Raw genomic sequence first — 115343 nt, 5'->3', positions numbered from 1 at the left:
CGCTGCTTTCGTTGTTTTTTCGATAATTGCAAGGCTTTTTCATAACGGTGGCGCACGACGGCATTCCATCTAAAGCCACAGGCCGCAGAAGTCCGATTTAGTTTATCGCCAACCTCTTCAAATGCGTTCAACTGGGTACTGCCTTCCCGAACATGGCGAAGGACCGTTTCGGCCAAAAGTAGATCATTTTCATCTGTCCATGCATCTTGACGAACTTTCATTTTTTCAACTCCCTTAAAAATTTAATACAATTTACCTCGCCTGAGACGAGTTTTTAAAAGTTCTAGTCATAGGATGGACAAGATTTCCAAGCTTTATACCAAATTGTTGCAAGGATAGTAGATTTTTTTAGAGTTTACTAAGGAAAAGCTCCTTGCATTCAAAAACAAGAAACTGTAAAATACCAATGGAGTTAAACGTCATTTTTTTTCCACAGAAAGCTGGTTTTTTGCAGCTAATCGTTGGCTAAACTAATATAAAGCTTTTGTTTAAAATAGAAAGGGTTGTAATAAATGTCGAATGAATTTCGTGTTTGTGATGATTGCCAGGCCGTAAATTTAAAGACATTAATCCCTCGTTTGAAAGAGATTGACCCGGATGCCGAGATTAAAATCGGCTGCCAATCGTACTGCGGACCGGGCCGGAAAAAGACCTTTGCGTTCGTGAATAACCGCCCGCTTGCGGCCTTATCGGAAGAGGAATTAATGGAGAAAATTAATAAAAAGTTGAAATAATCACCTTTGATCACGTCCCTGGGTGATTTTTCTTTTTCGATGGGAATGTCGAAAAATACTGGAGTATTTTGCTGAATTTTGGATGGATTTACCATAAATTGGAGTTATAATAGAAAGAAGACAAGAGGAAGAGGGAATCAAATGGCTTATTCGACGGAAAAACTGAGTGAAGAAAAAGTATTTAAAGATCCGGTTCATCGCTATATTCATGTCCGCGACCGCGTGATATGGGATTTAATCGGAACGAAGGAATTTCAGCGCCTGCGTCGAATTAAACAGCTAGGAACGACCTTTTTAACCTTTCACGGTGCAGAGCATAGCCGCTTTAACCATTCTCTTGGAGTTTATGAGATAGTCCGCCGCATCATCGATGATGTCTTTGCCGGACGTCCGGAATGGAACGACGGGGACCGCTTGTTAACGCTTTGCGCCGCACTCCTCCATGATTTAGGGCATGGCCCATTTTCCCATTCCTTTGAAAAAGTGTTCGACTTCGACCATGAAGATTTTACCCGAGCGATTATTTTAGGAGATACAGAGGTAAATAAAGTGCTATCAAAGGCAGGAAGCGATTTTCCTGAAAAGGTAGCCGAAGTGATAGCGAAAACCTCTGAAAAAAAACTGGTTGTGAGTTTAATATCCAGCCAGATTGATGCTGACCGGATGGATTACCTGCAGCGTGATGCCTATTTTACCGGGGTGAGCTATGGCCAATTTGATATGGAACGGATTTTGCGCGTGATGCGGCCAAGGGAAGAACAGGTCGTCATCAAAAAGAGCGGAATGCATGCGGTGGAAGACTATATAATGAGCCGCTATCAAATGTATTGGCAGGTTTACTTTCATCCTGTCTCCCGGAGTGCCGAGGTTCTTTTATCCAAGATCCTCCACCGGGCAAAGGATTTATTTGAGCAAAACTATATGTTTAAAAATAAGCCTGTTCATTTTTATTCGTTTTTTAATAATCAAGCCATTTTAGAAGACTATTTAAAATTGGATGAGGCTGTGATTTTATATTATTTTCAAATCTGGCAGGAGGAAGAGGATGCGATTTTAAAAGACCTTTGCCGCCGCTTTGTCAACCGGAATCTGTTTAAATATGCCGAATTTGATCCGGCCAAGGAATACAAAAAGCTGGCGAAGCTTAACGAGCTATTTAAACAGGCGGATTTGGATCCAGAATATTATTTGGTGGTCGACTCGTCGTCCGATTTGCCCTATGATTTTTACCGCCCAGGCGAAGAAGAGGAGCGGCTTCCCATCCATCTATTAATGAAAAACGGGGAATTACGTGAGCTTTCTAGAGAGTCGGAGATTGTCGATGCCATCTCCGGTAAAAGAAGAACGGACCACAAGCTCTACTATCCAGCCGATTTTCTTTTTGATGGCTCTTCAAAAAAAGAGATTAAACAACAAATACGTGCCCTTTTAGAAATAGAGATCGATTGATTCGGAGTAGGAGATGTGAAGATGTTAAAAGATCACGCCAAGCTGATGAAGGCCGTTTTGGTTTCCGGTGAAATCATCGGAAGAAAAAAGCTGCAAAAAATGATTTATATTGCGAAAAAAGTGTCTTTCCCATTCCATGAGAAGTTTCAATTTCATTTTTATGGCCCCTATTCGGAGGAACTGACTTTGAGAGTAGAGGAATTGTGCAATATGGGATTTCTGAATGAGGTGAAAGAGAAAAAGGGCGGGTACTTCCAGTATCGGTATACCTTAACGGAAAACGGCCGCGAGTTTCTCAGCTTAAATGAAGTAGAGATGCCTTATTTGCAAGATTGCCTTGAGGACATGAACAGCCAAAATGCTAGATTTTTGGAGCTCGTCTCAACGGTTTTATATTTTGATAATCTTCCAAAGGAAGAGGTTGCAAATAAAGTTTTCACCTTAAAAAGCAAGCAGCGCTATACAGAAGCGGAAATTGAGGAAGCGTATCAATATATTGAGGTACTTGAAGAGAAAGCTAAGCTCTCGTGATGAGATGCTTAGCTTTTTTTACAGAGCTTATTTATCGCTTGCGCGGACGCCAGCAACAGCGTAATGATTTTTAGACATTTCCTCGATGATCACGGAAATATTCTCCTTTGGTGCCCCGGATGTTTCGCTTACTGCCTCGGTAACTTTTTCAACCAGCGCACGTTTCTGTTCGTCAGAACGGCCTTCAAGCATTTTAACTGTAACAATTGGCATATGTATATTCCTCCTTTTGATAGTAGTTTTTCACAAAAAAGCAAAAAGTTCAAGGTCGGGTTGTTTTTTTCATTTTTACGGTGGTTTCATGTATACTAAAAGGAAAATGAATACAGTGAATGGAACTATATAGACAGAGGTAAAAGGAGAGGAGATACCCAATTTGAGTTTAGCTTACTCACTTAAGGACATTCCTTATGTAGCGATTACGTTGGTGATTGCCTTTACGTTTCATGAGTTTGCCCATGCCTATGTGGCTTATAAGTTTGGGGATATGACGGCAAAAAATCAAGGTCGGCTGACGCTAAATCCCCTTCAGCATCTTGACCCGATTGGAACAATCTTGATTTTTATTGCCGGGTTTGGCTGGGCACGCCCTGTGCCGGTTAACCGCTTTTTCTTTAAAAATCCAAGGCTTGCCGGGATTCTTGTGTCGGTTGCCGGACCGATCAGTAATTTTGTTTTAGCTTCGCTGGGCTTTATCATTTGGTATGCGTTGTTACGCAGCGGGATGAATTTTCCGAGTCAACTTTATGAGTTTTTCGACTTATTTGTCAGGCTTAATGTGGTCTTGTTTGTTTTTAATCTTTTACCGTTTCCGCCTTTAGATGGTTACCGCATTTTAGAGGATTTGGCCCCAAATGGAGTACGGGCAAAAATGACTCAATATGAATCGTACGGTGCATTTATGTTTTTAATCCTAGTGATAACTCCGCTGGACCGTTATACGATTTCTCCGCTCATGTATGGAGTGATTCCATCCGTGCTAAGCGGACTAAATGATTTTTATTATGGATTATTTTTTTAGGAAAAGCGGAAGCGCCCGTTTAGCGCACGACAGGACTGGAGCGAGTCGACTGAGATAAAGGAAACACGAAGCTCAAGTCGATTCGATGTTGACTTATCGTAGGGAGGCGAGTGAAGTACACTAGTCGCTGGGCGCTGGAGCTGGACAATTCTCGAAGTAGAATGATATAAATTCTGATAAGATGTGGAGGACGTTTGATACATGGAAGAAAAAAAGAAAAAGGTTGGTTTTAATATTATTAAAAATGACCCGACAGACGGGCACCGCGGCTACGGCAAGGGGGCGCTAAGCCTTGATAATGTTTCCCCGGTGATCATTGATGTTGACGCCGGCGAGGCGGAGATTGATGTCGGTGCGATGCATGCCCGCAGCGTGGTTGAGAAGGGCATCAAATTCTTGCAGAATAAGGCTGAAGTGCCAAACGGAAAGCCGTACTGGCTTGTATGGGTAACCATTGATCGAAATGAAAAAGGTCCTTATTATGCCGGAGTGACGGCATGTGAAATGACGGTAGACCGGGAAATTCGCCGCGGCTACAAATTGCTTCCGGAGCATGTGAACCGGATGGATAAATCGCTGAAACGCCATATTATTGTGGACCATATGGATGAAAAGTCGAAAAAAGTGCTAGCTGAATTTTTGCAAAATCACAATGAAGTTTTGTGGAATAATTCAACGGAAGAGCTAAAAAAGGGACTGCTTTTTGAGTAAATTTTGGTAAATCTCTTGTAGTTTTTCTGGAAAAAAAGTAAACTTATAGACAGTGTGAACACACGTAAAACCAGGACACGAAAAGCTCCGGAGGCATCCGGAGCTTTTCACATTGGGTTCGATTGTAAAAAGTTGAGCCTGGTTTTTATGGACAAAAATCCAGTAAGCCAACTGAGAAGTGTCTATAAAACAGGGGTTTATAGACAAAAATCCAGTAAGCCGGCTGAGAAGTGTCTATAAAACAGGGGTTTATGGACAAAAGTCCAGTGAGCCGGCTCAGAAGTGTCTATAAAACAGGGGTTTATAGACAAAAGTCCAGTGAACCGGCTGAGAAGTGTCTATAAAACAGGGGTTTATAGACAAAAATCCAGTGAGCCGGCTGAGAAGTGTCTATAAAACAGGGGTTTATAGACAAAAGTCCAGTGAGCCGACTGAGAAGTGTCTATAAAACAGTGGTTTATGGACAAAAATCCAGTAAGCCGGCTGAGAAGTGTCTATAAAACAGGGGTTTATAGACAAAAGTCCAGTGAGCCGGCTGAGAAGTGTCTATAAAAGAAAGCTTTATGGACAGAAATCCGGCGTCCTCCTGAAAAGTGTCTATAAAAAACGAATTTTATGGACATAAAATTCAGCGGCCGCCGTATAACTGTCTATAAAACAAAAACTAGTTCGCCCATTTAAAGATTCGTTTGTACCATGGGTCCTTGTGCTCCATGTTCTTTTTCGAAGGGTTCGATCCAGAACGCTCTAAATGCTCAGTACAATATTCCGTCGGCTCGGTGCCTTTCACAAAGTATGTGAACCTCCGCACCGGGCAGTCCTTAGTTGCAAGCTTTCCGTTTTCCGGATTGACATAGACGCCAATGACGCCCTCTTTCGGCGGCTTAAAGGCCTTAACCGGCTTATTCTTTAGGGCTTCCTCCATAAACTGCGCCCAAATATTTTTCGAGTATGATTTTTCCGCCACATAATCAATCGGTTTACTTTCATCATAGCCTGACCAGACCGCTGTCACGAGCTGCGGCGAGAACCCAATCATCCAGCTGTCTGTTTCAGTGGAGCCGGATTTACCAGCATAGGGACGGGTCAGATCCTTGATTACCGTGCTTCCGGTCACACTCGAATAGCCGTTAAGCTTCGGATCGAAAATCCCCGTAAGCATTTGCGTCATGACATACGCTTTAGCAGGATCTAACACCTGCTTGTTGTCCTGCTCTTTTTCATAAATTACATTCCCATTATAATCTTCAACTCTCGTAATTAAAGTGGGTTCAACCTTTTTCCCGCCATTGGCAAACAGGCTGTAGGCACCTGCCATATCAATGATACGAACCCCTGATGTACCTAGGGCAAGCGATGGCACCTTCGCCATTTTAGTTGAAATGCCAAACTTTTTGGCTGTTTTGATTAATGTGTCTTCTCCTAAAAATAAATGCGTTTTAATGGCAAAAATATTATCGGATAACGCAAGTGCCTGGGCGAGCGTGATTTCCCCGTCGGCATACTTATTGTTAAAATTATGCGGCGTATAATTAGAGCCGTCATCAAAATGAAAGGTCGTAGACTCGCTTCGCATCGTCGATGATGGCGTAAATCCATGGCTGAGCGCTGCGTAATAAAGAATCGGTTTAATCGTTGAACCAGGCTGCCGCTTCGCTTGGATGGCGCGGTTATACTGGCTTTTTTCATAGTCGCGTCCGCCGATCATCGCCTTTATGCCGCCTGTTTTTGGATCCATCGCCACGAGGGCTGTTTGGATTTCTGAGCCGCTGGCAATTACACTTTTTACCTGCTGTTCGGCTGCCTCCTGCTGCTTCAGGTTGAGGGTCGTGTAAACCTTTAAGCCTCCAAGGGCAATCGTCCGGTCATCTAAATGTAATTGATTTTTCAACGCATTTTTAACTGCATCCTGAAAATAAGGAGCAACCTTTACTTGCTGGTGCGGGTGTGCGGCTACAAAGGCCAGCGATTTCCCGGCAGCTGCTTTTGCCTGGCTTTCCTTGATATAGCCGTTTTTCACCATTGTCATTAGGATAATCGATTGGCGGTGCTTCGCATTTTTCATCGAAACGAGCGGAGAATAGTACCCGGGTCCTTTTGGAATTCCTGCAAGCATCGCGGCTTCCGCAAGGGTTAGCTCCGAAGCTTTTTTTCCAAAATAAAATTGACTGGCTGCTTCAACTCCGTAAGCACCGTTGCCATAATAAATCGTGTTCAAATATCCTTCAAGTATTTGCTTTTTCGAATAATTCATTTCCAGGCGGATCGTATAAAAGGCTTCGAGCAGTTTCCGGGACCAGGTTTTATCGTGCTCGAGAAAAAGATTCCGGGCATATTGCTGGGTGATCGTACTAGCCCCTTGGACCTTTCCAAATGCCTGGATATCAGCAACAACTGCCCCGGCAATCCGCTTCATATCAAAGCCATGATGGTGGTAGAAATTTTTATCTTCAATCGATACAGTTGCATCCACTAAATCGGGGGAAATATCCTTTAAGGATACCCAGTAGCGTTTCTGGCCGCTGTTACTTTCGCCAATCAATGCCCCGTCATCAGAAAAAAACAGGGTCGATTGTGGAACGGCTATCGGTGGCGCTCCTAAAATTTTTGCATAGGCAAGAATGCCGAGAAAGAGAATGAGCATACAAACCATGCCGATCAAACTGATGATAATAATCGCACGCAAATACTTAATTGTTTTCCGAAACCCGTGATTCGTCATGATTTCCATATTATTCACCCCTTGTGCATTCATCGTTAGTCCCTGGAATTCATTCCGAGACCTTTTATCTAAAAATATTTATAGTAACAGTATGAAAAAAATGGATGTGTTTTAAACATTTCCCATTAAGAAAAGAAAATTTTTCTTGAAATTTTGCTAGATTCCTCTATACTTTTTCTTGTTTGTAATTTAAGTGTTTGGGTAGGATAAAAATAGAAGTACCTTCGTGATCAGTTGAGTGAATAAATATTAGCTTTAGTGATTACTTAGTTAAAAATAAAAAATAGATGAGAGGAAGATGAACATGACAATTTGGTTTACAGAAAAGCAAACCGAAAATTTCGGCATCACAATGAAAGTAAATAAGACTTTACATACAGAGCAAACAGAATTTCAAAAGCTGGATATGATTGAAACAGAAGAATGGGGCAACATGCTCCTTTTAGATGACATGGTTATGACTTCTGTTCGTGACGAATTTGTTTATCATGAAATGGTGGCGCATGTGCCATTGTTTACTCACCCTAATCCTGAGAATGTTTTGGTTGTCGGCGGCGGTGATGGCGGCGTTATTCGTGAAGTATTGAAGCACCCAAGTGTGAAAAAAGCGACGCTTGTTGATATCGATGGCAAAGTTATCGAGTATTCAAAGAAATTTCTTCCTGAAATTGCCGGCAAATTAGACGATCCTCGTGTGGATGTACGTGTGGATGACGGCTTCATGCACATTGCAAAAAGTGAAAATGAATATGACGTGATCATGGTTGACTCTACAGAGCCTGTTGGTCCTGCTGTAAACCTATTCACAAGAGGCTTCTATGCGGGTATTTCGAAGGCATTAAAAGAAGATGGTATTTTTGTGGCTCAGTCTGACAACCCATGGTTTAAGGCAGATTTGATTCGCAATGTGCAACGTGATGTAAAAGAAATCTTCCCGATTACCCGTTTGTATGTAGCCAATATTCCAACCTACCCAAGCGGCTTATGGGCCTTCACCATCGGTTCAAAAAAATACGACCCACTAGAAGTAAGCGACGACCGCTTCCACGAAATCGAAACAAAATACTACACAAAAGAACTTCACAAAGCAGCATTCGTACTGCCGAAGTTTGTTGGTGATTTAGTTAAATAATAAGTAGGGGGTCTGACCCCCGCTTGATTAACGCGTTAAAGTGATGGGGGTCAGACCCCCATAAAAGAGGAGTGTTAAGATGCGTTTCGATGAAGCTTATTCAGGGAATGTTTTTATTAAGAGTCATCCGAATTTTGAGGAGAGTAAGGCGGTTCTTTATGGAATGCCGATGGATTGGACGGTGAGTTACCGACCTGGTTCCCGTTTTGGTCCGACTCGTATTCGTGAGGTTTCGATTGGTCTGGAAGAGTATAGTCCCTATCTTGATCGGGAGCTTGAGGATGTTAAATATTTTGATGCCGGGGATATTCCGCTGCCGTTTGGCAATCCGCAGAAGAGCTTAGATCTAATTGAGGAGTATATCGACTCCTTGCTTGATGCCGACAAATTTCCGCTTGGCATGGGCGGGGAACATTTAGTTTCATGGCCGGTTATGAAAGCTGTACATAAAAAATATCCGGATTTAGCGATTATTCATTTTGATGCCCATACAGATTTACGTGAGAATTACGAAGGCGAGCCATTATCGCACTCCACGCCAATTCGAAAAATTGCGGAATTAATCGGGCCGAAAAATGTCTATTCCTTCGGGATTCGTTCCGGCATGAAGGAAGAGTTTGAATGGGCGAAGCAAAACGGCATGCATATTTCTAAATTTGAGGTGCTTGAGCCGCTTAAGGAAATTCTCCCGACGCTTGCAGGCCGTCCTGTTTATGTAACGATTGATATCGATGTATTAGATCCTGCCCATGCTCCGGGAACAGGCACCGTTGATTGCGGCGGAATTACCTCTAAAGAGCTGCTAGCATCTATTCATGAAATTGCCCGCTCTAAAGTAAACGTCGTCGGCGGCGACCTCGTAGAAGTAGCGCCAATCTACGACAATTCCGAGCAAACTGCAAACACAGCCAGCAAACTCATTCGCGAAATGATCCTTGGCTGGGTGAAATAGGAAAAGCGGAAGCGCCCGTTTAGCGCACGACAGGACTGGAGCGAGTCGACTGAGATAAAGGAAACACGGAGCTCAAGTCGATTCGATGTTGACTTACCGTAGGGAGGCGAGTGAAGTACACTAGTCGCTGGGCGCTGGAGCTGGACAATTCTCAAAGTCGCAATCCTATATTGAGTTATGACTGCCTGTCCCTTTGAAAGGACAGGCCTTTTTAAAACGACAAAATTCGGGAGCTAACAAGGCGTCACTCGAATTTTGTCGTTTTAAATTGAGCTTTAATATGGGTATAATAGAAAAAGTGAATTTGATTAGAGGAGTGCGGTTTGTTTGTCAACGCCTGAGATACCGGTAAGAATAAAAGTGAAAACAACGATTGATCAACAGGAAAGCTTTGAGCTCCAGTTGTTTGGTCAATACTTTGAAAAGGAGAATGCCTCCTATTTGAAATATGAGGAAGCAATGGAGGAGGGCAGTGTCCGGACAATCGTGAAAATGGCTGCTAAGGAAGGTTTGATTTTACGCGGCGGTGCCGTTAAAATGCGCCTGCCGTTCGAATTAAATCGGAAACTGAATGGAAGCTATGAAATGCCGTTTGGCCAGTTTGAGACAACGACCTTAACGAAAAACCTTCAACATTCCTTTGAAAATGGCCAAGGACTTATAGACATACTTTACGATTTTACGTTGCAGGGCTCGCCCTCAGGTACATACCATTTACAGATAACCTTTCAGGAGGATAGGATATGAATATAGTTGAGCAGGTTCAAAATAAGATTAAAGAAGAAATTAAAGCAGCGGTTTTAAAGGCAGGTCTTGCCACGGAAGAGCAAATTCCCGATGTCATTCTTGAGACACCAAAAGAAAAAGCGCATGGCGATTATTCTACCAATATGGCAATGCAGCTCGCACGAGTCGCAAAGAAAGCGCCGCGGATGATTGCGGAAGCACTCATTGAAAACTTCGATCGTTCAAGGGCATCGATTGAAAAAATTGAATTAGCGGGTCCCGGTTTTATTAATTTTTATATGAATAACAGCTATTTAACTGATTTAATCCCAACCGTTCTTAATGCGGGGGATCAGTATGGCGAAACGACAGGTGGGAATATGCAGAAAATCCAAGTCGAGTTCGTATCGGCGAACCCAACTGGAGACCTCCACCTTGGACATGCCCGCGGTGCGGCTGTCGGCGACTCGCTTTGCAATATTTTAGCGATGGCAGGCTATGATGTGTCCCGTGAGTACTATATCAATGATGCCGGAAACCAGATTAATAATTTGGCTAAATCGGTGGAAGCGCGTTACTTCCAGGCATTAGGTTTAGAAAAAGACATGCCTGAAGATGGTTATCACGGTGAAGATATTATCAATATTGGAAAAACCTTAGCCGAAGAATATGGCAATAAGTATGTCGAAGTCGCTGAAATGGAGCGCTTTGAATTTTTCCGGGAATACGGCTTGCAATATGAAATGGAAAAATTAAAACGCGACCTGGAGGACTTCCGCGTCCGCTTTGATGTCTGGTTCTCGGAAACCTCTCTTTATAAAAATGGAAAAATTGATGAGGCGCTCGAGGCACTGCGTAAAACCGGCTATATCTACGAGGAGGAGGGTGCAACCTGGCTTCGTTCCACAGACTTTGGCGATGATAAGGACCGCGTGCTCATTAAGCAGGATGGCTCTTACACCTATTTGACACCGGATATCGCTTATCATAAAGACAAGCTCAACCGCGGCTTTGAAAAATTGATCAATATTTGGGGTGCGGATCATCATGGCTATATTCCTCGGATGAAGGCGGCGATTCAGGCTTTAGGCTATGACCGCGATGCCCTCGAGGTCGAAATTATCCAGCTTGTTCACCTCTATAAAAACGGTGAAAAAATGAAGATGTCGAAGCGGACAGGAAAAGCGGTAACCATGCGTGATTTAGTTGATGAGGTCGGCCTCGATGCCACCCGCTATTTCTTTGCGATGCGCTCATCCGATACCCATATGGATTTTGACTTGGATTTAGCGGTTTCGGAATCCAATGAGAACCCGGTATATTACGCGCAATATGCCCACGCAAGGATCTCAAGCATGTTACGTCAGGGTGGAGAGGTAGATACCGAAGCGAACTTCTCTTTAATTGACTCTGAAAAGGAAATTGACTTATTGAAAAAGCTTGGCGAATTCCCGCTGGCAGTAGGGGAAGCAGCTGTGAAACGTGTTCCGCACCGCATTACAAACTATATCTTTGAACTGGCTTCAACGTTCCATAGTTTTTATAATGCTGAAAAAGTTCTAGATCCCGAGTATCCGGAGCGTTCTGCCGCTCGTTTAGGTCTAGTGAAGGCTGTACAGATTACCTTACGCAATGCGCTCGCATTAATCGGCGTATCCGCTCCCGATAAAATGTAGACATGAGTGTTGAATCCCTCTTTCAGTTGAAGGAGGGATTTTTGATCATGTAACCAGCCAGAAAAACAAATAAACTCGCCAATAAAATGCGCCTCTTCAAAAAGCCCTTCATAAACATGAATATCCTCCAAAAAATAGCAAATATTAAAATAGACTTTTTCAGTAAGGAGTGAGCTGTATGAATGTAGGTAGAGCGAAGGAAATTGCGGAGTCAGCAGATATCGTCCATGTCAGCTATGAAGGGAACCCGGTGATTATCCAGCATGTTGATGAAGCTGCAAAAATGGCAAGAATTTATTCACGGAATAACCCCGAAGAGGAAAGGGATGTTCCCGTTCTTAACTTAATCGAAGAACAATGAAAAAGCATCGGTGAATAAACCGATGCTTTTTACATGTTCATCTGGCCTTACTGTGCTTGTTATTCGGAAGCTTATCGTCCGGATTTCCATTGCCTTGGTGCGCTTTATTATATTCTTGTTTCTTTTGATCCTCATTTAATTTTTTTACAAATTCACTCGTGTTCTCCATCTTAATCCCTCCTTGATATTTGTTACTTTAACCATTTACGCCCGAAAACATGCCCCGGAACATGTCTAATTTTTTTGGGGATAATATGAAGGATTCCACCATACATAATGAATAGGACAAACGAATACATGGGGGCCTTAATGTATAAGAGACACGTGAAATACTTCACAGATGAAAGAAGAACAGCCTATTTCTCCTTCTATAAGCGGGGGAGCGGGATCTTAATCGGGGTATCGCTTGTTGCGGCTGCTTTGCAACTGCTATTAGTGAAAAATTACATTATTGATGGTGGAATCGTGGGGATTAGCATTATGCTCTCTCATGTCACCCACCATGAAGTGGGGTTGTATATTTTCCTATTAAATACCCCATTTTTACTGCTAGGCTTATTTTACCTCGGTAAAAGGTTTCTAATGATCAGCCTTGGCGCCCTCCTTTTTTTAAGTCTGGAAATGTACATCCTTGAGCCGCTGCCGGTCCTCACAAATAACCCCATTCTCGTTATCCTCCTTGGTGGGATTTGTTTGGGAATGGGGGTGGGAATGATTATTCGCTTTGGCGGTTCCCTCGACGGCACGGAGATTTTGGCCATCATGTTAAGCCGACGGACCCCTTTTTCGATTGGGCAATATGTTTTGTTTTTTAATTTCTTTATTTTCTCCAGTTCGATTTTTGTATTTGGCCTGCTTGAGGCGGTATACTCTTTAGCCACCTTTTGTATTGCCTGTAAAACCATCGATCTTTCACTAAAAAACATGTTATAAAAAATAAGAAAAAATTCCGGCGATGCCTTCCTTCACCGATCTGAAAAGGTTGGGTTTTGTTAATTCATCCAGTGTCAATGGGTGTGAATCCCCGATATCTTTTTGCAAGATGGTTTTTAATCGCTCTATGAATTCAGGATTATAAATATAGCAGTTGATTTCTTTGTTTAAAAATAAACTTCTTTTATCAAAATTGGCGGTTCCGATATCGCAAAGCTTATCGTCGATGACAATCGTTTTTGCATGGTAAAAGCCATTATTAAATTGAAAAACCTTTGCGCCCTCCCGCAAAAGTGCCTTTAAGTAGCGGTGGGATGCCTCCTGTACCAGAACATGGTCCGAGGTATAGGGGACAATAATTGCGAGTTGAACGCCTCTCTTCAAGGTCGCAAGTAATTCCTGAAAAAGCGGCTTGCTAGGAATGAAATAAGGGGTCCCAATAATAATTGACTCCTTTGCCATTTGAAGCAGCCCAAGATACTTTTTCTCCAGTGTAGCAGCCTCTGTCGGCATCAATTGATGGCGGATTAAACCTTTTAAAACTTTAGGGAAATAATTAGAGTGGTTTAATAAATCCTCATTCGTATTTTCTCGCCAATCAATCAGAAACTCGCTTTGTAAAAAGGACGCCCCTTCACCGAGCATTTTTAAATGGTAATCCCGCCATGGGCTGAGTTTCGAATCCTCGTTGATGTATTCCTTCCCAATGTTGTATCCGCCAAGATACCCGATTTTTCCATCTATAATCGTGATTTTCCGGTGATTACGTACCTGGGCGGAGTAAAAAAGATAGGGGAGCTTTACTCGATTGCAAAAAGAAAAATGGACGCCGGCCTGACGGAGTTCATTGATCGAATGCTTTTTCAAATGGATGCCGCCGATTCGGTCGAGCAGAAGCCTGACCTCTACACCCTCCAGTGCCTTTTCTTTTAATAAGTTTAAAAATTCAAGGCTGAACGTGTCATTTTTGATGATATAAAAGAGAATGTGAATATGCATTTTGGCTTCTTTTATTTCTTTAAAATAGTCAGCAAACAGCTCCGGTCCATGCGGGAAGATATCCATCTGGCCATGGAGCATGGGGGTTTCGTAATTTTTAATCTGTGAAAGATGTTTCTTTCTTCCTAGACTAAAATCAAGGACTAGCCATATGATGATAAGAAGTAGTAGTCCAATAAAGGTGAGTATAAATTTCATCTGGATATTTCCCTCCTCATCATATTTTTAGGGTTACCAATTGAAAACGCTTCTATGAATTTGAGTATATGAAATAAAGTTTGTAAAAATTCATTTGACTGAATGCTCATTCATAATATAATAGAGATAGAGGATTCTGAAAATTTATTGTGTTTAAAATTTTCTTAAACGAGAAGTGAGAAAGGGGAGTTTTGATGTGACAGGTCTTTTATGGGTAAACCTTATTGCCTTCTTAGTTGTAACCGCTTACGGGATCAGCCTATTCGTTTATGTGGTCAAAACGCGGATTGAGTATATTAAGCTCGGCAAAAAGGTTGAGTTTGACAACAACGTCAAAGAAAGGCTGCAGAAAATTTGGGTCAATGTGTTTGGCCAGAGTAAATTATTAAAGGACAAAAAGATGGGTGCCATCCATGTGGCCTTCTTTTACGGGTTCCTTTTGGTCCAATTTGGCGCGATTGATTTTATTTGGAAAGGCATTCATCCGGGTTCACATCTGCCGCTTGGGCCGTTGTATCCGGCATTTACCTTTTTCCAAGAGATTGTCACCCTTGTCATTTTAGTAGCAGTGCTTGGGGCATTTTATCGCCGTTATATTGAAAAATTAGTCCGCTTAAAGCGAGGCTTTAAATCCGGTCTTGTCTTAATTTTTATCGGCGGTTTAATGGTTTCTGTCCTGCTTGGAAACGGCATGGGGATCGTTTGGCATGGAGAAGATCCATCATGGTCTGAACCGATAGCATCTGTCATTGCAATGGCGTTCTCATGGGTGGGGAAAACAGCAGCTATTGTCGTATTCTACTTTGCATGGTGGGTGCACTTAATTTTCTTATTATCTTTCTTAGTCTATGTGCCGCAAGGAAAGCACGCTCACTTAATTGCCGGTCCTGCGAACGTTTATTTTAACCGTTTAGAAAAGCCAGGTAAGTTAAAGAAAATTGATTTTGAAGATGAATCACAGGAATCATTTGGGGTTGGAAAAATTGAAGACTTTACCCAGCTGCAAATGATTGACTTTTATGCCTGTGTAGAATGTGGGCGTTGTACCAATATGTGTCCGGCGACCGGAACAGGCAAAATGCTGTCACCGATGGATTTAATCGTCAAAATGCGCAATCATCTTACGAATTACGGAGCGGCGGTTACGTCGAAACAGCCGTGGGTGCCGACCTTTGCATTTGCGGGTACAAAGGGAAACCAAATTGCTCTGGCCGCAGCGGGTAAAGGGGCGGAAGAAGCAGCAGCAGCGGGCATTTATAGCCCGAGCCTCATCGGCGATGTAATTACCGAAGAAGAAATCTGGGCCTGTACAACCTGCCGGAACTGTGAGGATCAATGTCCGGTGATGAACGAGCACGTTGATAAAATTATCGATCTGCGACGTTATCTTGTGTTAACAGAAGGGAAAATGGATGCAGATGCGCAGCGGGCAATGACGAATATCGAACGGCAGGGAAATCCGTGGGGACTTAACCGGAAAGAGCGTGAAAACTGGCGTGAGGTCCGCGACGATGTTCATGTTCCAACGGTAAAAGAAATGAATAAGGCCGGCGAGGAATTCGAATACCTATTCTGGGTAGGTTCGATGGGTTCTTACGATAACCGCAGCCAAAAGATTGCCCTTTCGTTCGCAAAATTAATGAACGAAGCAGGCGTGAAATTTGCCATCCTTGGCAACAAGGAAAAGAACTCCGGTGACACGGCACGCCGTCTCGGGAATGAATTCTTGTTCCAGGAGCTTGCAACGAAAAACATTGAAGAGTTTGAAAAGGCAGAAGTTAAGAAAATCGTTACGATTGACCCGCACGCCTACAATATTTTCAAAAATGAGTATCCTGATTTCGGGTTAACGGCAGAGGTGTACCATCATACGGAAGTTCTCTTTGAGCTTGTCCGCGATGGAAGACTTGTTCCGAAACATGCAGTGAACGAAAAAATTACCTTCCATGATTCTTGCTACCTGGGCCGTTACAATGATGTGTACGACCCACCGCGTGAAATCCTAAAAGCCATCCCGGGTGTTCAGCTTGTGGAAATGGAAAGAAACCGTGAAAAAGGGATGTGCTGTGGTGCAGGCGGGGGCTTAATGTGGATGGAGGAAGAAACAGGTCACCGCATTAATGTATCCCGAACTGAGCAGGCACTTGCGGTTAATCCAACAGTCATTAGCTCCGGATGTCCGTACTGCTTAACGATGCTTTCTGACGGAACGAAAGCGAAAGAAGTAGAAGAAACCGTATCAACTTACGATGTGGCCGAGCTTCTTGAAAAAGCAGTATGCGCCGAGGGTAAGACACTCGCTTCATAAAAAATAGTTTAGCGGAATAAATTAGCTGCTGAATTATCTAGTGTAAAAAGCAGAAGTTGATTGATTTATTAAGAATTCGTTAAATTTTAGGAATTTTGCACCAAAACAATTCAACTTCTGCTAATTTTTTTGTAAAATATAATTAGGTAATAAAACGCTTACATGCCATACCATATAAAAATAACTACATCAAATTTACCACGAAATCCCATCTTAGATTTTCATCAAGCTTAGTTTTTATCTCATCAATCTGCAGATTTTGTTTGTCTGCGTCATTTTTTCAGCATTTTTTGAGCGAGCGTTCAGTCGCTTTTTGGGAAAAATGTTAAATTTTCTGTCTGAATATTAGGAAAAGGGAGAGTGTTTGGAATGGGGAAAACAGTCATTTTAAGCGGAGTGCGCACACCTTTTGGAAAAATGGGAGGTTCATTAAGCAGCTTAACAGCATCAGAACTTGGCGGAATCGCCGTGAGAGAAGCATTAAACCGTGCGAGTGTAAAGCCTGAAGAAGTCCAAGAGGTAATTCTTGGGACCGTATTGCAGGGGGGACAAGGACAAATTCCATCCCGCCAGGCGGCAAGACATGCCGGTCTGCCATGGGAAGTGAAAACGGAAACCATCAATAAGGTATGTGCTTCAGGTATGCGCAGTGTCACATTAGCCGATCAGATCATTCGTGCCGGCGATGAAGAAGTGATTGTGGCCGGCGGCATGGAGTCGATGAGCAATGCACCCTATTTCCTGCCAAAAGCAAGATGGGGCTTAAAAATGGGCGATTCTTCTGTGAAGGATTTATTGATCAATGATGGCTTAAGCTGCAGCTTTACGGGCGCCCATATGGGAACCTACGGAAACGGAACGGCAAAAGAAATGGAAATCAGCCGCGAGGCGCAGGATGCATGGGCTTACCGCAGTCATGTACGGGCGATTCAGGCAATAGAAAGCGGAAAGTTTGCCGAGGAAATTATTGCGGTCGAAGTACCGCAGCGAAAAGGGGCGCCAATCGTTGTTGGGCAGGATGAATCACCGCGAAAAGATACCTCTTTAGAAAGATTGGCAAAGTTGGCACCGGTTTTTAACTTTGACGGAACGATAACAGCCGGGAATGCTCCGGGTGTGAACGACGGTGCGGCGGCACTTGTGCTGATGAGCGAAGAGCGTGCTGAGCGTGAAGGACGTAAACCGGAAGCGGTCATCCTAGGGCATGCGGCGATAGCGATGGAAGCGAAGGACTTTCCAAAGACACCGGGAATTGTCATCAATGAAATTTTACGAAAAACCGGAAAAAGCTTAGAAGACATCGATTTGTTTGAAATCAATGAGGCCTTTGCCGCTGTTGCTTTAGCGAGCAGCCAAATTGCCGATCTTGATCAGGAAAAAGTCAATGTGAACGGCGGTGCGGTCGCACTTGGGCACCCAATCGGGGCAAGCGGCGCACGGATTATCCTAACGTTAATGCATGAATTAAAGCGCCGCGGCGGCGGAATCGGAATTGCTGCCATCTGCAGTGGCGGCGGTCAGGGCGATGCCGTGATGATTGAGGTTCCGAAGGTTCCGAAGGCGTAACCGTTTCGAGTGGGAATTTCGCATCGCAGATAGAATGGCGGTTTACGCAAATAAATCGTTCATTATCGCAGATAAATTCCATTTTTCCGCAGATAAAACGGCTCGTTTCATAGATTTGAAATAAAAAGGGGCTGACTGAAAGAGCGGGCAGCCCCGCTTGGAGGGAAAATCATGAAGGTTGAAAAGATAATGGTCATTGGGGCAGGGCAAATGGGTTCAGGGATTGCCCAAGTTTGTGCCCAAGCGGGATATCAGGTGTTTTTAAATGATTTGAAACCAGAATTCGTTGAGCGCGGTTTAGGTATTATCAACAAAAACCTATCAAGAAATGTCGACAAGGGTCGTTTAACCGAAGAGCAAAAACAGGAAGTGTTAGCACGGCTGACGCCTTCTAATGACCTTAATGATGCAAGCAGTGTCGATCTTGTCATTGAAGCAGCGGTTGAAAACATGGAAATCAAGGCGAAAATTTTTGCTCAGCTTGATGAAATTACCCCGGAGCATGTCATTTTGGCGAGTAACACGTCTTCACTACCGATTACAGAAATTGCCGCGGCTACAAAGCGTCCAGAAAAGGTCATCGGCATGCATTTTATGAATCCGGTGCCGGTGATGAAACTGGTCGAGATTATCCGCGGGCTAGCAACGGCAGATGAAGTCTATCAAGTGATTGAGGATATGACGAAAACTTTAAGCAAGGTCCCGGTTGAAGTAAATGACTATCCGGGATTCGTATCAAACCGCATTCTTATGCCGATGATCAATGAGGCGATTTATACGCTATATGAAGGTGTAGCAACAAAAGAAGCGATTGATGAAGTAATGAAGCTTGGTATGAACCATCCAATGGGTCCGTTAACATTGGCTGATTTTATCGGCTTGGACACATGCCTTTACATTATGGAAACATTGCATGAAGGCTTTGGTGATGATAAATACCGTCCATGCCCGCTGCTTCGAAAATATGTAAAAGCAGGCTGGCTTGGTAAGAAAACAGGCCGCGGGTTTTACACATACGAATAGAAAGATGGGGTAAGCACGATCGGAAGGGTTCAAAAAATGAAAACGCTTTAGGACGGTTCTAAATAGAGAAAAGCTTAGGTTAAGCACCATAGTAATGGTTCTAATCATAGAAAAGTAGAGACGACGATATCCTCGGGAAGGGTAGATGGACATGAACCTAACATTTACAGAAGAACAAGAAATGATGCAAAAAATGGTCAAGGATTTTGCAGCAAATGAAATTGCTCCATTTGTAGAGCGAATGGAGCAAGGTGAATTCCCGCGCGAAGTCCTCCGCAAAATGGGCGAGCTCGGCCTCATGGGTATTCCAGTTCCAGAAAAATACGGCGGTGCGGGAATGGATTTCACTTCTTACATCATTGCGATTCACGAGCTTTCCAAGGTGAGTGCGACAGTAGGGGTTATTCTTTCCGTCCACACTTCGGTGGGCACAAACCCCATTTTATATTTTGGTACAGAAGAACAAAAGCAGCATTATATCCCGAAACTGGCAAGCGGCGAGTACCTAGGGGCGTTTTGCTTAACTGAACCAAGCTCCGGTTCAGATGCTGCCAGCCTGAAGTCCCGTGCCGTACGCGATGGCGATTTTTATAAAATAAGCGGCACGAAGGCGTTTATCACCAATGGCGGGGAAGCCGATGTTTATATCGTGTTTGCTTCAACGAATCCAGAAAAAGGTTCAGGGGGCATTACCGCATTTATTGTGGAAAAAAACACACCTGGTCTAATCATTGGTAAGGACGAAAAGAAAATGGGGCTGCACGGCTCGAGAACGGTTCAACTTACATTTGAAGATATGATGGTTCCAGTTGCGAACCGGCTTGGTGAGGAAGGCGAAGGTTTTAAAATTGCCATGGCAAACTTAGAGGTTGGACGAATTGGGATTGCGACTCAGGCACTGGGAATTGCCGAGGCGGCATTAGAAGCGGCAACTGACTATGCGAAGCAGCGCCAACAGTTCGGCAAGCCGATTGCTGCGCAGCAAGGGATTGCTTTTAAGCTCGCGGAAATGGCGACAAGTGTTGAAGCGGCAAAACTATTAATCTATCGAGCGGCTGACCTTCGGAGGCGGGGTGTGAAATGCGGCTTTGAGTCTTCTGTCGCTAAGCTATTTGCTTCTCGTACGGCAGTGGAAGTGGCGACTGAGGCCATCCAAGTGTTTGGCGGGTACGGCTATACCGAGGATTACCCGGTTGAACGCTATTTCCGCGATGCGAAAATTACCGAGATTTATGAAGGAACAAGCGAGATCCAGCGCATTGTAGTAAGCAAGCACCTGTAATTTGGTTTTTGTAGATAAAATTGAAAATTTGGCGATGGACCGAAATTTAGAATTGTTGATATCAGAGCAAAATGTGTTGATATCTGCTAAAAGTGTGTTGATATCAGGCCAATTTGTGTTGATATCTGTTAAAAATGTGTTGATATCCGCCCAAAATGTGTCGATATCCATCCAAAATATGTTGATAACCGGTTCGCGTTACGACCGAACATCCAATAATCGCACTAAAAAACCAAGGGGGACTCAAAAATGAACTTTCAATTATCCGAAGAACATGAAATGATTCGCAAAATGGTTCGTGATTTTGCTCGAAATGAGGTCGCACCGACTGCGGCTGAGCGTGATGAGGCGGAACATTTTGACCGTGCCATTTTTGATAAAATGGCGGAGCTTGGCTTAACAGGAATTCCATGGCCGGAGGAATATGGTGGCATTGGCAGCGATTATCTTGCTTATTGTATCGCAGTTGAAGAGCTTTCCCGCGTTGACGCGTCCATCGGGGTAACTCTTTCTGCCCATACCTCGCTTGCGGGCTGGCCTCTTTATAAGTTCGGGTCCGAAGAACAAAAGCAAAAATACCTTCGTCCAATGGCAGAAGGGTCAAAAATTGGCGCTTACGGCTTAACCGAGCCTGGCAGCGGTTCCGATGCAGGCGGAATGAGAACGACCGCTCGCTTGGAAGGCGACCATTATGTCCTGAATGGTTCAAAAATTTTCATCACCAACGGCGGGGTTGCTGACATCTATGTCGTGTTTGCCTTAACCGATTCATCCAGCAGACAAAAAGGAACAACCGCCTTCATTATCGAAAAAGATTTCCCAGGCTTCTCGGTTGGCAAAAAAGAGAAGAAACTCGGCATTCGTTCATCGCCGACAACAGAAATTATTTTTGAAGATTGTAAGGTACCGGTTGAAAATAGGCTTGGCCAGGAAGGCGAAGGCTTTAAAATTGCGATGATGACGCTTGATGGCGGCCGTAACGGTATCGCGGCGCAAGCGGTGGGAATTGCACAGGGGGCACTTGATGCAGCGGTTGATTATGCAAAGGAACGCCACCAGTTTGGCAAGCCAATTGTCGCGAACCAAGGAATCAGTTTCAAGCTTGCGGATATGGCTACAGCGATTGAAGCTTCAAGACTGTTAACCTACCAAGCAGCATGGCTGGAGTCAAACGGGCTGCCGTACGGAAAAGAGTCGGCGATGTCCAAATTAATGGCCGGTGACACGGCGATGAAAGTGACAACCGAAGCGATTCAAGTGTTTGGCGGATACGGGTATACAAAGGATTATCCGGTAGAACGGTTTATGCGCGATGCAAAAATCACGCAAATTTATGAAGGAACACAAGAAATTCAACGCCTTGTAATCTCAAGGATGCTGACGAAATAGAAAAGCAGAAGCAAGAATCATAAGAAGGAATTTGAAGGTGCCCCCGTTACGAAAAGCAGGAAAACTCGAACACCTGCTTTTTTGGAGGGTGCCGTGAACAAAAGGCGGTTTTAACGTGACGAAAAAGAGGGAAGTACAGGCTTCGGTCAAGGATGAGCGTCTGGTTGAAAAAAGACGTGATCAGATGATTAAAGGGGCGGTCACACTTTTTATAGAAAAGGGGTTTCACCGGACGACAACAAGGGAAATTGCCAAGGCGGCCGGGTTTAGCATTGGAACACTTTATGAATACATTCGCTCGAAGGAAGATGTTCTCTACCTTGTTTGTGACAGTATTTATGAACATGTCAGCGAGCGCCTTCAGAAAGACCTCGATAATAAACAGGGGACATTAGCCAATTTAAAGCAGGGAATTGCCAATTACTTTCGGGTTGTAGATGAGATGCAGGATGAGTTTCTGGTCATGTACCAAGAAGTAAAATCGTTACCAAAGGATGCCCTGCCATACGTTCTGAACAAAGAAAAGGAAATGGCAGCGATGTTTGAAAAGCTGCTGGTCCTGTGTGTGGAAAATGGCGAGCTGGATTTATCGGAAAAACGATTAAAGCTTATTTCTCACAATATTATTGTTGACGGGCATATGTGGAGCTTCCGCCGCTGGTCCGTACAGAAATTATATACCATCGATGAATATATTGAACTGCAAACAGAGCTGATTTTATCTGCAATTAAGCAAAAAGGGGGAGAATGATGGAGATTTATAAGCCAAAACATCACATCCGATTTGTAACCGCATCCAGCCTCTTTGACGGGCATGATGCCTCAATCAATATTATGAGAAGAATTCTTCAGTCAAGCGGAGCCGAGGTCATTCATCTCGGCCACAACCGTTCGGTAGAAGAGGTGGTAAACGCAGCGATTCAAGAGGACGTGCAGGGGATTGCGATTTCGTCTTATCAAGGCGGCCATGTTGAATATTTTAAATACATGTATGATTTGCTCAAGGAAAAAGGCGCACAAAACATCCGTATTTACGGCGGCGGGGGCGGCGTTATTATTCCAAAAGAAATCAAAGAGCTTCATGATTACGGTATTGCCTGGATTTTTTCACCGGAAGACGGCAGGACTTTAGGACTACAAGGCATGATTAACCGCATGCTTGAAGAAAGCGATTTTCCAACGGTTACGACCAATGCGGCGGAGCAAATTGAAAAACTGCCCGCTGGGGATGTCAACGCGATTGCCAAGCTCATCACGCTTGCGGAGCTGCATGTCGATGATAACAAAGAAGTCGCAGCAGCAGCAGAGCTTGTCCTTGATCAAGTTAAATCGTTAACGAAGGCGATTCCGGTTATCGGTATTACCGGTACTGGCGGCGCCGGAAAAAGTTCGCTGACGGATGAATTGATTCGCCGCTTTATCAATGAACTGCCGGATAAAAAGATGGCGGTTCTATCGGTCGACCCGACGAAACAAAAAACAGGCGGAGCGCTTCTAGGGGACCGGATTCGCATGAATGCGATTTTTTCACCAAATGTGTATATGCGCAGCCTTGCTACAAGGTCATCTAAAACGGAATTGTCGCTAGCAATTAAGGACGCCGTGTCGGTGGTTAAAGCAGCCGGATTTGATTTGGTCATTGTGGAAACGAGCGGAATTGGCCAAGGGGATGCGGAAATCACTGAAGTTTGTGACCTTTCCATGTACGTAATGACGAGTGAATTCGGGGCACCGACACAGCTTGAAAAAATTGATATGATCGACTTTGCCGATCTCATCGTGATTAATAAATTTGAGCGCAAAGGCTCAGAGGATGCAAAGCGGCATGTTCAAAAGCAATACCAGCGCAGCCATATGCTGTTTGAAAAGGATCCATTGGAAATGCCGGTGTATGGAACAATTGCCAGTCAGTTTAATGACCCTGGCACCAATGCCCTTTTTGCAGCATTAGTAGAAAAAATCAATGAAAAAATGGTATCAGACTGGGAGACCTCCTTTACTAAGCATGCAAAAGTTGAAAAACAAAGTGTGATCATTCCTACCGACCGCCGCTATTACTTGAGGGAAATCTCCGAAACGGTGCGCCGTTATCATAAGAAAGCAGAAGAGCAGGCTGACTTGGCACGGAAGCTGTTCCAGCTTGAAGGAGCAATTGCTGCTGTAAAGGAACGCGAGGCTGGCAGTGAAATCATTGCTTCCTTAGAAGCCATCAAGCAGGAAACCGAAGAGAAGCTGACACCTATATCGAAAAAAATCCTGAACGGCTGGGGTGCAACGAAGGAAGCCTATTCAAAGGACCAATTCGTAACAAGAATTCGCGACAAAGAAATCATAACGGTTTTAAAAACAAAGAGCCTTTCCGGACTCGACATTCCAAAGGTGGCTTTGCCGAAATATAAAGATTACGGCGAAATCCTTCGCTGGGTATACCGCGAAAATGTACCGGGTTCGTATCCCTTTACAGCAGGAGTATTCCCGTTCAAGCGTGAAGGAGAAGATCCAAAACGGCAGTTTGCCGGGGAAGGGACACCGGAACGCACGAACCGCCGCTTCCACTATTTATCGAAGGATGATCCAGCAAAACGCTTAAGTACTGCGTTTGACTCGGTTACCCTTTATGGGGAAGATCCGGATCACCGTCCAGATATTTATGGGAAGATTGGCACGAGCGGCGTCAGCGTTTGTACGCTTGATGATATGAAAAAGCTGTATGCTGGATTTGACTTATGCCACCCATCCACATCGGTTTCGATGACGATTAATGGTCCAGCGCCGATTATTTTGGCGATGTTCATGAACACAGCAATTGACCAGCAGGTGCAGAAAAAAGAAGCGGAGCTTGGCCGTGTGTTAACGGTGGAAGAATTTGCTGAAGTAAGAGCCTATACGCTGAAAACCGTCCGCGGTACGGTGCAAGCTGATATTTTAAAAGAAGACCAGGGTCAAAATACCTGTATTTTCTCCACGGAATTTGCCCTAAGGATGATGGGCGATATTCAGCAGTATTTCATTGACCATCAGGTGCGCAATTATTATTCCGTTTCCATTTCCGGCTACCATATTGCCGAAGCAGGGGCGAATCCGATTTCGCAATTGGCCTTTACGTTGTCAAATGGGTTTACGTATGTTGAGTATTATTTGAGCCGCGGCATGAAGATTGATGATTTTGCAGCAAATCTTTCGTTCTTCTTCTCGAATGGTTTGGATCCGGAGTATACCGTGATTGGCCGCGTTGCCCGCCGTATTTGGGCAACTGTGATGCGCGATAAATATGGTTCTAATGAGCGCAGCCAAAAGCTGAAGTACCATGTGCAGACCTCGGGACGTTCGCTGCATGCCCAGGAAATCGATTTTAATGATATCCGGACAACATTGCAGGCGTTAATGGCCCTCCATGATAACTGTAATTCGCTTCACACGAATGCGTATGATGAAGCAATCACGACTCCAACCGAGGAATCGGTACGAAGGGCGATGGCGATTCAAATGATTATTACCAAGGAGCATGGGTTAACCAAGAATGAAAACCCGCTTCAAGGTTCGTTTATCGTTGAAGAGCTGACCGATCTCGTCGAAGAGGCGGTTTTACAGGAATTTGAGCGGATTAATGACCGCGGCGGAGTGCTCGGTGCGATGGAAACGCAGTACCAGCGTGGAAAAATCCAGGATGAATCGATGTATTACGAGATGAAAAAGCATACGGGTGAATTGCCAATTATTGGTGTGAATACCTATTTGAATCCGAATCCGCCATCTGAGGAAGAGGTCGACAATATGGAGCTGGCCCGGGCAACGGAAGAAGAAAAGGAGCTGCAAATCCACAATTTGCGCGAGTTCCAAAAAGCCCATTCGGGTGCAGCAGAACAGGCTTTAAAGGCTTTGAAGGCAGCGGCAGTCAACAATGGCAACATTTTTGCAGAATTGATGGAGACAGTCAAAGTGGCGAGTCTCGGACAGATTACAAAAGCATTATATGAGGTTGGCGGGCAGTATCGAAGAAATATGTAAATAGAAAAGCGGAAGCGACCTAGGAAAAAGCAGTTCATTTTTTCCCTTGAGGGGCTAGTCGCTGGAGCTAGACAGTTATCGAAGTTGGGTGCATAATATAGGTTTATTTGGCAGACAATGGCTCTTTTGAGGGTCATTGTCTATTTATGTAAAAAAGTTTTTTTCAAAATGAAAGATTTTCTTATATAATTATAGTTATTACACATTAGGGCTCCTTGGTGGTGAAACAAATGAAGATAACTTTTATAATTGGAGTTTTAATTGTTTTTGCCTGGCCATTATATTATCTCTATGAACTCCAGCTGGGCGCAGTTTCGTTTCTGCTGCTGGCAATTTTCTTTCTGGTGGTGTCAATCAAGGAGATGAAAAAGCTGCGCTTGAATAAAGAAAGCAGTCAAGAGCAGAAACAAAGGCAAAAAATCAAGCGAAACAATAGATAGAACTAGCATAAACGGCAGTAAATTGTTTATAATGAAGAATATGGATTTTTGGTGATTGTCCGTTATTCACTCTACTAGAGTGTTAAATAGAGAAAGGAAGTGCCGATATTGAGTTTAGCACAATACTCAAAAGAGGAATTAAAAGAGCTATCCCTCATTGAAATGGCTTTTGAATTTTTGAAAAACAGCAAGCAGGCGATTTCATTTCATGAATTGGTAAAAGGAATCTCAGCGGCAGCAGGTGTTTCGGAAGAGGAAATGCGGTCCAAGCTTGCGCAATTTTACACTGATATTAATATTGACGGCCGTTTTCTTTCGTTAGGGGAAAACCGCTGGGGACTTCGCGTTTGGTATCCAGTTGATACGCAAGAGGAAGAAGTTGTTACGGTTGTGAAACCGAAGAAGAAAAAGGCGAAGAAGGTTGTCGACGAGGAGGACCTTGACGATTACGATGAAATCGATGAAGAGGAATACGATGACCTCGACGATTATACCGACGATGAGGATGAACTTCTTGAAGATGAGGATGTCTTTGATGAGATTGATGACGTCGATGAGGATGAAGAGGTCCTTGAAGACGATGAAGAATTTGACCTCGACGAAGAAGAACTCGATGACGATTTGGACGAGGATGAAGATGAGTTGGCGGAAGAGGAAGAAGAAGACTTGTAATTGTCTTGACTTTTTATCTCTACCCTTGTATTATCTTTTTTGGGCTCCTTAAAAAAGGAACGAAACAATAGTTGATGATATGCGCTCCCTTACAAAGTGTTAAGTGGAGCGCTTTTTTGTTGTTTTTTGGAGTAAAATCGTTTCACTTCCCCGTCGACCAATCACCTTAGGGTAAGGCGGAATTTTTTTTGAAAAATGCCTTAAACTATCTGGATAATGTACAAACTGTAAATATGAGGGGGAATCATTCATGACAAAGTATATTTTTGTAACAGGCGGCGTAGTTTCCTCGCTTGGAAAAGGGATTACCGCAGCATCTTTAGGACGTTTATTAAAAAATCGCGGATTGAGCGTAACGATTCAAAAATTTGATCCGTACATCAACGTCGACCCGGGAACAATGAGTCCGTATCAGCATGGTGAAGTGTTCGTTACCGATGACGGTGCAGAAACAGATTTAGACTTAGGTCACTATGAGCGTTTCATTGATATTAACTTAAACAAGTATAGCAACGTAACGACCGGGAAAATTTACTCCAGTGTCTTACGTAAAGAGCGCCGTGGTGATTATTTAGGCGGAACGGTTCAGGTTATTCCACATATTACTAACGAAATTAAAGACCGTGTTTTCCGTGCCGGCAATGAAACGAATGCTGATGTGGTTATTACGGAAATCGGCGGAACAGTTGGTGATATTGAATCACTCCCATTTCTTGAAGCCATTCGCCAAATTAAAAATGATGTCGGTCGTGACAATGTTTTATACGTTCATTGTACATTGATTCCGTACATCAAAGCAGCTGGTGAAATGAAAACCAAGCCAACGCAGCACAGTGTAAAAGAGCTTCGCAGCCTTGGAATTCAGCCAAATATCATTGTGGTTCGTACAGAAATGCCAGTATCACAGGATATGAAGGATAAAATTGCCTTGTTCTGTGATATTGATTCGAAAGCAGTAATCGAGTGCCGTGATGCGGATACCCTTTACTCTGTACCACTTGCACTTCAAGAGCAAAATATGGACCAAATTGTCTGCGACCATTTGAAATTGGTGACTCCGGAAGCAGAAATGACCGAGTGGAAAACATTGGTGGATAAGGTCCTTCATTTATCAAGCAAGACTCGGATTGGTCTTGTTGGGAAATATGTTGAACTTCAAGATGCCTATATTTCTGTAGTGGAAGCGATGCGTCATGCCGGCTATGCGTTTGATGCCGATGTAGAAATTAAGTGGATCAATGCGGAACATGTAACAGCTGAGAATGTGGAAGAGTTATTGGGCGATGTGGACGGCGTCCTTGTTCCTGGTGGTTTCGGTGACCGCGGGATTGAAGGGAAAATTGAAGCAACTCGTTATGCGCGTGAAAATAAGAAACCGTTCCTTGGGATTTGTTTAGGGATGCAGCTGGCAACGGTTGAGTTTGCCCGCAATGTTCTTGGTCATAAGGGAGCGCATTCTGCTGAGTTTGTTCCAGATACCAATTATCCAATTATTGATTTACTTCCTGAACAGAAAGATATCGAGGATTTAGGCGGTACATTAAGACTTGGTTTGTATCCGGCACGTCTTGCGGAAGGAACGAAGGCGTTTGGAGCCTATGAGGAGAAAGTGATTTATGAGCGCCACCGCCACCGTTATGAGTTTAATAATCAATATCGTCAGGAGATGGAGGAGGCTGGACTTTTGTTCTCTGGTACTAGCCCGGACGGTCGTTTAGTGGAGATTATTGAGTTGAAGGATCATCCATGGTTTGTAGCGTCTCAGTTCCACCCAGAGTTTGTGTCAAGACCAACCCGTCCACAGCCGCTATTCCGCGACTTTATTCGTGCGACGTTGAAATAAGTTTTTTGGACCATTCCTTTTTTGGGGAGTGGTCTTTTTTGTGGGGATTTTTGAAAAAGGGGGGCATGGGCGAAGCGGCAAATAAAAGGGGGAAGTGGCAGATATATTGGTGGAAGTGGCAAATAAAAGGGCGGAACTGGAAAATTAAATGTAAAAAGAGAGAAATAAACATTGAAAAAGGTAATTTTAAAATGGTGGATTCGCTTTTTGGGATAATTTTATAGTCCAAAATAGGGGGGACTATTGAATCTTGGTATTTTTTAGCGTTTTGGCAAATAAATTGATAAAAGTGGCAAATAAAACTCTGGAAATGAGCAATAAAACACAAAACTGGAAAATAAAAACGACCCAAATAACCGGGCCGCCACAAAACTACTCCTCATATTCCCCTAAAATCTCGTCAATCGTAAATTTAAGACCGTAATAGACGAATAATCCGGCCATCGAGGACGGATATCCAAAGCGCCCGCCGAATTCATCCGGCAATAATCCCTTTTTCAATCCCAAATCAATATGAACATCCGCAAATTCCACAAGCGGGCCCGCTTCTTCCCCGATACTCGATACCGCAACAAACGGAATTCCTTTTTCCTGAAGCTTTTCAGCAAGCAAAACAGCCTCCTCATCCGCTGAAGTCCTTGTGAAAATCAACACTCGGTCGGAATCAGTTAGTGAAGACAAGTCACTCACCACCTTCGCACCCTTAAGCGGCTCCGCACCCTCCAAGGCTTCGGCCTCTACCGCCTTCATCTCGCGAAAACCCGCAAGGTAAATGGACCCATCGCCGACAGGAGCCTGAGCCAAAAGTCGTGCCCCATCCTCAAAAGAAAACTCCTCTTTTTCATCCATTCTTTTAAATAAACCCGTTAATTGGGTAGTGAACATTTTTAACATAAAGACCACTCCTTCTCGAGACTATTATATTATTTTTTGCATAAATGCAAAAATAACTTAAATCACAATCGAAATTAGCAGGAATTTTAAAATAAATGTAGAATTATTTATGGAACTAAACTAAGATATAATATTTAAAAAGAAACACATCAAACGGGAAGAGGTGGAGTTATGAAAGAAAAAATATTAATCGTAGACGATCAGTTTGGAATTCGAATTTTACTTAATGAGGTATTACAAAAGGAAGGGTATCAAACTTATCAGGCAGCTAATGGCATTCAGGCCCTTGATATTGTAAAAAAGCATGACCCAGATCTCGTTCTCTTAGATATGAAAATCCCAGGAATGGACGGAATTGAAATTTTAAAAAGAATGAAAGTGATTGACCCGGAAATTCGCGTCATCATCATGACTGCTTACGGTGAATTGGACATGATTCAAGAGGCGAAAGACCTTGGAGCTATCACCCATTTTGCAAAGCCGTTTGATATTGATGACATCAGGGCTGCAGTGAAGAAACACATGCCGCAAAAAGCGAAATAACCCTATTATTATACTAAAAAACTGTACTAATATTGTTCGCGCTTTCATTGTGACAGTTTTAAAAATTGGGCTAGATTAATGGTAATTCCTCCTGCTTTTTGATATGATACATATGAACTTTTTCTGGTGGTTAAAACTTTTCGTAACATACATAATCCTTAAAATAGAGGGAAAACCTTTATATGGAAAGTTTATTGCGAAAGTTGCCATCCTAAATTAAGGAGGAAGAAAAATGCCTTTAGTTTCTATGACTGAAATGCTCAAAAAAGCAAAAGCAGAAGGCTATGCTGTTGGGCAATTTAACATTAATAACTTAGAATTTACTCAAGCAATTCTTCAAGCTGCCGAAACAGAAAAATCACCGGTTATTCTTGGTGTTTCTGAGGGTGCAGGCCGTTATATCGGCGGATTCAAAACCGTTGTAAAAATGGTAGAAGGTCTAATGGAAGATTACAATATTACCGTTCCGGTTGCGATTCACCTTGACCACGGTTCTAGCTTTGACAAATGTAAAGAAGCAATCGATGCAGGCTTCACTTCTGTAATGATTGACGCTTCACACGATCCATTTGAAGAAAATGTTGCTACAACTTCTAAAGTAGTAGAGTATGCTCATTCAAAAGGTATTTCGGTTGAAGCTGAGCTTGGAACAGTCGGCGGCCAGGAAGATGATGTTTCCGGCAGCATTATTTATGCGGATGCAAATGAGTGTGTCCAATTAGTGAAACGTACAGGTATTGATTGCCTTGCTCCTGCTTTAGGTTCTGTTCATGGCCCTTACAAAGGTGAACCAAACCTTGGATTCAAGGAAATGGAAGAAATCGGCAACCTTGCAGGTGTACCGTTAGTTCTTCATGGCGGTACTGGAATTCCAACAAAAGATATTCAAAAATCGATTTCGCTTGGAACGGCGAAAATTAATGTAAATACAGAAAACCAAATTGCTTCTGCGAAAGTCGTTCGCGAAGTATTAGCAGCAAAACCAAATGAATATGACCCACGTAAATACTTAGGACCAGCACGCGATGCGATTAAAGAAACGGTTATTGGCAAAATGCGTGAATTTGGTTCATCTCAAAAAGCCTAATCGAGTACAGCGCTTGAAATAGGCTATTGAAATAGTGTACGATTGTCAATGAAAGCGAAACCGCCCTTCCCAAAGAGGGCGGTTTCAGTGTGTTCGACAAAAACTGAAAATTTTGCCGAAATTCATCGAAAAATTGGAGGGAAACGTTGTGAAATTTTTTATTGATACAGCAAATCTAGACGAAATCCGTGAAGTACATGAGCTTGGTTTACTTTCAGGTGTAACGACAAATCCATCGCTTGTCGCAAAAGAAGGAAATATTTCATTTCCTGATCGGATTAGAGAAATTGCTAACCTCGTTCCTGGTTCGGTAAGTGCGGAAGTTATTGCCCTTGACGCAGAAGGGATGATTCGCGAGGGGAAAGAACTAGCAGCCATCGCCCCAAATGTAACGATTAAAGTTCCAATGACACCGGACGGTTTAAAAGCAGTCCATGCTTTTTCACAGGAAGGCATTAAAACAAATGTAACGTTGATTTTCAATGCCAATCAAGCACTTTTGGCAGCTAGAGCAGGCGCTACCTATGTTTCACCATTTCTCGGAAGATTGGATGATATCGGTCAAGTAGGATTAGACCTTGTTTCACAGATTGCAGAAATCTTTGCTGTACACGGTCTTGAGACTGAAATCATTGCAGCATCGATCCGCAACCCAATTCACGTAACCGAAGCGGCCTTAAGAGGGGCGCATATTGCGACGATTCCTTATAAAGTATTGATGGGCTTATTCCACCACCCGTTAACCGATAAAGGAATTGAAGCCTTCTTAAAGGATTGGAATGCCCGTTCCAACGCGTAAGTTGGTGAAATTTCCAATAATTTACTGTAACTTTTTTTTATATTCATACATGAAAATAGAATTTTCGTGTAAACTAGAGGATAGACAAGCTGTCGGAAAATGCCTTTTGGTGTTGGAAAAATATACCTAAAGATATAATTGGTGAAAAATAAAAGTTGTCGACCCATACAAATGACGTGAGAAAGGCTTAGAAGGGAGTCGAAAATGGAAAAGCTAAAGATTGCGGGCGGTTACCCACTGCGCGGTACCGTTAGGATTAGTGGAGCTAAAAACAGCGCTGTTGCCCTTATTCCGGCAACCATTTTGGCGGAATCACCAGTAACCATTGAAGGATTGCCACAAATTTCGGATGTAGACATTCTTAAAGACTTGCTTGAGGAAATTGGCGGAAAGGTTCAGCTGTCAGAGGATGAAATGACCATCGATCCATCGAAAATGATATCGATGCCACTGCCAAACGGGAAGGTTAAAAAGCTTCGTGCATCCTATTATTTGATGGGTGCGATGCTGGGCCGTTTTAAAAAAGCAGTCATTGGTCTTCCAGGAGGCTGCCATCTAGGCCCGCGCCCGATTGATCAGCATATTAAAGGGTTTGAAGCATTGGGTGCCAGTATCACGAATGAACAAGGGGCCATTTATTTACGGGCGGACGAGCTCCGCGGGGCGCGAATCTACCTTGATGTTGTCAGTGTCGGTGCGACTATTAATATCATGCTCGCTGCTGTTCGGGCAAAAGGGCGGACCATCATTGAAAATGCGGCGAAGGAGCCGGAAATCATTGATGTCGCAACCTTGTTAACAAACATGGGGGCGAAAATTAAGGGTGCCGGAACCGATGTCATCCGGATTGATGGCGTTGACAGTCTCCATGGCTGTCGTCATACGATTATTCCAGACCGGATTGAAGCGGGAACCTATATGATTTTAGCCGCAGCTGTCGGCGATGGTGTTCTCATTGATAATGTAATTCCGCAGCACTTGGAATCATTAATTGCTAAGCTGCGGGAAATGGGTGTTCAAATCGAATCCGGCGATGATCAGGTGTTTGTCTCGGGTGCTTCCAATCTGAAGACGGTGGATATTAAAACACTCGTCTATCCTGGATTTCCAACCGATTTGCAGCAGCCGTTTACGACGCTCTTAACCAAGGCTACTGGATCGAGTGTTGTAACCGATACCATTTATGGTGCCCGTTTTAAACATATTGATGAGTTAAGAAGAATGAATGCCAACATTAAGGTAGAAGGACGTTCTGCGATTATTAACGGTCCTGTCCAGCTTCAGGGAGCTAAAGTGAAGGCAAGTGACTTGAGAGCGGGGGCAGCCCTTTTCATCGCCGGTCTGATGGCGGAAGGGATTACGGAAGTAACCGGACTGGAGCACATCGACCGCGGTTACAGCGACTTGGTTGAAAAATTAAATGGTCTCGGGGCAACGGTTTGGCGGGAAGCGTTAACGAAGGAAGAATTAGAACAGCTTAAGAATACATGATTTATTTTTCGGCCATTGGAACAAGAAACTTACAGTACTAGTACACAACATAGGCAGCTCTCGGGTGAGAGAATTGGGGGATGGAACTAATGGAAAGAAGTTTATCAATGGAACTTGTCCGTGTAACAGAAGCAGCGGCACTTGCCTCTGCGCGCTGGATGGGCCGTGGAAAAAAAGACGATGCAGACGGTGCTGCAACCACTGCAATGCGTGATGTGTTTGACACCGTGCCAATGAAGGGAACCGTAGTCATTGGCGAAGGAGAAATGGACGAGGCACCGATGCTGTATATCGGCGAAAAGCTCGGAAATGGTTTTGGACCGCGTGTTGATATCGCAGTCGACCCGCTTGAAGGAACCAATATTTTAGCATCAGGCGGCTGGAATGCCTTAGCCGTTCTAGCGGTTGCCGACCATGGAAACCTTCTTCATGCACCGGATATGTACATGGAGAAAATTGCGGTGGGACCGGAAGCAGTTGGTCTTGTCGATATTAATGCATCCGTTTTGGACAATTTAAAGGCAGTTGCCAAAGCGAAAAATAAAGATATTGAAGACGTAGTGGCAACGGTTTTAAATCGTCCGCGCCACGAACATATTATTCAACAGCTTCGCGAAGCTGGCGCTAGAATCAAATTGATTAACGACGGCGATGTTGCAGGAGCGATCAATACGGCTTTTGATAACACCGGTGTGGACATTCTATTCGGTTCCGGCGGTGCACCAGAAGGGGTTATCTCTGCTGTAGCCCTAAAATGCCTTGGCGGCGAGCTGATGGGAAAATTGGTTCCGCAAAACGATGCGGAAATCGAACGCTGTATAAAAATGGGGCTTGATGTCAACAAAGTTCTTCGCATGGAGGACCTTGTGAAGGGCGATGACGCGATTTTTGCTGCGACCGGTGTAACAGACGGCGAATTATTGCGCGGTGTTCAATTTAAAGGATCTCATGGTTCTACCCATTCTGTCGTTATGCGGGCAAAATCAGGAACAGTCAGATTCATCGATGGCCGGCATAGTTTGAAAAAGAAACCGCATTTAGTCATTAAATAATAAAAATATAGTAGGGAGGCTGGATCGCATTCGATCTAGTCTCTTTTCTAAAGGCTGTGTTAAAGGGAATTGTTGCTTTTCAACTAAGTTGATTGGAGCGGAAGGCACGAGACTCCTCGAAAATGCTATCGCATTTCCTTCGTGCGTGGGCGGATTCAAGGGTGTAATTCAATGTCCTGCGGGAATACGGGGCAGGGGAGACCCCGCAGGCGCTTAAGCGCCGAGGAGACTCCCCGTACCGCCCGCGGAAAGCGAAGTGCCTGGAGCGCAAATCAACAGACTAATTTAACACAGCCTTACTTAAAATCCCCTCTAAAATTTTCCAATTTGAAATAATAGTTGATTAATTTTTTATAAAGGGGGTACAATAGAAATTGTTTTAGACACAAAACTTTCTACAATTCTATTCATTTCTTCATTTACTTTCTTATCCTCCAATCACATATAACTCAAATTGGTGTGAAGAAAATCATAACAATTCCCCGCCGATTTTATTAATATTAATATTACCTGCGGATGAAAATATCAAAGAGTGGTGTACAAATGGACTTAACAATATCAAGTTTAGAAAACATGAAGTTGAAGGAGCTTTATGAGCTTGCGCGCGAATATAAAGTGACCTACTACAGCAAATTAACGAAAAAAGAATTAATTTTTGCCATCCTCAAAGCTCGTGCCGAACAGCAGGGTTATTTTTTCATGGAAGGTGTTCTCGAAATTATCCAGTCAGAAGGATTTGGATTCCTTCGGCCGATTAATTATTCGCCAAGCTCAGAGGATATCTACATTTCAGCATCACAAATCCGCCGTTTCGATCTTCGGAATGGTGATAAGGTTTCAGGTAAGGTTCGTCCTCCAAAAGAAAATGAACGGTATTACGGGTTATTACATGTAGAAGCTGTAAATGGGGAAGACCCGGAATCCGCGAAGGAACGCGTTTATTTTCCAGCCTTAACTCCTCTGTATCCAGATAGACAGATGAAGCTTGAAACAACCCCAAAATCTCTTTCAACAAGAATTATGGATTTAGTCGCACCGGTCGGCTTTGGCCAAAGGGGCTTGATTGTCGCTCCGCCAAAGGCTGGTAAAACGATGCTGTTAAAAGAAATCGCCAACAGTATCACGACCAATCATCCGGAAGTGGAATTAATTGTCTTGCTCATTGATGAACGTCCGGAAGAAGTAACCGACATCGAACGTTCCGTTGCCGGCGATGTGGTCAGTTCCACTTTTGATGAAGTACCGGAAAATCATATTAAAGTGGCCGAGCTTGTGTTAGACCGTGCAATGCGCCTGGTTGAGCACAAACGCGATGTGGTCATTTTGATGGATAGTATTACTCGTCTCGCTCGTGCCTACAACTTGGTGATTCCGCCAAGCGGAAGAACTTTATCCGGTGGTATCGATCCAGCTGCTTTCCACCGTCCGAAGCGTTTCTTTGGTGCCGCTCGTAATATCGAAGAGGGCGGAAGCTTAACGATTTTAGCTACGGCATTGGTAGATACTGGATCACGTATGGATGACGTTATTTATGAGGAATTTAAAGGTACCGGTAATATGGAACTGCACCTTGATCGTTCGCTTGCTGAGCGCCGGATTTTCCCTGCACTCGATATCCGCCGTTCCGGTACACGGAAAGAAGAGCTTATTCTTCCTAAGGATCATTTGGATAAGCTATGGGCCATTCGCAAGTCGATGTCTGATTCACCAGATTTTGCGGAGCGCTTCTTGAAAAAATTAAGACAAACGAAATCAAACGAGGAATTTTTTGCACAGCTGGGTGAGGAACTGAAGTCCCGCCGTTCATAGGGCGATTTTTCAAAAAAGGCTCGTCGAGTGGCGAGCCCCTAAAGGCGGTTCATGAGGCGTAGATGCACTTATGCGCAGGAAGAAAGTATAAACTTGGAAAAGTTTATATTTTCTTACCAGCCATAAACCCTTGCTTGCAAAAGTTAACACTCGTTGTTATAATGGGTACAGTGTGTTTTAAGTATTTAAGTGCCTGTTTACGACAAGCACTTATGATAACTCTGTTTCGAAAGATTCAGGGCGGAAGGAGCTGAAAAAAATGAAAACAGGAATTCATCCAAATTATAAAACAGTTAAGGTGACATGTGCATGCGGAAACACGTTTGAAACTGGATCAGTGAAAAACGAAATCCGTGTTGAAACTTGTTCTGAATGCCATCCATTCTACACTGGTCGTCAAAAATTCGCTGAAGCTGGCGGACGTGTTGACCGTTTCAACAAAAAATACGGCCTTAAGCAACAGCAACAATAAAAGCTCATTAACAGGCAAGAGAAATTTGACTTGCCTGTTTTTTATTGCGAAGAATGTCTAAATAATGGAATATGACTACTTATTTTTTATAAATATATGATAAGGTTTGCGCTTTAGGAAGGAGAGACCGTTTTATGTATGTAATGAAACAAAGCGGATGGGTTGAGGTTATCTGTGGCAGTATGTTTTCTGGAAAGTCAGAAGAATTGATCCGTCGCGTAAGACGCGCTCAATTTGCCAAGCAAAAAATAGCTGTATTTAAACCCAAAATTGATAATCGCTACAGTGAGCAATCTGTAGTCTCCCATAATGGCTCTTCTTTTATTGCGAAGTCCATTTCCCACTCCATCGAAATTCTGCACCATATCGAAGCAGACGTAGATATTATTGCGATCGACGAAGTCCAATTCTTTGATGAGGGAATCGTTCGGATTGTTCAGCAGCTAGCCGACAGTGGTCATCGTGTGATCGTCGCCGGTCTTGACATGGATTTCCGCGGCGAACCCTTTGGACAGGTCCCAGACCTTTTGGCCATCGCTGAACACGTCACAAAACTGCAAGCCGTCTGCACCGTCTGCGGTTCCCCATCTAGTCGAACCCAGCGCCTAATCGACGGCCTGCCTGCATCCTACCACGACCCCATCATCCTGGTTGGTGCATCTGAAGCTTACGAACCACGCTGCCGTCACCACCACGAAGTCCCAAAAAACGCCTATCGTGAACAGGGAGAAGCAGCTTCAAAAATGTAAATATATTCGACAAAAAACGGGGGTGCCAGGCGCCACCCGTTTTTTGCTGAATGGAAAGAATTCTCTTGAGAAGTTAGACTGGGCTTGGGAATGATAGTAATGGAGGTGTAAACATTGAGAAAGTTTATTGTTCCTTCCTTATTGCTTATGCTTTTTGTTGGCGGCTGCCAGGCGACGAATGACACGAAATATGATTTGCGCAAGGATCGCAGTGCTCCGAATCAAATGGCAAATAACTATAAAAAACCCCTGGTAGGACAGGATGTTCAAAATCAGAATCCGAATTTTCTTAACCTGGAGGGTACGAGTACCCGTGGAACCGGGGGCGGCCAGGACACCGGGATTGATGTAGGTAAGGCGAAAAAGGTTATTCAGGATACGCATGAATTCAGAACGGATTCGGTTTGGATTAATGGTGACCGGATGTGGGTGAATGTGTATAAAAAAGGCATGCTGAATGATCAGCAGCGAGAGAATGCGGAAGCACGCCTTCATAAGAAACTGGTCCAGGCCCTGCCGCGTTACAATATTGAGGTACGGGTTCAGGAAGACCGCAGATAACATGCTCTGATTTTAGGGCATGTTTTTTTATGGTTTGGGGGTTGATGGAGGGGTTAGGCGACAAAATCGGTTGGAAGTCGGGTAAAAGTGTCGCGTATGAGAGGGATAGGCGACAAAACCGGTTGGAAGTCGGGTAAAAGTGTCGCGTATGAGAGGGATAGGCGACAAAATCGGTTGGAAGCCGGGTAAAAGTGTCGCGTATGAGAGGGATAGGCGACAAAATCGGTTGGAAGCCGGGTAAAAGTGTCGCGTATAAGCGGGATAGGCGACAAAACCGAGTGGAAGCCGGGTAAAAGTGTCGCGTATAAGCGGGATAGGCGACAAAACCGGTTGGAAGTCGGGTAAAAGTGTCGCGTATGAGCGGGATAGGCGACAAAACCGAGTGGAAGCCGAGCAAAAAGTGTCGTGTATGAGAGGGATAGGCGACAAAATTAGTTGGAAGCCGGGAAAAAAGTGTCGTGTATGAGAGGGATAGGCGACAAAACCGGTTGGAAGTCGGGTAAAAGTGTCGGTATAAGCTCGACAAGCGACAAGATGAGCTGGAAATCTAATTAAAATATTGTAAACAACCAACCCCAAAAAATCCATCACAAATTTTTCCCGTAATATTTGGTTTTGACGCGTGCAAATCACCTATACTATAATTAGAATGTTATGGACTAAAATTTGAGGTGAAGTAACTGTGTTTGATCGTCTTCAATCCGTTGAAGATCGTTATGAAAAGTTGAATGAACTTTTGAGCGATCCGGAAATTATTAATGATCCAAAAAAACTGCGTGAATATTCAAAGGAACAATCTGATATACAAGAAACCGTACAAACCTATCGCCAATATAAAGAAGCAAAAGAACAGCTTCAAGATGCAAAAGCGATGCTCGAGGACAAACTCGATGCCGACATGCGCGAAATGGTTAAAGAAGAGGTGAATGACCTTGAAGCGCAAGTAGAAGAATTTGAAGAAAAACTTAGAATTCTTCTCATTCCAAAGGATCCAAACGATGACAAAAACGTCATTATGGAAATCCGCGGTGCTGCGGGCGGAGAAGAAGCGGCATTATTTGCCGGCACCCTTTACCGCATGTACAGCCGCTACGCTGAATCACAAGGCTGGAAAACAGAGGTAATTGATGCCAACGAAACAGGGCTTGGCGGCTATAAAGAGATTATTTTTATGATTTCAGGAACAGGTGCTTATTCGAAATTAAAATACGAAAACGGCGCACACCGCGTGCAACGTGTTCCGGAAACCGAATCCGGCGGTCGTATTCATACGTCTACATCAACTGTTGCCTGCCTTCCGGAAGCAGAAGAATTTGATATTGAAATTAGTGATAAGGATATCCGCTTTGATACCTTCGCATCAAGCGGCGCCGGCGGACAGAGCGTTAACACTACAATGTCAGCCGTTCGTTTAACCCATATTCCGACAGGGATCGTTGCAACGAGCCAGGACGAAAGATCTCAGCATAAAAACAAGGACAAAGCGATGAAGATCTTACGGGCACGTGTGTATGATAAATTCCAACAGGAAGCACAAGCAGAATTAGATCAAGCAAGGAAATCGGCGGTTGGTACCGGAGACCGTTCAGAACGGATTCGTACGTATAACTATCCGCAAAATCGTGTAACGGACCACCGCATTGGTTTAACGATTCAAAAGCTAGATCAAATTATTGAAGGCAAGCTCGAAGAAATCATTGATGCCTTAATTCTAGATGACCAGGCAAGAAGATTGGAAAATGCGGCAAATGAGTAAAAAAATTTACGAAGCTCTCAAATGGGCTTCTTCTTTTTTAAAAAAATCAAACCGGGACGAGAATGCCGGGGAACTGCTGATGCGGCATTTTACCGGAATGTCACGGGCGCAGCTGTTTGCGAATGTAAGAGAGGACCTAGCGCCGAATGTTTGGGATGTCTTTGAAAAATCAGTCCACGAACATGTCAAAGGCACACCAATCCAATATATCATTGGCTCAGAGGAGTTTTATGGCAGAACGTTTATCGTTAATGAAGCGGTTTTGATCCCTAGGCCGGAAACGGAGGAGCTTGTTTACGAAACGTTGAAAAGAGTAAAGAGGCTGCCTGAAGGACCAAAAAGGCTCGCGGATATCGGGACGGGAAGCGGCGCAATTGCGATTACGCTAAAGCTTGAAGCGCCCTCTTTACAAGTATTTGCCTCCGATATTGCCGAGGATTCACTGGAAGTGGCAAAGGGAAATGCCAGCCGGCTTGGGGCGAACGTCGAATTTTATCTGGGAGACTTGCTTCAGCCTTTCCAGGAAACGCTCGATGTCGTGATTTCCAATCCGCCGTATATTCCTGTTGGCGATATAACCACGATGTCAGAGGTGGTAACAGAACATGAGCCGCACCGGGCGTTGTTTGCCGGGGAGGATGGCTTGGATTTTTACCGCCGCTTTATGGTGGAACTGCCGCGTGTTCTAGCACCGGTCGCACTAGTTGGATTTGAAATTGGGGCCGGTCAGGGCAAAGCAGTAGCCGAGCTTTTTCAAAAAGCCTTTCAAGAAGTAAAAGTGGAAATTGTCAATGATATCAACGGCAAGGACCGTATGGTGTTTGCGGAAATTAAAAAAGGGGTCTGACCCCCAGTGCGTTAACGCTTTACTTCACTGGGGGTCAGACCCCTAGTTTTGAAAAATATTATAAAATTACTAGTTTAAGATTCTTAGTTTCTGTCCACAATGAGGATATCGAAGGGACGGTGCTAAGGAATGCGTAGTAAAACATTGGTTTGGGCGTACCTATTAATTTTATCGTTTGGAACGATATTAAGTTTATATATACCAAAGAATGAAGCGATGGCGAAGGAGTCGGTGGTGATTCCGGGGGAAGCGATCCGGCTAAGGATTCTTGCCAACAGCGACAAGCCGTCTGACCAGCAGCTCAAGCGTGATGTGCGTGATGCGGTGAATGCGAAAATCACGGTTTGGGTGAAGGATTTAACTTCGATTAAAAAGGCGAAAACGGTGATTAAGTCGAAGTTGCCGGAAATTCAGGCGATTGCGGAAAAAACAGTGGCGGATAAAGGTTCGAATCAATCAGTTCACGTAGAGTTCGGAAAGGTTCAGTTTCCAACGAAATTATACGGTGAGTTTTTGTATCCTGCAGGTGAGTATCAAGCGATATTAATCACTTTGGGTGAAGGGAAGGGCGCGAATTGGTGGTGTGTGCTATATCCACCATTATGCTTTCTTGATTTTTCAAATGGAGTCGCGGTCAGCGATGGGTTTGATGAAAAGGTGAAATCGGAGTCGGAAGTTCAAAAGGATTCGGAGAAAACTAGTAAAGAAGTGCAACCGGAAGCAGTGGATAATGGAGAAGAGCAAAAGGCTGTAGCAGCTGGCAGTGACGAGGACCAAGAATTCACTGAAACTAAGCAAAGTTCTGTGGCACCAGCTAGAAAGGTTGAGGAAAAGCAAGTTACAGGTACTAGTGATGTTGAAGAAAAGTCTGTTGCGACTGCTAGTAATGTTGAGGGAAAAACTGTTACAGCTCCAAGTCATAAAGAGCAAAAGTCTGAAACTACTACTAGAAGTAATGAGGACAAGTCAGTAAACGTAAGCAATCCGGAGCAGCCGGAGTCCAAAACAGAAACTACGAAGGAAGCACCTGTTTACACCTCTCAAGACGAAGATCCGGTCCAAGTAAAATTTTTCGTCGTAGAATTGTGGAAAAAGCTTTTTGAATAAGAACTCTTTCCAGGGGAAAGGGTTCTTTTTCGTGGTAAAGGGGCGGAGCTACGCAAACCTTTTGTCATTAAAATAGGTTGGATTAAAAAAACGTTTTTGATTTACTTAATAAGTTGTTGTACAGCTTCGCTCACACCGCCTTTTTTGATAGGGGCGGAGTTTCGCTTCCAAGCACATTACCGCAATAATAATAGATTTCAAATGTTCTATTTCTCCTATTTTTTCATATTCATAGAGTAGAATCTTAAAAAATGGGGTGGAATTGAATGCAGGCATTAATTCGCACGGCAAATAAGCAGGATTTGGGGAAGTTAAGAGAGTTCTTGATAAAGGCAAACCTTGGGACCGATGGATTAACAGAAGAAACGATTGAATATTTTTTGCTGCTAGAGGATTTGGACGGGCAGCTAAAGGGCACGCTTGGAATTGAAGCGTTTGAAGGCTTTGGCTTGCTTCGATCCTTAGTAGTCACAGCTGGGCAAACGGAAAAAGAAATTTTTATTCTGGTGGAACAAATGATGAAGCTCGCGAAGGAAAAGGGGATGGAAAGTTTATTTTTGGCAACCAATAAGCGTACGGCGCTACCATTTTTCAATTTACTAGGATTTCAGGAGATTGAGCGGGTGGAATTGCCGTCAGAATTGAACGGGTCTGAGCACATTCGACATATTTTAAATGTGGATAACTCGATTTTTCTGAAATTTCCATTGTAGATGTGGATATTCGGGCAAAGTTATCCACCATTTCCGCTAAGTTATACACAATTTGTGGACAAAACTTGTATTTTTCCACACCTTCTTTTATACTTGCAAACGTATAATGCGAAAAATATGAGTCTAGGTGCCTAGATTCGGCAAATTTCGATAGAAAGTTTGTTTTTGAATAAAGGTGGATAACTATGAACACAAAAGTTTGGAAAGTGGATAACTATGTGGATATCTTAGAAAGTAATCCACATATTGTGGATGCAGCTCAGTTATTACAGGAAAATGAAGTGGTGGCCCTCCCGACGGAAACGGTTTATGGCCTTGGCGGAAATGCGGAAAGCGATGAAGCGGTCGCGAAGATTTTTTTGGCAAAAGGCAGACCTGGGGATAACCCGTTAATTATTCATATTGCGGACCGGGAGCAGTTGTGTAGATTTGTGTCGGAAATTCCGGAAACGGCGGAACGTTTGATGGAGGCGTTTTGGCCGGGGCCGTTAACGATTATTTTTAAAAAGAAGGATGGCGCACTTTCGGAAAAAGCAACCGCAGGTCTTGATTCGGTTGGGGTGAGAATGCCGGACCATCCGGTTGCACTCTCGTTGCTTAAGGCGTGCGGTCTGCCGATTGCTGCACCGAGTGCGAACAGTTCAGGAAAGCCAAGTCCGACTCATGCTGAGCATGTGATTGAGGATTTGCAAGGAAAAATTGCTGGGGTGCTGGACGCAGGTCCGACAGGTGTTGGCGTCGAGTCGACGGTTGTGGATTGTACGGAGGCGGTTCCGGTTATTTTGCGGCCGGGCGGTGTGACGAAGGAACAGCTTGAGGCAGTGATGGGTGAGGTTCGGATTGATCCGGCGCTCGAGGGCGGTGCCGGGGAGGGCGGATTGAAGCCGAAATCGCCTGGGATGAAATATCGTCATTATGCACCGAATGCTCCTCTTTATTTAGTGAATGGGAGCCGGTCGTTTCTTCAGAAGCTTGTAACTGAAAAGCAGCAGGAGGGCTTTCGTGTCGGCGTACTTACAACAGACGTGAATAAGAGTGAGTTTTTGGCAGATGTCGTGATTGCCTGTGGAAAAAGGGACGAGCTCGAGACGGTTGCAACGGAACTATATGATACATTGCGGAGATTTAATCTGGAAAAGGTTGATGTGATTTTTAGCGAGATGTTCCCGAAAGGCGGCGTTGGGCTGGCGATTATGAACCGGCTGGAGAAGGCGGCGGGGAATAAGGTAATTTCGGAATAGTTGTTGATTGTTGAAGCACTTGGGTGACCGGGTGCTTTTTTGTTTTGTTGTTGGGGCGACTGATAACTTGGGGAAAGCGGCAAATAAAGCAAGTGAAATGGAAAATAACTGAAAGAACTATGGAAAGAGGTAATTAAAATCGTCAATTTTTAGGGGGAACAATAGAATCCCGGGTAGAAAAGTACCTGAGCCGGGCTTCAAGACCCTGCTTTTAAACGAAAATAACAAGAATGGCAAATAAAATAGGTGAAGTGGCAAATAACTCAAAAAAGTGGCAAATAAACGGGGGAAGTGGAACATAAAATCTAATTTCCCGATTTCTCAGGTCTGACTTCTAAACGGCGGTGGACGTGCATATGTTGAAATAGCAAGTCCAAGGGGGCGGAGAAAGAATGTCAGCAATGGTTGGAGAAATCATAACTCTCGTAATAATGGCATTCGCGCTAGGCATGGATGCCTTTTCGGTAGGCCTCGGAATGGGGATGTACAACCTCAGGCGGCGGCAAATTTTTAAAATCGGTCTGACCATCGGACTTTTTCATGTCTGGATGCCGCTCGTAGGAATCCTGGCCGGAAAATTTTTATCGGCAAAATTCGGTACCTTTGCGTCCCTAATCGGCGGTCTGCTGCTCATCATTCTAGGCGTGCAAATGATCTGGGGCAGCTTCAAAAAAGGCGATGAAAAAGTGATGACCCCAGTTGGGCTTGGCTTACTTGTATTTGCCTTAAGCGTGAGCCTCGATAGTTTTTCTCTTGGCCTAACTTTAGGAATATATGGTGCGAAAACCATCATGGTTATTATATGCTTTGGGATTGTGGCAACCTTGCAAACATGGGCGGGTCTCTTGCTCGGCAGAAAGGTACAAGGCTGGATTGGCGCCTATAGCGAGGCGCTCGGCGGTACCATCCTACTAGCGTTCGGGGTAAAACTGCTTCCACTTTTTTGGTGATGATGGCGGAAATTTGTTAAAATACTAGAAAGAAAGGGGGGCAAATAAAATGCAGCGCATCTTATTTGTTTGTACGGGAAATACGTGTAGGAGTCCAATGGCAGAAGCGATTTTGAAAAATAAAAACCTTGAAGGCATCGAGGTTCGCTCAGCGGGAATTTTTGCGATTGACGGAAATGAGGCTTCGGCACATGCCAAGAAAGTGATAGAGGAAAATCAAATTGTACATAATCATCAATCCAGTTTGCTGACTGGAGGAGAAGTCGGTTGGGCGGACTTGATTTTGACGATGACGGATTCCCATAAGGATGCCATTTTGATTAACCATCCGGAATCGGCGGCTAAACTTTTTACCCTAAAGGAATTTGCCGGAGAGACCGTCTATCATGATGTAAGCGATCCATATGGTGGAAACATCTCTATTTACCGTGAAACCTTTCAGGAACTTGAACAATTAATTGATAGGGTTATTGAAAAATTAACGAAGAATACGTAAGGCTGGCTCTCCATCTGATTGGAGGGCTTTTTTTATGACGTAGGAACTTTATCTTTTTCCCTGGGTATGTCAAAATGTAGGCAGAGTAAATTTAAATCTGGGGGTTTTTTTATGAAGGTAGCATTGGCATCAGATCATGGCGGCGTGAATATTCGCAAGGAAATCGCTCATTTAATGGAAGAGTTGGGAATCCAATATCAGGATTTTGGCTGTGACTGCGAAACATCCGTTGATTATCCGGACTATGCCTTGCCAGTTGCGGAAAAAGTAGCGAGCGGCGAGTTTGACCGCGGCATTTTAATTTGCGGCACTGGAATTGGCATGTGTATTGCGGCGAACAAAGTAAAGGGAATCCGCGCGGCGCTTGTTCACGATACATTTAGCGCAAAAGCAACGCGTGCCCATAATGACAGCAATATTTTAACGATGGGCGAGCGCGTCATTGGCGCAGGTCTTGCGAGAGATATCGCACAAATTTGGCTGACAGGCGAGTTTGAGGGCGGCCGTCATGCTAACCGTGTGGGCAAAATTACCGAAATCGAAAATAAGCATTTGTAAGAAATCCCAAAATAAGGGGCGAAAATCATGATAGAGCAGTGGGAACAGGAATTGGAAACGATACTGTCGGAGTTTAACGACCAGGCCGGCTTAAAGCCGGGGCAGCTGTTGGTGGTCGGCTGCAGCACGAGCGAGGTCATTGGCGAAAAAATCGGCACATCCGGCACAATAGAAGTCGCCGAAATGATTTTTCGCCAGCTAAAGCAATTTCAGGAGAAAACTGGAATTCAGTTGGCCTTCCAATGCTGTGAGCATTTAAACCGTGCATTGGTGATCGAAAGGGCAACCGCGGACCAACAAAAATTGGACGAGGTTTCGGTTGTTCCCGTACGAAAAGCAGGCGGGGCAATGTCAACATACGCTTTTGAAAAAATGACGGATGCAGTCGTGGTGGAATTTATCAAAGCGGATGCGGGAATTGATATCGGTCAAACCTTTATCGGCATGCATTTAAAACATGTTGCTGTGCCTGTTCGCGTGAAGCAGAAAAATGTGGGACATGCCCAAGTCACCCTTGCACGGACACGACCAAAACTCATTGGCGGGGAAAGAGCCGTGTATGAGCACACGAGCGGGAATTTGAGCTGCAGCTAACGAGCTTTTCTATTGTCTAGCTCCAGCGCCTAGCCCCTCGAGGGAAAAAATGAACTGCTTTGTTCCGAAGGCGCTTCCGCTTTTTATGAAAGTGATTTCAAAAATTCTAATATTCTTTCTTTTTTGATAATCAAAAAAATGTGTTAAAATGAGGTTGATTTTTAAACTGATTGCGGATTTCAACTAACAAAGGGGGATCATTATGAAGCATTTATCACAGCAGGACGAGCAAGTATTTCAAGCAATTCAGCAAGAATTAGGACGTCAGCGCGCGAAGATTGAATTAATTGCGTCAGAAAACTTTGTAAGCGAAGCGGTTATGGAAGCACAGGGGTCTGTTTTAACAAATAAATATGCAGAAGGATATCCTGCAAAACGCTATTATGGCGGCTGCGAATATGTGGATATCGTGGAAGATTTAGCGCGTGACCGTGCGAAGGCAATCTTCGGGGCTGAGCATGTAAACGTACAGCCACACTCCGGCGCTCAAGCAAACATGGCGGTATACTTCACGATTCTTGAGCAAGGCGATACTGTTTTAGGGATGAACCTATCCCACGGCGGTCACTTAACACACGGAAGTCCGGTAAACTTCAGTGGTGTTCAATATAATTTCGTTGAGTATGGTGTGGACGAAGAAACGCATCGCATCAACTACGAGGATGTTTTGGAAAAAGCTCGCCAGCATAAGCCGAAATTGATTGTTGCGGGTGCCAGTGCATATCCGCGTGAAATTGACTTTAAAAAATTCCGCGAAATCGCTGACGAAGTGGGCGCCTATTTAATGGTCGATATGGCTCATATTGCAGGTCTAGTTGCGGCAGGTCTTCATCAAAATCCAGTTCCATTTGCAGATTTTGTGACGACTACTACGCATAAAACGTTAAGAGGCCCACGCGGCGGGATGATTCTTTGTCGTGAAGAGTTTGCGAAGAAAATCGATAAGTCGATTTTCCCTGGAATTCAAGGCGGTCCATTAATGCATGTCATCGCAGCAAAAGCGGTTGCTTTTGGCGAAGCATTGCAGGACAGCTTTAAAGAGTATGCAGGAAACATTATTGCCAATGCGAAACGTTTGGCTGAAGGTCTTCAAAAAGAAGGCTTGAAACTTGTTTCCGGCGGAACCGACAACCACTTATTATTATTAGATGTTACGACTCTTGGCCTAACTGGTAAAGTGGCAGAGCATGTCCTTGATGAAGTGGGAATTACGGTTAACAAAAATACAATTCCATATGATCAAAACAGCCCGTTTGTGACAAGCGGTATCCGCATCGGAACTGCTGCTGTTACAAGCCGCGGCTTTGGTTTAGAAGATATGGATGAAATTGCATCGATTATTGCGTTTACATTGAAAAATCATGAAGATCAAGCAAAGCTTGAAGAAGCAAGCAAGCGTGTGGAAGCTTTAACAAGCAAGTTTGTTTTATATCCTGAATATTAAGTTTTTTGAGAATCGGCCTTTTTGCGAAAAAAGGTCGATTTTTATTTGCCCTCGTGATTGTTTTTCTGTAAAATTAGACGAAGTGTTTAAAGTTAAATTTTAATAAAGGGGCGATTTTTGTGGCAAAGGTTTACGTCTTCGACCACCCACTCATCCAGCATAAGCTTACATACATACGTGATAAAAACACAGGAACGAAAGAGTTCAGGGAATTGGTAGACGAAGTGGCAACACTTATGGCTTTTGATATCACGAGGGATATGCCGCTTGAAGAAATGACGATTGAAACACCGGTTTGTCCGACCAAATCAAAAGTCCTTTCCGGGAAAAAAATCGGCCTTGTGCCAATTTTGCGTGCAGGGATTGGAATGGTTGATGGGATCTTGAAATTAATTCCGGCAGCGAAGGTAGGACATATCGGTCTTTATCGTGATCCCGAAACATTGAAACCAGTTGAATACTATGTAAAACTTCCAAGTGATGTCGAAGAGCGTGATTTCATCGTCGTAGATCCAATGCTGGCAACAGGCGGTTCTGCAAATGAAGCCATCAACTCTTTGAAAAAGCGCGGCGCGAAAAATATTAAGTTTATGTGCTTGATTGCGGCACCAGAAGGAGTCGAAGCAGTGAAAACGGCTCATCCAGATGTTGACATCTATATCGCAGCACTAGACGAAAAGCTCAATGACCACGGCTACATCGTACCAGGTCTAGGCGATGCCGGGGACCGGTTGTTTGGGACGAAATAATTTTTAGTTTGGAGAGATCTTTTTTTGAAAAGGGTCTCTTTTTTTAAAAATGGGATGGGCACATATAAAGGTTAGAATGGAACATATATTGCGGACATTGGTTCATAAACTGCGGGAATCGGAACATAAAAGCTTCGAAAAGGAACATAAGCTAGACAAGGTAATGAAAAAAGTGGTGGCCACCAAAAAATACGTTCGAGCAACAAAAATCAGGGAAGGAAAGTTACCTTTTTAACTTCAAAAAGGCAAACTAAAGAATTAAAAACTTCAGTTGGAACATATATCATCGATAATGGTACATATACTGGTGCAATCAGAACATAAAAACTCCGAAATGGAACATAAAATCCGAGGCTAACCAAAAAATCCCTCTGCATATTTCCCCCTCCCAAAGAAAACCCTATGAAAAAAGGGGAAATCAGCAAAATGAAGAAACTTATTCTAATCATCATCCTAACAATCATCACCATACCCTCACACACCCAATCCCAAAGCCGAAAACTCATCATACCGCCAATCCAAAATCAGCAAACTGTCGCCATTGTGATCACAAAACAGCCACAAACCACACAACAAATCAAACAACTTCTTACACCATACAGAGACATCAAACTGCGCCGCATTTTTACGGAAGCAATCACAGGATTTTCTATCGAGGGCAACCGCAAGGCGATCACCAAACTCGCGGAAAACTTCAAAATCCTAAATGTGTCTTCCGTGACCAGCTACCAAGCCCAGACCGAGGAAAGTGTAAAAATTATCGGCGGGGATGAGGTGCGTGGATTATTTTCACCGAAAAATCAACGCCTCACTGGGAAAGGAATCACCGTCGCGGTCATTGATACCGGCGTAGATTACACCCATCCTGACCTCCGGCGCAATTATGGCGGCGGGCACGACCTTGTTGACAATGATCGCGACCCGATGGAAACCCGCGCCCTCGGCAAAGCAACGCTACACGGAACCCATGTCGCAGGAATTATTGCTGCCAATGGGAAAATTCGCGGTGTTGCCCCGGAGGCGAAAATAATTGCTTACCGGGCACTGGGCCCGGGCGGAGGCGGAACGACGGAGCAAGTCATCGCCGCGATTGATCAGGCAATAAAGGACAAAGTTGATATTATGAATCTTTCATTAGGAAACGATGTCAATGGTCCGGACCTGCCGATTAGCCTTGCGCTCAACCGCGCCGTCGACAAAGGGATTGTCGCAGTAGCGGCAAACGGCAATGCCGGCCCGAATATTTGGACAGTCGGTTCACCCGGTACGGCCTCAAAGGCAATATCTGTCGGGGCCTCGACACCCACCATGAGAATACCGTACTTATTAATAGAAGGAACACGGGAAAAAATCCGCATTCAGCCGATGGAGGGTTCAGAAAAATGGGAGTTGGACCGCTCGTACAAGTTCGCCGATGGTGGGATTGGCAGGAAGGAAGACCTGAAAAATGTTGAAGGCAAAATCGTGCTCATCAAACGCGGTCGCTTAACGTTTACGGAAAAGGCAAAAAATGCTCAGACAGCGGGAGCTAAGGCCGTTCTCATCTATAACAATATGAGCGGAAATTTTATCGGAAATTTAGAAACGCTGATGCCGATTCCGGTCGGGTCCATCTCAAAGCATGACGGAGAGCTGTTTGTAAAAAAACCATCTACCACCATGCAAATTATTCAGAATGAAGAAAAGGATCGGATGGCAGATTTTAGTTCACGCGGGCCGGTTACTGGGACGTGGGAGGTGAAACCGGACATCGTGGCTCCGGGTGTGGCGATTAACTCGACCGTACCGGGCGGCTATCTTTCCTTACAAGGGACAAGTATGGCAGCACCGCATGTTGCCGGCGCCTGTGCCTTAATCAAGCAGGCCCACCCGGATTGGACGCCGCAGCAAATCAAGGCGGCTTTGATGAATACTGCCAAGCCATTGTATAAAGCGGGGACGGTTCCTTATCGAACGTACGAACAGGGAGCGGGGAGAATTCAAGTGCGCGAAGCAGTAAAAGCGGAATCACTTGTGACTCCAAGCTCGATTCATTTTGGGAAATTCACAGAACAGCGGGATATTCATAAAACCCTTTTGTACATTGAAAATACAAGTAACACGACAAAAAGGTATTCCTTTGACCTTCCGGAACGGACAGATGGATTATCGTGGCGATTTCCGCTTTCGTTTACATTGGCGCCAAAGGAAGTGAAGGAGGTTGTAGTTGAACTCAGGGTCGACCCGCAAAGCTTTAAAAAGAAAATCCATGATGGCTACATCAAGCTTCAAGCGGGATCCACCCCAATTCCTATTCCTTATCTCTATGTACTCGAAGAACCAAATTATCCAAGGGTAATGGGATTTTCGTTTGGGGAAGGGGACGGTCCGGGTCAGTACTTGTATGAGGTTTACCTGCCGGGCGGGGCGGAGGAGTTCGGAATCGCCTTATTCGATCCCGGTGATTATCGTTTCGTCGGGTTTTTAGATTCTATTGAAAATGTCAAAAAGGGATTGATTCAAAAGAAGATTGAGAGTGAGAACCTTCCAGAGGATGGGGTCTATCTGGCAAAGGTATTTGCGAAAAAGGCAGGGAAAGAGGATTTCATTGAAACCATGTTAAATATCGAAAAAAGGCAGCCGTAACATTTTAACAAGAAACTGAAACCTTTTTAAAACCCATTCGTATTACCTTACTGTGCACTCTTAAGCAAGTTTTTTCAAAAAAACTTCTGAGGGGATGAGTAAAGCTATATATTTAATTTTCTGAAAATTTTTAGTATCCTAATATATCGTGAAAAGCTGAAAAATGCAAGTGAATATTTCGTGGAAACTCATTGACTTTACATATTGCCTATTGTATGCTTACAAAGGGTGTAAATGATAAGGTTTTCACATTCAAGAAAGTGTTAATATACTTGGTGATTTGCCTTCTAGCCCAGTTCACATTCTCTTATGGTGAGGATGCGATAATGATGCGTCAAAACAACCGCAATCCATTTCAAGCTATGGCTTTAATGTCCGCAATTGTCTCCCAGTTAGTCGGTTCCATTCTTATTGGTATTTTTGCAGGTAGATGGTTGGATCGGCAATGGGGTACCGAACCAATTTTCTTAATTATCGGATTGTTAATCGGATTAGCATCGGGAACTTATGCCATGCTTGTTTCGATTCGCCATTTTTTCTCGGGAGATAAGTGATTATGCTGGATTTTAGAGAGATGTTCAACAGGCAGCGAAAGTGGAATTTGTATTTGTTATCTATATTCGTGCTTGGATGGGGGTTTACCTCCTATAAAACTGTATTTTTAGGATTAATTCTTGGGACATGCTTTAGTTTTCTGAATATCTGGTTGTTAACGAAGAAAACGGAGAAGTTCGAAAAGGCCTTTGATAAGGGAAAAAAAATGAAATCGCTCGGTTCGCTGCAAAGAATGGCGACAGCGGCAATTGCAGTAATTATTGCCATGAGATGGCCCAATTACTTTCATGTTGTCAGTGTGGTTATGGGACTAATGACATCCTATATTGTCATTATGATAGATTATTTTTATCATGCATTGCATTTTCATAAAAGAAAAGGGAAGTGAGGTGAACATAGATGCATCATGAAGTTCCTTTAGCAACATTTGGGGGAATAACCTTTAACTTGGCGAATGATCTAATGATTCTCGTTGCGAGTCTCATTGTATTTATCATTGCGGTTCTATCTACCCGGAAGCTTGCGATGAAGCCGACAGGCATGCAAAACTTCTTCGAATGGGTGATGGACTTCGTCAAAGGAATCATCAACAGCACGATGGATTGGAAGGAAGGCGGAAGATTCCATATTCTTGGACTTACCTTAATTTTGTATATTTTTGTATCTAATATGCTAGGTCTTCCATTTTCAGTCGTCATTGATGGCAAGCTTTGGTGGAAATCACCAACAGCTGACCCTGCTGTAACCTTATCGCTTGCGGTAATGGTCGTTGGGCTTTCTCATTATTATGGTGTTAAGCTACAAGGACCTAGAGGTTATGGAAAATTGTTCTTCAGCCCAATGGGATTCTTGTTCCCATTGAAAATTATTGAAGAATTCGCGAACACATTAACGCTTGGTCTGCGTCTTTATGGAAACATTTACGCAGGTGAATTGCTTCTTTCGCTATTAGCGGGAGGTTTAGCTTGGACTGGAGTAGCTGGTATGATAGCAGCCGTACCATTAACCCTTGTTTGGCAAGGGTTCTCCGTATTCGTCGGAACGATCCAGGCATACATTTTTACCATGTTAACAATGGTTTACTTGTCTCACAAAGTGAGTCACGACCATTAATATATTTTTACAAACTAAATTATTCATACATTTTTAAGGAGGAACTTTATAATGAATCTTATAGCAGCAGCAATTGCAATCGGTTTGGCAGCAGTAGGTGCCGGTATTGGTAACGGTTTAATCGTTGGACGTACAGTTGAAGGTATCGCTCGTCAACCAGAAGCTCGTGGTTTATTACAAACAACAATGTTTATCGGGGTTGCGTTAGTTGAAGCATTACCGATCATCGGCGTTGTTATCGCGTTCATGGTTTTAGGACGTTAATTAGTAGAGAGAAAAATCCCAAGTGGCGGAGAGGAAGAAGAGAATCCTTCGCCATTTATGTTTGTGCAATAGAGAACATACTTTTTCGAGTAGCGAACAACTCTTGAAGGGAGTGAACCCGTGGTGTTATCAGGCAATCTATTTGTACTTGGTGCTGCAGAAGCAGGCCATTTTAATGGTGGAGATGTTATATTCCAGCTAGTTGTTTTCTTAATCTTGTTAGCATTGCTTAAAAAATTCGCGTGGGGTCCATTAATGGGCATCATGAAACAACGTGAAGACCATATTGCAGGTGAAATCAATGCGGCAGAAGATAGCCGTGTTGAAGCGCAAAAGCTTTTAGAAGAACAAAGAAGCCTTTTAAAAGAAGCGCGTGCTGAAGCACAAGGCTTGATTGAAAATGCGAAAAAGCAAGGCGATGTTCAGCGTGAGGAAATCATTGCGATTGCCCGCACTGAAGCTGAACGCGTGAAAGAAGCTGCGAAGCTTGAGATTGATCAGCAAAAAGAAAAAGCAATGGCCGCCATTCGCGAACAAGTTGCTTCCTTGTCTGTATTAATCGCCTCTAAGGTTATTGAGAAAGAGTTGAATATCCAAGATCAGGATCAACTCATCAACGAATATATTAAAGAGGCAGGAGAACGCCGATGAGCAACTCCATCGTAGCAAAACGCTATGCGTCGGCACTTTTTCAAATTGCTAAAGAACAACAGATTCTTAGCCTTGTAGAAGAAGATCTTCGTGTAGTAAAAGAAGTGATCCAGACGAATAAGGATTTAAAGGCTGTTCTCAGTTCTTTAAAACTTTCAAAGGAAAACAAAAAAGCCATTTTAAAACAGGCTTTTGCAAACATTAATGTATTTATTGTCAATACACTAATGATTTTAATGGACCGCCACCGTGAAGGTGAAATTGTTGAAGTGGTCGACCAATTTATTGAGCTTGCTAATGAAGCGTCCGGTGTTGCTGAAGCGAAAGTCTACAGTGTACGCCCGCTTTCAGATGCTGAGCGTGAGGCGATTTCTGCTACTTTTGCAGCAAAAGTTGGCAAGCAGTCTCTAAAAATTGAAAATATCGTGGATTCCGAATTGCTTGGCGGCGTGAAGCTCCGCATCGGAAATCGTATATATGACGGCAGCTTGCGCGGCAAGCTCGATCGTTTGCAACGTAAATTGTTAAGCTAAGATTCGTAGATAGGGGTGAAACTCATGAGCATCAAAGCTGAAGAAATCAGTGCCCTGATAAAACAGCAAATTGAAAACTATCAGGCGGAAATTCAAGTAACAGATGTCGGTACGGTTATCTCCGTTGGTGACGGTATCGCGCGTGTTCACGGCCTTGACAATGTTATGGCTGGAGAACTTGTTGAATTTTCAAACGGCGTTATGGGTATGGCACAAAACCTTGAAGAAAGTAACGTCGGTATTATCATCCTTGGACCTTTCACCGATATCCGTGAAGGCGACGAGGTTCGTCGTACAGGCCGCATCATGGAGGTTCCAGTTGGTGAAGAGCTGATCGGACGTGTAGTAAACTCATTAGGACAACCAATCGATGGTATGGGTCCTATTAATACAACCAAAACTCGCCCTGTTGAGCAAGTTGCAACAGGAGTTATGGCGCGTAAATCCGTTCATGAGCCATTACAAACAGGTATCAAAGCGATCGATGCGCTTGTACCAATCGGCCGCGGACAACGTGAGTTAATCATCGGTGACCGTCAAACAGGTAAAACATCTGTTGCCATCGATACGATCTTGAACCAAAAAGGTCAAAACATGATCTGTATCTATGTTGCAATTGGACAAAAGGAATCAACAGTACGCGGTGCGGTTGAAACCCTTCGTAAAAATGGGGCATTAGATTACACAATCGTTGTGTCTGCATCTGCATCACAACCAGCTCCAATGCTATTCTTGGCACCATATGCGGGTGTTTCAATGGGCGAAGAATTTATGTTCAACGGTAAGCACGTATTAATCGTATACGATGACTTATCAAAGCAAGCATCTGCATACCGTGAGCTTTCCTTGTTACTTCGTCGTCCTCCGGGTCGTGAAGCATATCCAGGGGATGTATTCTATCTGCACAGCCGTTTACTAGAGCGCGCAGCGAAATTGAGCGATGCCCTCGGCGCTGGCTCGATCACTGCATTGCCATTTATCGAAACACAAGCAGGTGACGTTTCTGCTTATATCCCAACAAACGTTATCTCCATCACAGATGGACAAATTTTCTTACAATCAGACCTATTCTTCTCCGGTGTTCGCCCAGCGATCAACGCAGGTCTTTCCGTATCCCGTGTAGGTGGATCGGCACAGATCAAAGCGATGAAGAAGGTTGCAGGTACACTGCGTCTTGACCTTGCTTCATACCGTGAGTTAGAAGCATTTGCTCAATTCGGTTCCGACCTTGATAAAGCAACCCAAGCGAAGCTGAATCGTGGTGCACGTACCGTTGAGGTGTTAAAACAAGACTTGAACAAACCGCTATCTGTTGAAAAGCAAGTAGCGATCCTATATGCATTAACACGCGGCTTCCTTGACGATATTCCATTGCAGGATATTCGCCGCTTCGAAGCTGAATTCCTAACATGGTTAGACCACAACCGCAAAGAATTGTTAGACCATATTACCAAAACGAAGGATCTTCCTTCCGATGACGATATGGCATCTGCAATCAACGCCTTCAAAAAGACGTTTGCAGTTTCCGAGTAATTTAGGTCTAAATGGGGTCTGACCCCCATCGTATTAATGTGGTGAAGTAACGGGGGACAGACCCCCACCGCATTAATGCAGTAACAGGGGACAGATCCCCCATTAACATTCTTTGAGTGAGGGTGGTGAGAACTTAAAATGGCATCATTACGCGATATAAAAACTCGTATTAATTCGACGAAGAAGACGAGTCAAATTACCAAGGCGATGGAGATGACTTCTGCGGCGAAGTGGAACCGCGGGGTGATGAATGCAAAGTCATTCGTTCCTTATATGGAAAAAATCCAAGAGGTAACGGCAGCGATTGCGCTTGGCAGCAAAGGGGTAAACCATCCAATGCTTCAAGCACGTCCAGTCAAAAAGACCGGTTATATCGTTATGGCATCTGACCGCGGTCTTGCGGGTGCGTTTAACAGTAACGTCTTGAGACGTGTACACCAAACCATCCAAAGCCGCCACAAGTCCAATGACGAATTCGCGATCATCGCAATCGGCCGTATTGCCCGAGACTTTTTTGTCAAACGCAACATCAATGTAGCACTTGAAATCGTTGGTGTTTCAGACCAGCCTTCATTTGCTGACATTAAAGACATTGCTTCGAGCACAGTCGGTATGTTTGCTGACGGTACATTTGATGAAATCTATCTATATTACAATCATTATATAAGCGCAATTTCGCAGGAAGTAACCGAGAAAAAGCTGCTTCCGCTTGCGGAAATTAAGCCGACAGGCAAACTGATTTCCTATGAATTCGAGCCGTCTGCTGAAGAAATTTTAGAAGTTCTCCTGCCGCAATATGCCGAGAGCCTAATCTATGGCGCGCTGCTAGACAGCAAAGCCAGTGAGCATGCTGCCCGGATGACGGCAATGAGAAACGCAACCGACAATGCAAAAGAATTAATTCGTAACTATACACTTAGCTATAACCGTGCCCGCCAAGCAGCGATTACACAAGAAATTACCGAAATCGTCGGCGGTGCATCAGCACTAGAGTAGTTAGAAGTAAGGAGGGAAAATGATGAACATTGGACGCGTTGTTCAGATTATGGGTCCGGTTGTTGACGTTAAGTTTGAGAACGGTCAGCTTCCTGAAATCTATAATGCGTTGAGAATTAGTACTGATACCATCAAGCTAACCCTTGAAGTAGCTCTTCATTTAGGTGATGATACAGTTCGTACGATTGCGATGGCTTCCACTGACGGTTTAACTCGTGGTTTGGAAGTAGCAGATACAGGTGCACCGATTTCTGTACCGGTTGGGGATGTAACGCTTGGCCGTGTATTCAACGTTTTAGGTGAAGTAATCGATTTAAATGCTGAAATTCCAACAGAGGCTCGCCGTGATTCGATTCACCGCGAAGCACCAACGTTCGAAAATCTTTCTACTGAGGTAGAAATTCTTGAAACAGGGATTAAGGTAGTAGACCTTCTTGCTCCATATATCAAGGGTGGTAAGATCGGTCTGTTCGGTGGTGCCGGTGTAGGTAAAACCGTATTAATCCAAGAATTGATCAATAACATCGCTCAAGAGCACAGCGGTATTTCTGTATTCGCTGGCGTTGGAGAGCGTACCCGTGAAGGTAATGACCTTTACCATGAAATGACAGATTCAGGCGTTATTAAACAAACTGCGATGGTATTCGGACAAATGAACGAGCCACCAGGTGCACGTATGCGTGTTGCCTTGACTGGTTTGACAATGGCTGAATATTTCCGTGATGAGCAAGGACAAGACGTGTTGTTCTTCATGGATAACATCTTCCGTTTCACGCAAGCAGGTTCTGAGGTTTCCGCGCTACTTGGCCGTATGCCATCTGCGGTAGGTTACCAGCCAACACTTGCAACGGAAATGGGTAAATTACAAGAACGTATTACCTCTACTAATGTAGGTTCTGTTACATCAATTCAAGCGATTTACGTACCAGCCGATGACTATACGGACCCGGCTCCGGCTACAACTTTCGCGCACCTTGATGCAACGACAAACCTTGAGCGTAAGCTTTCTGAGATGGGTATCTACCCTGCGGTGGACCCGCTAGCATCGACTTCTCGTGCATTGTCACCTGAAATCGTTGGCGAAGAGCACTACAATATAGCTCGCCGCGTGCAGCAAACCTTGCAGCGTTACCGTGAATTACAGGATATCATCGCGATCCTTGGTATGGACGAACTTTCTGATGATGATAAGTTAGTCGTACTTCGTGCGCGCCGTGTCCAATTCTACTTATCACAAAACTTCCACGTTGCGGAACAGTTCACTGGACAGCCTGGATCTTATGTGCCGGTTAAAGAAACAGTTAAAGGATTCAAAGAAATCCTTGACGGTAAATATGACCACCTTCCAGAAGATGCATTCCGTCTTGTCGGCCGCATCGAAGAAGTGGTTGAGAATGCAAAACGCATGGGCGTAGAGGTCTAAATCGAGCCAGGAGGGTAAAAAATGAAGACGATTAAAGTCAATGTTGTTACTCCCGATGGCCCGGTGTATGAATCAGATGTGGAAATGGTTAGTACAAAAGCTAAAAGTGGCGAACTCGGTATTTTGCCTGGCCACATTCCATTGGTTGCCCCGCTTGAAATTGGTGCCGTACGTCTGAAGTTAGGCGGAGGCAAAACAGATCAGATCGCAGTGAGCGGCGGATTTTTAGAAGTTCGTCCGGATCAAGTAACGATTTTAGCTCAAGCAGCGGAAAAAGCAACCGATATCGATGTTGATCGTGCCCAAAGGGCGAAGGAACGCGCTGAACAGCGTCTTCAACAAGCACAGCAGGAACATATCGATTTCAAGCGTGCTGAACTAGCTCTTCAACGTGCCATCAACCGCCTCGCCGTATCGGAAAAAAGATATTAATGTTTTTAAAAACCCCTCTCTATTGGAGGGGTTTTTTGTTATTTTTGGGGGTGTGTGGGGGAGGGGCGGAGTGGACGATAAAATGGGCGAATAAAAGCTGCGAAGTGGAAAATAAAGTGGAGCGGCCATTAAAAAAGGTAACTGAAGGTACTGGTATTTCATAAATAATGAGGAAAAATGGTACCTAATCCGGCCATGCGCCCGGATTTTCAGCTAAAACGAGTGAAGTGGTAAATAAAAGAGTTAAAGCGGCAAATAAAAGGGGCGAAGTGGCAAAAAAAAGCTGCGAAGTGGAAAGTAAGGTGGAGCGGCCATTAAAGAAGGTAACTGAAGGTACTGGTATTTCATAAATAATGAGGAAAAATGGTACCTAATCCGGCCATGCGTCCGGATTTTCAGCTAAAACGAGTGAAGTAGCAAATAAAACTATGAAAGTGGAAAATAAACCTACAAAGTGGAAAATAAAACTCCCCAATTGAACCCCACCACACCCCTTTCTACCCAATTCCACTATTCCGGGCATGAAATCACCGAACAAGAATATGATTGTATTAGTGAAAAGGATAACAAGCCTAGTTGTGACGGAATAAAGGTATTTGAAAGAAGATGAACAATTAATGACAAATCTCACTGACAGCATGGGTGTTTTGTAGTTAAATAGGGGTTGTTGTCGAATAATGGGAGCATAATAGCTTGATTTATCAAGGATTCTAGTGCCTGTTACTAGAATATAAATTACCTTTTGCTACTGGTTTCGCCATTCCAATTAAATAGCCCAAGGCTTGTCGACACCGGTATCTATCAATGCTATAATGTATTCGGTTACAAATATCCACTAGTTAGAAAATTTTCAACATTGGAGGGGATAGACATGGAACTTCTAAATGTATATCAGAATAACTATCTGATTGTTTTTGTGTTTCTATGTCTCGGGGTATTGCTGCCTGCGGTAGCATTATATTTAGGTAAGCTTTTGCGTCCTCATGCACCAAGTGATGCGAAGAATACCACATATGAGAGCGGTATTGAACCATTTCACGATTCCCGTGTACAGTTCAATGTCCGCTATTATATTTTTGCCCTAATGTTTGTTATTTTTGATGTAGAAACCGTGTTTTTATATCCATGGGCAGTTGCCTATGATAAACTAGGCATTTTCGCATTGATCGAAATGTTAATTTTCGTCGTTATGCTGTTAATTGGCCTAGTCTATGCTTGGAAGAAGAAGGTGTTAAAATGGACCTAAAATTAGACAATGTATCACCTCAGGAAATGGAAGAGTTACAGAGGAATGTATTTATGACAACACTGGAGCAGGTGAAGGCGTGGGCGCGAAGCAATTCGATCTACCCGCTGACATTTGGTCTGGCTTGTTGTGCGATTGAAATGATGGCCGTAGGTTCCTCCCACTATGACTTGGATCGTTTCGGATCATTCTTCCGGACATCACCGAGGCAGTCGGACTGTATGATCGTGTCAGGGACCGTGACGAAAAAAATGGCACCAATTCTTCGCCGTTTATATGATCAAATGCCGGAACCGAAATGGGTCATTGCGATGGGTTCATGTGCAACAGCAGGCGGACCGTATGTAAAATCGTATTCTGTTGTCAAAGGTGTAGACCAAATCGTACCTGTGGATGTCTATATCCCAGGATGCCCTCCCAACCCGGCTGCTTTAATTTATGGAATCAATAAGTTAAAGGAAAAGATTCGTTACGAAGCGAAGACTGGGAAGAAGGTGATGTAATCCATGAGCGGGGAAAAAGATCTCGAACAATTAAAGCGAGAAGCCGCTGAAAAGGCGAAGGCTGCCGCACTAGCGAAACGCCAGGCGAAGACCGCAGGGGAAACCGCACCGAAGGCTGAAGCAAAACCGGCTGAGCAAGCCCCAGTAGGAGACGCTGACGATCTTGCCAAGAAAAAAGCCGCAGCAGCAGCGAAAGCAAAAGCTGCAGCACTCGCGAAAAAGCAAAGAGAAGGCATAGCGGACGAAGCGCCAGCAGCAGATATAGCGGCAAGCGATACAGACGATCTTGCCAAGAAAAAAGCGGCGGCCGCAGCGAAAGCAAAAGCCGCAGCACTCGCGAAAAAGCAAAGAGAAGGCGTAGCGGACGAAGCGCCAGCAGCAGATATAGCGGCAAGCGATACAGACGATCTTGCCAAGAAAAAAGCCGCAGCAGCAGCGAAAGCAAAAGCTGCAGCACTTGCGAAAAAGCAAAGAGAAGGCATAGCGGACGAAGCGCCAGCAGCAGATATAGCGACAGGCGATACAGACGATCTTGCCAAGAAAAAAGCAGCGGCCGCAGCGAAAGCAAAAGCCGCAGCACTCGCGAAAAAGCAAAGAGAAGGTACTGCGGACGAAGCGCCAGCAGCAGATATAGCGGCAAGCGATACAGACGATTTAGCGAAGAAAAAAGCTGCAGCAGTAGCGAAAGCGAAGGCAGCGGCAGCCGCGAAACGAAAAGCTGCTGAGTTAGCCGGCGGAGCAGAAGCTCCGGCAGGCGATGATGAAAAAGCCAAAGCGATAGCAGCTGCCAAAGCGAAGGCGGCAGCAGCAGCGAAAGCAAAAGCCGCAGCCGGAGCCAAAGCAAGCGGGGCAGCAGGAGGCGATGACGAAAAAGCGAAAGCCATCGCAGCCGCAAAAGCAAAAGCCGCCGCCGCAGCAGCAGCAAAGGCGAAATCAGCCGGAAAAGCAGGCGATGCACCAGCACCGGAAGAAGCACCATCAGCAAATCAGCCATTCCTGGATAAATACCGAAAAGTGATTGAGGAAAATCTAGGTTCCGATGTTTTAGAAGATTCTTATATTAATAAATTGTCCAAAGACGTTCCAACCCTCGTGGTAAAACGTGAATCCTACTATAAGCTTGCACAATTTTTAAAATACAATGAGCTGTTAGGATTTGATTATTTATCCGAGATCCATGGAACCGATTTCCAAACACATATGGAAGTTTATGCTCATCTTTACTCATACAAAAATCGTCAATCCGTCGCTCTCAAAGTGAAAATTGACCGAGATGAACCAACCATCGAGTCTGTCACGCCAATTTGGGCCGGCGCGGAATGGGCAGAATGTGAAGCTTATGATTTGCTTGGAATTAAGTTTACAGGACATCCGGATTTACGTCGGATCTTGCTCGGAGAAGATTGGGTTGGCTATCCACTAAGAAAAGATTATGAGCCTTATGATGTAGAGGTGTAACCAATGATCAGAACAGAAGAAATGATGTTAAACGTAGGGCCTCAGCATCCAAGTACACACGGAGTATTCCGGCTGGTTGTAAAAATCGATGGGGAGATTATTACCGAAGCAACCCCTGTCATCGGCTATTTGCACCGCGGAACAGAAAAACTTGCTGAAAACCTGCAATATACACAAATTATCCCTTATACGGACCGATTGGATTATGTCTCCGCCATGACCAACAACTATGTACTTTGTCATGCAGTCGAAACGATGATGGGAATTCAAATACCTGACCGTGCCGAATATTTACGTATTTTGGCAATGGAATTAGGCCGGGTTTCAAGCCACCTTTTATGGTGGGGGACATTCCTCCTCGATATGGGGGCCGTTAGTCCATTCCTATTTGCCTTCCGCGATCGGGAAATGATTCTGAATTTCCTAAATGAGCTTTCCGGTGCCCGCTTAACCTTCAACTATATGCGTGTCGGCGGCGTCAAGTGGGACGCACCAGAAGGATGGGTGGAACGAGTAAAAGACTTTGTTCCATACTTGAGAGAGCAAATTAAAGGATATCATGAACTTGCGTCCGGAAATGAAATTCTCCTTACCCGTATTAAAGGTGTTGGAAAATATTCAAAAGAAGATGCCATTAATTACTCGCTAAGCGGTGTCAATCTTCGCAGTACCGGCGTCAAATGGGATCTACGTAAAGATGAGCCATATTGTATTTATGATCGCTTTGATTTTGACGTACCAGTCATGGATAGCGGTGATGTATTGGCGCGCTACCATTTACGTTTATTAGAAATCGAAGAATCACTAAAAATTATTGAACAAGCGTGTGACCAATTCCCGAAAGATGGGGATATTCTCGCAAAGGTACCAAAAATTATTAAAGCACCAAAAGGTGAAGGATTTGTCAGAATCGAAGCACCTCGTGGAGAAATTGGTGTTTACATCAACAGTGATGGAAAGAAAGAGCCATACCGTCTCAAACTAAGAAGGCCGTCTTTCTACAATCTGCAAATTCTCCCGAAATTATTAAAAGGAGAAAATATTTCAAACCTCGTTGCCATTTTAGGGGGTATTGATATAGTCCTTGGGGAGGTGGACGGCTGATGATTAATGATTTACTCCAGTCAAGTCCCGGTTTGTTTAATTTCCTAATCTTCTTTTTACTAGGAGCGATCTTACTTTTAGTTGTACTGGGCTTCGTAACCTACGGAATCCTGGCAGAACGTAAAGTCATGGGTTACATGCAGCTCCGCCACGGTCCAAACCAAGTCGGCGGCCGATGGGGACTTTTGCAAACAGTTGCCGACGTTTTGAAGCTTTTACTCAAAGAGGATATTATCCCGAAGCTAGCGGACCGGCCGTTATTTATTTTAGCACCGGTAATTGCTTTTGCACCGTCTTTTATGGTGCTGGCAACGATTCCGTTTACCGACAAATTTCAATTTGCCGATATTGGTGTCGGATTGCTCTATTATATTGCCGTTTCAGGATTAACGACGCTCGGCGTTGTCACAGGTGGCTGGGCATCCAATAACAAATACGCACTCCTTGGAGGCATGCGTGCGGCTGCACAAATGATTTCCTATGAAATCCCGCTTGTCATGTCAGTGGTGGGAATCATCCTAATCACGGGCAGCTTAAACCTAAACGATATCGTGCACCAGCAGAGCCATGGCTGGTTTATCCTGTTACAGCCAGTAGCCTTTATCGTCTTTTTAATTGCATCAGTAGCAGAATTAAACCGGACACCATTTGACTTACCAGAATCCGAAAACGAACTCGTTGCCGGATACCACGTTGAATACTCAGGTTTCCGCTGGGCATTTTTCATGCTGGCCGAGTACGTGTACCTATTTGCGATGACGTCACTGATCGTGACCATCTTCCTTGGCGGCTGGCTGCCACCATTCCATTTCCTTGGATTTATCCCAGGAGCAGTTTGGTTCGCACTCAAATTTGCGGTCGTCCTATTCGTCTACATCTGGTTCCGCGTCGCGTTCCCGCGTTTACGTGCCGACCATCTGATGGAATTTGGCTGGAAAGTATTACTGCCAGTATCATTGGCAAACATTTTCCTAACCGCCTTAATCAAAACCTTATTTTTTTAAAAGGAACTTATTTCGTTTCAGCGAGAATAGAGTTGTCTCATACCTTAACTGCCTCGCGTTTGGCAGCTAGTAAACCTTAAAATGATTAAAGGGGTGAAAAACGTGCTTGGATTAGCAAAAGGCTTGAAATATACCCTAAAACAATTAACAAAAGAAAAGGTCACCTATGATTATCCGAAAAAGCCGCTGCCACTGCCAGACCGGTTCCGCGGCATTCAAAAATTCTATCCGGAAAAATGTATCGTCTGTAACCAGTGCATGAACATTTGCCCAACAGAATGTATTAATCTAGTGGGTAAGAAACATCCGGATCCAACGAAAAAAGGGAAAATCATCGATACGTATGATATTAACTTTGAAATCTGCATCCTTTGTGATTTGTGTACAGAGGTATGTCCGACCGAAGCGATTATCATGACCAATAACTTCGAACTTGCTGAATACAGCAGGGATGCCTTATTTAAAAACCTTGAATGGTTAGATGAAAACGACGAAAACATACGGCAGGTGAATAAACCATGACATTTTCAGGCGAGTTTCTCGCATTTTTGGGTCTTGCCTTGGTGGCGGTCATCGGTGGTGTGCTGCTTTTAAACCTGACAAAGGTCATGCACATGGTCGTTGCCCTCATATTCACTTTCGTTGCTATTGCCGGCATTTATGTTTTGCTGTCGGCAGAATTCATCGCAGCTGTGCAAATCTTAATTTATTCAGGTGCGATTACGATTATTATGCTATTTGGAATCATGTTAACGAAGCATGATGACGAAAGTGAACCAAAAACGGGCAGGCTCCGAAAGGTTCTATTGTTCTTGGGAGTTATAGGCTTTGCTTTTGCCGTGTACATTGGCATCTATAACTTCAATATCGAACAAGTTCCAACCACTTTGCATGAAAACAACACGATGCAAATCGGTAAAACCCTTTATTCCAAATGGGTCATTCCATTTGAGCTAACCTCTGTTTTACTATTAGTAGCATTGGTTGGAGCGATTGTTTTAGCGAAAAAAGACAAGAAGGAGGCGGACGACGAATGAGTTCAGTCCCTGCTTCAGCCTTCCTCGCCCTTGCGCTGATTCTTTTTTGCATCGGATTATACGGTGCCTTAACAAAACGCAACACTGTGATTGTCCTAATTTCGATTGAATTAATGCTGAATGCTGTTAACATTAACCTGGTTACCTTCAGTAAATACGGCTTAACACCGTCCATCACCGGACAAATCTTTGCCCTATTTGCCATCTGCGTAGCCGCAGCCGAAGCAGCCGTCGGATTAGCCATTCTCATTTCGCTTTACAACAACCGCAAGACGGTGAATATTGACGAAATGAACAAATTGAAAAACTAATTATACGAGAGATTTCCAGTTGAGAAGTCTTGAACAATTTATGAATCGGCAGGTAGTGTTATGGAACCTGCTAAAAAGGTGATTGGCTCGACCACACCTTTACATGTCCTGCTATTTTTAGCGGGCCCAATCTGACGCGCAATTTTTTAAAAATCTTACAGCGGTAGCGCGTTTAAAAAAGGGGATCGTGATATTGATGGAAAATGCATGGATCATACCGCTTTTCCCGCTATTATCGTTTGTGCTCCTGCTTCTTTTTGGGAAGCGTCTGAAGGAAGCGAGTGCATATGTGGGAATTCTGCTCACATTGGCATCGCTTGTTTATTCGGTGTTAGTGCTCTTTGAACGCTTCACAGAGCCAACCTATGTAACGAAGACAGACTGGCTGACGATAGGAGATATTCATTTAACAGCGGGCTTTGAAGTGAACCAATTAAATGCATTAATGCTAGTGATTGTATCGCTCGTAAGTTGCTTAGTACATACCTATTCCAAAGGGTACATGCACGGCGACGAGCGGTTCCACGTATTCTATGCCTATTTAGGACTATTTACCTTTGCAATGCTTGGTCTGGTCATTTCACCAAACCTTTTGCAGACCTATATTTTCTGGGAGCTTGTCGGGGTCGGTTCCTTCCTCTTAATCGGTTTTTATTTTTACAAAGAAGAGGCAAGGGCTGCTGCAAAAAAAGCTTTCATCATGACCCGTATTGGGGACGTTGGGCTTTTTATCGGGATGATCCTCTTGTTCTGGGAAACCAAAAGCTTTGAATATAGTGAAATTTTTGCTGCCGTCGGGAACGGTGCCGTTTCACAATCCATGATCACCTTAACAGCCATCCTCATCTTTATCGGGGCTGTTGGTAAATCAGGTCAGTTCCCGCTTCATACGTGGCTGCCTGATGCGATGGAAGGTCCGACACCAGTTTCGGCCTTAATCCACGCCGCAACAATGGTTGCTGCAGGGGTTTACTTGGTTGCAGCACTATTTCCATTGTTCTTAGCTAGTAAAACAGCGCTGCTTGTCATTGCCGTCATCGGCGGGATTACAGCGATTTTTGCTGCAAGCATCGGACTTGTGCAAACAGATATTAAGCGGGTCTTAGCGTATTCAACGGTCAGCCAGCTTGGCTACATGATGCTTACCCTCGGTTCTGCAGGCTATGTGGCGGGCGTGTTCCACCTAATGACACATGCGTTCTTTAAGGCGCTCTTGTTCCTTGCAGCAGGTAGTGTCATCCATGCAGTGCATACGCAGAACATCGAAGAAATGGGCGGTCTTTGGAAAAAGCTGCGCTTAACAGGACCCTTATTCTTAATCGGAACACTTGCCATCAGTGGCGTTCCACTTTTATCAGGATTCTTCAGTAAAGATGAAATTTTAGCCTCTGCATGGGAAGGCGGACATCCAATCCTTTTCGTGTTGGCGTTAATTGCGGCATTCTTTACAGCCTTCTACATGTTCCGCCTGTTCTTCATGGTGTTTACCGGTGAAGCGCGCGGCGACCAAAAGCATGTTCACGAATCACCATCGAATATGACGATTCCAATGATCATTCTTGGCGTGTTAGCGATCATTGGCGGTTATGTGAACACACCATGGTTCGGTGAATTCCTTGGTGACTGGCTTGTGGATGGAAATGAAACATTGGCAGCACATGCCCATGTGGAAGCTCCAGTCTGGATTATGATTGTAGCAACCGTAGTCTCCTTGCTCGGTATTTACCTTGCATGGCTCATTTACGGCAAGCGCTCTGTTTCCCGCAACTGGTTAAGTGGAAAAGGCGACACGCTGTATACAATTTTGTTAAACAAATATTACATCGACGAATTTTATCAAATGACAGTGGTTGCTGTGACAACCGGAATCAGCTACTTCCTCAAATTCATTGACACCTTCATTGTCGAAGGAATTGTGAAGGGTGTGGTCGGGTTTGTACAGGGACTTGGAACATCCGGTTCAAAAATGCAAACCGGACAGGTTCAAACGTACGGTGCAGTAGCCTTCGTGGGTCTTGCTGTTCTGGCTGTCATCTTCGCGTTAACAGGGGGGTACTTAAAATGAATCTGACATCCGTTCTTTCGATCCTAGTATTCTCCCCGTTACTAGGGATTGTGCTTTTGGCATTCATGCCAAAGACTGCGGAAAAGGCAATCAAAGCGATTGGCTTCCTTGCTACATTGCCGGCATTGCTTCTGGCACTGGCTGTATATTTACATTATCAAGCAGGTAAAAACTTAGCAGACTTTTCCGTATCGGTTCCATGGATTAAATTCGGGAACTTAACCGGTGAGGCAAAGGACCTGTTACAAGTTCGATACGAGCTTGCCATCGGCGGTTTCCAGTTGTTATTAGTCGTTCTAACAGCGGTGATTGCAACGCTGGCAGCAATTGGTGCAGCTCAGTTTATTAAAAAAGAATGGAAAGGCTATTTCATGCTGTTCCTTCTTTTAGAAATTGGCATGCTCGGTGTGTTTACAGCAGAAAACTTAATTTTATTCTTTATCTTCTTCGAGGTAACCTTAATTCCAACCTTCTTCTTAATCGGAAAATGGGGTTATTTTGAAAAGGAAAAAGCCGCTTACAGCTTTTTAATCTACAATGGATTAGGTTCAGCGGTATTATTGATTGCGATTATGATCTTATTTTCAAAAACAGGGACAACGAATATTGAGCAATTACAGCATATTGTCAATATTAAAGGTGGTCCGCTTTCAGGCGATTTAAAGATGGGCTTGTTTATTGCCTTGCTGATTGCCTTTGGGGTAAAATTACCGATTTTCCCATTGCACAGCTGGATGCTCCGTGTGCACGTACAAGCACCGCCATCAGTGGTCATGATTCACTCTGGTATTCTACTAAAAATCGGTGCGTACGGCTTAATTCGTTTCGGAATGGGAATCTTCCCGGCGGAGTTTGATAAACTTGCCGTCCTGCTTGCCATCCTTGGGGTCATTAATCTCTTGTATGGTGCCTTCTTGGCGTTCATTCAATCCGATTTCAAAATGGTTTTGGCCTATTCATCGATTTCTCACATGGGAATCGTGTTAATCGGTCTTGCCGCGATGAATGAAGCGGGCATTCAAGGGGCAATTTTCCAAGTGGTTTCCCACGGGTTAATTTCAGCCCTATTGTTCTTCCTTGTCGGTGTGTTCTACGAGCGCACAGATACATCTTTAATCGAAAATCTTGGCGGAATGGCGAAGGGAATGCCGCGCGCTGCAGGCTTTTTGCTTGCCGGTGGTCTTGCCTCACTTGGACTTCCTGGCATGTCCGGTTTCGTCAGCGAATTCATGGCATTCCTTGGCCTGTTCAAAGAAATGCCGGTCATCGCAGCCGTGGGTACACTCGGGATTATCATGACTGCCGTTTATTTACTGCGTGCCGTTCTAGGGATTACCTATGGCCAAGCACAACGTGAATTTACCGGTGTGATTGATTTAAAAGGGGTAGAACTTGTACCGGTTGTGGTTTTGATGGTTTTAATCGTGTTAATTGGTGTAATCCCTAGTGTTCTAAGCTCACCACTTCATGCCACACTTGAAACTATATTGCTTGGGATAGGAGGGTGATGAAGGATGGATATCAAAGCATTGGAATCATTTAATTGGGGCGCGATGACACCGGAATTCATCATCGTTGGTGTTGCTGCCGTCCTAACCCTTCTGGATTTATTTATGCCGAAAAATCAGGATCGCAGAATTCTTGGCTGGATTGGCATTGCCGGGATTTTTGCCGCCTTGATTTCAGTGGTTGGAATGATTGATGAGGGAACGGTTTCAATTTTAAACGATACCTTCCGTCTTGACGGTTTTGGCAAGGCCTTTAAAATTCTTCTTCTAGTCGGTGCCGGACTGGTGATGTTCTTAGCGGTCAGCTATGAACCAAAAGACGGCATGAAAGAATATCACGGCGAGTTTTTCTATCTGTTTTTAACCGCTTTGCTCGGTGCGATGTTCATGACTTCAAGTGGAGACTTAATTACCTTATTTATCGGTCTTGAATTGTTATCGATTTCTTCTTATATTTTGGCGGGTATGAAGAAACGCCATGCCGGCTCCAATGAATCGGCAATGAAATACGTCATCAACGGCGGGATTTCTACTGCGATTACTTTGTTCGGGATGAGCTATGTGTATGGCTTAACCGGCACAACAAACCTGCTTTCGATTGCCGGACAGTTGCAAAGTCTTGCGGATGCCCAGCATGTCTACCTGCTTGGTCTAGCATTTTTGATGATTTTCGTTGGTTTATCCTTTAAGCTTGCGGCGGCTCCCTATCATATGTGGGCACCGGACGTTTATCAAGGAGCACCGACACCTGTTACCGCATTTTTGAGTGTTGTTTCTAAAATAGCCGGTTTCGTTATCGTGATCCGCATTTTGTTATCAGTATTCGGCGTAGCGGCTTCGGAAGGTCCTGGTTCTGCACCAATTTTATATAAAATGCAGGATTACATCAGCTTTATCGCGGCAGCAACGATGATCATTGGTAACGTCGTTGCCTTGAAACAAACGAATATTAAAAGAATGTTTGCTTACTCAAGTATCGCTCATGCCGGTTACATCCTTGTGGCATTTGCATCAATGAACTTCATCATGTTCGATGCCATCTGGTTCTACCTGCTTGCCTACTTGTTTATGAACCTTGGCGCGTTCGCCGTGATTCAATTGGTTTCGGAAAAAACAGGCACCGAACGGATTGCCGATTATGCCGGCCTTTACCGGCGCTCGCCGATTCTTGCGGTTGCGATGGGGATTTTATTGGTGTCTTTAGCAGGCTTCCCGGGCACTGCTGGATTTATCGGAAAGCTTAATATCTTTATTGGAACCTTTGCGGGTGAATCCCACTATGTATTAGCGTCGATCATGATTGCGACAACAGTCATATCGTACTTCTACTATTTCGGTGTCATGACGCAAATTTTCTTCCGTCCGGCTGCCGACGAAAGCAAATTCAATGTTCCGTTTGGAATTTTGGTTGTCTTAATTGTCGCTGTCGTGGCATCCGTGCTGTTCGGAGTCGCGCCAAACTTGGCTTTAGACTTCCTGCACAACCACTTCAATCAGTTTGCAGACTTTTTGCAGTAAAAGAGGCCCATGGGCCTCTTTTTTTATATAGATTTTTTAATTCGCGGATAAGCGGATACAAAATAGAAAGGCTAGTCCAGCTCGAACAAATTAGTTTTTCAATGAGGGATTATTAAATGGCAACAGTGAAATTCGCAGAATGTGTGCAGGCAAAAAGGAAATTGAAGAATGAATGGGTCAAGGAATTTAAATTTTTTAGTAACTGTCTCAACACGGTTGAAGGGCTGTAACGGTGTTTAGGCAGTTAATGCTTTTTTATAAAATGGATATAAAATGAAACTTTTCCGATTTTCATTCGTCAATATGGTAGACTATCATGAGGGAGGGTGAATACATGGTGGATTTCGGACAAATTGCTTTAATCAGTATCCTGTCGCATTTGGTATTTATTGCGTTGTCCTGGTGGGCGCTGCAAGCGATTCGCTTGGAAAAGGTGCTTAAGGCGAATCATGTTTTCCAGGCGCGACTGCTCTACATATTATTGGCAATTTTCCTTGGGTCGACAGTTAGTAATTTTTTCCTAGATTATCTGCAATGGTCGCAGCAGCTCCCGATGATATTCCAGTAAATAACGGCTTTAAGAATGGTCCAGCTGAGGGATCGGTCTCTCGAAGCGGGTGAATTGGTAAATATTTAGGTCTTCGTACATGTTCCAATTTGTCCGGTTTTTGAGTACAATTTTCTTTGTGTGATTACATACTTATCGTTGTAAAGCACGAATTTGTGAAAAACCGAACTTGACAGAATTTACGCAAGTTGTCTAAAAGTGACGAGAATTCCCAAGTATGCTCTTCCCATCATTGGAAACAATGGTAGTAAGGGGGAGAGTCGGTTGAAGAAATATATTTTTGGCATGATTGCCATTTTAAGTTTGATTACCGTTGTCATGGGGAATCGAAATACAGAAGCAGCGAATGAAAGCATGGATTTGATGAAAATTGGTTCGATTTTTCAAACAAAAGATATTATGCCGAGTGAATGGTCTTTATATGCACGGGAACATTTGGTTGACCTAAAAAGTGAACAAGACGTACAGGTTTATGCAAAGGAGCTTAAGCAGAAGTTTCCAGATTGGGATTGGTCCACAGCAAACACCAGCCAAAAATGGGAAGTTACAGCAGTATCTCCAGCCTCAAACCACCACCAAGAAACGCTTCAAATTATGTCGTCCCGCACAAACCAACCGATCGATGCGTATATAGTATATAGGGTCAGCGGCAAAAAGTGGAATAAGGAAACAGAGTCCTTTTTCACAACGAATCAATTCAAAATTAGGCTGAGCGATGTATTTCGAGAAAAACCGACAGTTTTCTCTTGTATGAAGGGTGTTGTCGGTGATAAGATGGATAAGGCTTTACCTGCAACAGTGAATGGATTGCTGTCTGCATTAAATGCGAAAAAAATCGAAGCGTTAAAAGAGGAGACGTTCATGTCTGTAACGGCATTTTCACCTGACTTTTCGGAGTCAATTGGCAATGCAAAAACAGATTTGAATCTACAAATTGGGGTACGCTCCGAAGGATTGGGCCGAAAGACTACGGTTGTAGTTGGCACACCAATCATAACGATTGAATATTAATATAGAGAAAATGGACGCGGAGGGGAATACTCTTGGAAAAGATTATCGTCCGCGGCGGACAAAGGCTTCATGGAACGGTGAAAGTAGAAGGTGCAAAGAATGCCGTTTTGCCTGTTATCGCTGCAACATTATTAGCAAGTGATGGAAAAAGTGTAATTCGTGATGTACCTACACTCTCCGATGTATACACAATTAATGAAGTATTACGTAATTTAAACGCTGAAGTAGTGTTTGAAAATAATACAGTTGTCGTTGATGCATCCAGAGTGTTAAAAGAGGAAGCGCCTTTCGAATATGTTCGGAAGATGCGTGCGTCTGTCCTTGTAATGGGATCATTATTAGCCCGCAATGGCCGGGCTCGGGTAGCTTTGCCTGGCGGCTGTGCCATCGGATCCCGCCCAATCGATCAGCATCTAAAAGGCTTTGAGGCCATGGGTGCAAAGGTCAAGGTTGGAAATGGCTTTATCGAGGCGGAGGTTGATGGCCGCTTAAGAGGTGCAAAGATTTACTTGGACTTCCCAAGTGTTGGTGCAACAGAAAACATTATGATGGCGGCAACGCTAGCGGTTGGTACGACCGTCATCGAAAACGTCGCAAAAGAACCAGAAATCGTCGATTTGGCAAATTTCTTGAACAAAATGGGCGCAAAGGTAAGAGGCGCCGGAACAGGCACACTTCGTATTGAGGGTGTCGATCGTTTATTTGGTGCAGATCATAACATTATTCCTGACCGAATCGAGGCAGGTACGTTCATGGTGGCTGCAGCGATTACGGGCGGAAATGTGCTTGTGAGAGGAGCAGTTCCGGAGCACTTGTCTTCTTTGATTGCAAAAATGGAAGAGATGGGTATTACGATTATGGAAGAATTTGACGGGGTTCGTGTCATTGGACCGGAGCGCTTGAAGGCTGTCGACATTAAAACGATGCCGCATCCAGGATTCCCAACGGATATGCAATCGCAAATGATGGCGTTATTGCTTCGCGCAGAAGGAACTTCCATGATTACGGAAACGGTATTTGAAAATCGCTTCATGCATGTGGAGGAATTCCGCAGAATGAATGCCGATATTAAGATTGAAGGACGTTCGGTTATTTTAAATGGTCTGTCTAATTTACAAGGTGCCGAGGTGTCTGCAACGGATCTTCGTGCAGCAGCAGCCCTAATCTTGACTGGCTTGGTTGCAGACGGTGTAACACGTGTGACCGAATTGAAGCATTTAGACCGTGGATACGTGGATTTCCATGAGAAGCTTGCTGTATTGGGCGCCGATATCGAACGTGTGAAAGAAGAAGAAGAGATTTATATCGAGAAATTGATTTCGGATATGAATGCTTGATTTTTAGGGGTGTTACTGTTGCGATTGTGGTAGGATTGTGAAATATTCACAATGTGACAGGCACCGTGTGAAGAATGCCTGGAAGTAAATAAAAACGGGTAAACCGGAGAAAGTGGCTGTCAGATGTCCGACAGATGCATTCTTCGGTTTTTGCTTTTTATTAAATAAAATTGAAGTCATAAATGCTTGTCCACCTCCATATGATGGAATGAGTAAGATCGGTACAGGGGGTTGTGCGCCCTACGCGGACAAAAACGCCGTTTTGTCCGTGAACGGTACCTGTCACGATAAATTTCAAACTGGAGGCACTTTCATGAAAAAATTCAAACCACTCATCGTACTAGCGTCTATTCTATTTGCTGTGACTTTGATTATCCCCGCGGTTTTGGTATTGCCGTTTGCCCAAGGCGAGGCGAATGGGAAACTGGGCGAGGATCTGACAAAGGCTAAGGCAAAGGAACCTTCAACCGTGTCTGCAGATTCGGCGGTGGAAGTATCGGTCTACCGCGCAGCGAAGGAAAAAATCGAAACGGTGCCGCTGGAGAATTATCTTGTCGGTGTTGTCGCGGCGGAAATGCCTGCTGATTTCCAGGAAGAAGCGCTTAAGGCTCAGGCTTTAACCGCAAGAACATACATTGTGGAAAGACTGATGAATAAAGACGACCGAATTGGCGTTCCAAAAGGTGCGGAGGTAACGGATACCCAGATTCATCAGGTGTATAAAAGCGACGATGAGCTGAAGCAAGAATGGGAGATGGATTACAGCTGGAAGAAGAAAAAAGTTCTTGAGGCAGTTAGGGCAACGAGCGGTATGATTATCACCTATAAAGGCAAGCCCATCGATGCTTCCTTTTTCTCCACTAGTAACGGCTATACGGAAAATTCCGAGGATTATTGGGAGAACGCCTACCCATATCTACGCAGCGTTCCAAGCCCGTGGGATAAGAATTCACCGAAGTTCTATAATCAGCAGGTGGTCCCTGTCGCGGAGTTTCAGGCAAAATTGGGCGTTACGCTAGGATCTGGTCCAACGATTGGAAAAATTATTGACCGGACGGCGGGGCATCGTGTAGGAAAAGTCGATTTTAATGGAAAAACGTTAACTGGAAAAGATATCCGCGATAAATTGGATTTAAAGTCATCTGATTTCACGTGGAGCCGAAAGGGTGACCATATTGTTATTGCCACCAAAGGGTTCGGCCATGGCGTCGGCATGAGCCAGTATGGAGCAAATGGAATGGCGGCGGAAGGGAAGAATTATAAGCAGATTGTGAAGCATTATTATAAGGGTATACAGATTACTTCGGCGCAGAATATGTTGGCGACGATTACGGCGTCGAAGTAGGGAGATTAGTTTTGAGCCAGGTATGGATGCCTGGCTTTTTGTGTGGGGTTGGAACATAAAATTGTGCTTCGGAACATATATCGTGGGAAATGGAACATAAACGAGGTAAATCGGAACATAAAGTAAGCGAAAAGGAACATAAGTTAGAAAGCCTATTGAAAAAGGTAATTAGAAAGGAAGGGGATCCATGAAAAATAGTCTTCTGGATCAAAAATGGTGGAGGAAATTGAGCTGAGCCAGGCGTCCGCCTGGCTTTTTGAATGGAAAAAAGTTGATTGGAACATATATTGGTAGAGTTGGAACATAAACGAGATAAATCGGAACATAAAATGAGCGAAAAGGAACATAAGTTAGAAAGCCCATTGAAAAAGGTAATTAGAAAGGAAGGAGATCCATGAAAAATAGTCTTCTGGATCAAAAATGGGGGAGGAAAATGACCTGAGCCAGGCGTCCGCCTGGCTTTTTGGATGAAAAATAGTCGTTTGGAACATATATCGTGGGGAATGGAACATAAACGAGGTAAATAGGAACATAAAGTAAGCGAAAAGGAACATAAGTTAGAAAGCCGATTGAAAAAGGTAATTAAAAAGGGCGGGGATCAACGAAAAATGGAGGAAGAATATGACCTGAGCCAGGCGTCTGCCTGGCTTTTTGGATGAAAAATAGTCGTTTGGAACATATATCGTGGGGAATGGAACATAAACGAGATAAATCGGAACATAAAATGAACGAAAAGGAACATAAGTTAGAAAGCCCATTGAAAAAGGTAATTAGAAAGGAAGGGGATCCATGAAAAATAGTCTTCTGGATCAAAAATGGGGGAGGAAATTGAGCTGAGCCAGGCGTCCGCCTGGCTTTTTGAATGGAAAAAAGTTGATTGGAACATATATTGGTAGAGTTGGAACATAAACGAGATAAATCGGAACATAAAATGAGCGAAAAGGAACATAAGTTAGAAAGCCCATTGAAAAAGGTAATTAGAAAGGAAGGAGATCCATGAAAAATAGTCTTCTGGATCAAAAATGGGGGAGGAAAATGACCTGAGCCAGGCATCTGCCTGGCTTTTTGGATAAAAAATAGTCGTTTGGAACATATATCGTGGGGAATGGAACATAAACGAGGTAAATAGGAACATAAAGTAAGCGAAAAGGAACATAAGTTAGAAAGCCGATTGAAAAAGGTAATTAAAAAGGGCGGGGATCAACGAAAAATGGAGGAAGAATATGACCTGATCCAGGCGTCCGCCTGGCTTTTTGGATGAAAAATAGTCGTTTGGAACATAAACCAAGCAAAATAGAACATAAATAAGAGCTACCTGAAAAACAAATTTTAAACCGTCACAAATTTGTCATCGAAAAAGGCGATTTTTGCAGGGAAACACGTAACAAAATAAGAAATAGTCTAAAAAACGAAAGGACGATGCAAATGGAACTAAAACCATGCACACTCCCACTCATCATCCCCAAACTTGAGGCCGCTATCAGAGACCTACCTTCAGATCACCCAACATTACCGGCAATTCTCCAAGAATTTAGTAATCAAATGAGAGGATATCAAGGCCAAAAATCACTAGTATTTTATCTGAAACAGCTCGACATGAAAAAATATGATATCATCCATGACCTCCGCCTCTTTGATGGAGAATACTATTTTCAAATGGATATTCTGATTTTATGTACCTCATTCTTTCTAGTCCTTGAAGTTAAAAATCGGGGTGGTGAAATCATTTTCGAAAAGAATTTTGATCAAACCACGCTTAAACAAAACAATAAAAGGACCAGAATAAAGAACCCGGTCCTACAGGCCAAGACACAAGCTAAAAAGCTGAGGAAATGGTTACAGGACCGCAATCATCCAGTGCCGCCGATTATGTACCTTTTCGTAAACAGTAAAGAGGAAACGGTCATCATCACGGACACCAATAATTACGAGATTAACCGGAATATCTGCAATAGTGAGGGTTTACTAGGAAAAATTGAGCTAATTGAAAACAGTTGTCAGGAAAGAATGGAGCCAAAGGATTTGAGGAAAATCACACGCCTTTTACTTGCGAATCACGTTCCGGATGATCCAGATATCCTTGAAAAATTTAAGATTTCTCCCAAGGACCTTCTTCCGGGAGTCCGCTGCCCCAACTGTCATACACGTCCCATGATTTATCAAAGAGGTTTTTGGTATTGCCGAGATTGCGGGAAAAAATTTAAGGATGCACATGTTCAACGCATTAACGATCATTTCCTTTTGATTAAACCGACGATCACAAACGTAGAACTAAGGGCCCTTCTAAATATTTCATCCCGTAGAGTAGCTTATACGATTCTAACTTCCATGGATATATCTTTTAGCGGGACGAATAAGGGGCGGGTCTATTACGCCCCCACAAGCCCCAGCATCCTCCGCAATCCTGCAAACTTACCCTTAAACAAAGCACCATGCACAAAATAGAAGCAAACACTAATTCCAACAAAATCCTTAAAAATGTCAAACAACGATGCGGAGCGGGCTGGATTGAAGGATTGATGAATTTCGTCGCTGATGCCGTAAAGCGCAGCAAACACCGCACAAGCTACATTCAGCCGAGCACCCAAACCCGCCCGCCACGACAAAAACGCCAGCACTAGTAAAACATACAAAATCGCAAACTCAACCAAATGCAGCGACTCTTTAATGGTGTTATCGAGGCCCTCCTCGGGGAGGCGGACAAAATGATCGGAAGAAAAACTCGACTGGATCCAAATCGCCGCCATATAGAGGGCGGGCAGCACCCGGAGCACCCATTTAAAAAACTTCATAAAAAAATTCCACCTTTCCATGCATAAAAACATAAACCTTGACAAAAACTAAAAAAATTTTCCACCTCGTGTATATAATTCTACTGATCTGTTCAGAATGATTGCTGAGGTGATGAAAAATGAGAGAGGAAGAAAACAAACGATCTTCTCAAAAAAGCTTTTTCAAAAAGCGTTGGGTATTACCAGCCATTTATATCGCAAGTGCAGCAATCATTCTGACAGGTGTTCTTTGGTACACGAACCTTACCAGTTCAACAAAAGATAACAAAGCCACAGACATCGCTCAGAAAAAATTCAACGAGCCATCTGTTGAAGTCAACAAATCAATGGAAAACTTCAAAATGCCAGTGGCAAATGCTGACTCTGCAGTCGTAGAAAAGAAATTCTATGATTTCAAAGCAAGCAAGGAAGAGCAAGTCGCAGCATTAGTACATTACAATAATCAATACGTTCCAAACACCGGTATCGACATCACGATGAAAAACGGGGAAACATTTGATGTAGTTGCTGCCTTAAGTGGAACGGTTACAAAAGTAAACGAAGATGCCACTTTAGGTAATGTCATTGAAATCGAGCATGAAAAAGGGGTAGTTACACAATACTCATCGGTTAAAGACATGAAGGTCAAGGTTGGCGAACAAGTAAAACAAGGTGATGTCCTTGCCAAAGCTGGACAAAGCTTATTCAACGAAAAAGCGGGTACACATGTACACTTTGAAATCCGCAAAGACGGTGTAGCGGTCAATCCTGATAACTATTTTAACAAAACGCTAAGCGCGTTGCAGGAAGATAACACAACACCAGCAGCAGACACAACAGAAAAAGTAACGGAAGATAAAGCAAAAGATCAAAAAGCGGATGACAGCACGATAACTCCAGATCAGCAAAAAATCGATGACAGCACACAAACTCCAGCTGATCAAGGCACATCATCTGAAGAAGATGGCACACCATCTGACAGCTCTTCCGACACAAATTCATAATAATGGAACAGAGGGGAAAGGGGAATGAACTTTCCTCTTTTTTGTGTTTTTTTTTTGAAAAAGGAACCCATTGCAGCGGATAGATATCTTCTTGTCCTTCACATTGTTTTCCTCCAACGGAAATATTCCATATCCTAAAAATTGGTCGATGCCTCCCTCTGGTGGTAAAATAATAGAAAAAAGGAGGGAGCATCTGTGAAAAAATTAATCGGGGTTCTGCTGCTTGTCGTTGTGACAATGCTTGCCGGCTGCAACAAGGAACCTGCACCGCAGGACCGATTTGCTTCATACATAAAATTATGGAACCAACAAAAATTTGACCAAATGTATGATTACCTTTCAACTAGCGCGAAAAAATCTATCTCTAAAGAGGAGTTTACGTCGCGCTATGAAAAAATCTATAAAGACCTGCAAATTACGGACCTCAAAGTGAATTTCAAAAAGCCGAAAGAGGATAAACAGGGGGACGGAGAGAAGGCAACCTATTCTTTTAACGCCAAGATGAATAGTATGGCTGGTCCCATTTCCTTCACTTACAAGGCAAAGTTAAAAAAAGAGGAAAAAGACGATAAGAAGAACTGGTACGTAGACTGGAATACAGGGTTCATTTTTCCAAAATTACAGAAGGGCGATAAAATCGGGTTGAGCACGACAAGCCCTGAGCGCGGCGAGATTCTTGACCGCAATGGCAACGGGCTGGCGGTGAATGGTGATGTGATTGAAGTCGGCGTCGTGCCTGGCAAGATGGGCGGTAAAAAGGGGCAGATTATAGCGCAGCTGGCGAAACTATTGGATATTTCAACGGATCAGATTGAGCAGGATCTTGGGGCAAGCTGGGTGAAGCCGGAGCTGTTTGTGCCGCTCAGAAGGATTCCGCTTGATGATCATAAGGTGATCAATCAACTGATGAGCATCCAGTCGGTGGTGACAAAGGATGTGCCGGCAAGGATTTATCCATATAAGGAGTCGGCGGCGCAGTTGGTGGGCTATGTCGGGGCGATTACCGCTGAGGAGCTAAAGGAGTTGGAGTCGAAGGGCTATACCGCGCAGGATCTCATCGGAAAACGCGGCCTTGAGCAAGTGTATGATAAGGAGCTCAAGGGTCAGACCGGCGTGAAGATTACGATTAAGAAGAAGGATGGCAGTGAAGAGGTGCTCGCCGAGAAGCCAGTTGAGAACGGCAAGACGATTAAACTGACGATTGATGCGGAGCTGCAGGCGAACCTTTATGATGAAATGCAGGGCGATGCCGGAACCTCGGGGGCGATGAACCCGATGACCGGGGAAACGCTGGCACTCGTAAGCAGTCCATCGTTTGACCCGAATCAAGCGTCGCTTGGATTCTCGGCTTCCGAATGGAAGGCGCTGCAGGGCAACAAAAAGATGCCGCTGACCACACGCTTTAAACAAACGTATGCACCAGGGTCAGTGATGAAGCCGATTACGGCGGCGATTGCGCTTGAGAACAAGGCGATTACACCAGGGCAGTCGGTGGCGATTAAAGGGCTGAAATGGCAGAAGAGCAAGTCATGGGGAGGCTATTATGTGACACGGGTTCATGAAGCAAGCCCGGTCAATCTTGAAAAAGCCTTCGTATACTCTGACAACATCTATTTCGCGCAGGCGGCACTGAAAACAGGCCGGACGGCGTTTGTGGATGGCCTGAAAAAGTTTGGTTTTGAAAAAGAGTTGGACTATCCGTTCCCATTAGAGAAGGCGACCATTGGGAGTCTTAGCAGTGAAATTTCACTAGCAGATTCAGGCTACGGGCAGGGGCAAATCCAAATGAATATCGTGAGCTTGATGGCGGCGTATACGCCACTTGTCAACAGTGGCAATATGATGAAGCCCATTTTGCTGGCAGGTGACAAGAAGAGTCAGGTGCTTCAGGAGCAGGCGATGACGCCGGATGCGGTAGCGACGATTGCACCGATGTTACGGAAAGTTGTGACAGATCCAGGCGGAACGGCGCGTGCGGCGAATATTCCGGGCTACCCGCTGGCGGGAAAAACCGGGACGGCTGAGATTAAGCAGAAGCAGGGCGAGCTCGGAACGCAAAATGGCTGGTTCATCGCGTATAATCCGAAGAAACCGAACCTGATGATTGCGATGATGATTGAGAACGTCGAGAAACGCGGCGGCTCGCAGGTGCCGGTGAAGAAAGTGACGAAGGTCTTTAAGATGTGGAAATAGGGTGGAAAGCCAGGCGGAGAACTCTGCCTGGCTTTTTGCATGTTTTAGGAGGATGTACCTAATTTCCCTAAACACTATAGCACAATGGTTCATCTGATTTTATAATGAATCCAAAAAGGTATGAGTTTTATGACACCGGAAACTTTAAGAGTAATACTGGACATTTTCGCCTATTTTTTGTGTTTACATATCACTTTTTGCTTTTTAGTAATGGTAGCGGGCAGGCGTGTTCTCCATACATATAATGCAGGGGTTTATGAAAACCCGCAAAACATGTTTCAGAGGGCTAGTACTTTTTGTACGATTGCTGTTATTGGAATTGGGCCGTATCTTAATAAAAGGTTTATGAAATACTCTTGGATTGTTCGAAAAACCCTGATGCTTAGTTCCATTATGATTCTATCCCTTGTCTATGTGATGGTTTATTACATTGTGAAGAATATTTTGGAAATGATTTTTCTATAAAAAACGAATCTGCTAAGGCTGCCTTAAAATATGGGGCGGCCTTTTTGTGTTTACTGCCCCTGATTTTGGAGAAAGGCGGGAAATAATATCTCCTTCCTACCAGGAGTAATTACCCGATTTCTCCCAATTGTATAGCATAACAAAAGGAAAAATTTTATAATGAATAAAAAAATAGGGTAGTTTTTACATAAAAGTAGGTGATTTAGTGGGAATTAATGTTCATTTAGCCCATTCCCAGGCCAATAAAATCAGTCATTATGCCTCAACTCTCCGCGATGTCCAGCAGCATTTAATGCAGACGAGAGGTAGTTTAAACAATGGCTGGCAGGCTCAAGAAATGCTGTATGTGAACCAGGCGATTGAGCAGATGAATAGGGAAATGATGGCGCTCGCTTCAAAATTGGAGGGGATTAGCTCGGATATCAGCTCCGCTGCAGACGGTATTAAACAGGAGGAAGAAGCGAAAGCGAAAGCAGATTCAGAGGCGAAAGCAAAGGCTGAGGCCAAAAAGGCACATGAGAAAAAATAATGGAGGTGTGAAACCGTGTTGAGAATTAAAATACAAACTGATTTTGTAAAAAGTACGGGGGCCGGTCTCGCACCGGATATTATAAAATTATCAGATTTAAGGACGGCCTATCATTTTAAAAGTTGGTTCAACTGATGGTGTACAGAATAAGAAAAAGTAAGGGTTAAAACATGACACAAGAAAAGTTGGAAATTGTTAAAGGTCTAATCATCTATTACATGGGAGTCCAAATGATTTTTAGTGTATTGGTACTAGTTTTGGGAAGGGCAATCACCAATCAATATGAATTAGGATATACGGAAAATCCCACCAATATCTTTCAAAAGATCATTAACTTTCTGATGGTTGCGATTTTCGGGTTGGGGCCTTATCTCAATAAAAGATTTATGAAATACTCCTGGATTAAAAGAAAGTTGTTCATGCTCGTTTCTATTTTTGTTTTGTTCTGGGTTTGTGTGATAATCTATTACATTTTAAAAGCGTTTCTAGATGCAATTTTTTTATAAAAGGACTGTGAAATGATGGATTCTATTATGACGTGTACGTCAGAGGAACTTGCATTATTGGTAACCATCAATGGATATCCGGGGGTGGCTAATTCCATTGTGAGGCTTCTTTTAGGGGAAAAAGCGAAAAAGAATGGCCGGCCATTATGGATTCCACTGTCCATCAATTAATGCTGAAACAGCTATGGATGAGGAAAAGGATGCAAAAGGCGAGAGCCCGGTGGCAATGGTGAATGAATAGGATCCAAAATAATAACATGCACACAGGATGGTTAGGAACCCTTGTGTGTATTTTTGTTGGTGGTTAATTCCCTCGCGCTAGGAATAAAGTGATAGTTTTCGATTTCTACTAGGGCGTTTGTCACCATCATTAGACAGAATTTGATACAAAAGTAGTGTACTCATTGTCTGGAATTTTCTGTATGATATAGGATATGAATGAGAAAATGTGCGATTTTGGAAGTGTTCGTGGGTCAAAAGAAAGGACTTGATGCTCGTTTCTATTTTTGTTTTGGGTTTAGTGATTTTCTATTATATTTAAAAAATATTTTTGAGAGGAATTCCCTATAATCCAAAGCAAAAACACACGAGATGGTTAATCACGTGTGTTTTTCCAAATTAATAGGAGGAATTGCTCGTGCTTAAAAACACATGGAAAAGCGTCTCCACCTGGAGCGCAGGCTCGACCTTTATTTATTTGATTGTGCAGTGCTGTTTGTAAATCCGCATTTTTTTAGTAACTTTTACAATATTGTTAAAGCGATTGGTGGGATGTTTGTCTGTAGCTTTTTTGCATGGACAATCGTTGCAATGATTTTGAATCTAATTAATGAATATCGAATCGGAGATAAACGGCAGAAAAGGCTTCTTCTTGTTCTTACCGTTATTGCCCTCATATATCTTATACCAAAATTAATTAAAGATTTTAGATAATGGCTATCAAAGGATTCCAAGATTACGAGCTTAACAGTATAAGGGGAGAATGCTTTTGATTTTAACGCTTTTTGATCGGGACAAGGCGTTTACGCTTGTGCTGCCCGAAAAAATTACCGGAAGATATATCCTGACAACTGAAGATAACGCTGGTAATCCGAAAGATCTGATGGCGGTCGAAGCGGAAGAGGGCAAATGGTATGTAAAATCCAATAAATATGCCCACCTGAAAGATTCCGATCTGAAAGCGCTGCTCGAGCCATTTATGACCTATACCATTGACCGGGGCGGCAATTCCTCTGCATTGCTCTATGTCGAGCCCTTCAGCGAGGACCGCAACGAATTTTCGAGACATATTGTAACCGCAGGTGTGGTCAAGATTGGTCGTGCCAAGGATAATCATATTTGTTTTACCAATAAACTGGTTTCCAGCACACACGCGTTAATTGAATACAGCGGCGATGGGCAGGCAAAGCTGCGCGACCTGAACAGTTCAAACGGTACGTATGTGAACGGGGAAAGAATCAGCGAAAAAGTTCTAGCTATTGGTGATGTCATCTCGATTATGGGGTTACGGATTATTTTTAATGGGCGCATGCTTTCATTAAATAATCCCCATCAGCTTGTTTTTTTAGACCGGGGTAGTTTTCAGCCGTTTGCTGTAGAAAAGCCGGTCATCGAAGAAGACGATGAGCTCGATGATTTTTTAGTAGAAGAAAAGAATGAAGATTTGTTCTACCGCTCACCAAGGTTTAAGCGAGAAATAGAGCGGAAAACGATCAAGATTGATCCGCCGCCGCAGCCGCGTGAACCGGATGAGACGCCGCTGATGTTAATGCTTGGCCCTTCGATTACGATGGGGATGGCGTCCCTTGCCACAGGTGTGTTCGCCGTGCTCAATGTGAGGCGGACAAATGGCGATATGATGTATGCGATGCCGACATTGGTGATGTCGATCAGCATGCTCATCGGGATGATTCTCTGGCCGATTTTAACAAAACAGTTTGAAAAGAAACGGCGGATCGCCCAAGAGAAAATCCGTCAGGGAAAATATTTGCAATACTTAGAAGATATGAAAAAAGCGATTCGGGAAGAATGCTCGCATCAATGCGAGATTCTCCACGAAAACCATGTCTCCCTGGCGAACTGCCTGCAGCGGATTGACCAGCGCGAACGCAATTTGTGGGAGCGGGCCATAGGCCAGAATGATTTTTTGCGTGTACGTGTCGGGCTTGGCGATATCCCGATGGTTGCGGAAATCAAGTACCCGGAAAAGAAATTTACCCTGCAGGACGATAATCTTCAGGAAGCCTTATACCAATTGGCAGATGCCCCGAAAATCCTCCCGCATGTGCCTGTCACTCTGTCTTTTATGGAAGACCGGGTGAGCGGAATCATTGGGCCTAGAGAAAATGTCATAGATTTTGTGAAGGGGATTATTTTTCAATTAACGGCCTTGCATAGCTATGATGAGCTGAAACTTGTATTCATTTACGACCAACAGGAGCCGTGGGAGTTTGTCAAATGGCTGCCACATGTTTGGGAGGATGAGAAAAAAATCCGCTTTATCGCAACGGATGCTAATGAAATGAAGGAGCTTTCTGCTTATTTTGAAAAGGAGATTGCGGTTCGGGAAGCAAATGAGTGGGAGCCGGCACCGCCGCATTATGTCGTGTTTTTAATGAACAAAGAGCTAGCGGGAAAAGCGGAAATGGTCAATTTGCTGTTAAAAGAGAAGAAGGACCTCGGCTTCAGCTTAATTACCCTTTATGACGAGCTTGAAAAACTGCCGAAGGAATGCTCGAATGTCGTTGAGCTTGATGGTGTGGTCGGAAAAATTTACGACAAGGATGACCTTTCCGGTAAATATCAGGCGTTTGAGCCCGATATTTATTTCTGTGAGGATGCCGAGGAAGTAGCCGTCAAATTGGCGAATATCCAGCTGGCCTCTTCCGTTGAAGCTTACACCTTGCCGGAAATGATGACCTTTTTAGAAATGTTTGGAGTCGGAAAAATTGAACATTTGAACGCGCTCGCGCGGTGGAGTGAGAATGATCCAACTCTCACGATGGGGACGCCGATTGGGGTCAACGCTCGCGGTGAGCACTTCACAATCGACCTTCACGAAAAATACCACGGACCGCACGGCTTGATTGCCGGAATGACTGGTTCGGGAAAAAGTGAATTCATTATGACGCTGATTTTATCACTCGCAGTGAATTACCATCCCGATGAAGTGGCGTTTATTTTAATCGATTACAAGGGCGGCGGCATGGCGAATGCCTTTTTGAACTTGCCGCATCTCGCCGGGACGATTACCAACTTAGACGGTGCGGCGGTAAAGCGCTCGCTCATTTCGATTCAAAGTGAATTGAAGCGGCGCCAGGCCATTTTTAGCGAAACGAGCCGTCGCCTGAATGAAAGCAATATCGATATTTATAAATATCAAAAGTTGTACCGCGAGGGCGTCGTGACCGAGCCGCTCCAGCATTTAATGATGATTTCCGATGAGTTTGCCGAGTTAAAAACGCAGCAGCCGGAATTTATGGACCAGCTCGTCAGCGCGGCGCGGATTGGCCGGAGCTTGGGCGTGCACTTGATTTTGGCGACGCAAAAGCCTTCCGGGGTCGTCGATGATCAGATTTGGAGCAACAGTAAGTTCCGCATCAGCCTGAAGGTGCAGGAGAAGGCCGACAGTATGGAGGTCATCAAGCGTCCCGATGCCGCGGAATTATCGCAAACCGGTCGTTTCTTCCTCCAGGTCGGCTATAACGAGCTGTTTGAGCTGGGGCAGTCGGCATGGGCCGGTGCGCCGTATTATCCTGCTGATCGGGTTGAAAAGCAGGTGGATGACGGGATTGAGGTCATCGACCATTTGGGCCGCGTTGTGAAGAAGGCACGGCTTGAGCGGGAGCGCCGAGTGAAGAATCCGATGAAGCAAATAGATGAAGTGGTAAACTATCTTGCAGGGCTGGCAGAGCAGGAAAAGATACAGGTGAAGCCGCTGTGGCTTGAGCCGATTCCAGCCGATATTTTTGTGGATGAGCTAAAAGCAAAGTACGGCGTTGCATCAAGTTCCGAGTTGAATCCGGTGATTGGCGAATACGATGACCCGGCGAATCAAAGGCGGGGTGTGCTGCGGCTGCCATTTGAAGGAAATACGGTTGTCTACGGAGTTGCCGGCAGCGGGAAAACGACGCTTTTGACCACGCTCGTCTATTCGTTGATGGAGGAGCATACGCCAGACGAGGTCAATCTCTATCTCCTCGATTTTGGCTCCGAGACCTTGAGCTGGTATCGTGAAGCGCCGCATGTCGGTGATGTCATGCTTTCACATGAAGCGGAGAAAATCGGGAATCTCTTTAAAATGCTATCGGACGAAATTGCCGTCCGGAAGAAGCGATTTGCTGAGTACGGGGGCGATTTTAAAGCTTTTAATAAAATGTCGCCAGTATTGGTTCCGTCAATCGTGGTAGCCATCCATAATTATTCGGCGTTTGCCGAAACGTATGAGCACTATGAGGAAACGATTTCCTATTTGACGCGCGAGGGTCTAAAATATGGAGTTTATTTTGTGGTGACCGCTTTAAATACAGGTGCGCTAAGGTACCGCCTGCTGCAGAACTTTAAACAGTTGTATGTGCTGCAGCTAAATGATGCTTCTGAATACTCGGGGGTATTGGGCCATGTCGATGGAGTCTATCCTTCGAAGTTTAAGGGACGGGGGATTTTTAAAAGTGATGCGGTTTACGAATTCCAGGTGGCGCAAATTAGTCGTGATTCGGCTGATTTGTATCGCTTTGTAACCGATTATTGCCGAAGCTATCAGTGGCAAGGCGCTAGGGCGAAGCGGGTACCGCTTTTACCGGAGAAGGTGGATGTGCATTATTTGGCTGAAGTTGATGGTGTTTCCGGTGTGCCGATTGGTGTGGAAAAAGGATCTTTAGCGGTTGTCGGGTATGATTTCGATGCTTCGTTTGTGAATTTGGTTTCGGCGATGAATGTCGACGATTGCTCCGGGTTCATGCAGGGGCTGGCAGAGGTTGTGTCGTCTAGGGCCGACGGCGAGGTGATCGTACTGGATGCTGGGGCTGGCTTTGCGGTCGCGGCCCCTGATCGTGGGTACCAATATGTCAGCGAGCCTGAAGAGATGATTGTTCATTTATTTAATACATTAGTGTATCGCAACAACACCATGAAGGATGCTCTTGCGGAAGGCCAAGAGCCCCCAGTGTTTGAGAAGATGACCTGTTTGGTGAATTCATTAAGCGGATTAATGGCGCAGCTATCTGAGGATGGCAAGGATAAGTTGAAGGTATTTTTAGAAAAAGGAAACGGGCTTAACGTGACGATGATCATCGCCGATGCGGCCGACAAAATCAGCCCGATTATGTATGAAGCATGGTTCCAAAAACAGGTATCGTTGAATCAGGCAATTTGGGTCGGCAACGGCATTGCCGAACAATATGTCTTTAAAATTAGCAAAATCACGAACGACCTGTATGGGGAGCTGCCGGAGGACTTTGGCTATGTGATTCAGAAAGGCAAAGTGAAGCTTTTGAAGCTTGTGACGGCTGCTGCGGTTCGGGAAGAGAGGGCGGTGCAATATGCATAAGATTTTAGTTGAAGTCTATAACCCCGCCGCCTCACGCTCCTTTGATGTGTTTATTCCGGTGAAAAGTAAGCTGTATGAGGTGTTGATGTTGTTGTCGAGTGCCGTTTCGGAGCTTTCGCAAGGCTATTACAAGGCATCGGAACAAACGATTCTATGTGATCGGAAAACGGGGAGTGTGCTTGATCTGGGCAGGACGATCGAGGAGCTTGGGTTGAAAAATGGTGAGAAGTTGATGCTGCTGTGAATGAAGGTATAGCGAGATTGGGGTCTTATTGTCGTATGGCAGGTTTCTATTGTCGGTAAGGGGTGTTTCATTGTCGTTGGGAGGTTGTCTATTGTCGCAAAAGCCTTTCCCATTGTCGTAAGGAGCATCCATTGTCGTAAAACAGTCTTCAATTGTCGGAAGAAGGTAGCTAATTGTCGTAAAAGAGCCTCTCCAATTGGCGAAAGACAGTCTAACTAGCGTAAAAGCCTAGCTAACTGGCGGAAAGCGGTCCCCAATTAGCGGAAAGCACGGTCCAACTGGCGAAAAACGAGTCCCAATTGGCGAAAGACAATCTAACTAGCGTAAAAGCCAAGCTAACTGGCGAAAAGTGGTCACCAACTGGCGGAAAGCACGGTCCAACTAGCGAAAAACGAGCCCCAATTGGCGAAAGACAGTCTAACTAGCGTAAAAGCCTAGCTAACTGGCTGAAAGCGGTCCCCAACTAGCGGAAAGCACGGTCCAACTAGCGAAAAACGAGCCCCAATTGGCGTAACTCCTCTTCAAACTGACCAGCACTTTAAAGGAGGTGAGAAGCATGGCAAGATCAATTATGGTGGACCCGGCAAAGCTGGAGGATGCAGCAAATAAGATTGACCAGCAATCAGCTGAATATGAAAGACTGTATAAATCACTTTTTCAAGAAGTAGACGGGATGCAGGCTGCTTGGCAAGGGCAGGATAACGTTGCATACACTACGCAAATCAAAGGATTTACAGATGATTTCCAAAAAATGACTCAGCTCATGAGACAATACTCCGATTTCCTAAAAGTTAGTGCAAAAACATACAGAAACACCCAGTCAGATATCGTTTCTGCAGCGAAACGTCTGCAAAATTAATCAATAGATTACTAGGAAAGAGAGGTGGAACTAATGACAATTGAAGGAATTAAAATTGGTCTTAATGAGGTCACCAGTACCGCCAGCCAAATCCGCACGTTAAACCACAACTTAACAGCGAGACTGGACGAAATCAAAAAAGAAATGAACGCCTTAGCCAATGCGTGGAATAGTGACGCGTCCAACACCATCAGAAACAACTTTAACGCACTAGTACCAAAATTCGATAACTTCCGCGACATCGTCGAAAGCTACTCAAAATTCTTAGACCAAACTGTAAACTCATATGACAGCACAGAAGCCGCCATCAACAACAACGCCAGCGCATTCAAATAGTTTGGATTTGTGGAACACTCTGTGAAACAAGAAAATTCGGGTGGTGCTTGGCACTGTCGAATTTTGTCAGGCACCACTAAGATTGGGAGGGAAGAATAGATGATTAGGAATCTGGACCTCAGCTTGGAGGATTACGGGTTTTCAAAGTTTTTTTATTATCCGGTTCCGAACGGGATGGAGCTGGATATGGAGATGGTGGCTGATCGGGCGGAGACGGATCTGTTGACGAATAATAAGCTGCGGATCTCGGGGTTGCTGCCGTTCGGCGTGGTGAAGAGGGATGGGGCGGCTGCGCTTCGCTATGATATGATTTCACCTGTTAATTTGGAGCAGCTATTCGCTAGTACGTTATCGAAGGAGCAACTGGTGGCCACACTTTTAAAGATGATGGAAGGTCTGGAGGACCTTGAGAAAAACGGCTTAGATCTCGAGAAAATCCTGCTCAACAAGAAATATATCTTCCTTGATGACTTTTCAAATAGATTAGTATTTTTGTATGTTCCGGTTAAAGTTAATGTTTTTGAAAAGGTATCAATGAACGAGTTTCTTAAAACGTTAATCGCCGATGCTCCGTACGATGAAGCAGATGATTTGTTATTTTTCATCAAGCTCCACAATTATCTTGTAAAAAACACCGACCTTCCTTTACTGCATTTTAAAGAAGCATTGAAGGAGTTGGCTGCAGGTATTGCAGGTCCATTGACGGAAACGAACAAGGGTGTTCCACAGGCTCATTTTTATAGTCCAAGCCAGGGGAACATGATTAGCGAAGCAGCTGCTGCAGTTGAAGAAGGGACAACGGTTTTAGGTTCAGTGAGTGTTGAGGAGGAAGAGGGCACCACGGCATTAGGGGTTGGGCCGCACACTTTAGCGCAGCCGTTTCTTCTAGAGGCAGCAACGGGGGAAAAAATCTCCCTGACGAAGGCTGTTTTTAAGCTGGGCAGGGATCCAGAACAAGTAGATTTTGTTGCGAAAAATAAAGTGGTCGGCCGCGTTCATGCGGAGATCCTTACGGTGAATGGAGAATATTTTTTTGTCGACAAACAGTCTCGAAACGGCAGCTACTTAAACGGAGTAAGGCTTGTTCAGAATAGTAAAACCAAGCTGAAGCATGAGGATAAAATTAAACTAGCAAACGAGGAGTTTGTTTTTAGACTGTTTTAATAGAGTCTTTTGATTCGCGGATAGCTCTTTCATTGCCGTGGGAGAGGGGTTTTTCTGAAAAGGGTAAAAGCAAAGCTGATATAAGGTGTAATTTTGCACCCCGGCACCACCATCAAAGTTTCAAAAAAGAATGAGGTTTGAAAATGTCTATTTTAACGGCATACCATACGGATGTAGGTATAAAAAAGAAAACCAATCAGGATGGGTTATTACTAAAAACAGCTCGGACTCCAAAAGGACAGGTTGGTCTTTTCGTTGTCTGTGACGGCATGGGGGGGCTGTCCCACGGAGAGCTCGCCAGCGCAACGGTCATTAGGGGGATGTCGGACTGGTTTGACTCTGAGATGCCGAGAATCGCGAAATCCGAGCACATTGAGGAAGATATCCAGACGGAGTTAGAAACCTGTATTAAGCAATTAAATGAGAAAATCCTGAGCTATGGGGAATCAGAAAAGGTAACATTAGGGACAACCGTTACGGCTCTGCTCATTGTTCATCATAAATACTACATCGTCCACATTGGCGACAGCAGAGTCTATCAAATTTCGAGCACCCTGACGCAAGTAACGACGGATCAAACGGTAGTGGCAAGAGAAGTGGCCCGTGGCAACCTGACAGAAGAGCAGGCCAAATCGGATCCGCGTCGAAATGTGTTGCTGCAATGCGTCGGGGCAACAAAGGATATTAAGATTGCCTTCTCTACGGGAGATCTTAAGGAAAAGACGGTATTTATGTTGTGTTCGGACGGATTTTACCATCAGATTTCAGAGGAAGAGCTGGTTGAGAACTTTCATCCGTCCAAGCTGACGGATGAAAAACAGATGAAGGAAAAAGTAATCGGGTTAGTAGAGTTAGTGAAAGCACGAAAAGAAGTCGATAACATTTCGGTTGTGGTGGCAGAAGTGGTATAAGCGGGAGAGAGCGCCAATTGTCGGAAAGCGATGACTAATTGTCGGAAAGGCGCTGCCAATTGTCGGAAAGCAGTCGCCAATTGGCGCATGGACCCCGCCAATTGGCGGAAAACGGCACCCAATTGGCGAAACCGGACCTCCAATTGGCGGAAAACGGCACCCAATTGGCGAAACCGGACCTCCAATTGGCGGAAAACGACACCCAATTGGCGAAACGCACACCCCAATTGGCGAAACCCAGAACCACAACACTCAACCACCACCAAACGTTATCAACCATCGGGGGAGTTTTTCTTGATACAGATTGGAACAGTAATCGATGATCGCTATGAAATATTAAAGGAAATCGGCCGGGGCGGGATGAGCATTGTCTACCTCGCCATGGATAACCACCTTAATAAATCCCTAGTTGTAAAAGATATCCGCAAGCGCGAGTCGAGCAACAATGAGCTGCTCATCAACAGCTTGATTGTCGAGGCCAACATGCTGAAAAAACTCGACCACGGGGCCTTGCCGAAAATCTATGACATTATCGATGCAAAAGGCGACATCTATGTCGTCATGGACTACATCGAGGGCGAGTCGCTAAAAGAAAAACTGAAACGCGAAAAAACGATTTCCGCCCCCAAAGTGATTGATTGGGCAAAACAGCTCGGTGATGTTTTAGAGTACTTACATACAAGAAAACCCCATCCGATTATATACAGGGATATGAAACCGGACAATATTATGCTGACCCCGGAGGGCAAAATTAAATTAGTAGATTTCGGGATTGCCCGGGAGTTCAAGGCAGAAAGCACGACCGACACGACCAATCTCGGGACCAAATCCTATGCCGCGCCCGAGCAGATCTCCGGCAAGCAGACCGATGTGCGAACCGATATTTATAGTTTGGGCGTCACGCTGTACCATCTCGTTACCGGAAAAAGCATCAATGAACCGCCCTTTGAACTGAAACCGATCCGTCACTGGGATGCGGCCCTGCCGGAAGGGCTCGAACATATCATCAATAAATGCACCCAGTCCGAGCCGGGCAACCGTTATCAAAGCAGCAGTGAGCTATTATATGATTTTTACAATATTAACAAGTTGACGGAAGGGTACAAGCAGAAGCTGCGGAAAAAATTATCGGTGTTTCTGATCCCTGTCATACTGTTTTTTATTTTTACAACGACATCTGTCGCTGGTTATAAGGGGATCAAAAATACGGAGTTCCAGGATTATATGAAACTAGTAAATGCCGCGGGTGTCTCGCATATGAATGGCGAGGACCAAAAGGCGCTCAAATTGCTGGAAAAAGCGATCACAAATGTCGATAAAAGGCGTCCTGAGGCTTATATCGGTTTGCTGGATTTATTTATTAACCGCGATGAAACCGATGCCGGCTTAGAAAAAATTGAAACCTATATCGATGATGAATACGGGAGTATCCAGAAAAACAGCGAACTTCGCTTCAAGATGGGGATGACCTATTTTGATCTGAAGCATAATTACCCGGAGGCGCTGAAGCATTTTAATCATGTCGACCCCGAGGAAATTCCTGACGTGCAATACTATGAAACGATTGCCACGCAGGCGAGCTCGATGAATATTGATTATCGAAGCTTTGCCGAAAACCTGAAGAAGTTTGAAAAATTTAATGACGGGCTCGCCAATGACCGGAAAAAGGTCGATAACTATAAATCCTTAGCCGGGATTTATATCTCTTATAAGGGCCAGATTGCCGATGCGAATACGAAAACGATCGAGATTATGAATAAAGCCTACGAGGTCCTCGACTTAATCGGGGATGAAAAATTGCAATTCCAATATAAAGAGGATTTTGAAAGCAAACTGGGTCAGGCCTATTACAGCAGAGGGGCAAACGCGCAAGATTCGGGAACGGCACATGCCCGCGCAGATTTTCAACAAGCTATTGACCAATATCAAAAGCTGCTTCAATTGAACATACAAAACAAGCCGGAAGTGTTCACGAAAATCGGCGTGATTTATCAAAGTATGAATGAGCCGGACAAGGCCGCCTGGCAGCTGCAGCAAACCATTAAAAACTATCCGAAATACTTGGATGCGTATTTGAAACTAGCAGACTTATTGCTGGATATTGAACAAGCCAAGCCGGAGGGCAAGCGCAGCTATAAGCGGGCGAAACAGGTCTATGAACAAGCTAGTAAAATTGCCGGCGCGAAGAGCGATCTCGATTTTAATAAGCTGGCAGAGAGGCTCAAGACACTCGGAATCAGGTAGAAAGGGGGAGGAAAAATGGGTTACCAAATGATGTTCTATGGGAGCTTGGCTGGCGCCCTAATTACCCTAACCGTCTCGATTGTTCTTTTTGTAAAAATGGAAATTGCCCAAGTTTTTACTGATTTAACCGGTATTCAGTTTCGAAAAAAACGCCGCCAGACCGATGAGGAATCAGGAGATAAACAGACAAAGGAAATCATGCTGAAAAAGCAGTATGCGGAATCGGCGGCTGCGGAAGAAACGGAGCAGTTGGAGGTAACGGAAACGGTGTTGCTGGGGACCATCGAGGAAACGACTCTCTTAGTAGAAGAAACAACACTTTTAGTAGAAAACGAATTTACCAAAGAAGTAGATGTGATGATTGTGCATTCCAACACGATGATCTAGAGGGGATAGGGAAATGTCAGAAATAGCAAACAGAAAATCGCTGATTTGGATATTAGCGGGCGGATTGTTGCTCCTATCCGTACTGATTTTTAGTACAAATGCTTTTTCATTGGATGGAGCAAAACGCCTGGTGATCTTTAACGGCGATCAATGGAACATGGAATCAGACGACGCGCCCAACTGGTACACAAATGAAAACACCGTCACCTTCCATGTTGATTTAACGGAGGATTTTAAAAACAGCCAGCCTGGGCAGGAAAAGGTGGATAGGCCTTTCGCAGTCGAAGCCGTTTATCCGAATGCATCGGCGCTGAATCCCAAAATTACCGAAGTGAAGGATGCGGAGAAAGGGTTTCAAGGCGAATATATCGTTACGATTCCATTACCTGCGGGAAGTACCGACGGGGATTTGGATGTAAAGGTAGACATATTGAAGAACAACACTTGGAAAATCCCTGAACATTCCAGTATTTTTACAATTAAACGTGATACGGCAAAACCGGTTGTGGACGTGAAGACCAATTTTCAGGACGGTTCATTTACGGACGGCGGTTTTACGAAAAATCCAGTATCCATGATGATAAACGTGAGTGATGACCATTTTGAGCCTGGGAAGGATACGATATCCATCATAAAAGATGGAATTCCCTTAAGTGCGGCACCTGAATGGAGGGACGGTCAAACGACCCTGACCTTCGACCAAATTGGCGACTATGAAGTGACCGTTGTTGCCGTCGACAAGGCTGGTAACAAGAGTACGGTGAAAAAGGTAACCTTTGGAATTGAAGATAAGGGACCGCGCCTAACCATTGTGAATAGCAGGGAAAATGGCTATTACAATGAACCGGTCCAGCTGAAAGTCAGCGATGATTTTAATATTGGGGAAGCCACGGCCGTGGTCGAGAAAGATGGAGAAACAACAACAAAATCATTTGCAAGACAAGGGAAAACGGCACTCCTTGAGCTTTCCGAACAAGGAGATTACAAAGTAAAGGTCACGGTGAAGGATCGAAAAAATCCAGACGGTTTTGACCTCGGCGAAACAGCGTTCGCTATTGATACCACAAAGCCGGGGCTTTCTTTTACCGGTGTGGAAGATCAGGGCAGCGACAAAAAGCCTCGGGATTTTGGAATCGATGTGAAGGATGCTCATTTGGACGAAGATTCCGTGCTCCTTAAGGTGAGCCGTGATGGGAAGGTTGCATCGTTTGAAGGCAGGGAAGCCTTTGAAGAACACAGCCTGACAGAGGACGGGGTCTACAGCCTTGAACTGACAGCAGTGGATAAAGCCGGGAACACATCGACGAAATCGATTCGTTTTACCATCGACCAAACCGCACCGGTTTTGAACATTTCTGAGGTCCCAGCCTATATGAACGATGCGAAAGAGGTTATTTTTACCGCGGAGGATTTGACGCTTGATTTAAGTAAAACGGTTTTAAAGGTAGTGAAAGACGGTGCCGAGTATAAGGAACCGATTTCGTTTGTACAATCGGGCTCAAGCGCTGTGGCAAAGCATACGTTTAAAGCGGAAGGCAAATATGAACTAAGCTTAAACGCAACCGACAAACTAGGCAATGCATCAAAGGAAACAACGGCGGCGTTTACGATTGATAACACCGCCCCGGTTGTAACGATTTCTACCGTAGAAGATGAGGGGAAATATGATGAGGATAAGAATGTAAAAATTACTGTTCAGGATCAGCATCTCGATCAAGCCGATGTAACGGTGAAGAAGGATGGAATGGCATATGCCATCGAGCCGTTAAATCGTAACGGGGAAACCGCAACGACTGAGCATTTATTTAACGAAAATGGAGTCTATCAATTGACCGTGACCTCCAAGGATAAAGCGGGTAATGAAAAAACGGTCACCGAAACGTTTACGATTGATAAAAGCAGCCCGGAAATTTATTTTTCAGACAGTGTGAATGGAGAACATTACAAAACGAATAAAACGGTCATTATTTCAGTGTATGATTATACGTTTGACCCTAATAAGACCAAGGTTAGGGTCTTGAAAAATGGATTCGATGTGACGGAGAAAATCCTTGAGGACTGGACAATCTCTGACCAGTATAATTGGATTCTCAGCGGACAAATGAAGCTTCCTTTTAAAGAGGAAGGAGATTATCAAATCATCGTTACCTCGGAAGACAGTTTTGGCAAAATAAGCACGAAACAGCTTTCATTTGTCATCGATAAAACGGCTCCAGCGATTGCGGTTGCCGGAATCGATGAAGGTGCATTTGTGCAAAAAGGTGAAGTGACCATCGCGGTGGACGAAACGTATTATCAAAATGATCAAGTGGCGGTCACCGTTCAAAAAGATGGCACGGATAAACAGGAGGCCTTTGCAAGCACGGGAGCACATTCTGAATTAACGCTGCCGTTTACGGCTGATGGTGATTATCTCATCACGGTCGAAGCGAAGGATAAAGCGGGAAACATCGCGGAAACGAAAACCTTAGCGTTTACGGTTGACACGATTGCGCCCAAAATCAGTATTTTTAATAAGAAAACGGATTCAGAGATAAAGCCCTACAATATCGAGGATGTAGATGCTTCCATCCTCATCGAGGAAGATAATTTTAAAAACAATCATGTCGATGTGAACGTGACCGAAATCGATCCAGTGACGGAAAAAAGCAAAACCATCTCGATCGGCGATTGGGAAAATAGCGGCGAGACCTCTACACTTGATTACCAATTTAAAGAGGACCGCAAATATACGATTATGGTCGTGGCAGCTGATGAAGCGGGGAATAAGGCAGCTGCAAAATCAGTAACCTTTACGATTGACCATTTCGACCCAGAGCTTGAGATGAGCGGCATTGAGGATCAGCAGAATTACAAGAGCAAGATCGCAACCTTCACGGTGAAGGATACGAACATTGATTTAGGACAAACTTCCCTGAAAGTTTCGCGAAACGGTAAGCCGTATTCGGTGGGCTGGCTGGCGTTAACTTCTAAGACGAAAGGTGAGCTGAGCTACAACTTTAAGGATGAAGGAAATTATGTGGTTAGGATGACAGCCACGGATAAAGCAGGCCGCCAGTCCAGCTTGTCGCCTGTCTCGTTCATTATTGACCACACCAGTCCAGTAGTAAAAGTAGACGGGGTGGAGAATGATTCCTTTAATCCCAAAAGCAAGAATGTAACGATTTCGGTGGATGAACAGAACTATTCAACGAATCAGGTGGAAATGACGGTTACAAAAGACAATCAACCGTTTGCGATTGGAGCATTGCCGAAAAAGGAGCACGCAATGCTCAGCTACAATTTTTCAAAAGACGGTTTGTATTCGATTTTGATCAAGTCGCAGGATAAAGCCGGAAACGGCCCAGTTGAGGTTAAACGTACGTTTACGATTGATACAACCAAACCGGCGATTGAGATCACTGGTGTCGAGCCGGGTGCCTATTACAACGAGGATAAACTTGTAAAGGTAAGCATTAAGGATTTGAATTTTGATATTAATAAAATGGTCGTAACCAAGGATGGCCGCAGTTATCCTGTCAGCGGCTTTACCGTGAACGGTGATGTGGCGTCGTTTAGCTATCATTTTAACCAAGAAGGCGACTATCAGTTGACCGTCGATGCGACCGATAAAGCGGGAAATCATTTTAGCAAAGAAATGAAATTTACGATTGATAAAACTAAGCCGGTGATTACCCCGAAATTTCAAGGACAGGACCGTGTAATTAAGAACGGCGCATTTATCAATGAAATTTTCACACCTGAATTTGCTTTAGATCACCCGAAAGACGATTCCATCGTCTCGGTGGTTTTGAACGGTAAAAATGTTGGCAAAAGGGCTCTGACTGCTTCAAAGGAAATGGAGTATACGTACAAGGTTCTTGCCAGAGATAAAGCGGGAAATGAAACAATCTTGGCGATTCATTTTACCTTGGACACATCGAAGCCAATGTTGTCGATTACCGGTGTGCTAGATGGATTCTTTAAAAAGGATCTCGCGCCGGTGGTGACGTATTCCGATGTGCATCTGGACAAGGGGAAAACCTCTGTAATGCTAAATGGCAATCCATACATGAACGGCACGAAGCTGAATGCCGAGCAGACTTATGTGTTAAAAGCAACGGTGACCGATTTAGCGAAAAACGTCAGCGCGAGAACGATTGTGTTCACAATTGACAAGTCGGCTCCGGTCATTAAGTTCAACGAGCCGATTTCCCATCAGTATTTTAAAGAGGATTTAATTCCGAAATTGCTGATTAAGGATTTAAGTGCCTACGACATCATCGCGCAAACGTTGGACGGCGAGGATTATGAGCTTGGCGACCCGATTACGTCGGAAGGGAAGCATGTTCTGTTCTTCGAGGTCAAGGATAAAGCCGGAAACATCAAGCAGCTGAGTGTCGAGTTTATTCTTGATAAAACCGCTCCGAAGGTTAAAGTTGCTGGTGTTGAACGAAATGGGACTTATTATGATCCCGTTCGTTTAACGATCCATCTTGATAATCCGAATGATACGATTAAAAGAATTTTGGTGAACGGCAAGCTCGTGCATTTTGATCAGACAAAGGATGACAACGGGAACACGGTTTTATCGAAGAGATTTAAGGATTTTGAGATGTATAAGGTGGAAGTTGTCGCGGTCGATGATGCCGGTAACAAAAGGACTGATGAAATTCGATTTAACATCGCCCAAAAGGCTGCAATTCTGAAGTTTTATGAAAATAAACCTTTGTTTGCAGGAAGTATGGTGGGCGTATTGGCATTGATCAGTTTGGGAGTTACGGCTTTGGTCAGGAGAAGGAAAGAAGAGGTAAGTGAGTAAAGTGAGTTTGTTGGGCCAGGCTGATGCCTGGCCTTTTGAGTTGGTTTGTGGCCTGGCACATAAAAGTGGTGAGATGGCACATATATTGGTGAACACGGAACATAAACCGGTGGAGAAGGAACAAATAACGTTCAAAATGGAACATAAACCTTGAAATAGGTAATTTAAGGGGGGGTGGGCAGTAAAAAAAGCCCCTACACTCAATAATGGGTGAGGAAATATACATGGGTAGGCGTACGCCTTGCTTTTTGAGTGGAAAAAAGTTTGGTTGGAACAAAAAATGGGTGAATTGGAACATATATCGAGGGAAATGGAACATAAAATTGATAAAGCTAGGAGGGCAAAACCTGTCCTAGCTAGGATGATACTGAAATTTTTCCAAATCGATCACGCCGTTCAGACCCACCTCAACCCCCTCACCCTCTAATGCAAACAGCTGCTCATGGTAGGATTCATCGTATCGCATGGCGATATGCCCTTGGGCGTTGATGACCCGGTGCCAGGGAAGGCAGTGTTTCCGGCTCATTGAGTGGAGGATGCGAACGACTTGGCGGGCAGCGCGCGGGCTGCCGGCTTGTGCGGCAATTTGTCCGTAGGTCATCACTTTTCCTGCAGGAATGTTTTGAATGATGGCAATAACGTTTTCGGTAAACGGCGTCATGTCGGCGTCCTTTCTTATAACTTATTATTATTTTATTTGAAACCGGGGAAATCGACAAATTTCTCGGGAAATACTGTTTCAGAGGGGGGATTTCCCGGAAAATATAAGGAATATTGCGGATTCCAGCTTTTTCGCGCTGTTGTCGAATGGAGGAACCACTGGAAATACGGATAAATCAAATGTCAGATTTTTTGAAAAATTTATTAAACACCTTGTCCTGTTTGTGTTTTTTGTGCATAAACCCGTATCCAAGCTAATAAACTGTTACAAACCTTTACAAAGAGAGTGTTTGAGGTGAGGAATCGTTTGTGGAGGGCGTGGATTTAGTTGGGGACATGATTATTCCTAGTATGATCAGAAGGTGAGATCACTTCTGCCGTGAGTTTGCGGAAAGCAGAAATCGTCATAGTGATAAGCGAGTCTCATTTCACACTACTCACATCCAATTTAGGGAGGGCGAGAGTGTGCACGATTACATCAAAGAGAGAACTATCAAGATTGGAAAGTATATCGTGGAGACGAGGAAAACGGTTCGCGTGATTGCGAAAGAGTTTGGCGTATCCAAAAGTACAGTCCATAAAGATTTGACAGAGAGGCTTCCTGAAATTAATCCAGAACTGGCGAATGAAGTAAAAGAGATTTTAGATTATCATAAATCGATCCGGCACCTAAGGGGCGGGGAAGCAACGAAAATGAAATACCAGAAAGAAGAAAGAGAAGGCGAAGCGGTGAAATAATTTTGTGAGACATGCATGCTTTGTGTGGAAAGGGGGAAATTGTGAACACGGGGGTCAGACCCCATGTAAGCGCTATTATATCCAAGGGAGCTTAACGGGTTCCTTTTATAAAAAATTCGAGGACTTTTTGTTTTCGGATTTTTTTGATTTCCGACAAATTATTACATATTTTTGAGTTAAAAGTATGGTTTTTTTGAGGAGTGTGATACAATAAACAATTAGAGTAGTAGGATCCGTTAAGGAGGAAAGACAAGAGAATGTTTGCTAGGGATATTGGTATTGATTTGGGTACTGCGAACGTGTTGATTCACGTGAAGGGCCGTGGGATTGTGTTGAATGAGCCTTCTGTGGTGGCGATTGACCGAAATACGAATCGCGTTTTGGCGGTTGGTGAAGAGGCGCGCCGCATGGTGGGGCGTACACCTGGGAATATTGTCGCGATTCGTCCGTTGAAGGATGGCGTAATCGCGGATTTTGATGTAACGGAAGCGATGTTAAAACATTTTATTAATAAGTTAAACGTGAAGGGCTTCCTTTCGAAGCCGCGGATTTTGATTTGCTGCCCGACGAATATTACGAGCGTGGAGCAGAAGGCGATCAAGGAGGCGGCTGAGAAGAGCGGCGGCAAGAAGATTTATCTTGAAGAGGAGCCAAAGGTAGCGGCGATTGGCGCAGGTATGGATATTTTCCAACCAAGCGGGAATATGGTCGTGGACATCGGTGGCGGTACGACGGATGTCGCGGTTCTTTCGATGGGTGATATTGTGACGTCTTCTTCGATCAAGATGGCGGGCGATAAGTTTGATATGGAGATTCTCAACCACATCAAGCGCGAGTATAAGCTGTTGATTGGGGAGCGCACAGCGGAAAATATTAAAATTAATATTGGGACGGTGTTCCCAGGTTCCCGTTCGGAGGAAATGGAGATTCGCGGACGTGATATGGTCAGCGGTCTGCCACGCACGATTACGGTTCGTTCCGAAGAGATTGAACAGTCATTGCGTGAGTCGGTTGCGGTCATTGTTCAGGCGGCGAAAAGTGTGCTTGAGCGCACTCCACCGGAATTATCAGCGGACATCATTGACCGCGGCGTGATTCTGACGGGCGGTGGCGCGTTGCTGCACGGGATTGATATGCTGCTTGCAGATGAGTTGAAGGTTCCAGTATTGGTTGCAGAGAATCCAATGGACTGTGTGGCGATTGGTACAGGAATTATGTTGGATAATATTGATCGGATTCCTGGCAAGAAGTTGGGATAGATTTTTTAAGGGTTAAAGCCTGATGATGCACGAGGTGTGCGTTGTTGGGCTTTTTTGTTGTTTTTGGGGGTGCGGTTGGTGTTTTGGTGAAAGTGGAAGGTAAAGTGCCAAAAGTGGAGGGTAAAATGGAAAAACCGGTGGGTATTGTTGAAAATCAATTGAACCAATGATCAGTGGGGGTAGAGGTTTTACTGAAAATGGTAATTTCCCTTTGAAAAAGGAACGTGAGGCAGAGGAATGCTGAGGATTTTAGCTGTATTCATGGAAAGTGGAAGGTATTTTGTTCAAAGTGGTGGGTAAATGGGCGGAAGTGGAAGGTAAAGTGCCAAAAGTGGAGGGTAAAATGGAAAAACCGGTGGGTATTGTTGAAAATCAATTGAACCAATGATCAGTGGGGGTAGAGGTTTTACTGAAAATGGTAATTTCCCTTTGAAAAAGGAACGTGAGGCAGAGGAATGCTGAGGATTTTAGCTGTATTCATGGAAAGTGGAAGGTATTTTGTTCAAAGTGGTGGGTAAATGGGCGGAAGTGGAAGGTAAAGTGCCAAAAGTGGAGGGTAAAATGGAAAAACCGGTGGGTAATATTGAAAATCAATTGAACTAATGATCAGTGGGGGTAGAGGTTTTACTGAAAATGGTAATTTCTCTTTGAAAAAGGAACGTGAGGCAGAGGAATGCTGAGGATTTTAGCTGTATTCATGGAAAGTGGAAGGTAAAGTGCCAAAAGTGGTGGGTAAAATGGAAAAACTGGTGGGTATTGTTGAAAATCAATTGAACTAATGATCAGTGGGGTAGTGGATTTACTGAAAATGGTAATTTTTCTTTGGAAAAGAAACATGAGGCTGAGGAATGCTTGGGGCATTAGCTGATTTAATGTAAAGTCCCAAAATCGGAAGGTAAACCAATATAAGATTCGCCGATTTTTTATAAAAGGTGACTTTTTCCACAAAAAGTTAATGAGTATTTTTAAAATATTTTTTATAATAGAAGTAAGACTGGGCGAATAATATAAAAAAAGCAATTTATTTTGGTAATAATATGTTTTAACTCGCTAGTTTTGGGAGAAACACAAAGGGGAATTCCGATGTCCGAACAAGTGAAAACGAGGGAAGAATTTAAAAAGGTAAAAGCTGATTCGCAAAAAAATGCGGAGGAAGTGCGCCCAGCGACAAAACGGGTTAGAGTGCGTCTAATTCCGATTTGGCTGCGACTTATCCTTTTGGTGATCAGTATTTATATTTTCGCCATGGTGGGGACTGCCGTTGGTTACGGCAAGCTTGGCGGCGGAAAAATTACAGATGTTTTTAAGGAGTCAACATGGACGCATATCCGCGACCTGGTTGATAAAAAATAAATCGATTGGAGGGAAGGGAGCATTCTCTTCCCTTTGTTTATGTTTAATAGTAAAATGGACTTTAAGTAGCTAATATTAGTAGGAGGTACTAAAAATGCTTGATATCGAACAAATTAAAGAAATTATTCCTCATCGTTATCCATTTTTGCTGGTGGACCGGATCTTGGAGGTTGAGGAAGGGAAACGGGCGATTGGGATCAAAAATGTTTCGGCGAACGAGGAATTTTTCAACGGACATTTTCCTGATTATCCGGTCATGCCTGGCGTTTTAATCGTAGAGGCATTGGCGCAAGTTGGTGCGGTTGCTATGTTGAAAAAGGAAGAAAACCGCGGTCGATTAGCATTCTTTGCAGGAATTGATGGATGCCGTTTCAAAAGACAGGTCAAGCCAGGGGATCAGCTTCGTCTTGAGGTCGAAATCATTCGTCTGCGCGGTCCAATTGGGAAGGGAAAAGCGGTTGCAACGGTTGATGGAGAAATTGCGTGCGAAGCAGAGATTACATTTGCTTTGGGTGAGAAAAAGGAATAGTTTGCCTAAGAAATGGCCGGGGTTCTGGTCATTTTTTGTTTGGTGTTGTAGATATGTTCCAACCCAATCCACCCCACCCAAAATCAAAAAGCCAGGCACCATGCCTGGCTTCCTCTCACTATGGAGTTTTCATCTTAATCTTCGGTTTACTCTTCATTTTATCCTTGAATTCGGTGAGAAGAGCTTGGCCGCTGAGCCCTTTTTGAATCAAGCTGTCGAGCAGGAGCTCAGAATAATCGCGGCGAAGACGGCGCAGATTGCCTTCCAGCAATACACTAATATGATTTTCGAACTTATTCAACGTACTAATCTTTGTTTGGAAAAACGCTGGATCATTCTCAAGCTTCGTAATCACTCCTTGGACAATGATTTCACGGCCTTCATCCTGGATCTTTTTAAAATAATCATAGAGGGACAGACTCGTATAAGCTTCAAGTAGCCAAGTCATGCGCTCATCTTCTTTATTAATAATCAAACCATCATGTAACGGGACCTCAACGGAATTTTCATTCTCCACAACTTCCAACGACACCAACTTAAACGACTTCATCAGGTAAAACCTCCTTCTAGCATTTTGCTTCGGACTTATTCCCCCAAGTCAACGTGACGAATACTTTTTCTAAATTATAACATATGCAGAATGAAAGCAAATGTCGAAAAATATTTGTCGAATAGTACAAAAATGGATTTTCATGCCTCAATCGCGATGGAAAACTCGATTTCCCCCCAGAGAAAACCTTTTTTTTTAACCCAACCATCCCTGAAAAAGCCTTTTTCGTGATTTTACAGGAGGAGGCTGGGAGGTCTATGATAAAGCCATGAAACAGAGAGGAGATGAAAAAATGATCAATCAAGTCACGCTTGTCGGAAGACTGACCAAGGATCCGGAGTTGAAGACAACGACCGAAGGAACGCCCGTTGTTCAGGTGACACTCGCCGTGAGCCGAAATTTTCGGAACCATAATGGAGAAATCGAAACAGACTTTGTTTCGTGCACGCTGTGGCGGAAGGTGGCTGAAAATACTGCGCAATACTGCCGAAAGGGTTCCGTCGTCGGAGTGACAGGGCGGCTGCATACCCGTCAATACGATAAAGAAGGAAAAAGGGTGTATGTAACCGAAGTCGTCGCAGAGCAGATTCGCTTTTTGAGCACCAAACCACATGTGGAGGTTCCGAGTCCTCAGCCGAGCGAAAATAAGGAGGTAGCACCAGTTGGAACCTAAAAGTGACAGTTTAGAGCTGCTCATGGAAACATTAATCAAAATGGTTGGGAAAACAAATCAAAAAATGGATAGCCTGCAACGAAGAGTCATCCAACTAGAAACCTTTATCAAGGAGGAAAAGGAGCGGGGCACCATCCTCATTTACCCACAGCAACCTCAAGAAACCGCCTCATCCACCCCCCACATCATTTGATTGCCATTAGTTCCTCACTAGAAAGAATCAAACGTCTCTCCCATGCACCCCAAATTTCCGGCGGATTCGCCGGATTTTTATTTTCATGTATAAAAAAATAGCAGCGGTGAATAATAGAAGTAAAACCCCCTGTTTTTTTTATAAGAAGCCGCTGACCCAGTTGTCCAGCAGCTTCTTCGTTTTTTTTGAAAAAAGGAACCTAGAGAGGGTCTTTTTCTTTGGCCGATAGGAAAGTATAACTTTCCTATCAGGCATAAGGGCAACTACGCCTTTAGGGGCTCGCCAATCGGCGAGTTTTCTTTATACTTGTCTAAAATGAGGCTTTACCGGTGAAAAACATTTGGAAAGTATCTAAAGTAGGAGAAATTGTGAAGAAAAACGCACAAATCCAAATTTCTCTTCAAGGGTGATTGATGGGGAAGAAATTATTGTCATATAATGTAGATAATTGGAAAATATGGAGTGATCGTATGGATAAAAATCTACATAGTTCGTTGAATTTTATAGGCGTCAGGATAAATAATCACGAAATAATGATCAAAAGCAAGCCTGGCTTTTTCGATGCATTAACACTTTCCAAACACCCATCTAAGAACAGCTTCTATCAAACCATTCCTCTTAGCGATACACAATCAGTTTCATTCTATTACTATAACAAAAGATTTCAATTTACCTATCAAAACCAATCTTTTCGGCTATTCGAAGGAAATCAGCGGCTCAGTGAGCACGTGGTTTACAATATATTAAATAATTTTATCGTAAAAGAAGGGAATAAGGCTTCCTATTTAACAAGCTTCCCCGAAGACAAAATCAGGACGGCGAAAAAGAAGAAAACTCGGGTGCTAGCGGAGAGTAAGCGGGTGGGGGAGTGAGTAGAATTTGGTTAATGGAATCATCCACCATATTCCGTGACATGCTCGAGAAAAAGAATAAATAAGATTGGTTCCCCATTGAACATAGTTTGATGGGGATTTTTATTTTATCCAATCGTCCACGTGCTATGCCTGTCATCCTATGAAACCGTCCCCCGTGTGAAACTTCTCTCAATTTCCCCATAAATCCCCTTGGGAACTGTCGCCATATGCTATAATTTCGCCTTATATGACAAAAGGGGAGGTATTTTTAATCTGTTTGTAACATTGCTGCTACATAGATTTGATATAAATAGGGAAAGGGGGAAAGAGTATGCAATTTTTAAAGCGTATGATTCTCGTAATTTTAACATTAACATTGTGTGGAACTGGTTCAATCATGACATATGCAAAGAGCAACACGGAAGCATTACATAATGTCGAGCAGGACCTTCAGCAAAAAGCACAAGAAAAGCAATCTGTTTCAAACGAGATGAATAACATTAAGCAAGAAATGGACTCAATCTATAAATATATTTCAGCGAACAAAGAAGCGCTAGCCAAAACGCAAAAGAGAATCGATGCAACCAATCAACTCATTGAGCAGAAAAAAGAGGAAATTGTCACCGTAGAGGACAAAATCCTGGCCCGCAAAGATGTCATGAAAAAGCGACTGGTAGCCCTGCAACATGACAATAATGTAACTTTAGTTGTCAAAGTCCTTTTTGACGCAAAAAGTTTTGATGACTTCTTGCAGCGTGCCAGTGCCGTTTCGACACTTTTCAGCGCTGACCAAAACATTCTAGAAGATCAGAAACATGACCTAAAACAGATTGAAGAAGATAAAAAAGAGATTGATCAACAAGAGCAGGTTTTAAAAGACGAACAAAAAAACCTGGCTGCCCAGCAGGAACAACTCAGTTTAAATCTGCAAAAGAGACAAGATACCTTAAAAGAAATGCAAGATAAATACAGCAAAATTGATAAAGAAATGGCTCAAGCCCAAAAAGAAAAGGCTAGCATTCAAGCAGAGATAAAAGCAGCTCAAGATAGAATTCGTGAGGAACAAGCAGCGGCGAGATCGAGAGCAGCAGCAGTTTCAGCCGGAAGCCAGCAAAACGCTTCAGCACCATCAGGCAAAGGCGAAACCATGTATGTCACAGCAACAGCATACTGTTATGCAAGCTCAGGTCCCGTTACGCGATTAGGCTATAATATTAAAAATAACCCAAATATGAAACTGATTGCCGTTGACCCATCTGTTATTCCATTAGGAAGCAAGGTTTGGGTAGAAGGCTACGGTGTCGCGATCGCTGGCGATACAGGCGGTGCCATTCATGGTCACAGAATTGATATATTAAAGCCGACAAAATCACAGGCGCTGGCCTTCGGAAGAAGAACAGTAAAAGTAATTATATTAGATTAATAAATTAAAAGAGATCGAACATGAAAAATGCTTGGTCTCTTTTTTTATGGACTTACGACTTTAGTCATTCCTAATTTTGTCGTTTTTTTATTGCCGAGGGTACTCCTGGAAAAGGAAATTGTTGATATCCTCTTAAAAAGTGTCGATATCCGCAGAAAAAGTGTCGATATCCGATGGAAAAGTGTTGATATGTTATAGATTTGTGTTGATATATTCTAAAAATGTGTTGATAAAATCAATTTTTGTGTTGATAAAAACCAGTCGATGGCTGGTTTGGGGGAGAAATCAATTAATTTTTTGCTAAATATTCGACTTCTTCATTGGTTAAAACTTCATTTCGATGAATTTTTTTCTTCAATACGCACAAAAAGCCCACGAACGGTGCCTCTTACCGTTCGTGAACTTCTATCCCAAATACACGAGATCCTTCAGCTCATCCGTCGACAACTCGGTAATCCAGTTCTCACTCTGGATAATCTGGTCATTCAAAAACTGCTTTTTCTCGAGCATGGCGTCAATTTTTTCTTCCAGCGTCCCCGTACAAATCAGCTTATGCACGTGGACAAATCGCGACTGCCCAATCCGATATGCCCGGTCCGTGGCCTGATTCTCAACAGCCGGATTCCACCAGCGGTCATAGTGAATGACATGATTCGCCGCCGTCAGATTCAGCCCGGTTCCGCCCGCCTTCAACGACAGCAGGAATACCGGGAACTCGCCATTTTGGAACCGCTCAATCATTGTATCACGCTGCGTCTTCGCCACACTCCCGTTCAAAAATGGCACCTCGACCCCAAACCGCTTCTTCAACGTGGCGCGAATCATCTCGCCCATCCCGATATACTGCGTAAAAATCAAACAGCTTTCACCCGAATCCAAAACCGCATCCACCAAATCAACCAGCTTCTCCAGCTTATTCGACCGCTCCAGCAGCACACGCCCCGCAGACTGCTCCTTCAAATACAGCGCCGGATGGTTGCACAACTGCTTCAAACGGCTCAACATCTGCAAAATCAATCCCTTGCGCTCAAACCCGGACAATTTTTCAATCTGCTCAAACGTATCGCGCACAAGCTGCTCATAAAGCGACGCCTGCTCTGTCGTCAGCGGACAGTATTCCTTCTGCTCCTGCTTATCCGGCAAATTCAGCGCAACCTCTTCATCCTTCTTCGTTCGCCGCAGCAAGAACGGCCGGATCAATGCCTGTAGCTGCTGCACCTTTTCCTTCTTCTCATCCTTCTCAATCGGAATCACAAACTTCTTCTGAAACTGTCCCAAGCTGCCCAAATAACCGTGATTGGTAAAATCAAAAATCGACCACAGCTCCGACAAGCGATTTTCCATGGGCGTTCCGGTTAAAGCAACATGGTGCCGGCCTCGCAGCCTGCGTACCGCTTTCGATTGTTTCGTCTGTGCGTTCTTAATATTCTGCGCCTCGTCAATCGCAATCGTGCTCCAAATCGCCGATTCAAACTCATCGGAGTCGAGATGGCTCAAGCCATAAGAAGTTAACACCACATCGGCATTCTTTATTTTTTCCGTAAAAGCTTCTTCCTTTAATCGGTTCGAACCATAATGCAAATAGACATCCATTTCCGGTCCAAAGCGTTCCAGCTCTTTTTGCCAGTTCCCGAGAACCGAAGTCGGGCAAATAATCAGCGCCGCCTTTGTCGGCACTTTGGCTGCTGGAGCGGTATCTTCACTATCCTTTTTCCGACGCCGTCCACCAGACCCTGTGTCAACTGGCGCTAGAGCCTCCTCGCCAACGAGATCCTTCACCTTTAACAAATAAGAAATCAACTGAACCGTTTTTCCAAGACCCATATCATCCGCCAACACCGCTCCAAACCCGTACTGCCGTAAAAACCACAGCCAGCTCATTCCCAGCTGCTGGTAGGGGCGTAGTTCCCCGTTCAAGCCCTCCGGCACCGGTTCCATCGGGATTTCCTTCACTTCTGAAAGCTGCTTGATCATCTGCTTCCACTGCCGGTTTAATTCAATTTGAATTTTGGCAAACGCCTTTGGATTCTCCAGTTCGTCCTCGGTTGTTTCAGAATCGACCAGCTCTTGTTCAAGCAAATCACGGACATGTAGTCCTTCTTTTTCCGCCCGTTTCATCAGGTCCTGAATTTGTCGGATAAACTGCGGATCGAGCTTCACCCAGCGACCGCGAATATAGACAAGTCGCCGCTTTTCTTCGACAAGCTGGCTGAATTCATCTTCGGACAGGTCGACACCGTTCATCGAAAAGCGCCAGTTGAAGTCGAGCATGGCCTGCAAGCCAACAAATGACGGGCGGTGACTGGACGTTCCTTTTAGTGATGCCTTCACCTTCAGATTGGCATTTTTCATCGCCTGCCACCAAGAAGGGAGGAGGATCTCGACGTCAAGTGCCACCAAGGTTTCACTCGCTTCCGTTAAAAACATCCAGGCTTCTTCCTCGGTTAGGTGGGATTTCAGGCGGGTGGGTTCTACATCATTTTCGAGCCACGGAATGAGCCGCACCCAGCGCGCCATTTCCCGGTCGACTTTGTCGATATAAGGCTTCCATTTCCCGGGAATTTTCGACTCCAAACCAACCATCTCATCGACATTTTTCTTTCCGCGCAAAAATACATCTAAATTCCACGCGCCTTCGCCATCCACCGGCTCCTCGAGACTTAAGCCAATTGTAAACGGCGTATCACTTTCTTTGATTCCAACCCATTCTAGCCAGCTCTCTTCGTCAAAATAACGGGCAAGTTCGCCGCCGGAAATATTTTGTTTTTTCAAAAGGTCAAGCTTCGGACCGAACAATTCCTTCATGGCTGAATTGCGCGTCAAATAACCATCAAGCGCGCTATTGTAGAGATCGCTGATAAATTGGAGCGCCGTTTCGGTAGCCGGGGGAGTATGGGTGTCCCTGAAATTTTCAAACGACCCCGTCCCGTCCTCCACCTCTTGTTCCCAAAAGGAGGGGTCAAACTCTTCCTTCACACGTTCCGGGAGCTGCCAGCGGAAATCGCCATGTTCCCACACCGAAAAATCCGGCAGCCAATCTTTTTCAATGATGCCTTCGTGAAGGGCAAAAGCAGCGGCGAGGCAAATTTCCGACTCCTCACTCCAGTCCCACTCAATAAAGCGATTGAACGACTCCTTTGCAAAAAGCGATACAAGCTGCCAGCCACTCAGCGGCACACCTTCAAGCCCTTGTACGTTTTCCGTTTCCAAAAGCGTGCCAAAGAAGCTCTCCTCATGACGGCTGAACAAGAGATTCTTCCAGCTATCCGGATGCAAAAATTGCCCGCTTTCCTCCTGCGCCGCCAAAAAATAACGCCCATCTTCTAATTTTATTGTCAGCAATTTAATAAACCTAGTTTTAAGCATCGATCCCCGTGCTCCTTTTACAATCTAACGTACAAAAATCCATATTCCTTTATTATACCCAAAAAGTTGGAGTTCGAGGAGAGGGGAGGCCTTGAAAGTGTGGAGGTTTGAAAAATTTTCGCGTAAATAAATCCTTATAGGGAAAAATAGGTCTGGGAAGGTGCTTCCCAAACAAAAACAAGGGAGTGAATGGAATGGCTGAAAACAAAGAACGCAATCGTGATGATAGTGATGCTGCTGAAGCGGTAGGAACGGGTGCAGGTGCTGTCGCTGGTGCTGCTATTGGCTCTGTTCTTGGTCCACTTGGCACTGTTGCCGGTGCTGTTGCGGGTGGAGCAGTGGGTAACAAGGCGGGCGAAGGTGCTGACAACGCCAATGATCGTGCTGCGGGCCGTGAAGATTAGCATAAAGTAAAGTGGTGCATGAATTTATGCAGAGGACTCCCAAAAAGGGAGTCTTTTTAGCGAAGATTTTACATTCATAAAAATTAAATAAACGGTCATTATATAGAAGTACTTCAAAACAAAAGGAGAGATACTCATGACTCAAATTGATGTAAATCAACTAAATCAAGCGAAAGCAAATGTATCACTAACTCAAGAATTGTTAACAAAAGCCATTGAAAAGGCAAATTCCGATCCCACTCTCGCCCAGGAAGCGATTAAACAAGCATCAAATGAAATATCTTCTGCATTAACCGCGGTAACGCAAGTCCAAAAAACATCACAAACTGACCCGGTAGAATTTTAAAATAGTTGTTAAAAAAAACCCCTCGTGAGGGGTTTTTTATTTGAAGATAAGAAAGTATAAATTTTGACTTTGAGAATTGTCCAGCTCCAGCGCCCTAGCGGCTAGTGTCCTTCGCTCTCCGCCCTACGATAAGTCAACATCGAATCGCCTCCGGCTCTTCATGTTTCCTTTATCTCAGTTGGAGCGCTCCACAAGGAAAGCTTCGGCAGCATCAGCATCGCACGAAGGAAAAGCGTTAGCTTTTTCGAGGAGGCCATACGCCGCTGACCAGGGTGCTTGCGCTTTTCTTATTTCGAAAAATATTCAAGTAATCCTAAGTAAATCCCTTCGGCGACGTTTTCATCGAAAGCAGCACTTTCCACAACAGAATCATCTTGTTTATTGGAAAGAAAACCAAGTTCAATGAGCGTGCTAGGTTGTGAGTTATTTCGCAGTACACTTAAATTATTGTATCTTGTTCCGACGTTATTTAATTTTGTTGTTTTGGCGACCTCCTTTAAAATGTTGGAGGCTAATGCGTTATCTCTTGATTTTTGAAAATAAAAATCAGTCACACCATTCACAGATGGGTCCTTTATCCAATTGTAATGAAAGCTGATAAAAGCATCCGCATCATTTTGGTTTGAGAGATAAGCACGATCTTCCAAGGAAATAAAAGTATCATTCGTCCGTGTCAAAATGACATTGGCACCTGCATTTTTAAGTTTTTGTTCCACCGCTTTGGCTGTTGCAAGGGTTAATGTTTTTTCATGTGTACCGGCGATACTGGTGGTCCCGATATCGACCCCACCATGACCGGGATCCAGGACAATGGTTTTCCCGCTAAGGGGTCCTTGGGTATTTGTTTTTGCTGCCTGGGTCTTGGATGGTTTTGTTGTGGGTGCAGGACTCTTTTTGTTTAATGTTGGGGGCTTAGAAACAGCTTGTGTGTGAAACTTATCCGGTTCGTGTTTCGTAATGTAATATTCGTTTACCCACCCCTTCATGCCGGAGGAAGATACGATTTTGGCCCAGCCTGCTTGTTCTGCCTGCACGGTTATCTTGGCGCCCCAATCTAATTTGCCGATGACGGGGTTCGATACGCCTGGACCCGAGCGAACATTTAGAAAATCTACCTTTACGGTTGCTCCTACATTTTTTGGTGGGGCGGTGTAAGCGTGGCTGATCCAGCCAATTTGGTTGTTTTTTAGTTTAATTTGGTCCCAGTTGTTCTTTTTTCGAATGACTTCATACGTGTCCCCTTTATGTACAAGCCCCATCACCTTGCCCGAAATCCCAGGAGATTCCCGGACGTTCAGATTGGTTGCTGTTACGGTGACTTTCGCTGGGGAGGGATTCGCATAAGCATCCTGATCCATTTGGACAAAGGGTATGGTTATAACACTAAGGCCGATGAGTAGTTTGGCTAGGCAGAAGTTTTTGAGTTTGGTTGTTATCATTTTCGTAACCTCCTTCTTTTTCAAACTCTAAAACTAGTATGGACAGGTTACTAGCAAAATATAATCTGAAATTTTTATTTGCAGACTACAAGTGTAGTTTTTTTAAAAGCAAGTTTAAGATAAAAATAGAGCTGAAATTCTAGTATAATCCTTGAAATCTTTGTCTATCCTGATCCTATACAAAGTAAATTGGGAGAGTGCCAGTGAAAAGGGGAATGATCAATGTATACAGAGGAATTAAATAAAATGATTGCCTTAAAAAAGATGGATTTAGAGGAATGTGAATACGAACTTTATAATCGCTACTATCCTTCGATTGTAAGAATGGCAATGACGAATTACATATCTGTCTTACAGACACAATTAGAAAAGTATACTCATGAACGAATAAAAAACAATCAGATATGACCTATATTTTAAAAGTTATAAGAGCCAGGCACAGATGCCTGGCTCTTAAGCTGTTTTAGGGCTAAATGGCTCAAAATCACCATCTTCTCTCCCCTGTCCGCGTGGAATGGACAAAATCAAGCGAAAAGTCCACGGACGGTGCCTGTCACAATATTGAATCACCGCATTAACTTTCAATCAACTTACTCCGCTTGCATTCTTCATGGAATGCACGCAGGCGTTTGGTTCGTTCAAGTAGGGTTTCGAAGAAGTATTCCCAGTCGTCGACGCGTTTGACTTTTTTGTAGATGGTCCGCAATTTCTTCAAGTGCCGAACGGCCATTTTGTAGCTTGAGCGGTTTTTGGCGTCGATTTCTCGCTGGGCGGATTGATGGAGAAGCCCGAGCAGCACCTCTGGTTTTTCTTTTTCAATCATTTTGACCCGGTCCTTCGGGATATCGTAAAAATTCAACCCGACAAATGCCTGCAGCTCGCCCCACTTATCATACATCCCGCGCTCAAACAGCAAATACTCATAATCCGAAAAACTATAGGGAAGCGTCTGCATCAGTGCTTTTTCAAACAAATCAAAGCGTTCATTCGCCCCACAATAAGGGGCAATCGCCCGAATCGCGGTCCTTGAAAAACTTGCACAACTATGATATCCGTTCAAATAATCCAAGTACGTTTTAATTTTTCCTATAAATAGCTCAATTACCGATCCGACACGCTTCCATGCTTTCTGGCTGCTCAAAAGATCAATCCAATAAATCATGTAAGGGGTAGTCCAATCATCTTCGTAAGTATGAATCAAGCGAAGCGCCGAATCATCCTTTTGGAGGAGAAAGTTCAAGTGAACCCCGGCAATCATCAGCGGTCTTGGGTTTTCCCAATCCTGGAGCTCCTTCATCCGCGAACTGATTTTCAAGATTTCCTCTTCGCGCCATTCCTTCTTTTTAAACAAACCAGTCCACAGCAGGCGGTAAAAATAAATCCGTTCAAATTCCAGCCCCTGCACACAGGTCAGCAGCTCAAATGCATCGTCCTTTAATTTCAAAATAAACTCATCAAAATCAAACGGCATCGATTGCATGCCAATTTTCTCGACAAGCTCCTCAGCATCATCCTGTAATTGATCAAACACGTTACTATAGGTACGTTTCGTCATGTCCTCCGAATGTTCCGATTGCTCACTGAGCATTGCCAGCTTTTTAAACGAAATAACCGTTCCGACCATTTCATAGAGCAGACGCCATTCTTTTTCAAGCGGGGCACTGGCACGAACCCGGCGTTCATAAATCTTGAACAATTCCTCGACGACATAAGGGCTCGTCGATTTTTTTGAATGTAGTAGTGTATCAAAGCTTACTTCAAATGAATGGACCCAACGTCCGTAATCCGGCTTGAGCACACCGTTCGCTTTGATCAAATCCTTCGCCGTCTGGAGACCCCAGCTGGCAGCTTCCTTTTTTTCCTTCATCGGTTCCCGCCATGCTTCCACCCATTCGGCGACACTGCCAACCCGTGAATAGGCTGCAAAAAAAACAGCCATCTGATGACGGCACCACTCGTCAGTTGGACAGGAGCATTCACTCATCGTAAAAAAGGTGAGGTCGAGGGTTACCTTCACCGGTGTCACATCCTGAACCGTCGCCGTGACGGTATCCTTACCGAACGAAATCTGCGACACCAACCCTTGCCGGTACAACATCAATCCCTTTTGGACCATCCTCGCATCCTCACTGGAATTCGGACTCAGCAGATCTGCAATTTCCGCTGCGAACCCTTGTATCTCCTCCGTCAACTCCAATGCCAAAACCCCCTTTAACCGAAAAAATCCATATTCCACTATTATACCCAAAAAATCGCTGTTAGAGGAGGGGAGAGCTTGAATCGAAAAATCAATTTTTCCTTTTTCGTGCATAAATTACTGTATTTTGGGTATTCTGTTAGTATTGAACTAGCCCCAATCGTATTTTAGCTCTGATTTGGTTACCTTCTAGCCAAGTTAACCTACGGTATAACGATATGGGGCTAGTTTTTATTTTGAGCACCTTCCACTTTTGCCAATTTACCGACCACTTCGAATTCTTACCAAGCTAAATTCATGAAAAAGGTAACTTCAATCCCATTATCAGAGGAAAAAAGAGAGATTTATCGAATAAAGCTTCTAAAAATCCACCAAACTACTAGCCCCAATCCATTTACCCTCCACTTTTACAGAATTATCTTCCAGTTCGAGCAATTTATCGTCCAGTTCGGGGGTTTTATCTTCCACTTTTGCCAATTTACCGTCCACTTCGAATTCACACCAAGCAAAATTCATGAAAAAGGTAACTTCAATCCCATTATCAGAATAAAAAGGAGAGATTTATCGAATAAGACTTCTAAAAATCCACCAAACTACTAGCCCCAATCCATTTACCCTCCACTTTTACAGAATTATCTTCCAGTTCGAGCAATTTATCGTCCAGTTCGG

At 44.1% G+C, this 115343-nt stretch carries 112 protein-coding genes (1 of these 112 running past the window's edge); 98 read left to right on the top strand and 14 right to left on the bottom strand.

The window, feature by feature from the left end; genetic code table 11:
• Positions 1–221 carry the start of an RsfA family transcriptional regulator gene (locus tag J2Y67_RS09085; protein ID WP_310173069.1) on the bottom strand. It extends 514 nt beyond the left edge of the window, so the window shows 221 of its 735 coding nt (coding positions 1–221); its start codon is at positions 219–221; the stop codon falls past the left edge of the window.
• A 291-nt stretch (positions 222–512) separates the two neighbouring features.
• On the opposite strand from J2Y67_RS09085, the gene J2Y67_RS09080 reads away from it, so the two are divergent.
• The 3 genes from J2Y67_RS09080 (at position 513) to J2Y67_RS09070 (ending at position 2714) form a co-directional block, all read left to right on the top strand.
• Positions 513–734: a YuzB family protein gene (locus J2Y67_RS09080; protein WP_198310922.1), complete on the top strand. Its 222-nt coding sequence runs from the start codon at positions 513–515 to the stop codon at positions 732–734.
• A gap of 141 nt (positions 735–875) precedes the next feature.
• Positions 876–2183 carry an HD domain-containing protein gene (locus J2Y67_RS09075; RefSeq protein ID WP_310173067.1) on the top strand — a complete coding sequence of 436 codons (1308 nt, stop codon included), beginning with the start codon at positions 876–878 and terminating at the stop codon, positions 2181–2183.
• Positions 2184–2204: 21 nt separating this feature from the next.
• Positions 2205–2714 (top strand): YwgA family protein, encoded by a 510-nt coding sequence (locus tag J2Y67_RS09070; RefSeq protein ID WP_310173065.1) that lies wholly within the window; start codon positions 2205–2207, stop codon positions 2712–2714.
• A 27-nt stretch (positions 2715–2741) separates the two neighbouring features.
• Here J2Y67_RS09070 and J2Y67_RS09065 read toward each other — a convergent pair whose 3' ends face one another.
• On the bottom strand, positions 2742–2933 hold the full coding sequence (locus J2Y67_RS09065) for a 2-hydroxymuconate tautomerase (protein WP_396954062.1): 192 nt from the start codon (positions 2931–2933) through the stop codon (positions 2742–2744).
• A gap of 157 nt (positions 2934–3090) precedes the next feature.
• Here J2Y67_RS09065 and J2Y67_RS09060 point away from each other — a divergent pair, with 157 nt between their 5' ends.
• Together J2Y67_RS09060 and J2Y67_RS09055 are read left to right on the top strand one after the other, a co-directional pair.
• Positions 3091–3735: a site-2 protease family protein gene (locus J2Y67_RS09060; protein WP_310173061.1), complete on the top strand. Its 645-nt coding sequence runs from the start codon at positions 3091–3093 to the stop codon at positions 3733–3735.
• A 201-nt stretch (positions 3736–3936) separates the two neighbouring features.
• On the top strand, positions 3937–4446 hold the full coding sequence (locus J2Y67_RS09055) for a YwhD family protein (protein WP_310173059.1): 510 nt from the start codon (positions 3937–3939) through the stop codon (positions 4444–4446).
• A gap of 664 nt (positions 4447–5110) precedes the next feature.
• Here the strand turns inward: J2Y67_RS09055 and J2Y67_RS09050 are convergent.
• Entirely contained in the window at positions 5111–7177 is a 2067-nt protein-coding gene (locus tag J2Y67_RS09050; RefSeq protein WP_310173056.1) for a transglycosylase domain-containing protein, read from the bottom strand.
• A gap of 295 nt (positions 7178–7472) precedes the next feature.
• Here J2Y67_RS09050 and speE point away from each other — a divergent pair, with 295 nt between their 5' ends.
• The 5 genes from speE to J2Y67_RS09025 all read left to right on the top strand — a co-directional run bounded on the left by speE (position 7473) and on the right by J2Y67_RS09025 (position 12015).
• Positions 7473–8300 (top strand): spermidine synthase, encoded by an 828-nt coding sequence (gene speE, locus J2Y67_RS09045; RefSeq protein WP_310173054.1) that lies wholly within the window; start codon positions 7473–7475, stop codon positions 8298–8300.
• Positions 8301–8379: 79 nt separating this feature from the next.
• A complete protein-coding gene (gene speB, locus J2Y67_RS09040) occupies positions 8380–9252 on the top strand; it encodes an agmatinase (protein WP_310173052.1) in 873 nt (290 codons plus the stop codon).
• A 327-nt stretch (positions 9253–9579) separates the two neighbouring features.
• Entirely contained in the window at positions 9580–9999 is a 420-nt protein-coding gene (locus tag J2Y67_RS09035) for a YwiB family protein (protein ID WP_310173051.1), read from the top strand.
• Positions 9996–11654, top strand: a complete 1659-nt coding sequence (gene argS / locus J2Y67_RS09030; protein ID WP_310173049.1) for an arginine--tRNA ligase — start codon at positions 9996–9998, stop codon at positions 11652–11654. Before J2Y67_RS09035 ends, argS begins: the two co-directional genes overlap by 4 nt.
• A gap of 178 nt (positions 11655–11832) precedes the next feature.
• Positions 11833–12015 carry an H-type small acid-soluble spore protein gene (locus J2Y67_RS09025; RefSeq protein ID WP_310173048.1) on the top strand — a complete coding sequence of 61 codons (183 nt, stop codon included), beginning with the start codon at positions 11833–11835 and terminating at the stop codon, positions 12013–12015.
• A 37-nt stretch (positions 12016–12052) separates the two neighbouring features.
• On the opposite strand, the gene J2Y67_RS09020 is transcribed toward J2Y67_RS09025, so the two are convergent.
• A complete protein-coding gene (locus J2Y67_RS09020; protein WP_310173046.1) occupies positions 12053–12184 on the bottom strand; it encodes a DUF4023 domain-containing protein in 132 nt (43 codons plus the stop codon).
• A gap of 140 nt (positions 12185–12324) precedes the next feature.
• Between J2Y67_RS09020 and J2Y67_RS09015 the strand changes: the two genes are divergently transcribed.
• Complete coding sequence (locus tag J2Y67_RS09015; protein WP_310173044.1) at positions 12325–12948, top strand: YitT family protein; 624 nt, start codon at positions 12325–12327, stop codon at positions 12946–12948.
• Here the strand turns inward: J2Y67_RS09015 and cls are convergent.
• On the bottom strand, positions 12943–14145 hold the full coding sequence (gene cls / locus J2Y67_RS09010; RefSeq protein WP_310173042.1) for a cardiolipin synthase: 1203 nt from the start codon (positions 14143–14145) through the stop codon (positions 12943–12945). The genes J2Y67_RS09015 and cls overlap by 6 nt on opposite strands.
• Before the next feature lie 196 nt (positions 14146–14341).
• Between cls and J2Y67_RS09005 the strand changes: the two genes are divergently transcribed.
• The 10 genes from J2Y67_RS09005 to J2Y67_RS08960 all read left to right on the top strand — a co-directional run bounded on the left by J2Y67_RS09005 (position 14342) and on the right by J2Y67_RS08960 (position 28676).
• Entirely contained in the window at positions 14342–16453 is a 2112-nt protein-coding gene (locus J2Y67_RS09005; RefSeq protein WP_310173039.1) for a (Fe-S)-binding protein, read from the top strand.
• A gap of 369 nt (positions 16454–16822) precedes the next feature.
• A complete protein-coding gene (locus J2Y67_RS09000; protein ID WP_310173037.1) occupies positions 16823–18019 on the top strand; it encodes an acetyl-CoA C-acetyltransferase in 1197 nt (398 codons plus the stop codon).
• A 171-nt stretch (positions 18020–18190) separates the two neighbouring features.
• A complete protein-coding gene (locus J2Y67_RS08995; protein WP_310173035.1) occupies positions 18191–19042 on the top strand; it encodes a 3-hydroxybutyryl-CoA dehydrogenase in 852 nt (283 codons plus the stop codon).
• 151 nt (positions 19043–19193) lie between these two features.
• Positions 19194–20324: an acyl-CoA dehydrogenase gene (locus tag J2Y67_RS08990; RefSeq protein WP_310173033.1), complete on the top strand. Its 1131-nt coding sequence runs from the start codon at positions 19194–19196 to the stop codon at positions 20322–20324.
• A gap of 249 nt (positions 20325–20573) precedes the next feature.
• On the top strand, positions 20574–21713 hold the full coding sequence (locus J2Y67_RS08985) for an acyl-CoA dehydrogenase (RefSeq protein ID WP_310173031.1): 1140 nt from the start codon (positions 20574–20576) through the stop codon (positions 21711–21713).
• 115 nt (positions 21714–21828) lie between these two features.
• Positions 21829–22464, top strand: a complete 636-nt coding sequence (locus J2Y67_RS08980; RefSeq protein WP_310173029.1) for a TetR/AcrR family transcriptional regulator — start codon at positions 21829–21831, stop codon at positions 22462–22464.
• A complete protein-coding gene (gene icmF, locus J2Y67_RS08975) occupies positions 22461–25721 on the top strand; it encodes a fused isobutyryl-CoA mutase/GTPase IcmF (protein WP_310173027.1) in 3261 nt (1086 codons plus the stop codon). The genes J2Y67_RS08980 and icmF overlap by 4 nt, the downstream gene beginning before the upstream one ends.
• 230 nt (positions 25722–25951) lie before the next feature.
• On the top strand, positions 25952–26161 hold the full coding sequence (locus tag J2Y67_RS08970) for a hypothetical protein (RefSeq protein ID WP_310173024.1): 210 nt from the start codon (positions 25952–25954) through the stop codon (positions 26159–26161).
• A gap of 108 nt (positions 26162–26269) precedes the next feature.
• Positions 26270–26833, top strand: coding sequence for a DNA-directed RNA polymerase subunit delta (rpoE, locus tag J2Y67_RS08965; RefSeq protein ID WP_310173022.1), 564 nt, complete (start codon positions 26270–26272; stop codon positions 26831–26833).
• Positions 26834–27083: 250 nt separating this feature from the next.
• Positions 27084–28676, top strand: a complete 1593-nt coding sequence (locus tag J2Y67_RS08960) for a CTP synthase (RefSeq protein ID WP_310173020.1) — start codon at positions 27084–27086, stop codon at positions 28674–28676.
• Positions 28677–29048: 372 nt separating this feature from the next.
• On the opposite strand, the gene J2Y67_RS08955 is transcribed toward J2Y67_RS08960, so the two are convergent.
• On the bottom strand, positions 29049–29570 hold the full coding sequence (locus J2Y67_RS08955) for a DUF2529 domain-containing protein (RefSeq protein ID WP_310173019.1): 522 nt from the start codon (positions 29568–29570) through the stop codon (positions 29049–29051).
• A 171-nt stretch (positions 29571–29741) separates the two neighbouring features.
• Between J2Y67_RS08955 and J2Y67_RS08950 the strand changes: the two genes are divergently transcribed.
• From J2Y67_RS08950 to J2Y67_RS08715, 48 genes are all read left to right on the top strand, one after another.
• Positions 29742–30113: a response regulator gene (locus J2Y67_RS08950; RefSeq protein WP_310173017.1), complete on the top strand. Its 372-nt coding sequence runs from the start codon at positions 29742–29744 to the stop codon at positions 30111–30113.
• Positions 30114–30345: 232 nt separating this feature from the next.
• Positions 30346–31200 carry a class II fructose-bisphosphate aldolase gene (locus J2Y67_RS08945; protein WP_310173016.1) on the top strand — a complete coding sequence of 285 codons (855 nt, stop codon included), beginning with the start codon at positions 30346–30348 and terminating at the stop codon, positions 31198–31200.
• A gap of 148 nt (positions 31201–31348) precedes the next feature.
• A complete protein-coding gene (gene fsa, locus J2Y67_RS08940; protein ID WP_310173014.1) occupies positions 31349–31999 on the top strand; it encodes a fructose-6-phosphate aldolase in 651 nt (216 codons plus the stop codon).
• Positions 32000–32203: 204 nt separating this feature from the next.
• On the top strand, positions 32204–33490 hold the full coding sequence (locus J2Y67_RS08935; RefSeq protein WP_310173013.1) for a UDP-N-acetylglucosamine 1-carboxyvinyltransferase: 1287 nt from the start codon (positions 32204–32206) through the stop codon (positions 33488–33490).
• 89 nt (positions 33491–33579) lie between these two features.
• Positions 33580–34542, top strand: a complete 963-nt coding sequence (glpX, locus tag J2Y67_RS08930) for a class II fructose-bisphosphatase (protein ID WP_310173010.1) — start codon at positions 33580–33582, stop codon at positions 34540–34542.
• A 543-nt stretch (positions 34543–35085) separates the two neighbouring features.
• The gene (gene rho / locus J2Y67_RS08925) at positions 35086–36351 is read left to right on the top strand and encodes a transcription termination factor Rho (RefSeq protein ID WP_310173157.1); all 1266 of its coding nucleotides are present in this window, start codon (positions 35086–35088) and stop codon (positions 36349–36351) included.
• A 259-nt stretch (positions 36352–36610) separates the two neighbouring features.
• Positions 36611–36823 carry a 50S ribosomal protein L31 gene (gene rpmE, locus J2Y67_RS08920; RefSeq protein WP_310173007.1) on the top strand — a complete coding sequence of 71 codons (213 nt, stop codon included), beginning with the start codon at positions 36611–36613 and terminating at the stop codon, positions 36821–36823.
• Positions 36824–36957: 134 nt separating this feature from the next.
• Entirely contained in the window at positions 36958–37572 is a 615-nt protein-coding gene (locus J2Y67_RS08915; RefSeq protein ID WP_310173006.1) for a thymidine kinase, read from the top strand.
• 114 nt (positions 37573–37686) lie between these two features.
• Positions 37687–38133, top strand: a complete 447-nt coding sequence (locus J2Y67_RS08910; RefSeq protein ID WP_310173004.1) for a hypothetical protein — start codon at positions 37687–37689, stop codon at positions 38131–38133.
• A gap of 682 nt (positions 38134–38815) precedes the next feature.
• Complete coding sequence (prfA, locus tag J2Y67_RS08905; RefSeq protein ID WP_310173002.1) at positions 38816–39889, top strand: peptide chain release factor 1; 1074 nt, start codon at positions 38816–38818, stop codon at positions 39887–39889.
• On the top strand, positions 39882–40736 hold the full coding sequence (prmC, locus tag J2Y67_RS08900; protein WP_310172999.1) for a peptide chain release factor N(5)-glutamine methyltransferase: 855 nt from the start codon (positions 39882–39884) through the stop codon (positions 40734–40736). Before prfA ends, prmC begins: the two co-directional genes overlap by 8 nt.
• A gap of 129 nt (positions 40737–40865) precedes the next feature.
• The gene (spoIIR, locus tag J2Y67_RS08895) at positions 40866–41843 is read left to right on the top strand and encodes a stage II sporulation protein R (protein ID WP_310172997.1); all 978 of its coding nucleotides are present in this window, start codon (positions 40866–40868) and stop codon (positions 41841–41843) included.
• Between the two features lie 266 nt (positions 41844–42109).
• The gene (locus J2Y67_RS08890) at positions 42110–42556 is read left to right on the top strand and encodes a GNAT family N-acetyltransferase (RefSeq protein WP_310172996.1); all 447 of its coding nucleotides are present in this window, start codon (positions 42110–42112) and stop codon (positions 42554–42556) included.
• A 185-nt stretch (positions 42557–42741) separates the two neighbouring features.
• Positions 42742–43797, top strand: a complete 1056-nt coding sequence (locus J2Y67_RS08885; protein WP_310172994.1) for an L-threonylcarbamoyladenylate synthase — start codon at positions 42742–42744, stop codon at positions 43795–43797.
• 392 nt (positions 43798–44189) lie between these two features.
• Positions 44190–44747, top strand: a complete 558-nt coding sequence (locus tag J2Y67_RS08880; protein WP_310172992.1) for a manganese efflux pump MntP — start codon at positions 44190–44192, stop codon at positions 44745–44747.
• 49 nt (positions 44748–44796) lie between these two features.
• The gene (locus tag J2Y67_RS08875; protein ID WP_310172990.1) at positions 44797–45243 is read left to right on the top strand and encodes a low molecular weight protein arginine phosphatase; all 447 of its coding nucleotides are present in this window, start codon (positions 44797–44799) and stop codon (positions 45241–45243) included.
• A gap of 111 nt (positions 45244–45354) precedes the next feature.
• Positions 45355–45801, top strand: a complete 447-nt coding sequence (gene rpiB, locus J2Y67_RS08870; RefSeq protein ID WP_310172987.1) for a ribose 5-phosphate isomerase B — start codon at positions 45355–45357, stop codon at positions 45799–45801.
• Between the two features lie 27 nt (positions 45802–45828).
• Positions 45829–46395: a TIGR01440 family protein gene (locus J2Y67_RS08865; RefSeq protein ID WP_310172985.1), complete on the top strand. Its 567-nt coding sequence runs from the start codon at positions 45829–45831 to the stop codon at positions 46393–46395.
• Between the two features lie 202 nt (positions 46396–46597).
• Positions 46598–47839 carry a serine hydroxymethyltransferase gene (gene glyA, locus J2Y67_RS08860; protein ID WP_310172983.1) on the top strand — a complete coding sequence of 414 codons (1242 nt, stop codon included), beginning with the start codon at positions 46598–46600 and terminating at the stop codon, positions 47837–47839.
• A gap of 119 nt (positions 47840–47958) precedes the next feature.
• On the top strand, positions 47959–48588 hold the full coding sequence (gene upp / locus J2Y67_RS08855) for a uracil phosphoribosyltransferase (RefSeq protein ID WP_310172981.1): 630 nt from the start codon (positions 47959–47961) through the stop codon (positions 48586–48588).
• 426 nt (positions 48589–49014) lie between these two features.
• Entirely contained in the window at positions 49015–51213 is a 2199-nt protein-coding gene (locus J2Y67_RS08850; RefSeq protein WP_310172979.1) for a S8 family serine peptidase, read from the top strand.
• 329 nt (positions 51214–51542) lie between these two features.
• Entirely contained in the window at positions 51543–51767 is a 225-nt protein-coding gene (locus tag J2Y67_RS08845; RefSeq protein ID WP_310173155.1) for an AtpZ/AtpI family protein, read from the top strand.
• A 2-nt stretch (positions 51768–51769) separates the two neighbouring features.
• Entirely contained in the window at positions 51770–52156 is a 387-nt protein-coding gene (locus J2Y67_RS08840) for an ATP synthase subunit I (RefSeq protein WP_310172977.1), read from the top strand.
• Between the two features lie 11 nt (positions 52157–52167).
• Positions 52168–52881 (top strand): F0F1 ATP synthase subunit A, encoded by a 714-nt coding sequence (gene atpB / locus J2Y67_RS08835; RefSeq protein WP_310172975.1) that lies wholly within the window; start codon positions 52168–52170, stop codon positions 52879–52881.
• A 51-nt stretch (positions 52882–52932) separates the two neighbouring features.
• A complete protein-coding gene (atpE, locus tag J2Y67_RS08830) occupies positions 52933–53145 on the top strand; it encodes a F0F1 ATP synthase subunit C (protein WP_026572680.1) in 213 nt (70 codons plus the stop codon).
• Positions 53146–53268: 123 nt separating this feature from the next.
• Complete coding sequence (locus tag J2Y67_RS08825) at positions 53269–53796, top strand: F0F1 ATP synthase subunit B (RefSeq protein WP_310172970.1); 528 nt, start codon at positions 53269–53271, stop codon at positions 53794–53796.
• Positions 53793–54329 (top strand): F0F1 ATP synthase subunit delta, encoded by a 537-nt coding sequence (locus J2Y67_RS08820; protein WP_310172968.1) that lies wholly within the window; start codon positions 53793–53795, stop codon positions 54327–54329. Before J2Y67_RS08825 ends, J2Y67_RS08820 begins: the two co-directional genes overlap by 4 nt.
• A gap of 24 nt (positions 54330–54353) precedes the next feature.
• Positions 54354–55862 carry a F0F1 ATP synthase subunit alpha gene (atpA, locus tag J2Y67_RS08815; protein WP_310172966.1) on the top strand — a complete coding sequence of 503 codons (1509 nt, stop codon included), beginning with the start codon at positions 54354–54356 and terminating at the stop codon, positions 55860–55862.
• A 138-nt stretch (positions 55863–56000) separates the two neighbouring features.
• Entirely contained in the window at positions 56001–56858 is an 858-nt protein-coding gene (gene atpG, locus J2Y67_RS08810) for an ATP synthase F1 subunit gamma (RefSeq protein WP_310172964.1), read from the top strand.
• A 22-nt stretch (positions 56859–56880) separates the two neighbouring features.
• On the top strand, positions 56881–58281 hold the full coding sequence (gene atpD, locus J2Y67_RS08805; RefSeq protein ID WP_310172962.1) for a F0F1 ATP synthase subunit beta: 1401 nt from the start codon (positions 56881–56883) through the stop codon (positions 58279–58281).
• A gap of 21 nt (positions 58282–58302) precedes the next feature.
• The gene (locus J2Y67_RS08800) at positions 58303–58713 is read left to right on the top strand and encodes a F0F1 ATP synthase subunit epsilon (RefSeq protein ID WP_310172961.1); all 411 of its coding nucleotides are present in this window, start codon (positions 58303–58305) and stop codon (positions 58711–58713) included.
• A gap of 227 nt (positions 58714–58940) precedes the next feature.
• A complete protein-coding gene (locus J2Y67_RS08795; protein ID WP_310172959.1) occupies positions 58941–59063 on the top strand; it encodes a hypothetical protein in 123 nt (40 codons plus the stop codon).
• A 521-nt stretch (positions 59064–59584) separates the two neighbouring features.
• The gene (locus tag J2Y67_RS08790) at positions 59585–59959 is read left to right on the top strand and encodes an NADH-quinone oxidoreductase subunit A (protein ID WP_310172958.1); all 375 of its coding nucleotides are present in this window, start codon (positions 59585–59587) and stop codon (positions 59957–59959) included.
• Complete coding sequence (locus tag J2Y67_RS08785; protein ID WP_026572696.1) at positions 59950–60462, top strand: NuoB/complex I 20 kDa subunit family protein; 513 nt, start codon at positions 59950–59952, stop codon at positions 60460–60462. Before J2Y67_RS08790 ends, J2Y67_RS08785 begins: the two co-directional genes overlap by 10 nt.
• 3 nt (positions 60463–60465) lie before the next feature.
• Entirely contained in the window at positions 60466–61920 is a 1455-nt protein-coding gene (locus J2Y67_RS08780; RefSeq protein WP_310172954.1) for an NADH-quinone oxidoreductase subunit C, read from the top strand.
• A gap of 3 nt (positions 61921–61923) precedes the next feature.
• Positions 61924–63024 (top strand): NADH-quinone oxidoreductase subunit D, encoded by a 1101-nt coding sequence (locus J2Y67_RS08775; protein WP_310172952.1) that lies wholly within the window; start codon positions 61924–61926, stop codon positions 63022–63024.
• Positions 63024–64028 carry an NADH-quinone oxidoreductase subunit NuoH gene (nuoH, locus tag J2Y67_RS08770; protein ID WP_310172949.1) on the top strand — a complete coding sequence of 335 codons (1005 nt, stop codon included), beginning with the start codon at positions 63024–63026 and terminating at the stop codon, positions 64026–64028. Before J2Y67_RS08775 ends, nuoH begins: the two co-directional genes overlap by 1 nt.
• A gap of 102 nt (positions 64029–64130) precedes the next feature.
• Positions 64131–64550, top strand: a complete 420-nt coding sequence (gene nuoI, locus J2Y67_RS08765) for an NADH-quinone oxidoreductase subunit NuoI (protein ID WP_310172948.1) — start codon at positions 64131–64133, stop codon at positions 64548–64550.
• Entirely contained in the window at positions 64547–65065 is a 519-nt protein-coding gene (locus tag J2Y67_RS08760) for an NADH-quinone oxidoreductase subunit J (RefSeq protein WP_310172945.1), read from the top strand. The genes nuoI and J2Y67_RS08760 overlap by 4 nt, the downstream gene beginning before the upstream one ends.
• The gene (gene nuoK / locus J2Y67_RS08755) at positions 65062–65376 is read left to right on the top strand and encodes an NADH-quinone oxidoreductase subunit NuoK (protein WP_310172942.1); all 315 of its coding nucleotides are present in this window, start codon (positions 65062–65064) and stop codon (positions 65374–65376) included. The genes J2Y67_RS08760 and nuoK overlap by 4 nt, the downstream gene beginning before the upstream one ends.
• A gap of 193 nt (positions 65377–65569) precedes the next feature.
• A complete protein-coding gene (gene nuoL, locus J2Y67_RS08750; protein ID WP_310172939.1) occupies positions 65570–67441 on the top strand; it encodes an NADH-quinone oxidoreductase subunit L in 1872 nt (623 codons plus the stop codon).
• A complete protein-coding gene (locus tag J2Y67_RS08745) occupies positions 67438–68949 on the top strand; it encodes an NADH-quinone oxidoreductase subunit M (RefSeq protein WP_310172937.1) in 1512 nt (503 codons plus the stop codon). Before nuoL ends, J2Y67_RS08745 begins: the two co-directional genes overlap by 4 nt.
• 6 nt (positions 68950–68955) lie before the next feature.
• The gene (nuoN, locus tag J2Y67_RS08740) at positions 68956–70467 is read left to right on the top strand and encodes an NADH-quinone oxidoreductase subunit NuoN (RefSeq protein WP_310172935.1); all 1512 of its coding nucleotides are present in this window, start codon (positions 68956–68958) and stop codon (positions 70465–70467) included.
• 334 nt (positions 70468–70801) lie between these two features.
• Entirely contained in the window at positions 70802–71035 is a 234-nt protein-coding gene (locus J2Y67_RS08735; RefSeq protein WP_310172933.1) for a DUF1146 family protein, read from the top strand.
• Between the two features lie 264 nt (positions 71036–71299).
• The gene (locus J2Y67_RS08730) at positions 71300–72046 is read left to right on the top strand and encodes a YwmB family TATA-box binding protein (RefSeq protein ID WP_310172930.1); all 747 of its coding nucleotides are present in this window, start codon (positions 71300–71302) and stop codon (positions 72044–72046) included.
• Between the two features lie 32 nt (positions 72047–72078).
• A complete protein-coding gene (gene murA, locus J2Y67_RS08725) occupies positions 72079–73383 on the top strand; it encodes a UDP-N-acetylglucosamine 1-carboxyvinyltransferase (RefSeq protein WP_310172928.1) in 1305 nt (434 codons plus the stop codon).
• A 313-nt stretch (positions 73384–73696) separates the two neighbouring features.
• Positions 73697–74728 (top strand): stage II sporulation protein D, encoded by a 1032-nt coding sequence (gene spoIID / locus J2Y67_RS08720; protein ID WP_310173153.1) that lies wholly within the window; start codon positions 73697–73699, stop codon positions 74726–74728.
• 1425 nt (positions 74729–76153) lie between these two features.
• Positions 76154–77173, top strand: coding sequence for a nuclease-related domain-containing protein (locus J2Y67_RS08715; protein WP_310172925.1), 1020 nt, complete (start codon positions 76154–76156; stop codon positions 77171–77173).
• Here J2Y67_RS08715 and J2Y67_RS08710 read toward each other — a convergent pair.
• Complete coding sequence (locus tag J2Y67_RS08710; protein WP_310172920.1) at positions 77098–77520, bottom strand: VanZ family protein; 423 nt, start codon at positions 77518–77520, stop codon at positions 77098–77100. The two genes, J2Y67_RS08715 and J2Y67_RS08710, sit on opposite strands and share 76 nt — an antisense overlap.
• A 119-nt stretch (positions 77521–77639) precedes the next feature.
• Here J2Y67_RS08710 and J2Y67_RS08705 point away from each other — a divergent pair, with 119 nt between their 5' ends.
• The 17 genes from J2Y67_RS08705 (at position 77640) to J2Y67_RS08625 (ending at position 98690) form a co-directional block, all read left to right on the top strand.
• Complete coding sequence (locus J2Y67_RS08705) at positions 77640–78503, top strand: M23 family metallopeptidase (protein WP_310172918.1); 864 nt, start codon at positions 77640–77642, stop codon at positions 78501–78503.
• A gap of 195 nt (positions 78504–78698) precedes the next feature.
• A complete protein-coding gene (locus J2Y67_RS08700) occupies positions 78699–80696 on the top strand; it encodes a penicillin-binding transpeptidase domain-containing protein (RefSeq protein ID WP_310172915.1) in 1998 nt (665 codons plus the stop codon).
• A 210-nt stretch (positions 80697–80906) separates the two neighbouring features.
• The gene (locus J2Y67_RS08695; RefSeq protein ID WP_310172912.1) at positions 80907–81161 is read left to right on the top strand and encodes a hypothetical protein; all 255 of its coding nucleotides are present in this window, start codon (positions 80907–80909) and stop codon (positions 81159–81161) included.
• A gap of 205 nt (positions 81162–81366) precedes the next feature.
• On the top strand, positions 81367–81690 hold the full coding sequence (locus J2Y67_RS08690; RefSeq protein WP_310172910.1) for a WXG100 family type VII secretion target: 324 nt from the start codon (positions 81367–81369) through the stop codon (positions 81688–81690).
• 170 nt (positions 81691–81860) lie between these two features.
• On the top strand, positions 81861–82196 hold the full coding sequence (locus tag J2Y67_RS08685) for a hypothetical protein (RefSeq protein WP_310172908.1): 336 nt from the start codon (positions 81861–81863) through the stop codon (positions 82194–82196).
• A gap of 15 nt (positions 82197–82211) precedes the next feature.
• The gene (locus tag J2Y67_RS08680; RefSeq protein ID WP_310172906.1) at positions 82212–82367 is read left to right on the top strand and encodes a hypothetical protein; all 156 of its coding nucleotides are present in this window, start codon (positions 82212–82214) and stop codon (positions 82365–82367) included.
• A gap of 480 nt (positions 82368–82847) precedes the next feature.
• On the top strand, positions 82848–83129 hold the full coding sequence (locus J2Y67_RS08675) for a hypothetical protein (RefSeq protein ID WP_310172904.1): 282 nt from the start codon (positions 82848–82850) through the stop codon (positions 83127–83129).
• A 55-nt stretch (positions 83130–83184) separates the two neighbouring features.
• Entirely contained in the window at positions 83185–87744 is a 4560-nt protein-coding gene (gene essC / locus J2Y67_RS08670) for a type VII secretion protein EssC (protein WP_310172902.1), read from the top strand.
• Complete coding sequence (locus J2Y67_RS08665; RefSeq protein WP_310172901.1) at positions 87737–87988, top strand: ubiquitin family protein; 252 nt, start codon at positions 87737–87739, stop codon at positions 87986–87988. Before essC ends, J2Y67_RS08665 begins: the two co-directional genes overlap by 8 nt.
• Positions 87989–88544: 556 nt before the next feature.
• Positions 88545–88847 (top strand): WXG100 family type VII secretion target, encoded by a 303-nt coding sequence (locus J2Y67_RS08660; RefSeq protein ID WP_310172900.1) that lies wholly within the window; start codon positions 88545–88547, stop codon positions 88845–88847.
• 33 nt (positions 88848–88880) lie between these two features.
• Positions 88881–89183: a pore-forming ESAT-6 family protein gene (locus tag J2Y67_RS08655; protein WP_310172897.1), complete on the top strand. Its 303-nt coding sequence runs from the start codon at positions 88881–88883 to the stop codon at positions 89181–89183.
• Positions 89184–89282: 99 nt separating this feature from the next.
• A complete protein-coding gene (locus tag J2Y67_RS08650; protein ID WP_310172896.1) occupies positions 89283–90347 on the top strand; it encodes a DUF6382 domain-containing protein in 1065 nt (354 codons plus the stop codon).
• 143 nt (positions 90348–90490) lie between these two features.
• Entirely contained in the window at positions 90491–91258 is a 768-nt protein-coding gene (locus J2Y67_RS08645) for a PP2C family protein-serine/threonine phosphatase (protein ID WP_310172894.1), read from the top strand.
• 59 nt (positions 91259–91317) lie between these two features.
• Entirely contained in the window at positions 91318–91581 is a 264-nt protein-coding gene (locus J2Y67_RS08640) for a hypothetical protein (RefSeq protein ID WP_310172892.1), read from the top strand.
• Complete coding sequence (locus J2Y67_RS08635; protein WP_310172890.1) at positions 91553–93502, top strand: protein kinase domain-containing protein; 1950 nt, start codon at positions 91553–91555, stop codon at positions 93500–93502. The genes J2Y67_RS08640 and J2Y67_RS08635 overlap by 29 nt, the downstream gene beginning before the upstream one ends.
• A gap of 15 nt (positions 93503–93517) precedes the next feature.
• The gene (locus J2Y67_RS08630; protein ID WP_310172888.1) at positions 93518–93889 is read left to right on the top strand and encodes a hypothetical protein; all 372 of its coding nucleotides are present in this window, start codon (positions 93518–93520) and stop codon (positions 93887–93889) included.
• A gap of 13 nt (positions 93890–93902) precedes the next feature.
• The gene (locus J2Y67_RS08625; protein WP_310172886.1) at positions 93903–98690 is read left to right on the top strand and encodes an Ig-like domain-containing protein; all 4788 of its coding nucleotides are present in this window, start codon (positions 93903–93905) and stop codon (positions 98688–98690) included.
• Between the two features lie 352 nt (positions 98691–99042).
• On the opposite strand, the gene J2Y67_RS08620 is transcribed toward J2Y67_RS08625, so the two are convergent.
• On the bottom strand, positions 99043–99351 hold the full coding sequence (locus J2Y67_RS08620) for an MGMT family protein (RefSeq protein WP_310172884.1): 309 nt from the start codon (positions 99349–99351) through the stop codon (positions 99043–99045).
• A gap of 464 nt (positions 99352–99815) precedes the next feature.
• On the opposite strand from J2Y67_RS08620, the gene spoIIID reads away from it, so the two are divergent.
• From spoIIID to fabZ, 5 genes are all read left to right on the top strand, one after another.
• Entirely contained in the window at positions 99816–100088 is a 273-nt protein-coding gene (gene spoIIID, locus J2Y67_RS08615; protein ID WP_026572748.1) for a sporulation transcriptional regulator SpoIIID, read from the top strand.
• A 257-nt stretch (positions 100089–100345) separates the two neighbouring features.
• Positions 100346–101347, top strand: coding sequence for a rod shape-determining protein (mreB, locus tag J2Y67_RS08610; protein ID WP_310172880.1), 1002 nt, complete (start codon positions 100346–100348; stop codon positions 101345–101347).
• 44 nt (positions 101348–101391) lie between these two features.
• A complete protein-coding gene (locus J2Y67_RS08605) occupies positions 101392–101517 on the top strand; it encodes a hypothetical protein (RefSeq protein ID WP_310172878.1) in 126 nt (41 codons plus the stop codon).
• 913 nt (positions 101518–102430) lie between these two features.
• Positions 102431–102700, top strand: coding sequence for a DNA-directed RNA polymerase subunit beta (locus J2Y67_RS08600; RefSeq protein ID WP_310172876.1), 270 nt, complete (start codon positions 102431–102433; stop codon positions 102698–102700).
• A 94-nt stretch (positions 102701–102794) separates the two neighbouring features.
• The gene (gene fabZ, locus J2Y67_RS08595; protein WP_310172873.1) at positions 102795–103229 is read left to right on the top strand and encodes a 3-hydroxyacyl-ACP dehydratase FabZ; all 435 of its coding nucleotides are present in this window, start codon (positions 102795–102797) and stop codon (positions 103227–103229) included.
• A 118-nt stretch (positions 103230–103347) separates the two neighbouring features.
• Here the strand turns inward: fabZ and J2Y67_RS08590 are convergent, their stop codons facing one another.
• Positions 103348–103779, bottom strand: a complete 432-nt coding sequence (locus tag J2Y67_RS08590; protein ID WP_310172871.1) for a YwpF-like family protein — start codon at positions 103777–103779, stop codon at positions 103348–103350.
• Between the two features lie 292 nt (positions 103780–104071).
• Here J2Y67_RS08590 and J2Y67_RS08585 point away from each other — a divergent pair, with 292 nt between their 5' ends.
• The 4 genes from J2Y67_RS08585 (at position 104072) to J2Y67_RS08570 (ending at position 106922) form a co-directional block, all read left to right on the top strand.
• Entirely contained in the window at positions 104072–104452 is a 381-nt protein-coding gene (locus tag J2Y67_RS08585) for a single-stranded DNA-binding protein (protein ID WP_310173151.1), read from the top strand.
• Positions 104442–104645 carry a hypothetical protein gene (locus J2Y67_RS08580; RefSeq protein ID WP_310172869.1) on the top strand — a complete coding sequence of 68 codons (204 nt, stop codon included), beginning with the start codon at positions 104442–104444 and terminating at the stop codon, positions 104643–104645. Before J2Y67_RS08585 ends, J2Y67_RS08580 begins: the two co-directional genes overlap by 11 nt.
• A 470-nt stretch (positions 104646–105115) precedes the next feature.
• Positions 105116–105517 carry a hypothetical protein gene (locus J2Y67_RS08575; protein ID WP_310172867.1) on the top strand — a complete coding sequence of 134 codons (402 nt, stop codon included), beginning with the start codon at positions 105116–105118 and terminating at the stop codon, positions 105515–105517.
• Between the two features lie 313 nt (positions 105518–105830).
• Positions 105831–106922 (top strand): PcsB-like coiled-coil domain-containing protein, encoded by a 1092-nt coding sequence (locus J2Y67_RS08570; RefSeq protein WP_310172866.1) that lies wholly within the window; start codon positions 105831–105833, stop codon positions 106920–106922.
• A 405-nt stretch (positions 106923–107327) separates the two neighbouring features.
• Here the strand turns inward: J2Y67_RS08570 and J2Y67_RS08565 are convergent, their stop codons facing one another.
• On the bottom strand, positions 107328–110288 hold the full coding sequence (locus J2Y67_RS08565) for a DEAD/DEAH box helicase (RefSeq protein WP_310172864.1): 2961 nt from the start codon (positions 110286–110288) through the stop codon (positions 107328–107330).
• Between the two features lie 194 nt (positions 110289–110482).
• Between J2Y67_RS08565 and J2Y67_RS08560 the strand changes: the two genes are divergently transcribed.
• Positions 110483–110692 carry a glycine zipper domain-containing protein gene (locus J2Y67_RS08560; RefSeq protein WP_310172862.1) on the top strand — a complete coding sequence of 70 codons (210 nt, stop codon included), beginning with the start codon at positions 110483–110485 and terminating at the stop codon, positions 110690–110692.
• 136 nt (positions 110693–110828) lie between these two features.
• Positions 110829–111038, top strand: coding sequence for a hypothetical protein (locus tag J2Y67_RS08555; protein ID WP_310172860.1), 210 nt, complete (start codon positions 110829–110831; stop codon positions 111036–111038).
• A 287-nt stretch (positions 111039–111325) separates the two neighbouring features.
• On the opposite strand, the gene J2Y67_RS08550 is transcribed toward J2Y67_RS08555, so the two are convergent.
• On the bottom strand, positions 111326–112477 hold the full coding sequence (locus J2Y67_RS08550) for an N-acetylmuramoyl-L-alanine amidase (RefSeq protein ID WP_310172858.1): 1152 nt from the start codon (positions 112475–112477) through the stop codon (positions 111326–111328).
• Positions 112478–112699: 222 nt separating this feature from the next.
• Here J2Y67_RS08550 and J2Y67_RS08545 point away from each other — a divergent pair, with 222 nt between their 5' ends.
• Positions 112700–112885 (top strand): hypothetical protein, encoded by a 186-nt coding sequence (locus J2Y67_RS08545; RefSeq protein ID WP_310172856.1) that lies wholly within the window; start codon positions 112700–112702, stop codon positions 112883–112885.
• Positions 112886–112930: 45 nt separating this feature from the next.
• Here J2Y67_RS08545 and J2Y67_RS08540 read toward each other — a convergent pair whose 3' ends face one another.
• The 3 genes from J2Y67_RS08540 to J2Y67_RS08530 all read right to left on the bottom strand — a co-directional run bounded on the left by J2Y67_RS08540 (position 112931) and on the right by J2Y67_RS08530 (position 115190).
• Positions 112931–113062, bottom strand: a complete 132-nt coding sequence (locus J2Y67_RS08540; protein WP_310172854.1) for a hypothetical protein — start codon at positions 113060–113062, stop codon at positions 112931–112933.
• The gene (locus J2Y67_RS08535) at positions 113052–114674 is read right to left on the bottom strand and encodes an SWIM zinc finger family protein (protein WP_310172852.1); all 1623 of its coding nucleotides are present in this window, start codon (positions 114672–114674) and stop codon (positions 113052–113054) included. The genes J2Y67_RS08540 and J2Y67_RS08535 overlap by 11 nt, the downstream gene beginning before the upstream one ends.
• A gap of 360 nt (positions 114675–115034) precedes the next feature.
• Positions 115035–115190, bottom strand: a complete 156-nt coding sequence (locus J2Y67_RS08530; protein ID WP_310172850.1) for a hypothetical protein — start codon at positions 115188–115190, stop codon at positions 115035–115037.
• Positions 115191–115343: the final 153 nt, after the last annotated feature.

The sequence above is a fragment of the Neobacillus niacini genome (genome assembly GCF_031456445.1).
GTDB lineage: Bacteria > Bacillota > Bacilli > Bacillales > Cytobacillaceae > Neobacillus > Neobacillus niacini_I.
Note: the sequence above shows the minus strand (reverse complement) of the source record. Positions and strands in the feature narration are given on the sequence as shown.

Coding starts and splice junctions, on each gene's coding strand:
- J2Y67_RS09080 (WP_198310922.1), top strand. CDS start 513: ATGTCGAATGAATTTCGTGTTTGTGATGATTGCCAGGCCGTAAATTTA.
- J2Y67_RS09075 (WP_310173067.1), top strand. CDS start 876: ATGGCTTATTCGACGGAAAAACTGAGTGAAGAAAAAGTATTTAAAGAT.
- J2Y67_RS09070 (WP_310173065.1), top strand. CDS start 2,205: ATGTTAAAAGATCACGCCAAGCTGATGAAGGCCGTTTTGGTTTCCGGT.
- J2Y67_RS09055 (WP_310173059.1), top strand. CDS start 3,937: ATGGAAGAAAAAAAGAAAAAGGTTGGTTTTAATATTATTAAAAATGAC.
- J2Y67_RS09050 (WP_310173056.1), bottom strand. CDS start 7,177: ATGGAAATCATGACGAATCACGGGTTTCGGAAAACAATTAAGTATTTG.
- speE (WP_310173054.1), top strand. CDS start 7,473: ATGACAATTTGGTTTACAGAAAAGCAAACCGAAAATTTCGGCATCACA.
- speB (WP_310173052.1), top strand. CDS start 8,380: ATGCGTTTCGATGAAGCTTATTCAGGGAATGTTTTTATTAAGAGTCAT.
- argS (WP_310173049.1), top strand. CDS start 9,996: ATGAATATAGTTGAGCAGGTTCAAAATAAGATTAAAGAAGAAATTAAA.
- J2Y67_RS09025 (WP_310173048.1), top strand. CDS start 11,833: ATGAATGTAGGTAGAGCGAAGGAAATTGCGGAGTCAGCAGATATCGTC.
- J2Y67_RS09020 (WP_310173046.1), bottom strand. CDS start 12,184: ATGGAGAACACGAGTGAATTTGTAAAAAAATTAAATGAGGATCAAAAG.
- J2Y67_RS09015 (WP_310173044.1), top strand. CDS start 12,325: ATGTATAAGAGACACGTGAAATACTTCACAGATGAAAGAAGAACAGCC.
- cls (WP_310173042.1), bottom strand. CDS start 14,145: ATGAAATTTATACTCACCTTTATTGGACTACTACTTCTTATCATCATA.
- J2Y67_RS09000 (WP_310173037.1), top strand. CDS start 16,823: ATGGGGAAAACAGTCATTTTAAGCGGAGTGCGCACACCTTTTGGAAAA.
- J2Y67_RS08995 (WP_310173035.1), top strand. CDS start 18,191: ATGAAGGTTGAAAAGATAATGGTCATTGGGGCAGGGCAAATGGGTTCA.
- J2Y67_RS08990 (WP_310173033.1), top strand. CDS start 19,194: ATGAACCTAACATTTACAGAAGAACAAGAAATGATGCAAAAAATGGTC.
- J2Y67_RS08985 (WP_310173031.1), top strand. CDS start 20,574: ATGAACTTTCAATTATCCGAAGAACATGAAATGATTCGCAAAATGGTT.
- icmF (WP_310173027.1), top strand. CDS start 22,461: ATGATGGAGATTTATAAGCCAAAACATCACATCCGATTTGTAACCGCA.
- J2Y67_RS08970 (WP_310173024.1), top strand. CDS start 25,952: ATGAAGATAACTTTTATAATTGGAGTTTTAATTGTTTTTGCCTGGCCA.
- J2Y67_RS08960 (WP_310173020.1), top strand. CDS start 27,084: ATGACAAAGTATATTTTTGTAACAGGCGGCGTAGTTTCCTCGCTTGGA.
- J2Y67_RS08955 (WP_310173019.1), bottom strand. CDS start 29,570: ATGTTAAAAATGTTCACTACCCAATTAACGGGTTTATTTAAAAGAATG.
- J2Y67_RS08950 (WP_310173017.1), top strand. CDS start 29,742: ATGAAAGAAAAAATATTAATCGTAGACGATCAGTTTGGAATTCGAATT.
- J2Y67_RS08945 (WP_310173016.1), top strand. CDS start 30,346: ATGCCTTTAGTTTCTATGACTGAAATGCTCAAAAAAGCAAAAGCAGAA.
- J2Y67_RS08935 (WP_310173013.1), top strand. CDS start 32,204: ATGGAAAAGCTAAAGATTGCGGGCGGTTACCCACTGCGCGGTACCGTT.
- glpX (WP_310173010.1), top strand. CDS start 33,580: ATGGAAAGAAGTTTATCAATGGAACTTGTCCGTGTAACAGAAGCAGCG.
- rho (WP_310173157.1), top strand. CDS start 35,086: ATGGACTTAACAATATCAAGTTTAGAAAACATGAAGTTGAAGGAGCTT.
- rpmE (WP_310173007.1), top strand. CDS start 36,611: ATGAAAACAGGAATTCATCCAAATTATAAAACAGTTAAGGTGACATGT.
- J2Y67_RS08915 (WP_310173006.1), top strand. CDS start 36,958: ATGTATGTAATGAAACAAAGCGGATGGGTTGAGGTTATCTGTGGCAGT.
- prmC (WP_310172999.1), top strand. CDS start 39,882: ATGAGTAAAAAAATTTACGAAGCTCTCAAATGGGCTTCTTCTTTTTTA.
- spoIIR (WP_310172997.1), top strand. CDS start 40,866: ATGCGTAGTAAAACATTGGTTTGGGCGTACCTATTAATTTTATCGTTT.
- J2Y67_RS08890 (WP_310172996.1), top strand. CDS start 42,110: ATGCAGGCATTAATTCGCACGGCAAATAAGCAGGATTTGGGGAAGTTA.
- J2Y67_RS08885 (WP_310172994.1), top strand. CDS start 42,742: ATGAACACAAAAGTTTGGAAAGTGGATAACTATGTGGATATCTTAGAA.
- J2Y67_RS08880 (WP_310172992.1), top strand. CDS start 44,190: ATGTCAGCAATGGTTGGAGAAATCATAACTCTCGTAATAATGGCATTC.
- J2Y67_RS08875 (WP_310172990.1), top strand. CDS start 44,797: ATGCAGCGCATCTTATTTGTTTGTACGGGAAATACGTGTAGGAGTCCA.
- rpiB (WP_310172987.1), top strand. CDS start 45,355: ATGAAGGTAGCATTGGCATCAGATCATGGCGGCGTGAATATTCGCAAG.
- J2Y67_RS08865 (WP_310172985.1), top strand. CDS start 45,829: ATGATAGAGCAGTGGGAACAGGAATTGGAAACGATACTGTCGGAGTTT.
- glyA (WP_310172983.1), top strand. CDS start 46,598: ATGAAGCATTTATCACAGCAGGACGAGCAAGTATTTCAAGCAATTCAG.
- J2Y67_RS08850 (WP_310172979.1), top strand. CDS start 49,015: ATGAAGAAACTTATTCTAATCATCATCCTAACAATCATCACCATACCC.
- J2Y67_RS08845 (WP_310173155.1), top strand. CDS start 51,543: ATGCGTCAAAACAACCGCAATCCATTTCAAGCTATGGCTTTAATGTCC.
- J2Y67_RS08840 (WP_310172977.1), top strand. CDS start 51,770: ATGCTGGATTTTAGAGAGATGTTCAACAGGCAGCGAAAGTGGAATTTG.
- atpB (WP_310172975.1), top strand. CDS start 52,168: ATGCATCATGAAGTTCCTTTAGCAACATTTGGGGGAATAACCTTTAAC.
- atpE (WP_026572680.1), top strand. CDS start 52,933: ATGAATCTTATAGCAGCAGCAATTGCAATCGGTTTGGCAGCAGTAGGT.
- J2Y67_RS08820 (WP_310172968.1), top strand. CDS start 53,793: ATGAGCAACTCCATCGTAGCAAAACGCTATGCGTCGGCACTTTTTCAA.
- atpA (WP_310172966.1), top strand. CDS start 54,354: ATGAGCATCAAAGCTGAAGAAATCAGTGCCCTGATAAAACAGCAAATT.
- atpG (WP_310172964.1), top strand. CDS start 56,001: ATGGCATCATTACGCGATATAAAAACTCGTATTAATTCGACGAAGAAG.
- atpD (WP_310172962.1), top strand. CDS start 56,881: ATGAACATTGGACGCGTTGTTCAGATTATGGGTCCGGTTGTTGACGTT.
- J2Y67_RS08800 (WP_310172961.1), top strand. CDS start 58,303: ATGAAGACGATTAAAGTCAATGTTGTTACTCCCGATGGCCCGGTGTAT.
- J2Y67_RS08790 (WP_310172958.1), top strand. CDS start 59,585: ATGGAACTTCTAAATGTATATCAGAATAACTATCTGATTGTTTTTGTG.
- J2Y67_RS08785 (WP_026572696.1), top strand. CDS start 59,950: ATGGACCTAAAATTAGACAATGTATCACCTCAGGAAATGGAAGAGTTA.
- J2Y67_RS08780 (WP_310172954.1), top strand. CDS start 60,466: ATGAGCGGGGAAAAAGATCTCGAACAATTAAAGCGAGAAGCCGCTGAA.
- J2Y67_RS08775 (WP_310172952.1), top strand. CDS start 61,924: ATGATCAGAACAGAAGAAATGATGTTAAACGTAGGGCCTCAGCATCCA.
- nuoH (WP_310172949.1), top strand. CDS start 63,024: ATGATTAATGATTTACTCCAGTCAAGTCCCGGTTTGTTTAATTTCCTA.
- J2Y67_RS08760 (WP_310172945.1), top strand. CDS start 64,547: ATGACATTTTCAGGCGAGTTTCTCGCATTTTTGGGTCTTGCCTTGGTG.
- nuoK (WP_310172942.1), top strand. CDS start 65,062: ATGAGTTCAGTCCCTGCTTCAGCCTTCCTCGCCCTTGCGCTGATTCTT.
- J2Y67_RS08745 (WP_310172937.1), top strand. CDS start 67,438: ATGAATCTGACATCCGTTCTTTCGATCCTAGTATTCTCCCCGTTACTA.
- nuoN (WP_310172935.1), top strand. CDS start 68,956: ATGGATATCAAAGCATTGGAATCATTTAATTGGGGCGCGATGACACCG.
- J2Y67_RS08735 (WP_310172933.1), top strand. CDS start 70,802: ATGGTGGATTTCGGACAAATTGCTTTAATCAGTATCCTGTCGCATTTG.
- spoIID (WP_310173153.1), top strand. CDS start 73,697: ATGAAAAAATTCAAACCACTCATCGTACTAGCGTCTATTCTATTTGCT.
- J2Y67_RS08715 (WP_310172925.1), top strand. CDS start 76,154: ATGGAACTAAAACCATGCACACTCCCACTCATCATCCCCAAACTTGAG.
- J2Y67_RS08710 (WP_310172920.1), bottom strand. CDS start 77,520: ATGAAGTTTTTTAAATGGGTGCTCCGGGTGCTGCCCGCCCTCTATATG.
- J2Y67_RS08705 (WP_310172918.1), top strand. CDS start 77,640: ATGAGAGAGGAAGAAAACAAACGATCTTCTCAAAAAAGCTTTTTCAAA.
- J2Y67_RS08695 (WP_310172912.1), top strand. CDS start 80,907: ATGGTAGCGGGCAGGCGTGTTCTCCATACATATAATGCAGGGGTTTAT.
- J2Y67_RS08685 (WP_310172908.1), top strand. CDS start 81,861: ATGACACAAGAAAAGTTGGAAATTGTTAAAGGTCTAATCATCTATTAC.
- J2Y67_RS08680 (WP_310172906.1), top strand. CDS start 82,212: ATGGATTCTATTATGACGTGTACGTCAGAGGAACTTGCATTATTGGTA.
- J2Y67_RS08675 (WP_310172904.1), top strand. CDS start 82,848: ATGGAAAAGCGTCTCCACCTGGAGCGCAGGCTCGACCTTTATTTATTT.
- J2Y67_RS08665 (WP_310172901.1), top strand. CDS start 87,737: ATGCATAAGATTTTAGTTGAAGTCTATAACCCCGCCGCCTCACGCTCC.
- J2Y67_RS08660 (WP_310172900.1), top strand. CDS start 88,545: ATGGCAAGATCAATTATGGTGGACCCGGCAAAGCTGGAGGATGCAGCA.
- J2Y67_RS08655 (WP_310172897.1), top strand. CDS start 88,881: ATGACAATTGAAGGAATTAAAATTGGTCTTAATGAGGTCACCAGTACC.
- J2Y67_RS08650 (WP_310172896.1), top strand. CDS start 89,283: ATGATTAGGAATCTGGACCTCAGCTTGGAGGATTACGGGTTTTCAAAG.
- J2Y67_RS08645 (WP_310172894.1), top strand. CDS start 90,491: ATGTCTATTTTAACGGCATACCATACGGATGTAGGTATAAAAAAGAAA.
- J2Y67_RS08630 (WP_310172888.1), top strand. CDS start 93,518: ATGGGTTACCAAATGATGTTCTATGGGAGCTTGGCTGGCGCCCTAATT.
- J2Y67_RS08625 (WP_310172886.1), top strand. CDS start 93,903: ATGTCAGAAATAGCAAACAGAAAATCGCTGATTTGGATATTAGCGGGC.
- J2Y67_RS08620 (WP_310172884.1), bottom strand. CDS start 99,351: ATGACGCCGTTTACCGAAAACGTTATTGCCATCATTCAAAACATTCCT.
- mreB (WP_310172880.1), top strand. CDS start 100,346: ATGTTTGCTAGGGATATTGGTATTGATTTGGGTACTGCGAACGTGTTG.
- J2Y67_RS08600 (WP_310172876.1), top strand. CDS start 102,431: ATGTCCGAACAAGTGAAAACGAGGGAAGAATTTAAAAAGGTAAAAGCT.
- fabZ (WP_310172873.1), top strand. CDS start 102,795: ATGCTTGATATCGAACAAATTAAAGAAATTATTCCTCATCGTTATCCA.
- J2Y67_RS08590 (WP_310172871.1), bottom strand. CDS start 103,779: ATGAAGTCGTTTAAGTTGGTGTCGTTGGAAGTTGTGGAGAATGAAAAT.
- J2Y67_RS08585 (WP_310173151.1), top strand. CDS start 104,072: ATGATCAATCAAGTCACGCTTGTCGGAAGACTGACCAAGGATCCGGAG.
- J2Y67_RS08575 (WP_310172867.1), top strand. CDS start 105,116: ATGGATAAAAATCTACATAGTTCGTTGAATTTTATAGGCGTCAGGATA.
- J2Y67_RS08570 (WP_310172866.1), top strand. CDS start 105,831: ATGCAATTTTTAAAGCGTATGATTCTCGTAATTTTAACATTAACATTG.
- J2Y67_RS08565 (WP_310172864.1), bottom strand. CDS start 110,288: ATGCTTAAAACTAGGTTTATTAAATTGCTGACAATAAAATTAGAAGAT.
- J2Y67_RS08560 (WP_310172862.1), top strand. CDS start 110,483: ATGGCTGAAAACAAAGAACGCAATCGTGATGATAGTGATGCTGCTGAA.
- J2Y67_RS08555 (WP_310172860.1), top strand. CDS start 110,829: ATGACTCAAATTGATGTAAATCAACTAAATCAAGCGAAAGCAAATGTA.
- J2Y67_RS08550 (WP_310172858.1), bottom strand. CDS start 112,477: ATGATAACAACCAAACTCAAAAACTTCTGCCTAGCCAAACTACTCATC.
- J2Y67_RS08545 (WP_310172856.1), top strand. CDS start 112,700: ATGTATACAGAGGAATTAAATAAAATGATTGCCTTAAAAAAGATGGAT.
- J2Y67_RS08530 (WP_310172850.1), bottom strand. CDS start 115,190: ATGAATTTTGCTTGGTGTGAATTCGAAGTGGACGGTAAATTGGCAAAA.